Origin of the sequence: Flavonifractor sp. An10, from assembly GCF_002161215.1 — a bacterium.
Lineage (GTDB): Bacteria > Bacillota > Clostridia > Oscillospirales > Oscillospiraceae > Flavonifractor > Flavonifractor avistercoris.
The window spans coordinates 1-112,790 of sequence record NZ_NFMB01000002.1; the positions used below are offsets into that span (position 1 = coordinate 1).

Below are 112,790 nucleotides of genomic sequence, written 5' to 3' on the forward strand. Positions count from 1 at the left end.
GCACGGTAACGTGTGAAGCTGACCGATACTAATCCGCCGAGGGCTTGACCTTAACATGGATGCATGCAGGCGCTTGCAAAGGTACAGCAGAGTTTACATTGTTCGGTTTTGAGGGTGCTGGCACCCTGCGACGCGCATATGTGGCCCGTTGGTCAAGCGGTTAAGACGGCGGCCTCTCACGCCGCAAACGTGGGTTCGATTCCCGCACGGGTCACCATTTCCCATGCGCCTTTAGCTCAGTTGGTAGAGCAACTGACTCTTAATCAGTGGGTCCCGGGTTCGAGTCCCTGAAGGCGCACCATTCCTTGTGGGATGCGCTGCGCATCCCACAAGGAAACCCCTGACAAGTGAATGACGACTTATCGTTGAAAAGAACGGTAAGGAGAAGAAAGTTTCATGAAAGTTTCTTTTGCTTACTTTTCTTTTCAAAGAAAAGTAAGTTGGTGTTGATTGCGGTGAGGGTCCACCCGTTCCCATCCCGAACACGGAAGTTAAGCTCACCTGCGCCGAAGATACTTGCCTGGAGACGGGCCGGGAAAATAGGTAACGCCAACACAAAAAACGGACTTCTTCGGAAGTCCGTTTTTTGCTTATACGCAACAGAAAGGAGCGGCGGTATGCGCTATTCCAATATCCGGGCGGGCCGCTTTCTGGCCCGGCCCAACCGGTTCGTGGCCCATGTGGAACTGGACGGCGAGACGGTGGTGTGCCACGTGAAGAATACCGGCCGATGCCGGGAGCTGCTGGTGCCCGGCGCCACCGTCTATCTCCAGGAGAGCGGCAACCCCGCCCGGAAGACCCGGTTTGACCTGATCGCGGTGGACAAGGGCGGCCTGCTGATCAATATGGACGCCCAGGCCCCCAACCAGGTGTTCCGGAAGTGGGCGGAGGCGGGCCAGTTCGTGCCGGGGCTCACCCTGCTGCGGCCAGAGACCACCTGGGGCAAGTCCCGCTTCGATTTTTACTGGGAGTTGTCCACACAACGGCGGGGGTTTGTGGAAGTAAAGGGGGTTACCCTGGAGGAAAACGGCCACGCCCGCTTCCCCGACGCCCCCACGGAGCGGGGGGTGAAGCACCTGGAGGAGCTGATTGCCTGCCAGGCAGAAGGCTATGAGGCGGCGGTGTGCTTTGTGATCCAGATGTCCGGCATGAGGGACTTTTCTCCCAACGATGCCACCCACCCGGCCTTCGGGGACGCCCTGCGGCGGGCGGCGGCGTCCGGCGTCCGGGTGCTGGCCATGGAGTGTCTGGTGGAGCCGGGCGGCCTATGGATCCACAGGTCGGTGCCGGTCAATCTGAACATGCAGGATATCATATAAAATCCTGCAAAAATGGGAGAAAAACCGGGCCTGATTTGGCACAGGTCATGAAAAACGGCCCGAGCGGTTGACAACACCTGCAAAATAGGCTATTCTGTGTCCAAGAGGCAAGGGCGCTGCGGATATATCCGCGGCGCCCTTCTCTCGTTCGCAAGGGGGCGAACCCGAGGGGGGACGCCCCCTCGTTATTTGACGGCCGCCCCGCGGCGGCTGCGAGGGAGGAAAGTATAGTGGATATCACCGTGATTATCGACACCTTTTGGGTTCTGCTGGCCGCCATCCTGGTATTTTTCATGAACCTGGGATTCGCCTCGGTGGAGGCGGGCCTGGCCAGAGCGAAAACACCGTCAACATCCTGTCCAAAAACTTCATCGTCTTTGCCGTCTCGTCCCTGGGCTTCATGCTGCTGGGCTGGGGGCTCATGTTCGGCGGCGACAACCCCTTCGTGGGGACGCAGCACCTGTTCATCCTGGGCAGCTCCGACCTGTCCTTCTACGACGACACCCTGACCTCCAACGTGCCCTTCTGGGGCAAGTTCTTCTTCCAGCTGGTGTTCTGCGGCACCGCCGCCACCATCGTCTCCGGCGCGGTGGCCGAGCGCATCAAATACCTCTCCTTCATTGTCTTTTCCTTTGTGCTCACCCTGGTGATCTACCCCATCGCGGGCCACTGGATCTGGGGCGGCGGCTGGCTGGCCGACCTGGGCTTCCTGGACTTCGCCGGCGACTCGGCGGTGCACTCCGTGGGCGGCTGGGCCGCCCTGGCGGGCGCCATGATTCTGGGCCCGCGCATCGGCAAGTATGACAAGGACGGCAAGCCCCGGGCCATCCCCGGCCACAACATGTCCCTGGCGGTGATCGGCCTGTTTGTGCTGTGGCTGGGCTGGTTCGGCTTCAACCCGGGCTCCACCATGAGCTTCCAGAACCCCTCCGACGTCATGCACATCCTGGTGACCACCAACACCTCCGCCATTGCGGCGGTGCTCACCTCCACCGCCACCTCCTGGGTGTTCCTGGGCAAGCCGGATCTGGGCATGACCATCAACGGCTGCCTGGCGGGCCTGGTGGCCATCACCGGCGGCTGTGCCTACGTCAGCATTGTCAGCTCCCTGATCATCGGCGCCCTCTCCGGCGTGATCGTGGTGTTCGCCGTGGTATTCTTTGACCGCATCCATATTGACGACCCGGTGGGGGCCACCTCCGTCCACCTGTGCTGCGGCGTGTTCGGCACCCTCTGCGTGGGCCTCTTCGCCCAGGAGGGGGTCACCACCCTGTCCGGCCGCAGCGGGCTGCTGTTCGGCGGCGGCGCGGGCCTGCTGGGTGTGGAGCTGCTGGGCATTGCAGCTGTCGGCGCCTTCACCTTCGCCTCCTCTGCCTTGGTGTGGCTGATCCTGAAGAAGACCATGGGCATCCGGGTGTCCCGGGAGGAGGAGCTCCAGGGTCTGGACATCGGCGAGCACGGCAATGCGGCCTATCCCGACTTTGCGCCGGCCGCCCCCACGGCGGAGCTGGATGGGGAGCCCGGGATGCCCGCCCCGGCTCCGGCCGCGGCCCCTGCCCCGGCGGAGGCCGTCAGTGCCGACGCGGCGGTGCCCGTGGAACACCGGGTGTGCACCGGCCCCAAGCTGACGAAGGTCACCATTGTGGCAAGCCAGGCCAGATTCAGCCAGCTCCAGGAGGCGCTGGAGAGGCTGGGCATCACCGGCCTGACGGTGACCAATGTGTTCGGCTACGGCGCCCAGAAGGGCCACAGAACCTACTACCGCGGCGCGCCGGTGGAGGCCCGCCTGCTGCCCAAGCTGAAGGTGGACATCGTGGTGTCCAAGGTGCCGGTGGCCGAGGTGGTGGCGGCCGCCCGCAGAAGCCTGTATACCGGCAGCATCGGCGACGGCAAGATCTTCATCTACGACGTGGAAAACGTGGTGAAGGTGCGCACCGGCGAGGAGGGGTACGACGCCCTCCAGGATACGGACTGATCCGCAGTATTGGCGGCCCCCGGCAGGTGTCCGGGGGCCGCTTTTGCGTCCGCCGCCGGACTTGCCATAACCTGGCCCGTATGGTAGAATGGGAAAAACTGCGCAGAGGGGGAGGGGCCGTGGAGCCGGTGTATGAGCTGGTGACCCGGGAGATCGCCGCAAAAGGGAAGGGATATCTGCTGCTGCGACGCTGTCCGCCCCAGGAGCTGGGGGAGACCCTGGCCCGCGGGCGGGCGGAGCTGCTGGCGGCCGGTGCCGCGGAGCTCTACGCCGCCTCCGCCGACCCCGCCTGCCCCCTGGACGAGGGGCGCTGGGAGGGCTTCCGGCTGTCCCATGTGCGGGACATGCTGTGGATGGAACGGCCCCTGGATCAGCTCCCGCCGGCGGAGGGCCTGACTTTGGAGCCCCTGACCCGGGCCCGGGGCGGGGCCTGGCTGACCCTCCACAACGCCTGCTTTTTCGACATGCCCAACTCGGCCACCTACGGCCTGCGGGAGCTGGAGGAGGCCCTGGGCGAGGAATGGCGCTGCGGCTTTGCCGCGGCGGACGGCGTGCCGGTGGGGGTGTACGAGCTGGCGCTGGCCGGGGAGATGCCGGAGATTGCGGGCATTGCCATCCACCCGGATTTCCAGGGAAAAGGACTGGGCCGGGCGCTGCTCCGCGCCGTCCTGGCGGAGCTGGCGGGGCTGGGCTGTGGGCGCTGCCGCCTGCTGGTGGCCACGGACAATGGGCGGGCCTTCTCCCTCTACCGCAGGGAGGGGTTCAGGGCGGCGGCAGTGAAAAGCCGCTGGTTTCAGATGATAGGAACTGCTTAAGAGGGGGAGCCGGAGACGGCTCCCTTTTTTTGCTCTTGACTTATATCGAATATTGATATAGTATGGTTATGACGATAATCGATATAGTATGGGAGGTGACTGCCGTGGCCCGAAAGAAGCTGGAGACCCTGACGGAGCAGATGTTCTACGTGCTCCTCTCCCTGCGGAGGGAGCGGCACGGCTACGGGATCATGCAGGCCATCACCGAGATGACAGGCGGCCGGGTCAGCGTGGGGGCAGGCACCCTGTATGCCCTGCTGGAGCGGTTTGAAAAGGACGGGCTGATCCGCTTTACCCGGACGGAGGAAAACCGGAAGTACTACCAGATGACGGAGGCGGGGGAACAGGCCCTGGAGGCGGAATACCAGCGTATCCGGCAGCAGGCGGCGGACTGGGAGCGGATTATGAAGGAGGAAAAGTCATGAAGCGTCGATTTTCCCTGTTTACTTACCCGGTAATGGACATGAAGGCGGCGGAGGCGGAGCTGAACCGCCGGGCGGCCAAGGGGTGGCGGCTGGAGAAGATCTGGATGGGCCTCCTGGCGGTGTTTGTACCCGCCCACGTGCCGGTGCGCTACTGCCTGGACTGGTGCGACAACGTCAAGGATACGGAGCGGATGGACTACAAGGAGCTGCTCGCCCAGGCCGGGTGGGAGCACCGGATGGAGCTGCCCTACTGGAACCTGTACGAGGCCCCGGCGGGCACGGCCCCCATTCAGACCGACGGGGAGCTGGAGTACCAGCGGTTCCGGGACAAGGTGATGCGGCGGATGGTCAAGGGGATCCCGCTGACTCTGCTGGTGGTGGGCATCCAGCTGCTCAACATCATCGCCCAGTCCGGTGAGTTCGGGGCCATGTCCGCCCTGATGTGGGCCTCCACCCTCCATATGATGCTGGCGCTCCTGCTCCTCCTGCCCCTGTGGGGGCTGGGGGGCCTGGCCTGGCTGGGGCGGATGGCCCTGCGGCTGCACCAGTGGCGGCAGGCAGCCCGGGAGGACGGCCCCACCCCCGTGCCCGGCCGGTGGAGCGGCCTGGCGGCGGCCCTGCTCACCCTGGCCGGGTGGCTGTCGGTGGTTCTGGTCTGCGCCGCCGCGGTGTGGGATATGACCACCAATTGTGTGCCCACCCTGCCGTTTGCCGGGGTGTTCCTGCTGTGCGCGGGCATCCTGTTTGCGCGCTCCCTGTGGGAGCAGCACCAGACCAAGTTTGTGCGGCGCATGGCATCGCTGTGCCTGGCCACGGCCCTGTGCGGCGGGGCGGGCGGAATGGTCTTTTTCCGGCAGGCGGAGGCCACCCTGCTGGAGCCGCCCCTGTCCGATCTCCACCTCCTGCCCGGGGTGACGGAGGTGTGGACGATGTGGGAGGAGCGCAGCCACGCCGCCACCTCCCTGCTCTCCTGCACCGACTGGGACGAGCTGGAGCCCGACGGGGAAACGGGATTCGGAATTCATGAGACGGTTTTGGGGGTTCGGATGGATGCCCCGGTGCGGGGCACCGCCTGGCGGGCCCGGTGGCCCTGGATGGCGGAGTGGGCGGCATCCCTCCAGCGGGGCGGCATGGAGCCGGTGGAGGGATACCCCGGCGTGTGGCGCCGGGAGACCAGGAAGGGGGAGCTGTGGCTTCTCCGCCGGGACACCCTGGTGCTGCGGGTGAAAAACGATCTGGAGCCGCTGGACGAGGACTGGCTGGCGGATATGCTGGCCCAAATGGAGGAGGAAGGACGATGAAGCGTCGATTTTCCCTGTTTACATACCCGGTGATGGACATGAAGGCGGCGGAGGCGGAGCTGAACCGCCGGGCGGCGGCGGGCTGGCGGCTGGAGAGGCTCTGGCTGGGTACGCTGGCCTCCTTTGTGCCGGCGGAGGAGCCGGTGTGCTACTGCATGGACTGGCTGGATCCGCTGAAAACCGACCAGCCTGGCTATGCCTCCCTGCTGGCGGAGGCCGGGTGGACGCGGCGGGCCCTGGTGGGTTATCAGGTGATCTACGAGGCCCCGGCGGGCACCACCCCCATCCAGACCGACAGCGCTCTGGAGTACCAGCGGTTCCGGAAGAAGGTGCTGCGGCGGATGCTGCTCGGCGGGGGTATCCTGACGGCCCTCCTGCTGCTGATTTTTGCGCTGGTGCTGGCGGTATACGGCGGACGCATCTCCTGGGCGGATGTGGTGGGGAGCATGGCGGCCTCCAGCCTGTCCGCCGTGCTCCAGCTCATGCTGCCGCTGCTCCTGGTGATCGGCGTGCTGTGGCTGGGGCGCATGGCTCTTCGGCTGCGCCAGTGGACGCGGTGCGCCCGGGAGGGGGAGCCCTTCCCGGTGCCGGGCCGGGTGAGTGCCGGCGCGGCAAAGCTGGGCACCCTGCTGGTCTGGCTGTGCCTCGCCCTCCTGCTGGCGGCCCTGTGCCTGGACATCCTGGACGGCAAGGTGAACCTGGGCTGGGCCGTGGGCCTGGCCGTCGGCGGCTTTCTCTGCCTGCGGATTTATCCCGGCATGGACGCGGAGCTCCGGCGGCGGCAGCAGTGGGCAGCCGGGGGAGCGGTGGTGCTGGCCGCCATGGTGCTGCTCGTCCCCCGGCTGACCCCCGACGGGCTCACCGCACCCCTCTACCCGGATCGGCCCCTGGCGGAGGCCCGGCTGCTGGAGGGGGAGGACAACTGGTGCGTCCGTCACCCGGACGAGGCCTCCCTGCTGGTGTCCTGCAGCCGGTGGGAGGAGGGCGCGGAGGACGGCTCCGCCTGGCTGGAGGGCCGGTGCTGGAACATCCGCAGCGATTTCCTGGCCGACCGGGTGGCGACGGAGTATCTGGAGGAGCTGGGGCCGGAGAACCAGGCCCCTCTGCCCGGCTATGACCAGGTGTGGACGGCACCGGAGGCGCTGCGCTACGCCAACGGAAATACGGCGGATCTCTGGCTGCTCCGGCAGGGGAATGTGATTGTGCGGCTGGAGACCACCCCGGGGCTCCTGGAGGAACAGGATCTGGACAACATTCTGACTCAACTGGAGGGCGGCGCATGAAAACGCTGTGGAAAGGCTTTCCCTACGGCTCCGCCGACCGGGAGGCGGCGGAGGCATGGCTCAACGAACTGGGCAGACAGGGCTGGCGGCTGGAGAAGGTGCGCCTGGGCGTTCTGGCGGTGTTTGTGCAGTCCGGGGAGCCGTGCACCTACTGCGTGTGTACGCAGCCCGGCTCCTTCTACGGCCGGGGCCGGGCGGAGTACGAGCAGCTGTGCTGGGACGGGGGCTGGCAGTGGACGGCCAACGTACGGAGCATGGACATCTTTGTCTCCCGGCCGGGGCACACCCCCGTGCCCCTCATCACCGACCCGGAGGTGGAGCGGCGGGAGGAGGCCCGGCGGAAGCGGCGGGGGCGGGTGTTCCTGGCCGTACTGCTGGCCCCGCTGCTGGCGGCCATCGCGTGGAGCTTCCGGCCCGGCGGGCGGCCCTGGCACGCCATTCTGGAGTCCAACCGCCTGCTGGCGTGCCTGCTGGCCCTGGCCCTGTGCGGCCTGATCCCGGCCGGGGCGGCGGTGTGGAGGAAGCTGCGGCCACCCAGGCCCCGGAGCGGCCGGGCGGTGCGGCGGCGGGCCGCCCTGTGGCTGGCGGTACTGCCCCTGTGGTATGTCCTCTGCTTTGGACTCGCTTTCACCGAGGGGCTGGCGGAAATCGTGGCGTGGGTGGACGCCCCGCCGGCGGCCCGGGCGCTGGGGGTGGATGCCCCCGGGGACATGGCGTACCGGCAGGTGCGCGCCTCCGTTCTGGTGGAGGGGGAGCACTACAGCCAGCCCCTGGTGGGGGCGGATCACACGGAGTATGGCTCCGTGAAGCTGGACCGCTACCGCTGCCGGGGGGAGGGGACGGCCCGCCTGCTGGCGGAGCTGGTGCGGCTGGACGAGACCCGGGGCTCCCCCGGCCATCTGGACGGCACCCACGGCCCCCTCACCGGCGCGGAGGTGCCCGTAGAGGGCGCCTGGGCGTGGCACGGCCGGGGGGAGGGCCGCACCTGCCTGATCCTCCGCTGCGGCGAGGGGGTGGCGGTGGCGGAGACTGACCAGCGCGTGCCGCCGCCGGATCACCAGACCTGGGCGGCCCTCCGGGCCCTGCTGGAGGAATGGCCGTAGGGCGCGCCGGTTGAGATGCAGATGTAAGGAGGCTTCGGCCATGAGAGAGAAAACCAAATGCACCCGCTGGTTCCGCTACACCATCGAGGACGCCAAGGCGGCCCAGGCGGAGCTGGATCAGCGGGCGGAGCAGGGCTGGGAGCTGGAGGAGGTGGGCCTGTTCACCGCCACCTTCCGCCGCGCGGAGCACCCCCGCCCCTGCTGGGTGGAGCCCGCCCGGTGGAAGAGCGTGCGGCGGAAGGACGAGGATGCCCGGGCGGACTACCTGGCCCTGTGTGACGAGGCCGGGTGGGAGCTGATCAGCGAGGACGGCGGCCTGTTCTACTTCCGGGCCAGGGAGGGGACAGACCCGGCTCCCATCCAGACCGACGCGGGTGTGGAGTGGGAGGACGTGTGGAAGAAGGCCCTGGCTGACCAGGCGTGGAACCTATTGTATATCGCCGTTTCTTGGGCAATTTGTGCGATCGGGCGGTATCTCAGAGATCAGCCCCGGCTGTGGGAGCTGTTTCTGTCTAACCTGGCTATGGCGGCCCAACTCCTCCTGCTCCTGTGGCTGGGGATCGACCTGTTCCTGGGCCTGCGGGTGGTCTTCTACCGGAAGCGGTGCCGCCGGGCGGCGGAGGGGGAGCCCTTCCCCGTGCCCCGGCGGTGGGCCGCCCGGTTCCGGGGGGCCTATCCCCTGGTCTGCGGGGCACTGATCGCCGCCACCGCCCTGTGCGTCCTGCTGGCCGTGGGGGAGGGGGAGACCAACCACATTGACCATGCGGCCTACACCCAGGAGCAGCACTCGGTGCTGGGGGACTATTTTGAGTACCGCCGGTTCAGCCAGGCGGAGGGCGATCTGTGGGTGGAGCGGGCGGACTGCCGGGCCGGCTGGCTGGCGGACTGGATCTGCGGGGACTTCCGGGCCTCCGAGGGGAATGCGGATCGGGTTCACCGGGAGGTTCACCCACACGACGGCGCGGTCATCCCCCGGGAGGCGGAGCTGGGCTTTGACGAGGCCTGGATCTATTCCATCGGGGAATACAGCGGCCTAATTCTACGGGATGGAGACCAGGTGGCGCGCATCGAGGCCGAGGAGACCGACTTGACCAGCGCCGAGACCCTGGGGGCCATCCGCGCCTGGCTGGCGGAGTCCCCGGACTGGCAGCCGGAGGCATAGCGGGCGGAGTCCATCCGCCCGCCGGAGAGAAAGGTGGTAGCATGAAACGGACTTTATGGAAGCTGTTCCCCTTTACCGCCATCGACAGCAAGGCGGCGGAGGCGTGGCTCAACCGGCTGGGGGAACAGGGCTGGCGGCTGGGCTCCGCCGGGCTGTACACAGCCCGGTTCTGGCAGACCGGGGAGCCGGTATCCTACGCCGTCACTCCGGAGCAGGGGCGGAGAGAGGACTTTCTTGTCCTTTGCCGGGACGCGGAGTGGGAACTGGCGGCCCGCAGCCGGAAGATGGAGCTGTACGCCTCCCGGGCGGGGGCGCGCCCGATCCCCCTGGAGACCGACCAGGCGCTGGAGTGCCGCAGCTTCCTCCGCCGGGGAATCCGCTGGCTGGCCCTGGAGGCGGCTTTGACGCTGATGTTCCTGCTCAATCTGCGGCAGCTCCTGGACATGGGCGGGCCCACGGACTGGCCGGCGCTGGCTCTGTGGCTGGGGGAGCTGGCCCTGTGGGGCGGGTGCCTGGCTGGGGATGGGATTTACTGGCTCCGGGTTCGCCGGGCCGGTGAGCTGCTCCCCCGCTCCATGGCGGGGGTCTGGTTGCGGTGGTGGGCCGTATGGGCGCTGGTGCTCCTGGGTGCGGGGCTGCTGGCTGTCATGTGGCTCCGGCCCGCATACCTGTGAGGGAGGGGGATAGGATGGACGGGATCCGGATGGAGCAGTTCCCCTTCCGGGTATTGGACTACAAGGCTGGGGAGGCGTGGCTCAACGAGCTGGGGGCGGCTGGCTGGCCCTGACAGTGCTGCCACAGCTCCTGAGGGTGCTCCTCTTCCCCAGACAGGAGCTGCACCGGGTTCTGACCCTGCCGGGCTACGGCCTGCTGCTGTCGGCCTATGTGCTGGCCCTCCTCACGCCTGCCGCCGCGGAGGGACGGGATGTGGTGTGGCTGCTGCGCTGCCGCCGGGCGGGGCGGCTTCTGGCCCGCAGCCCGGCGGCGGTACGCCGGTGGAGGCGGGCGGCACTGGCCGCCCTGGGAGCGGCGCTGCTGCTGGCGGCTGTGGGGATGGTGGAGCTTGTGCCCGCTCTTGCATCCCGCATCGGCTTGTGATAGGATAGGGGCAGTGTGGAAAACTTCTGTTCAGGAGTGTGAACGATATGGAAAACCTGCTGTTTATCAACGCCTGTGTGCGGGGGGAGCGCTCCCGCACCCTCAGGCTGGCCCGCCGTTTTCTGGACGCCTATCAGGCCAGGCACCCGGACACGGTGATCACCGAGCGTAATCTCTGCGCCGAGCGATTACAGCCCCAGTACCCCGAGGTGCTGGAGGAGCGGGACGCCCTGTGGAACGCGGGCAGGCTGGATCAGCCCATGTTCGACCCGGCCCGGCAGTTCGCCGCGGCGGACAGGATTGTCATCGCCGCCCCCTTCTGGGATCTCTGCTTCCCCGCCATTCTGAAGATCTATCTGGAGCGCATCTCCGTCACCGACATCACCTTCGGCTACGACGAACAGGGGGCCATGGTGGGGCTGTGCAGGGCCTCCAAGCTGCTGCTCATCACCACCCGGGGGGGCAACTACGCCGGCACCGAGCTGGAGATGGGCACCCCCCTGCTGAAGGCCCTGTGCGTCATGTACGGCATCCCGCAGTTTGCCTGCCTGGACGCCGAGGGCCTGGACGACGTACGCAACGACAAGGCCGCCATTCTGGCCGACGCGGAGCGCCGGGCGGACGCGCTGGCGGAGGAATTTTAAGTGCGGGCCCGGATTCTGCTCCTCACCACCGGGGGCACCATCGCCTCCCTGCCCACGGCGGAGGGCCTGGCCCCCGGCCTGGACGGGGAGGAGCTGGCCCGGATGCTGCCCCAGGGCATCCTGGAGCACTACGACGTCACCGTCCGGGACATCCTCCACCTGGACTCCTCCAACATCCAGCCGGAGGAGTGGCAGACCATCGCCCGCCACGTGTTTGATAACCGGACGGAATATGACGGCATCGTGATTACCCACGGTACCGACACCATGGCCTACACCGCCTCCGTCCTCTCCTTCATGCTGCGGGGCATCGCCATCCCGGTGGTGCTCACCGGGGCCCAGCTGCCCATGGCCCACCCCTTAAGCGACGGCATGGAGAACCTGCGTACCGCCCTGGCCATGGCGGCCTCCGGCGCGGCGGGGGTGTTCCTGGCCTTCGACCGGAAGGTGATGCTGGGCTGCCGGGCGGTAAAGATCCGCACCACCGACTTCGACGCCTTTGAGAGCGTCAACTGGCCCCTGGCCGCCAGCGTGGACGGAAAGGGCCTCCAGCTCCACCCGGAGGCCATCCCCCGGCAGACCGGGGAGTGCGCCCTGCGGGACAGGCTGTGCGACAAGGTGTTCCTCATCAAGCTCACCCCCGGCCTGGATCCGGAGATCTTCGACATGCTGCTCCAGATGCACTACCGGGGCATCGTTATCGAGGCCTTCGGCGCCGGCGGGCTCCACTTCGTCCGGCGGGATCTGATCGCCAAGCTCCAGGCCGCCGCCCGGGCGGGCATCACCGTGGTGGTGTGCTCCCAGTGCCTCTACGAGCCCAGCGACTTCTCCGTCTACGAGGTGGGCCAGAAGGCCCTGGAGCAGGGGGTGATCCAGGGCCGGGACATGACCACCGAGGCGGCGGTGACCAAGCTCATGTGGGCCCTGGGCCAGACCGACGACACCGAGATCGTCCGGGACTACATGGAGCGCTCCCTGGCCGGGGAGATGGCGTAAGGAGGCGCGAAGGGTGGACAGGCTTGACATCCGCCCGGCGACGGAGGGGGACTACCCCGCCGTCCGGGACTTTTACTACGCCCTCACCGACGAGATGGCGGACGCGCCCTACCGCCCCGGCTGGGAGAAGGACGTGTACCCCACCCAGGACTTCCTCAAGGACTCCATCCGGCGGGGGGAGCTGTACCTGGGGTATCTGGACGGTGCGCCGGCGGCCTGCATGGTGGTCAACCACGCTTACAACGAGGGCTACCGCTCCGTGGCCTGGGGGGTGGAGGCGGCGGACGACGAGTTGCTGGTGATCCACGCCCTGGGGGTGCGCCGGGCCTGCTCCGGCCGGGGGCTGGCCAGGGAGATGGCCCGCCGCGTCCTCCGGATGGCCCGGGCCCGGGGACTGAAAACCGTCCGCCTGGACGTGCTGGGGGGCAACCTCCCCGCCGAGCGGGCCTATACCGCCGTGGGCTTCCGCCATGTGGACACCCTGCGCATGTTCTACGAGGATACGGGCTGGACGGACTATAAGGCCTTTGAATATCTCCTCTGAAACCGAGCTGCAGCAAAAAAACGTCCCCGGAATCGAGAGATTCCGGGGACGTTTTTCATGGCAGGCAGTTATTGCGGCCCGTCCAGCAGGGCCTCCAGGTACGCCACCCACCGCTCCAGGGCGGCGGCGTCCAGGCGGGAGAGGGCGTCTGTGTAGAGGGCGTACCCCTCCGGGCGGGCCGTTTCCAGCCAGCGCAGGCTCTTCTTGGGCCCCTGGTAGAGGTGTCCGCAGAGGTCGCAGCAGATCTCCAGGCTGTCTGTCAGCAGCCAGTGCCAGCGGAACAGCCCCTCCGCGTCCCCACGGCCGGCCCGCAGCAGCATCTTGCGGCACCAGGCCGCCTGGGCGCGGTTCTCCTCCGGCGTCCTGGGGGGCAGGCTGTCCCGATAGGCGCCAGCTTCTCCAGCAGGGCCTTTCCGGAGCCGTCCCGATCCCACACCAGCTTCCCGTCCAGCAGGCGGAGAAACTCCGCCATGGGGAAGTCCCCCTGAAAGTCGGCGGCGGGGTGGACGAACAGATCAAGCCGCACCCCGTCCACGAGGGACACGTCGCGGCGGGCCGGGCCGTCCGCCGTCAGGGCCAGGGCGTCAAAGTCGCTGTCCGGGCCGTTGGAGCCGTCGGCATAGGAGCCGTAGACAAACAGGGCGGCGGGGGCATAGGTATCTTCGATATAGCTCAGAATTTTCTCCATGCCTGGCCCTCCCGTTCCAGCTTAGCCAGGAAGCCCGCGCAGGCGCAGGGGGAGCGGAACACGCGGAGCTCCCCCGTCCAGCCGTCCAGCAGCTCCAGCACCTGGGGCCGCTGGGTGCGGTGGAACTCCCAGATCCAGCGGACAAATTCACCGTCCAGCCGCTCCGGGCAGTCCGCCGCCATATCGGGGCGGGTGCGCCCCCGCCAGGTGAGGATCCGCCGCAGGGCCCGGAGCAGGCACACCCGCCGGGGGTAGTCCAGCAGCACCACGGCGTCGCACCGCTCCAGCCGCCGGGGGAGCGTGCGCAGGTAGTTGCCGTCGATCACCCACTCCTCCCCCAGCAGGACGGCGTCCAGCAGGGCGTCAAACTCCCCCTCGGTGCGGTTGACCCACCCGGACTTCCACCACAGCTTGTCCAGATGCACCACCGGCAGGGAGAGGGCCTCCCCCAGAGACCGGGCCAGGGTGGACTTCCCCGCGCCGGGGCAGCCCAGCACCAGCACCCGGCGCATCACATCTCCCTCCGGCCCTCCAGGGCCCGCATGAGGGTGGCGTCGTCGGCGTACTCCAGGTGGCTGCCCACCGGGATGCCGTAGGCCAGCCGGGTCACCTTCACCTGGAAGGGCTTGAGGAGCCGGGACAGGTACATGGCGGTGGCCTCCCCCTCGGTGTCCGGGTTGGTGGCCATGATTACCTCGGCCACGCCCCCCTTGGCCACCCGGTCTACCAGCTCCTTCACCCGGATGTCGTCGGGGCCCACGTGGTTCATGGGGGAGATCACCCCGTGGAGCACGTGGTAGAGGCCGGGGTACTCCCGGGAGCGCTCCATGGCCACCACGTCCTTGGGGTCGGCCACCACGCAGATCACCGAGGTGTCCCGCTTGGGATCCTGGCAGATGGGGCACAGCCCCTCCCCCTCGGAGAAGTTCTGGCACACGGGGCAGCAGTGGATGGAGGCTTTGGCGCTGACGATGGCGTCGGCAAAGGCGGCAGCGTCCTCCTCCGGCAGGGAGAGGACGAAGAAGGCCAGCCGCTGGGCGGTCTTGCGGCCGATGCCGGGCAGGCGGGCGAACTGCTCCACCAGCCGCTCCAGCGCGGGCGGAAGGTACTGCATCGGTCACACCCCCCGCAGGGCGGCGATGGCCGCCGCCGGATCTTCCGCGCCGTACACGGCGGAGCCGGCCACCAGGGTGTCCGCCCCGGCGGCAATCACCGCCGCCGCCGTCTTGGGGCCGATGCCGCCGTCCACCTCCAGCCGGCAGGCGGGGTTGTACTTTTCAATCAGCTCCCGCACCTGGCGGATGGTGTCCAGCTGGTTCTCCAGGAAGGCCTGGCCGCCGAAGCCGGGCTCCACCGTCATCACCAGCACCATGTCCAGCCCCTCCAGGTAGGGCAGCACCGCCCGGGCGGAGGTGATGGGCCGCAGGGCCACCGCCTTCTTGACCTTGCAGGCCTCCATGCGCCGCAGGGCCTCGGCGATGCCGGTGGGGTGGTCGGCCTCCAGGTGGACGGACAGGAGATCCGCCCCCGCCCGGGCAAAGGCCTCCACATACCGCACCGGCTTGTCGATCATCAGGTGCACGTCCAGGAACAGGTCGGTGCATCTGCGGATAGACTTTACCACCGGCACGCCGATGGTGATGTTGGGCACAAAGCAGCCGTCCATCACGTCCACGTGGAGCCAGTCGGCGGAGGACACCCGGTGAATGTCCCGCTCCAGGTTGGCAAAATCTGCCGAGAGGATGGACGGGGCAATTTTAATCATTTTTTTACCACTCCTTGAAGGGAAGTTCAGAATTGTGTGGTAGGATAAGCCGTGGCGCCCGGGACAGGCCCGGGGCAAACTGGGGGCGGGGCACATAGGATACGGCAAGCGGACGCCGCCCGGGGCCCCGCCGGGGCTCCCCTCCGCCCACGGGCGCCGGCCCGGCGGCCCCTGCCCCGGGGGAAACGGCACCGCATCATATAACCCGGTCTAGGGGGGATTTCATCCCCCCTAGATACGGGGAGGCCGCGCCGCATATGCGGCACAGCCTCCCCGATACCCCCCTCAAAGGCGCGGAGGCTTTCTGCGGAAAGCCTGTCGCTTCGCTCCGAGCCGCGCCTCGCGGGCGGGAACCAGTTCCCCCCGCGTGCCCCCCTCCGCTCTCCGAGGGGGCAGGGGCGGCCTGCGGCCGCCCGCGTAGGGTGCGACGACCCGGCGCGCCGCGGCAACCTGCCGGCAGTGTAGGGCGCGGCATCCCTGACGCGCCGCAGCAGGGCGGGGGCTTGCCCCCGCCGCCCGTCAGTCATAGACGTTCTTGGTGCTGCACTCCCGGGCCTGATACCCGGCGGCGCGGAGGGCCTCCAGGATGGTTTTCTTATGGGCGTGGCCGAAGGCCTCCAGGGTGACCCGCAGCTCCACGCCGCTCTGGCGGTTGATGTTGACGAACTGGTTGTGCTCCAGCCGGATGACGTTGCCGTTGGCCTCGGCCACAATCTGGGCCACCCGCAGCAGCTCGCCGGGACGGTCGGGTAGCTGGACGGAGAAGGTGAACACCCGGCCCCGGTTGATCAGCCCGTGCTGCACCAGGGAGGCCACGGTGATCACGTCCATGTTGCCGCCGGAGAGGACAGGCACCACGTTCTTGCCCTTGCACTTCAGGTGGTACAGGGCGGCGATGGGCAGCAGGCCGGCGTTCTCCACGATCATCTTGTGCTTCTCCATCATGTCCAGGAAGGCGTCCACCAGCTCGTCGTCGTCGATGGTGATGATGTCGTCGATATTCTTCTGGATATAGGGGAAGATCTGGTCACCGGGGGTTTTCACCGCCACGCCGTCGGCAATGGTCTCCACCCTGTCCAGGGTGACCACGTGGCCCGCCTCCACGCTGGCCTTCATGGAGGCCGCGCCGGTGGGCTCCACGCCGATCACCGTCACGTTGGGGTTGAGCAGCTTGGCCAGGGTGGACACGCCGGAGGCCAGCCCGCCGCCGCCGATGGGCACCAGGATCACGTCCACATCGGGGAGATCCTGGAAGATCTCGTAGGAGATGGTGCCCTGTCCGGTGGCCAGGGCGGGGTCGTTGAAGGGGTGGACGTAGGTGAGCCCCTCCTCCTGGGCCAGCTTAGAGGCCAGCTCGGCGGCGTCGTCGAAGGTCTCCCCGTGGAGCACCACCTTGGCCCCGTAGTCCTTGGTGTTGTTCACCTTCACCAGGGGGGTGGTGGTGGGCATGACGATGGTGGCCTCCACCCCGGCGTGCTGGGCGGCGTAGGCCACGCCTTGGGCGTGGTTGCCGGCGGAGGCGGTGACCAGCCCGCGGGCCTTCTCCTCGTCGCTGAGGGTGCTGATCTTATAGTAGGCGCCCCGGATCTTGTACGCGCCGGTGAGCTGCATGTTCTCCGGCTTGATGTACACCTGATTGCCGGTGGCCTTGGAAAAGGCGGGGCTGTAGACCAGCGGGGTGTCCCGGATCACACCGGAGAGCACGCCGCGGGCCTCTTTGAAATCTTTGAGTGTGAGCATGGCGCAGACTTCCTCTCTGTTGGCTGAAACCTTTTTTTCTCAATAGATATAATGATAATAACTTTTCCCCCTAAAGTCAACGTGTTTTCTTGACACCCGGAGACGGGAAAGGTAGAATAAAACCATCCCCAGGTCTGGAGGAGATCCCATGGCAAAAATCGTGAAAAAATCGCCCATACCGCTGTACGGCGCGGCGGCGGTGTGGCTTTTGTGGGCCGTTTTCCTGCCCATGTATGCCCTGTGGCACTTTGCGCTGGTGGCCGCCGCGTCGCTGCTGGTGTGGTTCGGCCTGAAAAAGCTGTGCCCCGACAAGGTGCTGAACCTGCCGGATCCGGAGTCTCAGCCGGAACCTGAGCCCCAGCCGGAGCCGGCCAGACAGGCGCCGGAGGATCCCATCGCCGCCGAGCGGGCGCGGGCTCTGTCCGAGCTGCGGCGGCTGGACGACAACATCGAGGACGAGAAGATCTCCGCCCAGATCGTCCACATGGAGGAGGTCACCGGCAAGATCTTTGACATCGTGGCCGGGCAGCCCGCCAAGCTGCCCCAGATCCGCCGGTTTTTGAACTACTACCTGCCCACCACCCTGAAGCTGCTCAACGCCTATGACCGGATGGGCAGCGCCGGGGTGGAGGGGGCCAACATCGACGGCACCATGGGGCGCATCGACGCCATGATGGACAAGGTGGTTCAGGCCTTTGACAAGCAGCTGGACGCCCTCTTTGCCGACGAGGCGCTGGATATTTCAACCGACATCACCGTCCTGGAGCAGATGCTGGCCCGGGAGGGCCTGGGCGGCATGCAGATGGGACAATCATAACGAGGAGGAAGGAAAACCATGGCTGATCAAACTGATTTCACCCCGGAGCTCACCCTGACCCCCAATCTGGACACCGCCGCTGCGGCGGCGGAGGCCCCCAAGGCCCCGGAGGCGCCCACCCTCACCCTGGATCCCACCGGCGCGGCGGCCGCGGCGGCCGCCCAGCAGGACAAGGATGCCCAGGCCATCCAGCTGGACGAGAGCCAGCTCACCGAGGCCGAGCGCAAGATGGTGGACGACTTTGCCAAGCAGATCGACATCACCGACGCCAACCTGGTGCTCCAGTACGGCGCGGCGGCCCAGAAGAACATCGCCGGCTTCTCCGAGAGCACTCTCAACTCGGTGCGCACCAAGGATCTGGGGGAGATCGGCCAGGCCCTGTCCTCCCTGGTGGTGGAGCTGAAGGGCTTCGGCAAGGAGGAGGACGAGAAGGGCATCTTCGGGTTCTTCAAGAAGAAGCGCAACGAGCTGGAGGCCATGAAGGTGGCCTACACCAAGGCCGAGGCCAATGTGGACAAGATCGTGGAGGTGCTGGAGGGCCACCAGGTGACCCTGATGAAGGACATCGCCATGCTGGATCAGATGTACGAGCTCAACACCAAGTATTACAAAGAGCTGACCATGTATATCCTGGCGGGCAAGAAGCGGCTCAAGCAGGTGCGGGAGGAGGATCTGGCCCAGCTCCAGAAGAAGGCCGCCCAGTCCGGCACCCAGGAGGACGCCCAGGCGTACAACGACCTGGCCAACATGATCTCCCGGTTTGAAAAGAAGCTCCACGATCTGGAGCTGACCCGCATGATCTCCATCCAGATGGGCCCCCAGACCCGCCTGATCCAGAACAACGACACCCTGATGCTGGAGAAGATCCAGTCCTCCCTGGTGAACACCATCCCCCTGTGGAAGAGCCAGATGGTGCTCTCCCTGGGCCTGGAGCACTCCCGTCAGGCCACCGCCGCCCAGAGCGCGGTGACCAACATGACCAACGAGCTGCTGCAGAAGAACGCCGACATGCTGAAGATGGGCACCATCGAGACCGCCAAGGAGGCCGAGCGCAGCGTGGTGGACATCCAGACCCTCCAGCACACCAACGAGCAGCTCATCTCCACCCTGGACGAGGTGATGAACATCCAGCGGGAGGGCGCCCAGAAGCGCCGGGAGGCCGAGGCCGAGCTGGGCAAGATCGAGGGCCAGCTCAAGCAGAAGCTGTTGGAACTGCGTGGCTGACAGCGCGTAGGGGCGGATAGTATCCGCCCGTCCGGTGTGCAAACCACCCGCTGTTTTGAAAATGAGGTAATCCCATGAAATTTCTCAAAACCCACACCGGCGCCATGGTGGTGCTGGCGGTGGTGATTGTGCTGTCCACCCTGCTGGGCTCCCACCGCTCCCTGGTGCAGGCCAGGGCGCAGGTGGAGGCGCAGTTCGCCCCCATCGCCGGGGATCTCCAGGACTGCGTGGACATCACCGCCAACCTGCTCACCGTGGCGGGGCGCTACCTGGATCAGGGCGAGCTGACCGACCTGACAGCCAGCCGGGAGGCCCTGGCGGGGAGCACCGGCATCTCCGACGCCTACGCGGCCTACCAGCGGCTGCTGGGGGACGCGGAGACCGTGTTCCTCAAGCTGGAGGACGAGAGCCTGACGGAGCGGGACGCCGACTATGTCCAGGGCTTCCGCACCGACCTGGCCTCTGAGCAGGACACCATCTCCCGGGACGGCTACAACGCCGCGGCGGAGGACTTCAACACCCGGGTGCTGGGGGGCTTCCCCGCCGGCATCCTGGGTACGCTCACCTTCGTCCAGCCGGCGGAGATCTTCCAGTGAGAGGAGAGGAAGCCATGAAAAAGCTGCTGACCGCCGCCCTGCTGGGGGCGGCCCTGCTCACCGGCACGGCCGGCGCGGTGGTGGAGCCCACCGACGCCTTCTATGTGGCCGACTACGCCGACGTGCTCAGCGAGGAGACCGAGCAGTACATCATCGACCAGAACGAGGCCCTCTTCGAGGCCACCGGCGGCCAGATCGTGGTGGTGGCGGTGGACTTCATGGACGGCATGGACTCCGCCGACTACGCCATGGCCGTGGCGGAGAAGTGGGGCGGCATCGGCGACGCGGAGCGGAACAACGGCTTTCTGCTGGTGTACGCCGTGGGGGAGAACAAGGTGTGGGCCATGGCGGGCACCGGCATTGAGGACGCCCTGTCCGCCTCCACCATCGAGGGCTGGCTGGAGGAGGACTTCTACGACGGCTACGACGCCGGGGAGTACGACAGCGCCACCCGGGCCTTCTTCGACGACGTCTATGGCTGGTATGAGAGCTATTACGCCACCTCCGCCACGGGGGGCGCGGCCCAGCCGGGTTACGAATATCTCCCCCAGCCGGAGAACGACCATTTCTATGCCCACACGGGCTCCAGCCTGATCGGGACGCTGCTGTCCCTGTTCCTGGCGCCGCTGATCGTGGTGATCATCGTGGTGGCGATTCTGGCCGACGGCTGGCGCTACCGCCGCTATCACCGGCGGTACATGGGGCCCGGCATGCCGCCCCGCCCTATGTGTACCGGCCCTTCATCTTCGCTGGCCCCACCGGCCCAGGCCGCCCGCCCGCCCAGAGGCCCGCCCCCATGGGCGGCGGCTTCAACGGCGGGGCTTCGGGCGGCGGGCGGGCGCTCCGGCGGAGGCTTCTCCCGGGGCGGCGGCTTCGGCGGCAGATCCCGCGGGGGAGGTGGCTTCTCCCGCGGCGGCGGGTTCCGCGGCGGCGGAGCCGGACGCCGGTAAGCATTCTTTCATCAAACAAGGCCCTGGAGTGCCCCTCCAGGGCCTTTGTCATAACTCCGACACATCTGGGGGTTAGACTGTGGGCGGAAACAGAGGAGGGGAGACCATGGACGGCCATGTGCTGATCGTGGAGGATGAACAGCGCCTGCGGGACATCATCCGGGACTACTTCACCGCCCACGGGGCGGACTGCGACCTGGCCCGGGACGGGGCGGAGGCCCTGGAGCTGCTGCGGGAGAACGACTACGACGCCATCCTGCTGGATGTGCTCATGCCCAACCTGGACGGCTTTGCCGTGTGCCGGGCGGTGCGGGAGCACAGCGGGGTGCCCATTTTGTTCCTCACCGCCCTGGGGGGCGAGGAGGACGTGCTGCGGGGCTACGCCCTGGGGGCGGACGACTACGTGACCAAGCCCTTCTCCCTGGCGGTGCTGCTGGCTAAGACCGGGGCGCTGATCCGCCGCAGCCGGGGCGGCCCGGGGACGGAAACCCTCACCTGCGGGGTCATCACTCTGGAGCCGGGCCGCCGGGCCTGCACCGTGGACGGCCGGGCGGTGGAGCTGCCGCCCCGGGAGTACGAGTTGCTGCTCTGCCTCATGCGCCACCAAGGGCAGGTGCTCAGCCGGAGCCAGCTGCTGGACCGGGTGTGGGGCATCGACTTCGAGGGGGGCGACCGGGCGGTGGACGGCCGGATCAAGGCCCTCCGGGCCGCCCTGGGCCCGGCAGGAAAGCAGATTAAGACGGTGTTCAAGGCGGGCTACAAGCTGGAGGAGGGAGCGTCGTGAAAGACAGGCTTCTGTTTCTGCGGGCCTTTGCCCGGACGCTGTGCATCTGCCTGGCCGTCTGGGCGGCGGCCATGGCGGCGCTGGTGTGGCTCAACGGACGGTGGAGCGCGGAGGACATTCTCACCAACGAATATGAGGCGCGCCGGTCGGCCGGTTCCCTGAATGGGGAAGAGATGGATTTCTCGGTCGATCTGAGCATGATCGCCTGTGAAGAGCTAGAGCGCTATGGGGGCCAGATGCTCCTGCGGATCTATGACGAGGAAGGCGGTGTGCTGGGGCAGAGCCAGCTGTTGATGGCCCGGATCGCCAAGGACGGCTTCCTCCAATACGTCCTGTTTGACGCCGCCATGACCGACGCCGAGCAGCTGGCCGCCGCCCGGGTGTTCATGGAATATCCATGGCTCAGGGTCTATCAGCTCTATGACGAGGCGTCTGCCGCCTTTGAGAGCCTGGAGATGACCGGCTGGACGGAGGGGGAGGCGTTCTTCCCCATCCGAGCGGTGCTCCACCTGGACGGGGAGGAGATCACCCTGGTGGACGCCGATCCGGCCCGCTTTCCGGGGAAAACCATGGAGAACATCCAGACGCCCCATGTGCAATTTTATTCCGCCCTGGCGGGGCGGGGCGGGCCGGAAATGCGGCTGGAGCAGTACCGGACTCTGGAGGCGGAGATGGACGCCTGGATCAAGCAGCTGCTGACCCAGGATCCCCGCACCGGCCTGACCTATGATCAGATGATCATGACCGCCGGGGGAACGGCACCCCGCACATTTCCAAATATGTCCATGGACGGCTCCATGGAGCAGATTGTGGTAAGCAATTATGCGCTTCCCCCGTTCTACCTGCTCTACGGCCTGGAGCCCGCCATCCTGCTCACCCTGGCGGCGGCGGTGGCCCTGGCCTGTTGGCTGACCTGGCTGGAGACCCGGGCCATCCGCCGGGAGCGGAATTTTACCCGGGCGGCGGCCCACGAGCTGAAAACGCCCCTGGCGGTGCTCCGCTCCCACGCGGAGGCCCTGCGGGAAGACATCGACCCGGCCAAGCGGGAACAGTACCTGGACGTGGTGCTGGACGAGAGCGACCGCATGGCGGCCCTGGTGGGGCAGCTGCTGGATCTGTCCCGGCTGGAGCGGGGCGTCCCCCTCAAACGGGAGCGGGTGGACTTTGCCGCTCTGGTGCGGGCGTGCTTTGACCGCCTGTCCCTGTCCGCGGGGGAGCGGGATCTCCATGTGACCCTGAACCTGACAGAGGGGGCGGTGTCCGGCGACCGGGCCCGGCTGGAGGAGGCGGTGGGCAATCTGGCGTCCAACGCCCTGCGGTACACCCCGGCGGGGGGCAGCATATCGGTACGGCTGGAGAACAGCCGGGGGAAGCTGTGGCTTGCGGTGGACAACGACGGCCAGGGATTTACCCCCAGGGAGCTTTCCCGCCTGTGGGAGCCCTTTTACCGGGGCGACCCGGCCCGCAGCCGGGACACCGGCGGGGCCGGCCTGGGCCTGGCCATCGTCCGGGCGGCGGTGCGCGCCCACGGCGGCACCTGCGGGGCGGAGAACCGGGCCGGCGGGGTGCGCTTCTGGCTGGAATTGCCCGCCTTGCAATCAGACGGCTGATATGATAGAATGATTCCACCAATCAAGAAACAGAGATTGCGAGGAATTTTCTATGGGCTATAACCGGCCGGAGGCCAAGGCGCTGGCCAAGCAGGCCATGCGCACCACCTATCCCCACCCCATGCTGGTGACCCTGGTGTATGTACTGCTTGCCTCGGTGCTCACCAACATGGTGTCCAAACTGGTGACCAACCCATTTGGCGCCTTTTACCTGTATGTGCTGGACAGAAGCTACGACATTGAGGATCTGATCCGCGTGCTGCTCGTCCCCCGCACCGTGGCGGCCTTCCTGGTGATACAGCTGCTCATCACCGTCTATCAGTGGATCATGAGCTTCGGCTACACCTCCTACGTCCTGCGCATGGCGCGGAACGAGCAGCCCAACTACTGGAATCTGCTGGACGGCTTCCGCACCATCGGCCGGGCCTTCCTGGTGTATCTGCTGATCTATATCTTCACCACACTGTGGAGCCTGCTGTTTTTGGTGCCCGCCTTTATCGTGATGCTGGTGTCGGCAATGGGCGGCCCGATGCTGATGTTCCTGGCCCTCCTGCTGGTGATCGCCGCGGCCATCCTGTCCGTCATTGTCACCTACCGCTACCGCCTGGCGGTGTATTTCCTGCTGGACAACCCGGAGATGGGGGCCCTGGCCGCCATCACCGAGAGCAAGAGGGCCATGATGGGCTGGAAGGGCGAGCTGTTCATCCAGGATCTGTCCTTCCTGGGCTGGTGGCTTCTGCTCAGCCTTGCCTCGCTGCTGGCGTTCTCCCTGGGCTCGATTTTTGGGCTCGGCGTTGGGGGCCTGCTGTCCTTTCTTACCGTGAAGATCGCATCGCTGTGGTTCAGCCCTTACATCTGGGGTACCGAGGCCAACTTTTACGACTGGGTGGTGCATGGCCGCTACTCCTATCGGGACAACAGCGGCCCTGATGCCGGCTACCAGAGTCCCTACAGCAATTTCTGAATCAAACAAACATCCCGGCCCTCCGAGCGGAGGGCCGGGATGTTTGTATAGCGGAAAGGGGCGAAGCGGGCGGATGCTATCCGCCCCTACAGGGCAGGTGGTTCCCGCCCCCGGACACCCCGGACGTAGGGCGCGGTATCCTTGACGCGCCGGGCAGAGGCGGGCGGAAACCCGCGCTTACTCCAGGACGGCGCCGCGAGCGGCGCTGGTGACCAGCTTGGCATACCGGGCCAGATACCCGGTCTTGCATGCCCCATGGGCCGGCGCAGCCGCCTCATGGGGGCCCAAGTGAGGATAAAATCTGCCCGGCGGAAGTGAATCCCGCCGGGCATCAAGGTTTTGCCTGGGGCAAAACGCTTGGGACGCGCTGACGCGCGGGGCAAGGTCAAGACCGCCGAAGGCTTACTCCAGCACAGCACCCCGTGCGGCGCTCGTTACCAGCTTGGCATACCGGGCCAGGTAGCCGGTCTTGACCTTGGGTTCGGGACAGACCCACTTGGCGCGCCGCGCGGCCAGGGCGGCCTCGTCCACCTGGACGTCGATCCTGTTGGCGGGGATGTCGATGGAGATGATGTCCCCCTCCTCCACCAGGGCGATGGGGCCGCCCTGGGCGGCCTCGGGGCAGACGTGGCCGATGGCGGCGCCCCGGGTGGCGCCGGAGAACCGGCCGTCGGTGATCAGGGCCACGGACTCGCCCAGGCCCATGCCCACAATGGCGGAGGTGGGGTTGAGCATCTCCCGCATGCCGGGGCCGCCCTTGGGGCCCTCGTAGCGGATGACCACCACGTCGCCGGGGACGATCTTGCCGGCGTAGATGGCGGCGATGGCCTCCTCCTCGCCGTCAAACACCCGGGCGGGGCCGGTGTGGGCCATCATCTCGGGGGCGACGGCGGAGCGCTTGACCACGCAGCCCTCGGGGGCCAGGTTGCCCTTGAGCACGGCGATGCCGCCGTCCTGGGAGTAGGGGTTGTCGATGGGGCGGATGATCTCGGGGTTGCGGTTGACCACCCCCTCCAGGTTCTCGGCCATGGTCTTGCCGGTGACGGTCATGACGGAGGTGTCCAGCAGGCCCTTTTTCGTCAGCTCCTTCATGACGGCGTACACGCCGCCGGCGCCCTCCAGATCCTCCATGAAGGTGTCCCCGGCGGGGGCCAGGTGGCACAGGTTGGGGGTCTTGGCGGAGATGGCGTTGGACATGTCCAGATCCAGCTCGATGCCGCACTCGTGGGCGATGGCGGGCAGGTGGAGCATGGTGTTGGTGGAGCAGCCCAGGGCCATGTCCACCGTCTCGGCGTTGTGGAAGGCGGCGGGGGTCATGATGTCCCGGGGCTTGATGTCCTTCTCCACCAGCTCCATGATCTGCATGCCCGCGTGCTTGGCCAGCCGCAGGCGGGCCGACCACACGGCGGGAATGGTGCCGTTGCCCCGCAGGCCCATGCCGATGGCCTCGGTGAGGCAGTTCATGGAGTTGGCGGTGTACATGCCGGAGCAGGAGCCGCAGGAGGGGCAGGCGTTGTTCTCATAGTCCTCCACGCCGGCCTCGTCCAGCTTGCCGGCCTTGTAGGCGCCCACGGCCTCGAACATGTGGCTCAGGCAGGAGCGGCGGCCGTCCTCCAGCCTTCCGGCCAGCATGGGGCCGCCGGAGACGAAGATGGTGGGGATGTTCACCCGGGCGGCGGCCATGAGCAGGCCGGGCACGTTCTTGTCGCAGTTGGGGATCATCACCAGGCCGTCGAACTGGTGGGCGATGGCCATGGCCTCGGTGGAGTCGGCGATCAGATCCCGGGTGACCAGGGAGTATTTCATGCCGATGTGGCCCATGGCGATGCCGTCGCACACGGCGATGGCGGGGAACTCCACCGGGGTGCCGCCGGCGGCCCGGACGCCGGCCTTCACCGCCTCGGCGATCTTGTCCAGGTTCATGTGGCCGGGGACGATCTCGTTGTAGGAGCACACCACGCCGATGAGGGGCCGCTCCAGCTCCTCCTTGGTGTAGCCCAGGGCATAGAACAGGGAGCGGTTGGGGGCGCGCTCCACGCCCTTCGTCACGTTGTCGCTGCGCATAGGGAAAACCTCCTCCAGAAAAATGGGTACAAGTTGTATGATAATACTTGCATTGTCTGACTATATATTATAGGATAGAGGAGAGGCTGTCAAGGACTGACTGAAAGGAAAGTGAGATCCATGGAGAAAAAAAGCCTGGCCCAGCAGACCGCCGAGCGGCTCTACGGCCAGATTGTGGTGGAGAAGGCCCTGGCGCCGGGGGAGAAGCTGCCCAACGAGGTGGAGCTGTCCGCCGCCCTGGGGGTGAGCCGGGCCACCCTGCGGGAGGCCATCCGCACCCTGTCCGCCGAGGGGGTGCTGGAGGTACGCCGGGGCAAGGGCACCTTTGTGTCCGGACGGGTGGAGGAGATTGACGACTTCGGCTTCTCCGGCCTGGAGCGGGTGAAGGGTCAGCTGCGGGATCTCTTCGAGCTGCGGGCCATGTTCGAGCCCCGGGCCGCCGCCCTGGCCTGCCGCCGGGCCACGGAGGCCCAGCGGGCGGAGATCCTGGAGAAGGGCCGGGCGGTGGAGGAGTGCATCCGGGCGGGCAGAGACCGCACCGCCGCAGACCGGGCCTTCCACGCCGCCATCGTCCGGGCCGCCCACAACGAGTTCCTCATGCGCCTGCTGCCCCTCATTGACCAGGCGGTGGCCGCCGCCCTGACGGCGGGGGAGCACCAGGAGCAGCTGGCGGAGGACACCCTGCGGGATCACGCCCTGCTGATGGAGTTCTTCCAGCGGGGGGACGCCGAGGGCGCGGAGCACGCCATGGCCATCCACATGCGCCACAGCATGGACGTGATGGGGCTGAAAGAGTAAAACACGGAGCGCCGCCCGGTTCGGGCGGCGCTCCTGTGTTCTGCGGCAGAGGTCACTCGCACTCCCAGTGCCGGTCGGTTTCCAGCCCGGCCTCATGCCAGGCGCTCACAATGGCGTCGATGCGCTGAAAGCAGGTGGGATCGTCCAGTGCCTCATCGTCCAAAATCTCCTTGATCCGGCGGAGCAGCTGAACCGCGCAGAGCTCTGTCATATGGGCAATGGCTTCATCGCTCAGACAGTCCAGATATGTTATGATATAGCTGCCGATGGCGTTTGCACAGAGCTGCCTGGCCGTTTGATCGAAATTCATTGCACTCACCTCTGCCTCAATTATAGGTCAAAATCACCCTATTTTCAATAGGTCAATTTGCCATACTGTCTTTGGGTGATGATGATGTCAAGACTGAGACAGCTGAGAGATGCGCTGGGTTATTCTCAGGTGAAGATCCAGATGCTGACAGGGATTGACCAGAGCGATTACTCCAAAATTGAGAACGGGAAGCGGCACATGTCCTTTGAACAGTGCAAGCGGCTGGCGGTGGCCTTAAAGACCAGCATGGACTACCTGGCCGGTCTGACCGACAAGCCAGATCCCTATCCTCCTGCTCGACGGAGGTGACGATGCCATGTACAAGAACCGGGGGCCGGACGGGAGATGCAACCTGTGCGGCCAGCGGGTGGCCCAGCTCCGCAAGTCCATGAAGCCGAAGGTCTCCCAGCGGGCGCTGGCCGATATGCTCCAGCTGGCCGGGGTAGACGTGGATAAGAATGCGATTCAGCGAATTGAGTGTGGAAAACGGTTTGTCACAGACGTTGAGTTGAAGATTCTGGCCCAGGTGCTGGGCGTGACTGCGGACGAGCTTCTGCAATAGAGGGGGAAGCAGGTTCCCTGCCGGGCAATGGGCCGCACCCTGCGCAGAGGCCGCAAAGCCCTGGGGGAGAAGGACTCTACCGCTGGTCGGTTGACGGGGGCGCCTCTTTCGGCTAGGCTGGAGGGGCGAAGGAGGAAACCGATATGAGCGAGAACCATGAGATCGACAAGGAAAAATTCGGGGCCTTTCTGGCCCGGCTGCGGAAGGAGAAGGGCCTGACCCAGAAGGAGCTGGCGGAGCGGCTGTTTGTCTCCGACAAGGCGGTGAGCAAGTGGGAGCGGAGCCTGAGCCTGCCCGACGTGGCCCTGTTGCTCCCCCTGGCGGACTGCCTGGGGGTGAGCGTCACCGAGCTGCTGCGGGGGGAGCGCACCACCCAGCCCCAGCTTCCGGTGGAGGAGGTGGAGGCCCTGGTGGGCTCCGCCCTCCGCATGGGCGGGGAGGAGCAGGCAGAGCGCCGGACAGACCGCCGGCGGTGGCGGCTGGCCTGCGTGCTGTGCGTGCTGGCCGGGGCGGCGGAGACGCTTGCGCTCCGGGCCCTGGGCTTTTCCTGGGCGGAGCTGGGCCCCGCCGTGCTGCTGGTGGAGGGGATGAGCCTGGTTTTCGCCCTGTGGCTGTGCTTCTGGGTAAAGGAGCGCCTGCCCGCCTACTACGACGAGAACCGCATCAGCATCTACAGCGACGGGGTGTTCCGCCTGAGCCTGCCGGGGGTGCACATCAACAACAGCAACTGGCCCCATATCCTGCGGGCCATGCGGGTGTGGCTGCTGGGGGCCATGGTGCTCTTCCCCCTGCTCTGGGGGGCGCTGGCCGCCCTGTGGCCGGGGCGGCTTTCCGCCGTCAGGCTGGCCCTGGTGCTGGTATTCTGCCTGGGCCTCTTTGTCCCCGCCATGCTCGCCGCCAGGCGGCACGCATGATAAAAAAACTCCGCCTGCTGTGCAGGCGGAGTTTTTTCCCGGTGAAATGATTAGTGAGGAATGCGCTGGCAGTCCTTGGGGGTCACGCAGGTGCCCTCGGCAATGCACACCACCACGGGCTCGGCCAGGAAGTCGGCGGCGGAGGGGCTGATGTCCGGGCGGGACACGGCCACCTTGCGGGCCTCGAACTTCATCTTGCGGGAGGTGTTGCCGATGTGGGTGATCTCACCGTAGGCCTCGATGTAGTCGCCGGCGTAGACAGGCGCCTTGAACTCGATGTTGTTGTACGCGCAGAACAGGCCCTCATCGCCGTCGCACTGGATCAGCAGCTCGGTGGCCACGTCGCCGAACAGGTGAACCATGTGGGCGCCGTCCACCAGGTTGCCGCCGTAGTGGGCGTCCTTGGCGGACATGCGCAGGCGGATCATAGAGGTATACTTCTTCTCTTCCATGTCATTCCACTCCTAAACTTTTTTTGGGAAATTTGATGAAATGGTACGTGAAATTGCGCAGATCTATTGTACGGCTTTGGACGGAACTTGTCAACACCGGCTTACGCCAGAGGCAGGTGGGCCCGCTTCATGGCGGAGCGGATGGCCAGGTACAGGGGCGGAGCCGCCGCCACCGCCGCCGCCCCATTGAACAGGGAGGCGGGGATTTTCAGGGGCAGCAGGGCCGCCGCCGCGGCAAAGGGCAGGCCGCCCACCAGCATGTTGTCGTAGAGCAGGGACTTTCCGAAGTAAAGCGCGTAATAGACCAGACAGCCCGTCAGGGCCGCCGCCAGACAGCGGGGATAGCCCAGACGTTCCCGCCGCTGGGCGTTTCCGGCCACCAGTCCGGCCCCCAGGCCCATGGCCCCCTTGGTCAGGAAGGTGAGCCAGCACTCCGGGGCAAAGACCGGGTTGGTCAGGTCGTACAGGGCGGAGCCCAGGCCGGAGGCCAGGCCGCCCACGGGCCCCAGCAGCAGCCCGGACAGGACACAGGCGATGTTGGCCAGGGTGAAGGAGGTCTCGCCGGTGGGCAGGGGGATGATGATTCTGGGGTAGTTGACGGCGAACACCACCGCCGTCATCATGGCCAGCATGACCAGCCGCTGGGTGGTGAAGCCCTTTTGTCCAGACATGGGACGCACCTCGCTGTCATTGACTTGCGGGATCAGTATAACACCGGACTGACCTTAAAACAAAATCCAGATTCAGAAAATAGAGCAAGGTCAGACAGGACGCAGAGCCGCCGCGAGAACTCGCGGCGGCTCTGTATTTCAGGCAGGCGGGTCACAGCATGCGCTTGAGGTACTGCCCGGTATAGGACGCCTCACAGGCGGCCACCTCTTCGGGGGTGCCCGTGACAACGATGTTTCCGCCGCCGTCGCCAATCCCCACGCGGCAGGCCGCGCGGGGGCCCCGGATTGATTTTATCTGCTCGGGCGGAGTGAATCCGCCCGGCATCAAGGTTTTGCCAGAGGCAAAACGCTTGGTGGGCGGCGGCGACGGCCGCTTTTTACAGCATCCGCTTGAGATACTGCCCGGTGTAAGAGGCGGCGCACTGCGCCACCTCTTCGGGGGTGCCCGTGACGACGATGTTTCCGCCGCCGTCGCCGCCCTCGGGGCCCAGGTCGATGATGTGGTCGGCGGTCTTGATCACGTCCAGGTTGTGCTCGATGACCACCACGGTGTTGCCCACCTCCACCAGCTTCTGGAGCACCTCGATGAGCTTGTGCACGTCGGCGGTGTGCAGGCCGGTGGTGGGCTCGTCCAGGATATAGATGGTCTGGCCGGTGGAGCGCTTGGCCAGCTCGGTGGCCAGCTTGACCCGCTGGGCCTCGCCGCCGGACAGGGTGGTGGAGGGCTGGCCCAGCTTCACGTACCCCAGGCCCACCTCGTAGAGGGTCTGGAGCTTGTTGTACAGCTTGGGCAGGTTCTCGAAGAAGGGGAGGGCCTCCTCCACCGTCATCTCCAGCACCTCGTAAATGTTCTTGCCCTTGTAGCGCACCTCCAGGGTCTCCCGGTTGTACCGCTTGCCCTTGCACACCTCGCAGGGCACGTAGATGTCGGGGAGAAAGTGCATCTCGATTTTCAGCAGGCCGTCGCCCTGGCAGGCCTCGCACCGGCCGCCCCGCACATTGAAGGAGAACCGCCCGGCGTTGTAGCCCCGGCTCTTGGCGTCGGGGGTGGAGGCGAACAGCTCCCGGATGTCGTTGAACAGCCCGGTGTAGGTGGCCGGGTTGGAGCGGGGGGTGCGGCCGATGGGGGACTGGTCGATGTCGATCACCTTGTCCAGGAATTCCTCCCCCTCAATGGAGGCGTGCTTGCCCGGCCGGGTCTTGGCCCGGTTCAGATCGGCGGCCAGCCGCTTGAAGAGGATCTCGTTGACCAGGGAGGATTTTCCGCTGCCGGACACGCCGGTGACGCAGGTGAAGGTGCCCAGGGGGATGGACACGTCCACATTCTGCAGGTTGTTCTCCGCCGCGCCCCGGATGGTGAGGAAATTTCCATTGCCCTTCCGCCGCTCGCTGGGCACGGGGATCTTCTTCCGGCCCGACAGGTAGTCGCCGGTGATGGAGCCGGGGGTGTTCATGACCTCCTCGGCGGTGCCGCAGGCCACCACCTGGCCGCCGTGGACGCCGGCGCCGGGGCCGATGTCCACGATGTAGTCGGCGGCGCGCATGGTGTCCTCGTCGTGCTCCACCACCAGCAGGGTGTTGCCCAGATCCCGCAGGTGCTTCATGGTGTCCAGCAGCATGTCGTTGTCCCGCTGGTGCAGGCCGATGGAGGGCTCGTCCAGGATGTAGAGCACCCCCATGAGGGAGGAGCCGATCTGGGTAGCCAGGCGGATGCGCTGGCTCTCGCCGCCGGACAGGGTGGCGGCGGCCCGGCTCAGGGTCAGGTACTGGAGCCCCACGCTCTGGAGGAAGCCCAGCCGGCTCTTGATCTCCTTGAGGATCCGGCCGGCAATCATCATCTTCTGCTCGCTCAGCTCCAGGTGCTCGATGAAGTCCAGTGCCTCGGTCACCGACTTGTGGCAGAAGGCGTCGATGTTGATGTCCCCCACCGTGACGGCCAGGGCCTCCTTGCGCAGGCGCTTGCCGCCGCAGTCGGGACAGGGGTGCTCGGCCATGCACTCCTCCAGCTCCCGCCGCATGGCGTCGCTCTGGGTCTCCTTGTAGCGGCGCTCCAGGTTGTTGACCACGCCCTCGAAGGCCTGCATCAGGGTGCCCTTGCCGTTGGCCCGGTCGTAGGTCAGCTTCAGCTTCTCCCCGCGGGTGCCGTAGAGGATTACGTCCATGACCTCCGGGGGAAGCTCCTCCACCGGGGTGGTGAGCTTGAAGCCGTACTGCTTGGACAGGGCGTCGAAGTACATCCGGGAGATGGAGTCCCCCTTGATGTTGTTCCAGCCGGAGGCGGTGATGGCCCCGTCCAGGATGGACAGCTTCTTGTTGGGGATGATCAGGTCGGGATCCACCTTCAGCTGGGAGCCCAGGCCGGTGCAGGTGGGGCAGGCGCCGAAGGGGTTGTTGAAGGAGAACATGCGGGGGGACAGCTCCTCGATGGAAATGCCGCAGTCCTCACAGGCGTAGTTCTGGGAGAACAGGATGTCCCGATCCTCGTTCACGATGTTGATCACCACCAGGCCGCCGGCCAGGGCGGCGGCGGTCTCCACGCTGTCGGTGAGGCGGCGGTGGATGTCCTCCTTGATCACCAGGCGATCCACCACGATCTCGATGTTGTGCTTCTTATTCTTGTCCAGGGGGATCTCTTCGGTGAGGTCATAGAGGGAGCCGTCGGCCCGGCAGCGGACGTAGCCCGACTTGCGGGCGTCCTCAAAGATCTTCTGGTGGGTGCCCTTCTTGCCCCGCACCACCGGGGCCATGACCTGGATGCGGGTGGCCTCGGGCAGGGCCATCACCTGGTCGATGATCTGGTCGATGGTCTGCTGCTGGATCTCCTTGCCGCACTTGGGGCAGTGGGGGGTGCCCACCCGGGCCCACAGCAGGCGCAGGTAGTCGTAGATCTCCGTCACCGTGCCCACGGTGGAGCGGGGGTTCTTGGAGGTGGTCTTCTGGTCGATGGAGATGGCGGGGGACAGGCCGTCGATGTAGTCCACGTCGGGCTTCTCCATCTGGCCCAGGAACATCCGGGCGTAGGAGGACAGGGACTCCACATAGCGGCGCTGGCCCTCGGCGTAGATGGTGTCAAAGGCCAGGGAGGACTTGCCGGAGCCGGACAGGCCGGTGAGCACCACCAGCTTGTCCCGGGGAATGTCCACGTCGATGTTTTTCAGGTTGTTCTCCCGTGCGCCTTTGACAAAAATATGGTCGAGCATAGGTTTGGTTTCTCCTTTGAAATGGCAATCAGCCCGGCGGGCCGGACTCAGAACAGGGGGCGGAGGATAACATGCCACAGGGCCCACAGCAGAAGGGCGGCGCCCAGCACCCCGGCGGGCAGGCGCACCCGCTTGGGCGGCCTGGGCCAGGCGGCCAGACAGATCAGGGCGAAGGATGCCAGCCCCAGCAGCAAGGGGGCATAGATGGTCAGCAGCACGCCCCAGTCCACATCCCACCGGCCCATGTCAGCGGCCGAAGATCCTGGCCACATCCATCAGCATGTCCCGGATGGGCAGGCCGTAGGGGCAGCGCTTTTCGCAGGCGCCGCACATGACGCAGGAGCCGGCGTGGTAGGGCATGGCGTCGTAGCGGGCCCTGGCCCAGTCGGCCAGGCCGTACTTTTTGGTGTAGTTGGCCATGAGGAAGCAGCTGGGGATGTCGATGCCGTTGGGGCAGGGGGCGCAGTAGTTGCACCGGCGGCAGAACTGGGTGCCCAGCTCCTTGCGGACGGCGGCACACTGCTCCAGCTCCGCCTCGGTGAAGGAAGTTTCCAGATCCACGGCGGCGTTGCGATCCACCTCCTCGGGGGAGCCCATGCCGGGGATCATCACGTCGCACACGCCGCTGGCGGCGATGTACCGCAGGGCCAGGGCGTAGTCGTCCAGGTTGCCCCCCGCCAGGGGCTTCATGGCGATGGTGCCCATGCCCTTCTCCCGGGCCAGGGCCAGCACGTCCCTGCCCTGATCCTCCACAATATTATAGGGGAACATGACGGTCTCCAGACGGTCGGAATACTGCTCCACCAGGATTTTCAGGGCGTCGGCGCTGTGGGCGGTGACGCCGATGTGGCCGATCTTCCCGGCGGCCTTGGCCTCCGCCAGGGCCTCCCAGGCGCCGCCGGGGCCGAACACCTTCCCGATGTCCTTCTCCGGCAGGTTGTGGAGCTGGTAGAGCTCAATGTGGCCGGTGCGCAGGTTGGACAGGCTGGTCTCGATGTCCCTGGCCATGCTCTCCCTGTCCCGGCTCATGCTCTTGGTGGCCAGGATGAACTTGTCCCGCCGGCCCTCCAGCGCCGCGCCCAGGTACTCCTCGGACACGGTATAGCCCCGGGCGGTGTCGATGTAGTTGATGCCGTACTCCTCCAGCTTGTCCACCACGGCCTTTGTGTTGGCCGCGTCGGCCCGCTGGATGGGGATGCCCCCGAAGGAGAGCTGGGAGACGTTCAGGCCGGTGCGGCCAAGGGTGACGTATTTCATATCAGATAACCTCTTTCTTCGTGCCCAGCTCCCGCTGGACGTATTTGGGCAGCTTTTCCACCACCAGCCGGTGGGAGAGCGCGCACAAGTCCCGCAGCACCTGGTCGGGCAGTTCCCCGTCCAGCAGCACCGCGATCCAGGTGCGCTTGTCGCAGTAAAAGCCGGGGAGGATCTCGGGGTACTGCTCCCGCAGGCCCTCCGTCAGCCGGGGGTCGCATTTCAGGTTCACCAGGGGATGGCCGCCGTAGACCTTGTATTTTGAGTCTGGCGTGCACAGGGCAGCGAAGTGCCTGCCGCGCACGGTGTAGCGGTGCCAGTTCCACTCCTCCTTGTAGCCGTGCTCCGCCCCGGGCAGGGCCCGCAGCCAGCCGTCCAGCCAGTCATACATAGTAGCAGTCCTCCCGCCATTTCAGTGGATTGGTGTCAATGTAATCCCATACGCGCAGATAATCCGCCTCATTGCGGATCACATGGTCGTGAAAAGTAGATTGCCACAGATTTGTTCCGGCATTTTGGTTGGTAAACCGCTTCAGGGCGGCAATCATGCGGGAAACCTGCTGCGTGGGGCGCGACGACCCCGGCGCGCCCGGTTCCGGGGTGTCAATCGAGAGCAGCAGGTGAACATGATTGGGCATGATGACAAAATGATGGAGCGTCACATTTGGATAGGCCACGGAAAGTGTGTTCAGGAAAGAGTGCAGGGAACGGCCATAGGCGGTGAGGACAACAGAGGGCGCGCCGGGGTCGTCGCGCCCCACGATTTGAGAGAGAATGCACCGGCGCTCCCTCGTGCAGAAGGTCAAAAAATAGCAGCCGGCGGAGCCATAATCCCAATGGGGCAGCCGGCCAGGGCGGCCCTTTTTTGTGTCAGATTTCAACAGCCCCTCACCCCTGCCCCCGCAGCTCGATGATGCGGTCGCGGAGGACGGCGGCGTACTCGAACTCCAGCCGCTTGGAAGCCTCCCGCATCTCCTTCTCCAGCTTGGCGATGGCGGCCTCCTTCTCCTTTTTGGACAGGTTCTTGGCGGAGTGGGGCAGCTCGTCCTTCTCCTCGGACAGGTCGATCACATCCCGCACCGACTTGATGACCGTCTTGGGCACGATGCCGTGCTCCTTGTTGAAGGCATCCTGCTTGGCGCGCCTCCGCTCGGTCTCGTCGATGGCCCGGCGCATGGAGGGGGTGATGGCGTCGGCGTACATGACCACCATGCCCTGGGCGTTTCGCGCGGCCCGGCCGATGGTCTGGATAAGGGAGGTCTCGGAGCGGAGGAAGCCCTCCTTATCCGCGTCCAGGATGGCCACCAGGGACACCTCGGGCAGATCCAGGCCCTCCCGGAGCAGGTTGATGCCCACCAGCACGTCGAAGGTGCCCAGGCGGAGATCCCGGATGATCTCCATGCGCTCGATGGTGTCGATGTCGTGGTGCATGTAGCGCACCTTGATGCCCGCGTTGGTCAGGTAGGCGGTGAGATCCTCCGCCATCTTCTTGGTGAGGGTGGTGACCAGCACCCGCTCCCCACGCTGGGTGCGGGTGTTGATCTCCCCGATGAGGTCGTCGATCTGCCCCTCCACCGGCCGCACCTCGATCTTGGGATCCAGCAGGCCGGTGGGGCGGATCACCTGCTCCACGATCTGGCCCGACCGCTCCCGCTCATAGTCGCCGGGGGTGGCGGAGACGTAGATCACCTGGTTGAGCCGCTTCTGGAACTCCTCAAACTTCAGGGGCCGGTTGTCAAAGGCGCAGGGCAGGCGGAAGCCGTAGTCCACCAGGGTGGTCTTGCGGGCCCGGTCGCCGTTGTACATGGCCCGCACCTGGGGGAGGGTGACGTGGCTCTCGTCGATGAACAGCAGGAAGTCCTTGGGGAAGAAGTCCAGCAGGGTGTGGGGGGGCGAGCCGGCGGGCCGGCCCTCGATCACCCTGGAGTAGTTCTCAATGCCGGAGCAGTAGCCCAGCTCCTGCATCATCTCCACGTCGTACATGGTGCGCTGCTTGAGGCGCTGGGCCTCCACCAGCATGTTGTTGGCCTGGAAGTAGGCCACCCGCTCCTCCAGCTCCTTATAGATCTCCTGGATGGCGGCGTCCATCTTCTCCTTGGGGGTGACGTAGTGGGTGGCGGGCCAGATGGGGATGGTGTCCAGCCGGCGGATGGTGCTGCCGGTGACCACGTTGATCTCACTGATGCGGTCGATCTCGTCCCCGAAAAACTCCACCCGGATGGCGTGATCCTTCCAGTAGGCGGGGAAGATCTCCACCGTGTCCCCCCGCACCCGGAACATATTGCGCTCAAAGGCGATGTCGTTGCGCTCGTAGCGGATGGCCACCAGCTTTTTCAGCAGCTCGTCCCGCTCCATGGTGCTCCCCACCCGCAGGGAGACCATCATCTTGGCAAAGTCCTCCGGCTCGCCCAGACCGTAGATGCAGGACACTGAGGACACCACGATCACGTCCCGCCGCTCCATCAGGGAGGCGGTGGCCGCCAGCCGCAGCCGGTCGATCTCCTCGTTCACCGCCGAGTCCTTCTCGATGAAGGTGTCGGTGTGGGGGATATAGGCCTCGGGCTGGTAGTAGTCGTAGTAGGAGACGAAGTACTCCACCGCGTTGTTGGGGAAGAACTCCTTGAACTCGGCGCACAGCTGGGCGGCCAGGGTCTTGTTGTGGGCCAGCACCAGGGTGGGCCGCTGGACGGCCTCGATCACCTTGGCCATGGTGAAGGTCTTGCCCGAGCCGGTGACCCCCAGCAGGGTCTGCTCGTCCAGGCCGTTCTCCACCCCCGCCGCCAGGGCGGCGATGGCCTCCGGCTGGTCGCCGGCCGGCTGATATTCGCTGACGACTTCAAATTTGGGCATACCCTCACCTCGTAAGATGATAATACCAAAACATATGTTCGATTGCAACCCCTTGAAAAGATCTGGGACGGAATCGTCTACAAGCGCCTCGAAGAGTTCCGACGCCCGCAGGCGGCGGAAACAAATTAGAACCCGTCATTTCCGGCGACATGTGCGTCGGAAATGACACTTCTCATGGCGGAGGGGACGACTATTTCCTGAGAAATCGAGCCCCCTCCGCCATGCAAACTCCCTCGAATCAGTGGCAAAGCCACTGATTCGACGTTTTATGGCCGGTAAAACCCGCTGTCCCGGAGGGACACCATGTCGTCATCCACGAAGATCAGATGATCCACCAGCTCCACGCCCAGGCGGGCCAGGAGCGGGGCCAGGCTGTCGGTGGTGGCCACGTCGTCCTCCGAGGGGAAGGCGATGCCGGAGACGTGGTTGTGGGCCAGCACCACCGCCGCGGCATTGAGGGAGAGGGCGGCCTCCGCCACCAGCCGGGTGGTGATGGACACGGTGTTGACGTTGCCCTCCCCCAGCTTCCGGATGCCCAGCACCTTGCCCTTGCCGTCCAGGCACAAAAGGCACAGCTGCTCGTTCCGCGCCCCGAAGAAGTAGGGCCGCAGCAGGGCGTAGTAGTCCCGGCTGTTCCGGGCGATGTCGTCCACCCGGGTGCGGGCGGTGAGGTAGCGTCCGGCCAGCTCCTTGACCGTCTTGAAGAGCACCGCCCCGTGCTCCCCCATGCCCCTGACCTTGCACAGCTCCTCGGGCGTGGCGTCCAGCACCCCGGACAGGGAGCCGAAGCGATCCAGCAGCTCGTGGGCCAGGGGATTGGTGTCGCTGCGGGGGTTGGCGTAGAACAGCAGCAGCTCCAGCAGCTTGTGATCCGGGAAGGAGTCCGGCCGGGCCAGAAATTCAGTTTTCATACGCTGGCGGTGGCCGTCGTGGGTGCCCATAAACCGCTCCCTCCCATTCATCGTGTTCCAGCCTGTCCCGGTAGGGCGGGGGCTTGCCCCCGCCGCGCCGCCCATAGAGTCCACGATCCGGCGGGAGCAAGCTCCCGCCCTACTGCCTGGCTCCGTACTGCTCCAGACACCCCTCCATCCAACACGCGGACTTTTCCTGCGGGAAAAATATGCGCTTCGCGCGCCGCGTGTTCCGGGGGGAATCGATTCCCCCCGGAAGCCCCCCACGCTCTCCGAGGGGGACGGGGGGGTTTATTTTTTGGCCCCGTACTGCTCCAGATAGGCCTCCATTTTCGCCTTCATCCCATCGTCGATATACACACTGCCGTCGATCTCCCGGTTGTGGAGGAAGGAGATGATCTCCCGGACGGTGACGATGGGGTAGACGGCGATGCCGTAGTCCTCCCGCAGCTCGTCCAGGGTGGAGCACTCCCGGGTGCCACGCTCCATCCGGTCAACGGAGACGATGAGGGCCTTCATATTCACCTTGGCCACGTGCTTGAAGAGCTCGATGGTCTCCCGCACGGCGGTGCCGGCGGTGACCACGTCCTCCACGATCACCACGCTGTCCCCATCCTGGGGCTTGTAGCCCACCATGGTTCCCCCCTCACCGTGATCCTTGGCCTCCTTGCGGTTGAAGCAGTAAGGGAGATCCCGGTCGTAGTTGCGGTACAGGGAGGCGGCGGCGGACACCGCCAGGGGGATGCCCTTGTAGGCGGGCCCGAACAGGCAGTCCACCCCGTCGGGCAGGTTGTGCTGGATGCAGGCGGCGTAGTAGTCGCCCAGCTTGGCGGCCTGGGCGCCGGTCTTGTAGTTGCCGGTGTTGATGAAGTAGGGGGTCTTGCGGCCGGACTTTGTGGTGAAGTCGCCGAAGGTGAGCACGCCGGCGCGCACCATGAAGGTGATGAATTCCTCCTGATAGGTCATGATCTGAAACCTCGCTTCCTTCAAAATGTCAAATCGTATTATTATACCACGCCGGGGCACGGGGGACAAGGGCGGAGCCGGGGAGAAAAATTCCCTTTTTCATCAAAAAAGAATACCCTTCCTTTCCCCAATATGGTACAATGTCAGCAATGCCCCTCGGCGGGGAACTGCCTGCGGAGTGACGGCGGAAAGGAGCTTTCAGGTTGGAACTGTTTGATTGGCTGACCTCCACCACGTGGGGGGAGAGCCTGCTGACCATGCTGGTGTCCATGGTGCCGGTGATCGAGCTGCGGGGCGGCGTGCCCTTCGGCACCGCTCTGGGCCTGGCCCCCCTCCACGCCCTGGTGGTGTGCATCATCGGCAATATGATCCCCATCCCCTTTATCATTGTCTATATCCGCCGCATTTTTCTGTGGATGCGCCGGAAATCCCCCAGGCTCAACGGCCTTGTGGACAGACTGGAGAAGAAGGCCCACCTGAAGGGCCAGAAGGTGACCAAGTATAAGTATATCGGACTTTGGCTCTTCGTGGCCATCCCCCTGCCGGGCACGGGGGCGTGGACGGGGGCGCTGATCGCCGCCCTGCTGGACATGCCGCTGCGCAAGGCGGTGCCCTCCATCTTCCTGGGGGTGGTGACCGCCGGGCTGATCATGACCCTGGCCACCGGCACGGTGGTGGCCATTTTCGCCCCCTGAGGGGCCGTTTCCCGCCGCCGGGCATAGAATGGCCCGGAGGTGAGCGGAATTGAACGCGATCTGGCAAGTGCTCCTGGCCCTGCTGGCCGTGGTGGGTCTGCTGGCCCTGGGGTGGCTGCTCTTTGGAAAGCTGGTGACCCCGGTGGGGGGCGGCGGAGGCGGTCCGGTGTACGCCGTGGTGCCCGCCGCCGGAGACGGGGAACACCTGGAGCAGGATGTGAAGGGCCTGCTGTGGCTCCGGGGCGGGGAGCTGGCCCGCTTCACTATTGTCATCGCCGACAGCGGCCTCAACGACACCGGCCGCCGGGTGGCCGCCGCCCTGCTCACCGGGAGCCGGGGGATGGTGCTCTGTCCCATGGAACAGCTGGAGACCTACCTGAGAACCTGAAAAAAGTCCGCCTCGGGCGGACTTTTTTCAGGCTTGGATTCGACAAACGGCGCAGAAGATGGTAAGATAGAGAGAATGAGACGGGAGGGAGAGCGGCCATGCAGGAGGCGGAGCGGAGCTTGATCGAGGGCACCGTGGAGAGCGTGATCTACCAGAACCAGGAGAACGGCTACACGGTGCTGCGGCTGGACGGCGGGGAAGGGCAGACCCTGACGGTGGTGGGCTGCATGCCCGGCGTGGCCCCCGGCGAGAGCATCGCGGTGGAGGGCACATGGACTCGCCACACCTCCTACGGGGAGCAGTTCAAGGCCGAGGCGGTGGAGCGCCGCACCCCGGCGGGCACCAAGGCCATCTTCGACTATCTCTCCTCCGGCGCGGTGAAGGGCATCGGCGCCGCCACCGCCAGGCGCATGGTGGAGGAGTTCGGGGAGGAGACCCTGACGGTGCTGGAGGAGTACCCGGAGCGGCTCACCCAGATCCGGGGCATCACCCGCAAGAAGGCCCTGGCCATGGGGGAGAACTTCCGCCTCCAGATGGGCATGCGCCGCCTGCTGGAGTTTTTGGGGGAGCATGAGGTGCCCCTCCAGCTGGCCATGCCCTTGTACCGCAAGTACGGCGACCGGGCCCTGGAGATCATCCGGGGCAACCCCTACCTGCTGGTGGACGGGGAGCTGGGGGTGGAGTTCTCCACCGCCGACAAGCTGGCCCTGTCCATGGGCATGGAGGGGGACGACCCCCAGCGCATCGAGGCCGGGCTGCTCTTCGAGCTGGCCCACAACCTGGACAACGGCCACGCCTTTCTGCCCCGGCGCAAGCTGCTTCCGGCCACGGCCCAGCTCATCGAGCTGGAGGGGGAGACGGAGGCCCTGGAGGACGCCCTGGAGGCCCTGCTGGAGCGGGGCGAGGTGATCCAGGAGACGGTGGCCAATGAGGAGGCGGTATACCTCCACGACCTCTACGAGGCGGAGCAGTACGTGGCCTTCCGCCTGTCCGAGATGGCTCGGGGGGAGCAGGTGCCCCCCGCCGGGCTGGACGGGCTCATCGACCGCATCCAGGCCGAGCAGGGCATCGTCTACGCCCCCCAGCAGCGCCAGGCGGTGGAGCTGGCCGCCGCCAGCCAGGTGATGCTCCTCACCGGCGGCCCCGGCACCGGCAAGACCACCTCCCTGCGGGGGGTGCTGGCCCTCTTTGACCAGCTGGGGCTGGAGACCGCCCTGGCCGCCCCCACCGGCCGGGCCGCCAAGCGGCTGGGGGAGCTGTGCGGCATGGAGGCCGCCACCATCCACCGCCTGCTGGAGACCCAGTACGACCCCCGCTCCGGCCGACTGGTGTTCGCACGCGATGAGGACGATCCCCTCCGGGCCGACGCGGTGATCGTGGACGAGACCTCCATGGTGGACATCCTCCTCATGCGGGGGCTGCTCTCCGCCCTGCGGCCGGAGTGCCGCCTGATCCTGGTGGGGGATCCGGATCAGCTGCCCAGCGTGGGGCCGGGCAACCTGTTCTCCGACCTGATCCGCAGCGGGGTCGTGCCCATGGTGCGCCTCACGGAGATCTTCCGCCAGGCCGCCGAGAGCGCCATCGTCCGCAATGCCCACGGGGTCAACCGGGGGGAGTTGCCCGACCTGCGGGACAACAAGCACGACTTCTTCTTTCTCCGCCGGAAGGATCCCGCCCGGGCGGCGGAGACCATCGTGGAGCTGGTGCAGACCCGCCTGCCCAACAACATGGGCATCCCGCCGGAGCAGATCCAGGTGCTCTCCCCCACCCGCAAGCGGGTGACGGGCACCGCCGCCCTCAACCGGGCCATCCAGGAGGCGGTGAATCCCCCCGCCCCCGACCGGCCGGAGCGCCGCTTCGGGGAGTACGTGTTCCGCCAGGGCGACCGGGTCATGCAGGTGCGCAACAACTACGACGTGATCTGGAAGGACGGCCTCACCACCGGCATGGGGGTGTTCAACGGGGACATCGGCCGGATCGTGGAGGTGGACAACCGCTCCGAGCTCATCACCGTGGACTTTGAGGGCCGCCTGGTGGAGTATACCCCCGACATGCTGGGGGAGCTGGAGCCGGCCTACGCCATCACCGTCCACAAGGCCCAGGGCAGCGAGTATCGGGCGGTGATCCTGTCGGTCAGCGACGGGGCTCCCGTGCTCCTCACCCGGGGGGTGCTCTACACCGCCATCACCCGCGCCCGGGAGCTTTTGATCCTGGTGGGCGACGAGGACGTGGTGGCCCGCATGACCGCCAACGACCGCCAGCAGCGCCGCTACTCCGGCCTGCGCTGGCGGCTGGTGCAGATCGCCAACTCGTAGGGGCGACCTGTGGTCGCGCGTTGTCCGCCGGGATGCCCCCGGGGGCGGGCCTACCCGGCCGGGGCCCCGCTTTTGGTGTCAAAAGCGGGGGGAAAACCAGCAGGGCGGGGGATTTCGATTTCCCCCGCCCTGCACCCACCCCTTAAAACGACCAAGAAGGGGAATTGCGATTCCCCCTTCTTGGAACTTCCCCCGAGCTGTTCTACAGGCAGCTTTCCGGCCGAGGGGGCTTACGCTGTAACGCCCCCTCGGCTCGGGGCGGGCGACCACAGGTCGCCCCTACAGTAGGGCGCGGCATCCTTGACGCGCTGTTTCCAAGCCACCATAAACACCACGGTATTTCAGCGGCATGGCACCGGCGGCGGCCCGGCGGGCCAAGTTGGTACAGCGCAGCAACTTTCAGGGCTTGCAAGGTAATCCCGATGCGTGCCGCCCGAGGCGCGGCAGCGCCTGCAACAAAATCGCCAGGAAAACGGGCGGCAATGCACGCCCGGCCTCTGCCCTGTCCGTACAGCCCACCGCCGCCATGAACCCCCGTACTGGGGGGCCCAGGGTGGGCGAAGCCCCCCGGCCCTTCTTTTCCCCTATTTCTTCGGGAAGAAATAGGGGCGCCCGCCGCGCAGGCGCGCCCCGCGGGGGGGGGGTACCCCGGCGCGAGAACGAGGAACCCCTCATCCGTCATTTGCTCCGCAAATGCCACCTTCCCCCCAAAAGGGGGGAAGGCTTCGGGCGGATGATATCCGCCCCTACAGAGCATGGTAGCTGCCAGCCAGCCTCAGATTATCAAAGGGGGTGAGAATATTTCTTGCCGTAAAAATGCACTAAAAATAAACTAAGATTAGGACACACAGGATATGCTTTGTTTACCGACAAGCAGGGGGCAGAGCATATGGAAAAGACGAATCATCTCAGTATCCGTACAGACAAGGAGCTCCACGACAAGTTTAAGTATGTAGCGGCGTATGAGGGACGCTCCATGAGCGGGCAGATTCTATACTTGATCCAGAGCTGCATCCGCGAGTTTGAAAAGGAGCACGGCCCCATACAGCTTGAGGAAGAGCCATGAGCGGGCCGGTGAGCTGGCTGCTGGATCTGCTCTTCCCGCCCAAGTGCGTATTCTGCGGGAAGGTGCTCTCCGGCGGTGAGCGGGGCTTCTGCGCCCGCTGTCAGAAGGAGCTGCCCTGGCTGACGGGGGAGGCGGCGGAGCAGACGGGGGAATTTTTCTCCCTGTGCGCCTCGCCCCTGGCCTATCGGGATCAGGTGCGGGACTCCATCCGCCGCTACAAGTTCAAGGGGCGGCAGGGCTACCACAAGACCTACGGCCGCCTGGTGGCCCAGTGCGTCCACGACCACCTGGCGGGGCGCTATGACCTCATCACCTGGGTGCCCCTGTCGGACAAGCGGAAGAAGGAGCGGGGGTATGACCAGGCCTTCCTGCTCTCCAGCGCCGCGGCGCTGGAGCTGGACGACGTGGCGGTGGAGACCCTGCGCAAGGGCCGCAACACTCAGGCCCAGTCCGGCCTGGACGACGACGCGGCCCGCCGGGCCAACGTGCTGGGGGCCTATACCATTGTGGATCCCGAGCTGGTGGAGGGGAAGCGGGTGCTCCTCATTGACGACGTGATCACCACCGGCTCCACCATCTCCGAATGTGCCCGCGTGCTGCGCTCCGCCGGGGCCGCCGACGTGGTGTGCGCCACTCTGGCCCGGGCGCGGGGAGAAAAGACATAAAATTTGTGAAAAATGGCGTGGAAAATGCCGTTGAAATAGGTCTGATACTTAGGTATAATATAGGGGATTATTCATGAGATTTTGGGACAAAATAAAGCGAAAGCTATCAAGACTTCGAGGTGCGGGTATGTTCAGTAAAGACATTGGAATCGACCTGGGTACGGCTTCGATCCTGGTTTACGTAAAAGGCAAGGGCGTGGTGCTGCGGGAGCCCTCCGTGGTGGCCATCGACAAGAATACGGGCAAGCTGCTGAAGGTGGGCACCGAGGCCCAGCAGATGCTGGGGCGCACCCCCGGCAACATCGTGGCCATCCGTCCCCTGCGGGAGGGTGTCATCTCCGACTACGACATGACCGAGCGGATGCTCAAGGAGTTCATCCGCAAGGTGACCTCCTTCCGTCTCTTCAAGCCCCGCATCGTCATCTGCGTCCCCTCCGGCATCACCGAGGTGGAGGAGCGCGCCGTCATCGACGCGGGCATCCAGGCCGGCGCCCGGCGGGTGTACCTGATTGAGGAGCCCGTGGCCGCCGCCATCGGCGCGGGCATCGACATCGCCAAGCCCGACGGCCACATGATCGTGGACATCGGCGGCGGCACCACCGATATCGCTGTCATCTCCCTGTCCGGCATCGTGGAGTCCACCTCCATCAAGATCGCCGGCGACCAGTTTGACGAGGCCATCGTGAAGTACATACGGCGCAAGCACAATGTACTCATCGGTGAGCGTACCGCGGAAGAGCTGAAGATGCAGATCGGCTGCGTGTTCCCCCGGCCGGAGGAGCAGACCGTGGAGATCAAGGGCCGCTGCCTGATGACCGGCCTGCCCCGGGTGTTCTCCGTGTCCTCCAGCGAGATGATCGAGGCCTTCGAGGAGGTCTCCACCCGTATCCTGGAGGCCATCCACGGCGTGCTGGAGCGCACCCCCCCGGAGCTGGTGGCCGACATCTCCACCAACGGCATCTGCATGACCGGCGGCGGCTCCCTGGTCTGGGGCTTCGACAAGCTCATCGAGTCCCACACCGGCATCGAGACCCACGTGGCCGACGACGCCATCTCCTGCGTGGCCTACGGCACCGGCAAGAGCCTGGACGACGTGGACTCCATGCAGGACGGCACCATCAACCTGTCCCGCCGCAAGCAGATGAACTGAATGAGAGACGAAACACCCCCGTGCGCCGTACTGCGGCGCCCGGGGGTGTCTGCTTGTGATGCCGGGACTTGAAAACCAATCGGATTTATGATATGGTTGGAAAAAAGCGGAGGGCGCAGTCTGGAGGCGAAACATGGATTTCTCCAAATTCTGGATTCCGTTTCTGGCATCAGCGGTCATTATTCTCCTGCGGAACTACTTTCCCAAAACCTGGGAGAGGCTCTACGTCCCGTTTCTGGTGGTGGGCAGCGTGCTGACCCTGCTGCTGGTCTGCTTGATGCTGGGTGCCGCCTATGTGATGGTGTTTCACAGAACCTTTTCCGCCGGGAAAAAGATCCTGTACTGCCTTGTTGACGCGGCGATGGTCGGCTTTCTTGTCTGGCTCGACATTGCCGGTTGGAAAAAGTGGAGGCGGGAGCACGGAGAAAAGAAGTGAGCGTTTTCCACAGTGCGGTGATAACAAAGAGGAAGCGGTCAGTGACAAACACTGACCGCTTCCTGCTGTTCAGAAAAGATACAGAGGCTCAGCTCTCCCGCACCAGGGCCTCGCCCACGGTGAAGATGTCTCCGGCCCCCACGGTGAGAATCAGATCCCCGGGCCGGGCCAGCTCCTTGAGGCGCTCGGTCACCTCGGGCAGGGTGGCGCAGTACTCGCTGCCGGGAATCTGCTCCGCCAGATCCCTGGAGGAGATGCCGATGTCATTGACCTCCCGGGCGGCGAAGATCTCCGCCAGGATGGTGATGTCCGGCTCCTTCAGCACCCGCACGAAGTCGTCGAACAGGGCCTTGGTGCGGGTGTAGGTGTGGGGCTGGAAGGCGCAGATGATCCGCTCATACCCCAGGGTGCGGGCGGCGGACAGCAGGGCCTGGAGCTCCCCGGGGTGGTGGGCGTAGTCGTCGTACACCTCCGCCCCGTGGTAGGTGCCCTTGTGCTCGAACCGGCGGCCGGCGCCCCGGAAGGCGGCCAGGCCGTCGCGCACCGCCTGGGGCTCCACCGCCAGGGCGATGGCGGCCGCTGCGGCGGCCAGGGCGTTTTTCACGTTGTGCTCGCCGGGCACCCGCAGGGAGACGTGGGTAAAGACCTCCCCCCGGTAGATCACGTCGAAGGAGGGCAGGCCCTTCTCCCAGGTCAGGTTGGCAGCGTGGACGTCGCCCTGCTCCAGGCCGAAGGTGAGGATGGGCCGGGCCTCCCCCTCCAAAGTGTGCATGGTGTTGGCGTCGTCGGCGTTGGCCACGATCAGGCCGTTCTCCGGCACCCGGTCGGCGAAGGCCCGGAAGGAGTGCTCCACGTCCTCCAGATCCTTGAAGAAGTCCAGGTGGTCGGCCTCGATGTTGAGGATCACCGCCACGGTGGGGAAAAAGGACAGGAAGGAGTTGCAGTACTCGCAGCTCTCCAGGATGATGGTGTCCCCGTGGCCCACCCGGTAGCCGGAGCCCAGCAGGGGCAGGGTGCCGCCGATCATGACGGTGGGATCCATCTGGGCGGCCATGATGATGTGGGTGCACATGGAGGTGGTGGTGGTCTTGCCGTGGGTGCCCGAGATGCACAGGGCGTTCTTGTACCCCCGCATGATGGAGCCCCAGGCCTGGGCCCGCTCAAAGACGGGGATGCCCTGGGCGTGGGCGGCGGCGATCTCGGGGTTGGAGTCGTGGACGGCGGCGGTGCGGATCACCAGCTCCGCCCCCTGAATGTTCTCGGCCCGGTGGCCGATGGCCACGGGGATGCCCAGGGAGCGCAGGTGCTCCACCGTGGCGCTGTTGCGCATGTCGGAGCCGGTGATCACCATGCCCGCCTTGTGGAGCACCTCGGCCAGGGGGGACATGGACACCCCGCCGATGCCCACCAGGTGGGCCCGGCGGCCGGGGGCGATGTAATCGTGAATGTCGGCGCTTGCCATGGGGTTTACACACCCTTCACAGTAGATTATAATGCAGGAGGAATTGCAGGTATTATATTATATACCATTATAGGCGAATGGCAAGCACAAAATACCAAAAAGAGCCGGGAGGCGGAGAAAATGATGGGAAAGGACGGCTCCTTCGTGCGGTGGACGCCCCACCCGCGGACAGAGAGGATGTACGATCTGGACAAGGTGGAGTTCCGGGATGACGGCTTGGTGTTCACCATGCTCCAGGACGACGACTGGCGTCATGACCACCGGCTGCGCCTCACCTGGATCTGGGGGACGGTGATCAGTTACCAGGTCAGCGAGGAGACCTACCGGGAGGACTGCTGGTGCCAGCCGGGGGAGGAGCCCTGGAGCTTCTTCGTCAGCGACGCCTCCCCCTGGCTGGAGGAGTACCGGGCCAACAGCACTCTCCTGCTGGAGGGCACCCGCCACTACCTGCTGAAGGGCACCAACCTGATCGCCGATGTGCTGGCCTCTGAGCCGCCCCGGGTGGAGCGGCTGGAGGGCGGCCTGCCCACGGTGGACTGGCCCATCCCCGCCGGGGTGCGGCAATGCCTGGAGACCCTGGATCGGGAGCTTTACTACGCCTACCCGGTGGGGGGCTGCGTGCGGGATCTCCTGCTGGGCCGGACGCCGGGGGACTGGGATGTGTGTACCGACGCCAGGCCGGAGCGGGTGATGGAGCTCTTTCCCCGCACGGTGCCCACCGGCCTGAAGCACGGCACGGTCACGGTGCTGACGGAGGACGGGCCGGTGGAGGTGACCACCTTCCGCCGGGAGGGGGGCTACGCCGACGGCCGCCACCCGGACGAAGTGGACTTCGACGCCACCCTGGCGGAGGATCTGGCCCGGCGGGACTTCACCGTCAACGCCATGGCCCTGGATGAGCGCGGCATGGTGATCGACCTGTACGGCGGACAGCTGGATCTGTTCCGCAGGCTGATCCGCTGCGTGGGCGACCCGGACACCCGCTTTGCCGAGGACGCCCTGCGGATGCTGCGGGCGGTGCGCTTCGCCGCCCAGCTGGGCTTTTCCATCGAGGAGGGCACCCTGGCTGCCATCAAGCGCAATGCCCGCCGGGCGGAAAACCTGTCCGGGGAGCGGATCAAGGCGGAGCTGGAGAAGATCCTTCTCTCTCCCCGGCCGGAAAAAGCCGTGGATGCCCTGAGGCTGGGCCTGCTCTCCCACCTGGGGGGGAGCCCGGACTGCCCCGACCTGTCCCCCCTGCGGGATGTGCCCGCCGCCCCCATCCCCCGGTGGCGGGAATTCTGCCGCCTCACCGGCTTCCCCATCACAGCCCTGCCGGTGGAGCGCTCCCTCCGCCGGGGGGTGCTCCACCCGGAGGCGGAGGCGGTGCGGGAGCTGGCGATCTCCGGCGGGGAGCTGGCCGCCCTGGGGCTGGAGGGGGAGGCTATCGGGGCCATGCAGCGCCGCCTGGCGGCCCACATCCTGGCCCACCCGGAGGACAACACCCGGGAAAAGCTGCTGGCCCTTGTGAGCGGGGGACAGAGCACGGAAACCCCGTAGGGGCGGCGGGGGCAAGCTCCCGCCCTACAGAGAGGCACACCGTCCCTACGGAGCGTACCAGGGACGCGCGCAGGCAGGCCCAGCGCCAATTTACCGGGCCCTGTAGGGGCGACCTGTGGTCGCCCGCGGGCGGTCGCAGACCGCCCCTACAAAAATGCTCCGGTGTTGCCTTCATTTTCCCCGGGACAGGCAAGATCGTCCCCCCTCTCTCATAAGCATGGAGGACGAGGGGGGACTGCCATGGATCGGAGCGGAAAAAAGGAGGGCCTACTGGAAAAGACGGCGGAGGTGTTCGACCTGCCCGGAGACGTGGTGGCGGGCCTGCCCCGCATCGAGCTGACGGGCAGCCGGGAGCTGCGGATGGAGAACCACAAGGGGATTCTCTCCTACGGCGACGACGAGATCCACATATCCGGCGGAAAGCTGGTGGTGAAGGTGCGGGGGGCGGGGCTGGAGCTGAAGAGCATGAACGCCAGCCAGCTATTGATCACCGGCGCCATCCGGGCCGTGGAGCTGGAATAGGGGGGCGGGGCGATGCTGAAGCGGCTGATCAACGTCCTGCGGGGGAGCGTCCGGCTGGAGGTGACGGGGGCCTTTCCCGAGCGGCTCCTCAACCTGTGCGCCCAGAAGGGGATCCAGTTCTGGAACGTGGAGTGGCTGGAGCCCACCCGCCTCCGCCTCACTGTCACCCGGCAGGGCAGCGGCCCGGCCCGCAGGCTGGGGGAGAAGGTGCAGTGCACCGTCACCCCGGAGGGGCGGTCGGGGGTGCCCTTTTTCCTGGCCCGGTTCCGGCGGCGGTACGCCCTGCTGGTGGGGCTGGCCCTGTCCCTGACGGCGGTGTGCGTGCTGTCCCAGTTCATTCTCACCGTGGAGGTGGAGGGCAACCAGAGCGTCACCACGGCGGAGATCCTCACCGAGCTGCGGCGGCAGGGGCTGGGCGTGGGGGCCTACGGCCCCGGCCTGGACGCCGACGAGGTGGGGCGGCGGGCGCTGATGAACCTGCCGGGGCTGTCCTGGCTGTCGGTCAACCTCCACGGCACCCGGGCGGAGGTGCTGGTGCGGGAGGCGGTGGAGACCCCGGAGTCCGTGGACGGGACGGAGCTGGGGGACATCGTGGCCCGGGCCTCGGGGATCATCACCGGCATCGACGCCCTGTCCGGCGAGGCCCGCTTCGCCGTGGGGGACACGGTGGTGGAGGGGGATGTGCTCATCTCCGGCTCGGTGATCCTGGACGCCCCTATGTACAGCGAGCGGGAGAACCTGGGCACCATGGAGGTGCGGGCCCAGGGGCAGGTGTACGCCCGCACCTGGCGCACCCTCACCGCCGCCCTCCCCCTGGAGGCCCCGGTGAAGGCCTACACCGGGGAGGAGCACAGCCGCTGGGCCCTGACCCTGTTCGGCCGGCGGATCGATTTTTTCGGAAAGAGTGGAATTTCCTTCCCGGAGTATGATAAAATAAGCCGTACCTGGACATTGACGCTGCCGGGCGGCCGGGAGATGCCCCTGGCCCTCACCCGGGAGACCTGCCGGGCCTACACCCTGGAGAGCGCCCCCGTGGAGACGGAGGCGGCCCGGGCCCTGCTGGAGGAGGAGCTGCTGGCGGCCCTCCGGGAGAGCGTGGGGGAGGGGGAGATTCTGAACGCCTCCTTTGCCGCCGCGGAGCGGGACGGCCTGCTCACGGTCACCCTCCAGGCCGAGTGCACCGAGGAGATCGGGCGGTTTGTGCCCAGAGAACATGCAGACTTTACACAGGAAAACGAGGCCGATTCATGATCGAACAGAGCATCAACGTGGAACGTATTGAGGACGCCATTGACATCTTCGGCTCCTTTGACGAGAACATCAAGCTCATTGAGCGGGAGCTGGGCGTCACGGTGGTCAACCGGGACTCTGAGCTGAAAATCTCCGGCGAGGCGGAGAACGTGCTCTACGCCGTCAAGGCCGTCCAGGGCCTGCTCAACCTGGCGGGCCGCAAGGAGACCATCACCGAGCAGAACGTGCGCTACATCATCAACCTGGTGAAGGCGGGCAACGAGGAGCACATCGGCGACATCGCCCGGGATGTGCTGTGCGTCACCGCCAAGGGCAAGCCCATCAAGGCCAAGACCCTGGGCCAGAAGCGGTATGTGGACGCCATCAAGAAGAACACCATCACCCTGGGCATCGGCCCGGCGGGCACCGGCAAGACCTATCTGGCGGTGGCCGCCGCCGTGGCCGCCTTCCGGGACAAGCAGGTCAACCGCATCATCCTCACCCGCCCGGCGGTGGAGGCGGGGGAGCGGCTGGGCTTCCTGCCCGGCGACCTCCAGTCCAAGGTGGATCCCTACCTGCGGCCCCTGTACGACGCCCTCTTTGAGATGCTGGGGGCGGAGACCTACAACAAGTACCTGGAGCGGGGCAACATCGAGGTGGCCCCCCTGGCCTACATGCGGGGCCGCACCCTGGACGACTCCTTCATCATCCTGGACGAGGCCCAGAACACCTCCCGGGAGCAGATGAAGATGTTCCTCACCCGCCTGGGCTTCGGCTCCAAGATCGTCATCACCGGCGACATCACCCAGATCGACCTGCCCCGGGACACCATGTCCGGCCTGAAGGAGGCCATGCGGGTGCTGGACGGGGTGGAGGACATCGCCATCTGCAAGCTGGGCGAGGCCGACGTGGTGCGCCATGTGATTGTCCAGCGCATCATCAGGGCCTATGAGGCCGACGAGGCCCGCCGGGCCAAAAAGGAGAACCGGGAGGCGCGCAAGTGACGGAATTCGCTTGGCACGGCTACACCGTGGAGGTGGACGAGCCCGCCACCCGGGCCTGGTACGCCCAGGCCGGGGGCTGGAGCTGTACCTGCGGCCACTGCCGGAATTTTCTGGCGTTGGCGAAAGAGCGGCGGCTGCCGGAGGAGCTTCTGAACATCCTGGACGGGCTGGGTATCCCGCCGGAGAAGGCCACCTACGTCTGCGAGCTCTACCACGACGAGAGCTGGCAGGAGAAGGGGCTGCTCTATCAGCTCTGCTGGCGCGTTGCCGGAAAGATCACGGGCAGGCCCGCCGGGGCGGACGACGGCCCCACCTGGGGCCCCCGGGTGGAATTTCCCTGGGGCGGGCTGGAGCTGGGGCATGAGACCTTTCCAGTGGAAAATGAATTTCCCGCGCCCCACTTTGACCTGGGGTGTGACATGTTCCTGCCCTGGGTGCTGGACGAGCCCATTGACGGCCCGGAGGAGGAGAGAAAATGAACCACGAAATTCTCATCGAGACCGAGGTGGACGGGGCGGAGCCCTACGCCGCGCTGCTGCGGCGGGTGATCCCCGCTGCCCTGGAGGCGGAGGGGGTGCCCTTCCCCTGCGAGGTGGACGTGCTGTTCACCGACGACGAGGGCATCCAGGCCATCAACAGGGAGCAGCGGGACGTAGACCGGCCCACCGACGTGCTGAGCTTCCCCATGTTCAACCTGACCCCCGGCGCGCCGCCCACCCTGGACGACGTGGAGGCGGATCCCGGCACCGGCCTGGTGCCCCTGGGGGACATGGTGCTCTCCCTGGAGCGGGCCCAGGCCCAGGGGGCGGAGTACGGCCACGGAGCGGAGCGGGAGGCGGCCTATCTGGCCGTCCACTCGGTGCTCCACCTGCTGGGCTACGACCACCTGGACGAGGGGCCCATGAAGGCCCAGATGCGGGCCCGGGAGGAGGCCATCCTGAACGGGCTGGGCATCACCCGGGGGGAGGAGACCGGCCGTGCATAACCTGTGGCGCTATGTGATCGGCGGTGGGGCCATCTCCGTGGCTGCCTGCGTGGTGCTGGTCATGGTGCTGGAGAGCCTGCCGGGCTTAGATGGAGATGGGCTGAAGCTGCTGGTGACCGGCCTGCTGTTCGCCCTGCCCGGCATCGTGATAGGCTGTGCCATCTGGCTGTATGAGTCTCTGAAAGGCGGAGACGGGCCGGAATCGTAGGGCGCGGCATCCCTGACGCACCGCCCGTTCCCCTGTTCGTAGGGCGGGGGCTTGCCCCCGCCGTCATTTACCGGGCCCACCGGGGGACGGGTCTGCCCGGCACGGTATGTCAACTGCCCGGCCCGTAGGGGCGGATATCATCCGCCCGCATCCGCAGGGGCGACCTGTGGTCGCCCGCCATTTGCTGGGGAATCCCCCGGGGACGCGCCCAATGGGGCCCCCGCGGCGACCCAACGGAGTGGTCGTCGTGGGGAGAGGAGGCCCAGCGGAGGGAATGAGCTTTCGGGCCTGCCCGGAAGCGAACGAACCGCAGCTTGGGCCGACGACGGCGCCCCCATTTCTTCCCGAAGAAATGGGGGGAAAGAAGGGCCGGGGGGCTTTCCGCCTTTTCAAAAAGGAGGCTTCGCATGGATTTTCATCGAAGGCGCCCCCGGCGCCTTCGACCCCGGCCCCCCAGTACGGGGGCTCATGGCGGCGGGGGGCTGTACGGACAGGGCAAAGACCGGGCCCGCATTGCCGCAAGTTTTTCAGGCAGTTTCGTCACAGGCGCTGCCGCGCCTTGGGCGGCACGCATCGGGATTACCCCGCAGGCCCTGACAGCCGCCGCGCTGTACCGGCTTGGCCCGCCGGGCCGCCATCGGTGCCATGCCGCTGAATTGCTCCGGTGATTGTGGCAGATGTGCCGACGCCGTAGGGCGGGGGCTTGCCCCCGCCGCCTGCTGCCTCTGTTTGAAAATACCATCATAAAACTGCTCAAGAAAGTTGAGGATTACCTATGGACATCAAGAAATCCGGCATGATCGCCATTGTGGGCCGGCCCAACGTGGGCAAGTCCACCCTGACCAACGCCCTGGTGGGGGAGAAGATCGCCATCGTCACCAACAAGCCCCAGACCACCCGCAACCGCATCTGCGCGGTGGTGAACAAAAACGGCTGCCAGTACGTGTTTCTGGACACGCCGGGCCTGCACAAGGCCCGCACCCGGCTGGGGGACTACATGGTGAAGGTGGTGCGGGAGAGCGTGGCCGACGTGGACGCGGTGCTCCTGCTGGTGGAGCCCATCGACCACATCGGCGGCCCCGAGGCGGAGCTGATCCAGCGCATCAAGAGCCTGCATGTGCCCGCCGTGCTGGTGATCAACAAGATCGACACGGTGGAGAAGGAGAAGCTGCTCTCCGTCATGCAGGTATACGGAGCGGCCCACGACTTCGCCGCCATCCTGCCCATCTCCGCCAAAAACGGTGAAGGGGTGGACGAGCTGCTGGAGCTGCTCTCCCAGTTCCTGCCCGAGGGGCCCCAGCTTTTCCCCGAGGACATGATCACCGACCAGCCGGAGCGGCAGATCTGCGCCGAGATTTTGCGGGAGAAGCTGCTGCTCTGCCTGGACAAGGAGATCCCCCACGGCACCGCCGTGGAGTTGACCCGCTTCTCCGAGCGGGAGGACGGGGTGGTGGAGCTGGACGCCACCATCTACTGCGAGAAGGCCAGCCACAAGGGCATCATCATCGGAAAGGGGGGTGCCATGCTCAAGAAGATCTCCTCCCTGGCCCGCTCGGACATGGAGCGGTTCCTGGACGCCAAGGTGTTCCTCCAGACCTGGGTAAAGGTGAAGGAGAACTGGCGCGACAACTTGAATTTGATCCATAACTTCGGATACCGGGACGAATGAGCGCAAGGCAGGGGTTGCAGGCCAGTTCTCCGCGAGCGGGAGCGAGCTGCGCCTGCGGCGCGCCAAGCGTTTGCGAAGCAAACCTTGCCGCAGGGCGGATTTACTCCGCCCGAGGAAGAGAAGGAAAAGGGTTCCCACAGGATGGGACATCCTGTGGGAGGAACTGGAGGGACAACTTGAATTTGATCCATAACTTCGGATACCGGGACGAATGAGCGGCGCGCACATCAGCACCCAGGGGCTGGTGCTCCGGGAGGTCAACTACAAAGAGGCGGACAAGATTCTCACCGTCCTCACCGCCGAGGGGGGCAGGCGCACCGTCAAGGCCCGGGGCTGCCGCCGGAAGGGGAGCCCTCTGGCCGCCTCGGCCCAGCTGCTGGTCTACTCGGACATGACCCTGTTCGAGTACCGGGATCACTTCACCCTCAACGAGGCGGAATCCCTCCAGCAGTTCTGGCACATGAAGTCCGACGTGGTGAAGCTGAGCCTGGCCTCCTACTTCGCGGAGGTGATGGAGGCCGTGGCGGTGGAGGGGCGGCCCGACCCGGCGGCCCTGTCGCTGATCCTCAACGCCCTGTACGCCCTGGATCAGCTCAACAAGCCCCTGGCCCTGGTAAAGGCGGCCTACGAGCTGCGCCTCATGTGCCTGGCGGGGTATGAGCCCCTGGTGGACGCCTGCGCTGTCTGCGGCGTGTCTGAGCCGGAACAGCCCCGCTTCCACCTGACCGAGGGGGTGCTCCACTGCGCGTCCTGCCGGGTGGGGGAGGGGGACGACCTGCCCCTGACAACCGGGGCGGTGGCCGCCATGCGCCACATCGTCTACGGCAATCCCAAGCGGCTGTTCTCCTTCCAGGCGGACGGGGACAGCCTGGCCCGCCTGGGGCGGGCCTGCGAGCAGTTTCTCACCACACAGCTCGACCGGGGGTTTCGCACCCTGGATTTTTATCATCAATGGGGGAATTGACTATGAAGCTGTACGTCGCGGACGCTTTTACCACCCGGCGCTTTTCCGGCAACCAGGCCGGCGTGGCCCTGCTGGGAGGGGATCCCTTCCCGGAGGAGGGCCTGATGCGCGCCCTGGCCGGGGAATTGAAGCACTCGGAGACCGCCTTTGTGCGGCAGACGGGGGAGAGAGCCTTCCACATCCGCTACTTCACCCCGGCGGAGGAGGTGGATCTCTGCGGCCACGCCACCATCGCTTCCTTCACCGTCCTGCGGGACACTGGGGCCATCGGGCCCGGCGACTACGCCCTCCACACCCGCTCCGGCGATCTCACCATCCAGGTGGGGGCGGACTCGGTGTGGATGGACATGGCGCCCCCCACCGACGGCCGGGGCTTCTCGGAGAAGGAGCAGGCGGAGCTCTACGCCGCCTACGGCCTGTCCCTGGCCGACCGGCCTGACGGCCTGGAGGCCCAGGCGGTGAGCACCGGCCTGCTGGACATTCTCCTGCCCGTGAAGGATCTGGACGCCCTGGAGCGGGCCGTGCAGAACGAGGGGGAGGTCACCCGCCTGTCGGAGCACTACGGCGTGGTGGGCGTCCACATGTTCTGCGCCGGTACGGCGGACGCCACCGCCCACTGCCGCAACTTCGCCCCCCTGTACGCCATCCCGGAGGAGGCCGCCACCGGCACCTCCAACGGGGCCCTGACCTACTACCTGTTCCGCCGGGGCCTGGTGGCCGCCGGGGCGGACAACCGCTTCGTCCAGGGGGAGAAGATGGGCAAGCCCTCGGAGATCCTCAGCCGCCTCACCGAAGCAGAGGGCGGCGTGAAGGTGCAGGTGGGCGGCCGGGCGGTGCTCACCCTGCGGTGTGAGCTGCTGTAAACACCTGCTGAGGGACAGAAAAGCGCCGCGGGTACAGCCCGCGGCGTCGGTTCTCAGGCCACGCCGAACTGCCGGATGATGCCGGTGGCCATGTACTCCCCCATCTCCTGGGCCAGCCGATCCAGCAGCAGGTAGGAGGAGCTGATGGCCCGGTAGTTGCCCAGGAGATCCTGATCCGCGGCCTGGCAGAGCAGATTGGTGTTGTGGGTGAACATGGAGCCCCAAAGGCTGCTCTCCCAGTGGGGGTTGAGCTCCGCCAGCCGCTGGGCGGTGAGGCGGTTGAGCTCCAGCCACTGCTGGCGGATCTGCTCGGCCTGCCGGCGCTGGCGCTGCTTCAGATACTCCAGGTAGGTGTCGTAGTAGTGATAGAGGGGGGAGCCGTCCGCGGCCGCCCCGCTGGTCAGGCTGACGCCGTAGTACCGCTCCATGATCTGGTCGTAGTGGGCGGGCTGGGCCTGGAGCTCTTGGTAGATGCTGTCCGCGTTTTCCGCGTCGAACAGGCGGCTCTGCATATACATGAGGGCCCAGAAGGAGCTGCCCCGCCAGGCGTTGACGCTGGCGTTGAGCAGGATCAGCTGGGCCTCCGTGAAGGTGTAGGAATCAGTTTCCATGGGAATCCCTCCTGCCCCAGCCTACGCGCCGGAGGGCGCATCTGTGCGGCGGGACGGCTCTCCCGAGAAATTTCAAATAGGATGAACAAGACGATATGACCGATTTATTTGAGAAATCCATACAGACCTTAGAGCTGCCCAAGGTGCTGGAGCGCCTGGCGGAGCAGGCGGTGACGGAGGAGGGCAAGGAGCGCTGCCTGGCTCTGCGCCCCCTGACCGACGCCGACGACGTGCAGCGGGCCCTGGACGAGACCAGCGCCGCCGTCCAGATGACCGCCCTGCGGGGCAGTCCCTCCCTGTCCGGCGTCAAGCCGGTTGCCCCCTCCCTCCAGCGGGCCCACATGGGGGGCGCGCTGAACACCCGGGAGCTGCTGGACATCGCCGCCGTGCTGCGGGCGGCCCGCTCCGCCAAGGAGTACGGCGAGGGGGAGGGCGACCGGGCCAAGACCTGCATCGACCACCTGTTCCGCTCCCTGACGGCCAACCGCTTCCTGGAGGAGAAGATCACCGGCTCCATCCTGGGGGAGGACGAGATCGCCGACGCGGCCAGCCCGGAGCTGGCCTCCATCCGGCGGCACATCCGGGCCACCGCCTCCAAGGTGCGGGACATCCTGAACAAGCTGATCTCCTCCAACCAGGCCAAGTACCTCCAGGAGGCCATCATCACCCAGCGCAACGACCGCTTCGTGGTGCCGGTGAAGTCGGAGCACAAGAACGACGTGCCCGGCCTGGTTCACGACGTGTCCTCCTCCGGCTCCACCTTCTTCATCGAGCCCATGGGGGTGGTGAAGGCCAACAACGAGCTGAAGGAGCTCCAGTCCCGGGAGGAGAAGGAGATCGAGCGGATCCTGGCGGAGCTGTCCGCCGACTGCGCCCAGTTCGGGGAGGACATCGCCCAGGACTACCGCCTGCTGATCTTCCTGGACGTGATCTTCGCCAAGGCCCAGCTGTCCTACCGGATGCGCGCCTGCGCGCCCAAAATCGCGGAGAAGGGCCTCTACCTGCGCAAGGCCCGCCACCCCCTGCTGGATCCGGACAAGGCGGTGGCCAACGACCTGATGCTGGGGGAGGACTTCGACACCCTGGTGATCACCGGCCCCAACACCGGCGGCAAGACCGTCACCCTCAAGACCATCGGCCTGCTTACCCTCATGGCCCAGTGCGGCCTCCACATCCCCGTGGGAGACGACAGCCGCGTCAGGGTATTCGACCGGGTGCTGGCCGACGTGGGGGACGAGCAGTCCATCGCCCAGAGCCTGTCCACCTTCTCCTCCCACATGGTGAACATCGTGGGGATCCTGAAAGAGGCGGACGACCGCACCCTGATCCTCTTTGACGAGCTGGGGGCGGGCACCGACCCCATCGAGGGCGCGGCCCTGGCCGCCGCCGTCATCGACAGCGCCCGGGAGATGGGGGCCCTGGTGGCCGCCACCACCCACTACGCCGAGCTGAAGGTGTACGCCATGACCACCCCGGGGGTGGAGAACGCCTCCTGCGAGTTCAACGTGGACTCCCTGGCCCCCACCTACCGGCTCCTTATAGGCATACCCGGCAAGTCCAACGCCTTCGCCATCTCGGAGCGGCTGGGCCTGCCCAAATCCATCATCCAGAAGGCCGCCGCCCGCATCGACGCGGAGAACGTGCGGTTTGAGGACGTGCTCACCCAGCTGGACGAGCAGCGCCACCAGATGGAGAAAGAGAAGGAGGCCGCGGCAAAGCTCCGCCGGGAGATGGAGGAGACCGCCAAGGCCAGCCGGGAGTACAAGGCCCAGCTGGAGGCCCAGCGGGCCAAGGCGGTGGAGAAGGCCCAGGCGGAGGCCCGGGCTATCCTGGACGAGGCCCGGGACACCGCCGAGCAGACCTTCCGGGAGCTGAACGAGATGCGCCGCCGCCAGCGTAAGGAGGAGGACTGGCAGCGGGTCAACGACGAGCGCTCCGCCCTGCTCCACAGCCTCAACCAGGCGGAGGGCAAGCTGGGTCAGCGGCCCCAGGAGCCCGCGCCGCCCCCCACCCGCCCGGCCAGGGCGGGGGACACGGTGGAGCTGGTGAAGATGGGCACCCAGGCCACCGTCCTCAGCGTGAACAAGGACGGCTCCCTCCAGCTCCAGGCCGGCATCCTGAAGATCTCCGCCAAGCAGGACGAGGTTCGGGTGGTGGAGGGGGAGACCCAGAAAGCCGCCAAGAAGGTGGTTCAGCGGGCGGAGCACAAGCTGCGCGCCATGGGGGCCTCTCCGGAGGTGGATCTCCGGGGCATGACGGCGGACGAGGCCATCGGCGCCCTGGATCTCTTCCTGGACAGCGCGGTGCTGGGCAAGCTCAACGAGGTGCGCATCATCCACGGCAAGGGCACCGGCGCGGTGCGCCGCGCGGTGCGGGAGCACCTGAAGCGCAGCCGCTATATCAAGTCCTTCCGCCCCGGCCGCTACGGCGAAGGGGAGGATGGCGTAACCATTGCCGAGCTGCGATAGGACAGCCCCCGTCCCCCGCGGGAGCGCGTGGGGGGCCTCCGGGGGGAATCGATTCCCCCCGGAAGGCGCGGCTCGGAGCGAAGCGACAGGCTTTCCGCAGAAAGCCTCCGCGCCGTGAGGATGGCGTGACCATCGCCGAGCTGCGGTGACACTGTCCGTGCTGCACGGACAACAGGACGCCAAAAGGTGGACGAACGGCGCCGATTCGTCTTTTTCTACAGTCCATTCCATGTTATTTGTGCATTTTGATATTGACGGTTTGGGATAAATTTGCTATCCTATAGTACGTAGTATGCGAATGCATCTTTGGGGGGAAAACGCTATGTATATGAAAGAGGCAGTTGTGAACAACCAGGTCGGTCTGCACGCCAGACCCGCCACGTTTTTCATCCAGAAAGCCAATGAGTTCAAGAGCTCCATTTGGGTGGAGAAGGACGAGCGCCGGGTGAATGCCAAGAGCCTGCTGGGTGTGCTCTCTCTGGGGATCGTGAAGGGGACTTCCATCAACCTCATCGCGGACGGCCCCGACGAGAAGGAGGCCGTGGAGGCGCTCATCGAGCTGATCTCCTCCAACTTCGCTGAGTAAGTCAAACGAGCGAGAGAAAAAAGCGCCGCAGCTGCGGCGCTTTTTTTGATAGACAGAGAAACCGGATTTACAGATCCAGACGGTAGACAAGGCTGGGGAAGGTGCGGGCGCCGTCGAAGCTGGTATAGGAGCCCCTCCCCACGCAGTGCAGGCCCGCATGGCGCATCACCGCGCCGGAAGCGGGGTTGTCCGGGGCGTGTTCCCCGGTAAAGTGCCGCACGCCCACGGTGTGGATCAGGTGCTCCATGGCACAGATAAGGGCCTCGGTGACAAGCCCCTGCCCCCACCAGGCCCGGCCGATGGCGTAACCCACGTCCGCAGCCTCCCGGGACGGGCCGTCCCCCTGAAGGCGGAGGCTGATGGAGCCGACAGGGACACCGGCCGCCTTCGGCACAATGGCCCACTCGTAGTGGCACGGCTTCCGGTAATCCTGCTCGCACTGGGCCAGCCAGGAGCGGGTCTCCTCCACGCTGGTGTGGGGGTTCCAGCGCATAAAGCGGGCCACTTGGGCGTCGCTTGTCCAGTTGGCAAAAGCGGCCTCCGCGTCGGCGGTGGTCAGGGGGCGCAGGATCAGCCGGCCGCTCTCCAGACGCACCGAGCCCGTGTGATGCAGCATGTGACCGTCCCCTTCCTGTAAAGGCTGAGAGAATGGTAACAGAGACTGCGCGGTTTGTCAATCGCGCCGGCCGCCCGGCGGCAGGGCGTAAAAACCACCGGCAAGAGGGAGGATAACTACTCCGAACATGACTTTCGACGAGTTAAAAGAAAAGGCCCACGCCCTGCCGCTGAAGCCGGGCGTGTATATCATGCAGGATGCCAGGAACGAGGTCATCTACGTGGGCAAGGCCAAGGCCCTGAAGAACCGGGTGAGCCAGTACTTCGCCAACCTGGCCTCCCACACGGAGAAGACCCGGGCCATGGTGAGCCAGATCGACCACTTCGACGTGATCGTGGCCGACTCGGAGTTTGAGGCCCTGGTGCTGGAGAACTCGCTGATCAAGCGGCACCAGCCCCGGTACAACATCCTGCTCAAGGACGACAAGGGCTACCCCTACATCCGCCTGACGGTGAAGGACCCCTATCCCCGGTTCTCCCTGGCCAACCGGGCGGCGGAGGACGGGGCCCGGTACTTCGGCCCCTACGGCAGCCGGGGGGCCACCCAGAACATTGTGGACGCCCTGCGGGTGGCGCTGAAGCTCCCCTCCTGCAGCCGGAAATTCCCCCGGGACATCGGGAAGGAGCGACCCTGCCTCAACTACCACATGGGACAGTGCGACGGCTACTGCCGCAAGGAGATGGATCAGTCCCGCTACCGGGAGGCCATCGACCAGGCCGTCCGCCTGCTGGAGGGCAAGTTCCAGGAGGTGGGGGAGGAGCTCCAGGCGGAGATGGAGCAGGCGGCGGAGGAGCTGCGCTTTGAGAAGGCCGCCGAGCTGCGGGATCGCTACCGGGCCATCGAGCTGCTGGGCAAGCGGCAGAAGGTGGTGGCCGGCTCCCTGGCGGACACCGATGTGGTGGGCTTCTTCCAGGGGGAGGCAACAAAAAGCTGCTTTGTGGTGCTCCACTTCGCCGGGGGCGACCTGGCCGCCAAGGACTGGGAGCTCATCGACACCCCCATGGAGGAGGACAGGGCGGACATCCTGTCCGCCCTGGTGCGGCAGTACTACGCCCCCCGGGGGCAGCTGCCCAGGCAGATTTTGCTGCCCTGCGCCCTGGAGGACGAGGTGCCCCTGATGCGCCTGTTCTCCCAGCAGGCGGGCCACAGGGTGGAGCTGGTCACCCCCCAGCGGGGGGCCAAGATGGATCTCATCCGCCTGGCCAACAAAAACGCGGCGGAGGAGGTGGAGCGCTGGACGACCCGGGAGGAGCGGCAGAGCAAGCTGATGGAGCTGCTGGGCCGCATGCTGGGGCTGGAGGCGCCCCCCCGGCGCATCGAGTCCTACGACATCTCCAACCAGGGGGCCGACGACATCGTGGCCTCCATGGTGGTGTACGTCAACGCCAGGCCGTTGAAGCGGGGCTACCGCCGTTTCAAGCTCAAGGACATGGACGGCCCCGACGACTACGCCTCCATGGATCAGGTGCTCCGCCGCCGGTTCCAGCGGTACCTGGACGGGGACGAGAAGTTCGCGGACAAGCCCGACCTGCTCCTCATCGACGGCGGCGTCAACCACGCTAACGTGGCGGTGCGGGTGCTGGAGGAGCTGGGCCTGTCCGTTCCCGTGTTCGGCATGGTGAAGGACGACCGCCACCGCACCCGGGCCCTGGTCACCCCCGAGGGCCGGGAGATCGGCATCCAGGCCAATCAGGCCGTCTTCTCCCTGATCGGCCAGATCCAGGAGGAGACCCACCGCTTCGCCATCGAGTTCCACCGCCAGCAGCAGAACCAGCGGGTAAAGGGCTCGGTGCTGGACAAAATACCGGGCGTGGGGGAGAAGCGGCGGGCCGACCTGCTGAAGCACTTCAAGAGCGTGAAAAATATCAAGGCCGCCTCCCTGGCGGAGCTGGAGGAGGCCGTGCCCAAAAACACCGCCCGGGCGGTGTACGAATATTTCAATCAGAAAACGGAGGAACCGTCATGAGAGTGATTACCGGCATTGCCCGGGGGCGGAAGCTCAAGGAGCTGCCCGGCCTGGAGACCCGTCCCACCACCGACAAGGTGAAGGAGTCGGTGTTCAACATCGTCCAGTTTGACATCGAGGGCCGGAGGGTGCTGGATCTCTTCGGCGGCACCGGCCAGATGGGCATCGAGGCCCTGTCCCGTGGGGCGGCGGCCTGTACCTTTGTGGACGTGCGGAAGGAGGCCGCCGGGGTGATCCGGGCCAACCTGGAGCACACCGGCCTGGCGGGCCTGGCAAAGGTGGTGCAGGGGGACTATCTGGCCTTCCTCACCGGCTGCCGGGAGAAATTTGACCTGATTTTCCTGGATCCCCCCTACGGCACCGGCATGCTGGAAAAGGCCCTGGAGATGATTGCCAAGATTGACATCGTCACGGAACATGGTATAATAGTGTGCGAAAGTGCCGCGGAGGCGGCGCTGCCGGAGCTGGCGCCCCCCTATCAGAAGGGCCGGGACTACCGCTACGGCAAGATCAAGATCACGCTTTACCACCGTGCGGTCTGAGGGCTGTGCGAACATAAGGGAGTGAGCCCCCATGAAAACCGCCATCTACCCGGGCAGCTTTGACCCCATTACCCTGGGGCATCTGAACATCATCAAGCGGGCCGCCGTGTGCTTTGACAAGCTGATCGTGTGCGTCATGGTCAACTCGGAGAAGGTGAACCGGGGCCTGTTCACCGAGGCGGAGCGGGTGGAGCTCATCCGCCGGGTGGTGGCCAAGCTGCCCAATGTGGAGGTGGACAGCTCCTCCACCCTCATTGCCGAGTACGCCCGGCAGAAGAAGGCGTGTACCCTGGTGAAGGGGCTGCGGGCGGTGTCCGACTATGAGAACGAGCTGCAGATGGCCCTCATCAACCGGAAGCTCAACCCCCGGCTGGAGACCATGTTCCTCCCCTCCAGCACCAAGTACACCTATGTCAGCTCCAGCATGGTGAAGGAGATGGCCCGCTACGGGGCGGATCTGTCCGACTTCGTGCCGCGGGAGATCATCGCGGACATTCAGGAAAAAATGAACGGCAGGAGGGATGGCTGATGGCCACCGGCGTGGAAGAATTACTGGACATGCTCTTTGAGATGATCGACGAGGCCAAGAGCATGCCTCTGAGCAGCGACAAGTGCATTCTGGAGCGGGACAAGGCCCTGGATCTGCTGGACGAGATCCGCGCCCAGTTCCCCATGGAGCTGGCCGAGGCCAAGAAGCTCATCGCCGCCCGCACGGAGTATATCGCCTCCGCCAAGCGGGAGGGGGAGCTCATCCGCAAGCAGGCGGAGGACAAGGCCAAGCAGATCGTGTCGGAGGACGAGCTGCTGGCCCAGGCCAAGCAGAAGGCCAACGAGCTGATGCGCACCGCCGAGGAGCGCAGCCGGGATCTCCGCAAGGCCGCCAACGACTACTGCGAGGACGCCCTGCGCCGCACCGAGGAGGCGGTGGCCGAGGCCTACGACGAGATCAAGAAGTCCCGGGCCCGGTTCCGCGCCCTGGCGGGGGGCGCGGCCCAGGCCGGCCGCCAGCCCTACGACGTGGAGGCCGAGGAGTGACAAGACAGAACAGCCGGAGGGGAACCCCCTCCGGCTGTTTTCTTTTCATGGAAACCGGCTGGCAAAAGGTGTACTTATTGACAAATGTGGGTGCGGCGGAGGACGGTAATGAAAATAAAAATTATGTGCGCAAAATAAAGGCTAAAGTTATTGATATTACTGAACTAACGTGCTACAATGGAGCCAAGAAACCGGCTGGCAAAAAGTACACTTTTTGCAAAATGTGGGTCGGAAAGATGAGGAGGAAAACAAATGAAAAAGCGATTATTGGCAGGACTGATGGCGATGTGTCTTGTTTTGACGCTGCTTCCTGCCTCCGCACTGGCCGCCGAACCGGGAGGAGAAGGCACAAAGGATAATCCCTGGAATGTCTCCGCAGATAGCGACGGAAATAACGTCTATGCATATTTGACAAGCAATGGCAAAATCGAAGCAACATATGGCGAGAAAATCAATCTGTCAGTACCACTTTCGATGACCTATACGCTGCATATCGAGGGCACCGGGGCGATGAAGGACTTTGACCATCCAACTCTGACAGAGAGCACCGACTTTGCCCCCTGGTATTCGGTATTAAAACAAGAAGGTGTTGACACAATTCCGATTACCAACATTTCTATCGGTGATAATATTACCTATCTTGGAGATTATGCTTTTGCATTTACCGATGTGACAGAAGCTGTGTTTGGAAATATTACCGACTGCGGAAAGTCAGTCTATGCAGAGTGTGATAACCTAACCATGCTGGATTGGGATAGTTACCCGCTTACTGCAATTCCAATCGGTTTGCTAGACGGATGTGATAATTATAAGGGCAATGGCGAAAATAACACCCTTGTTTTACCGGACAAAATTACATCTGTCGGGCAAGCCGCATTTCGTCATACCAGTATCGGCGGAGAACTTGTTTTAGGAGAAAATATTAACAGTCTAACAGATGGCCATATGTTTTATGCCACAGATATTACATCTGTGAAATTTGAAAATCCAAATTGTACGATTACGGGAGGCGCCACATTTAGAGCTTGCTCCAATCTAACGAGCGTCGATCTTCCTGCTAGCATCAAGGAAATTCCTGCGGACACATTCAGAGAATGTACTAGCCTTGAGTCCTATACCGTACCGAGTAGTGTAGAAACGATTGGAGATCGTGCATTTTTAGACTGCTCTTCCCTCAAAAAAATTAGTTTTGAAGAAAGCAGCAATCTCCAATCTATAGGGACACAGGCGTTTGAAGATACTGTTTTGGAAGAGTTCGATATGCCGGACACGGTCACTTCTGTCGGCAGCTATGTTTTCAATCATGTCGAAGAACTGAAAAAGCTGTCTCTATCGAATAGCCTGACCTCCATTCATGATCGTGCATTTGAGGATGCTACCGGCCTGGAAGAAGTTGAGATAGATTTAGACGAGTCTAAGTTGGAATCCGTTGGTGCCTACGCATTCAAGAACACCAATTTAAAGTTCATTGCGTTTCCTGCTGGGGTGACCAGTATTGGTGTCCAAGCTCTGCATAGCTGCTTTAATCTGGCCAAGATTGATTTGACACGAGTTGACCCTGAAAAGATTACAGTTGGGGACTCTTGGGCCACGTGCTTGTCTGCAGAAGGCACTCCAAAGGCACACATCATTTATGTCGCTGATGAGGATATGCTTGAAAAATTAAAGAACGGATCGAATACATATTTTGGCCACCAGATGGCAATTGCAGTTACTAATGAGGGAACTCTTGAAAACAGCGAAAGTGGTGAAGAGGATTCTCTACTTACACCTACTCGAGCTGGATGGAAGTTTGATGGTTGGTACACAAATAAAGAATTTAATGGCACCCCAGTAACCGAAGTGAGCAAAAACGGCAATAATTATCCGACATATTATGCAAAGTGGGATCTGGCAACAGATTCTGCGGACGAAATTACGACGGATATTGTCGACGGCGATATGATCGTTTCTGAACCTGTAGAGGAAGTCGTAGAATCCACCGAAACTTCTAAAGAAGAAGTTCCTCCAGAGACAGAGCCCGCCAATAAGCTGGATCTCACGGGCACGAACCTGCCCACCGCAGGCGCGGCCCCGGCCCCGCTGGCGGGCGGCGATACCGCTACGTTCTACTATGGTGATGTCAAACTTGGCGATGGAACCTCCAACAGCGACGGCACTTACAGCCTGAGCTATGACACCACGCAGAAGGGACTTCCCATCGGGACGAGCACCGTTACTGTGAAGCAGGGTGACACCGTGCTGGGCACCATCACCGTCACCCTGAACCCCAAGGCCCTGACCGTCACCGGCCTGAGCGCCGTGGATCGCCGGTACAACGGCTCCACCGCCGTCTCCCTGACCGGCGGCACGCTGACCGGCGTGGTTGACAGCGACGACGTGTCCTTCACCGCCTCCGGTACGGTCTCTGACGCAGGCGCGGGCACCAATAAGCCCGTCCATGTCTCTGTCACCCTGACCGGCACCGATGCCGGGTGGTACACCGTCACCGCACCCACCGGCATCACGGTGGACATCACCAAGAACTCCTCCGGCAGCTCCGGCAGTTCCTCCGGCAGCTCCAGCAGTTCCGGTTCCTCCTCCTCCAGCCGGTATGACGTGGACGTGGAGCAGGAGTCCCACGGCAGTGTGGAGACGGACTCCAGCCGCGCCCGGAAGGGGGAGCGGGTTATCCTCACTCCGGAGCCTGAGGAGGGCTTTGTACTGGCCAGCATCACCGTTACCGACGAGGACGGCAACGAGGTGGAACTGACCCGCCGCAGCGACGGCAGCTACCTGTTCTATATGCCGGGGGACGATGTGACCGTTGAGGCCGTGTTTGTCCCCGCCGAGTCCGAGACCCCCGCCCTGCCCTTCACCGACGTGGCCGAGGGCGACTGGTACTACGACGCGGTGGCGTACTGCTGGGAGAACGGCATCATGGACGGCACCAGCGGCACCGCGTTTGCGCCCAACATGATCCTCACCCGGGCCATGATGGCCCAGGTGCTCTATAACCTGGCCGACGGCACGGCCTCCACCGCGGCGGGCTTCCCCGACGTGGCGGCTTCCGCCTGGTACGCCGACGCGGTGAACTGGGCCGCGGCCAACGGCTACGTCACCGGCTATGACAACGGCAGCTACGGCCCCGAGGACAACCTGACCCGGGAGCAGATGGCGGCGATCCTGTACCGCTATGCCGGCTCCCCCGCGCCCGCCGGTACCCTGGATGGCTTCGCGGACGCCGCGTCCGCGTCCGACTACGCGGTGGACGCCCTCCGCTGGGCGGTGGGCGAGGGCCTGCTGACCGGCAAGGACGGCGGACGGCTGGATCCCACCGGCACCGCCTCCCGCGCCGAGCTGGCCCAGATCCTGGCCCGCTTCACCGGGTAGGGGCGGATAGGATCCGCCCGGCGGCCCGGTTTCCATAACAACACAAAATACAGGGCAAAAAGCCGCCAGACCACAAGGTCTGGCGGTTTTTTGATACCATTTGTAACGGATCGGATCGAACAAATGTTTTTCGTTCCGAAAAGAAAGGATTTCCGTTGGAATCCCGGTATTTTTCCCGGCAAAAAAGAAGAAAAAACTATTGCAATTCTGTTACAAAGCATTTATACTAAAGAGGAAAGTGGGGCAAAGTGGAGGGAAAGACCGCTGATAGACAGTAAAGTGGAGGGAGAGTGAGCAGCGTGACCGGCACCTACGAGCACAGCATCGACGCCAAGGGCCGCCTGTTCATCCCCGCCAAGCTCCGGGAGGAGCTGGGCGTCTCCTTCTATCTGGCCATGGGCGTGGACGCCTGCCTGGCCATCTATCCCCAGTCCACCTGGGATCGGTTTACAGAAAAATTCGCCTCCCTGCCCATGAGCCAGTCCAAGGCCATGCGCCCCCTGTTCGCCAACGCCGCCAAGTGCGAGCTGGACAGTCAGGGCCGCATCGTCATCCCCCAGAAGCTGCGCAGGTACGCCGGGCTGGACAAGGACGTGGTGATCATCGGCGTCCACGACCGGGCCGAGATCTGGAGCGCCGACGCCTGGGCCGCCCAAGAGGAGGAAGAGATGACGCCGGAGAAGATGTCCGCGTGCATGGAGGCGCTGGGATTCTGATGAGTGAGCAGGTATTTTCCCACAAGCCGGTGCTGCTGCGCGAGTGCCTGGAGGCCCTGAACATCCGCCCCGACGGGGTGTATCTGGACGGCACCCTGGGCCGGGCGGGCCACAGCCGGGAGATCGCGGCGCGGCTGATCACCGGCCGGCTCATCTGCGTGGATCGGGATCAGGCGGCCCTGGACGCGGCAGAGGAGCGCCTCGCCCCCTGGCGGGAACGGGTGACGCTGGTACACAACAACTTCTGCGAGCTGGACGCCATCCTGGACGGCCTGGGGCTGGAGCGGGTGGACGGCATGCTCTTTGACCTGGGGGTGTCCTCCCCCCAGCTGGACGACCCGTCCCGGGGCTTCTCCTACATGGCGGACGCGCCCCTGGACATGCGCATGGATCAGACCGATACCCTGACCGCCCGGGCGGTGGTCAACGAGTGGCCCCAGGAGGAGCTGCGGCGCATCCTCTGGCAGTACGGGGAGGAGCGGTACGCCCCCGCAGTTGCGGGCGCCATCGTCCGGGCAAGGGACAAGCAGCCCATCGAGACCACCCTGGCGCTGGTGGACGTGATCAAGAGCGCCCTGCCCCCCGCGGCCCTGCGGGAGAAGCAGCACCCGGCCAAGCGCACCTTCCAGGCCATCCGCATCGCCGTCAACGACGAACTGGGCGCGGTGGACAAGATGGTGCAGCGGGCGGTGCCCCGGCTCAACCCCGGTGGACGGCTGGCGGTGATCTCCTTCCACTCCCTGGAAGACCGCATCGTCAAAAACGGCCTGGCCGCCTTTGCCAAGGGCTGCACCTGCCCGCCCGACTTCCCGGTCTGTGTGTGCGGGAAGAAGCCGCAGATCAGGCTGATTACCAGAAAGCCCATCGTCTCCGGCCCTGAGGAGCTGGAGGAAAACCCCCGCGCCCGCAGCGCCAAGCTGCGCGCGGCGGAGAAGCTGTAAGGCCGGAGCACATTCTACACGAGAGATTGGAGTGGACACACCCATGGCAACTGCCGTCAGACGCAGAAACATCAGGTATTCCAAGTATGACACCGTGCCCTATGAGGCCTATGACGGCTCTGCCGCCCGCCAGCTGGAGCGGGAGGAGGTGCTCCAGCCCCGCCCGGTGGTGCGTCCCCGGGAACGGGCGGTGGTGCGCCCCCGGGTGCGCGTGCGGGAGGCCGGCGCCGTGTCCCCCTTCGCCGTGGTGGGCTTCCTGGCGGTGGGCGTGTTCGCCGTGCTGCTGCTGTTCAGCTACGCCCGGCTGATGACCATCTCCCAGCAGGTGGTGGCCCTCAACAGCGAGATGACCACCCTCCAGTCCGAGGAGGCCAAGCTGCGGGCCCAGTATGAGCTGGCCTACGATCTGGATGCCATTCAGGAGTCCCTGACCACCAGCGGAACCATGGTGGAGCCCCAGAACGGACAGACGGTGTATGTGGATCTGTCCGAGCCCAACACCGTGAAGGTCTTCCAGCAGGAGGAGGGCACCTCCGGCCTGGAGGGCATGTTCCAGAGCGTCAAATCCATTGCGGAGGAAATCGTGACATATTTCCGGTGAGTGCGGCCATATCATGATTTGGAGGCCCCAGAAAGAGAGACGGGCTGCCCGGCGGCCCTGATACACAGAAAGATGAGAGGGTGTAAGAAAAGGAATTTTCTTACACCCTTTCCGGTACTTCCATCCCCGAAAGGCGCGAGGTGAATCATGGCAGAGAGAAAGCACAGACGAGTCGTCCAGCAGCCCGACCACCGGGCCAACCGCACCATCCTGGTGCGCACCCTGATCCTGCTGGCCGTCTTTGGCGTGGCGGTATTCATTCCGCTGTTTGTCCGGCTCTGGCAGATCCAGATCCGGGATTACGACCGCTTTCAGGAGCTGGCGGTGGAGCAGCAGACCGGCGACTCCGTCGTGGCCGCCCAGCGGGGCGTGATCTACGACCGCAACGGCGAGGTGCTGGCCATGAGCGCCACGGTGTACAACATCCAGCTCTCCCCCAAGGAGATCCTGGCCTGCCAGGAGGCGTACGCCGACGACGTGAAAAACGGGAAGGAGCCGGACTACCCGGAGCCCACCGACGAGTTCATCGCCTCCAACCTGGCCCAGATCCTGGGCCTGGAGGAGGAGGACATCCTGAAACGGCTGGAAAAGACCTACTCCATGTACGAGATTATCGCCCAGCGGGTGGACGAGGACACCCGCAACGAGGTGCTGGCCTTCACCACCGAGAACCACATCACCGGCATCTTCACCCCGCCCACCACCATGCGCATCTACCCCAAGGGAAGCCTGGCCGCCCAGGTGATCGGCTGGGTGAACCCCAACACGGAGAACACCGGCGCCTACGGCATCGAGGCCCAGTACGAGAGCGTCCTGGCCGGCGAGACCGGGCGCATCGTCACCGCCAAGAACGCCGACGGCACCCAGATGCTCTATCAGTACGAAAACTACTACGACGGGATGGACGGCTGCGATCTGGAGCTCACCCTGGACTCCAAGATCCAGAGCTTCTGCGAGAACATCCTGGCCAAGGGCATCGAGCAGTTCGAGGTGCAGGACGGCGGCTTCTGCATCGCCATGGATCCCAACACCGGGGAGATCCTGGCCTGGGCCAACTCCCCCACCTTTGATGCCAACGACCCCTGGGCGGTGAGCGACCCGGTGCTCCTCCAGTATCTGGCGGATATCGAGAGCGGGGAGTACACCAAGGAGGAGGCCTATCAGAAGGCCCTGGCCGAGGGCGCCACCACCGAGGAGGCCAGAGACACGGCCATCTCGGCGGCGGAGAGCGAGGTGCTGTACAAACAGTGGGCCAACCGCTCCATCAGCAGCACCTATGAGCCCGGCTCCACCTTCAAGTCCATCGTCCTGGCCGCCGCCCTGGAGGAGGGCGTGGTCAGCGAGAGCAGCACCTTCTACTGCTCCGGCGTGGCCCAGGTGGACGGCTGGAGCGGCCCCCCCATCCAGTGCTCCGACCGGGACGGCCACGGCACCCAGACTCTGGCCAAGGCGGTGGCCAACTCCTGCAACCCGGCCTTCATCGCCATCGGCCAGGCACTGGGGGCGGAGAAGTTCTACAACTATCTGGAGGACTTCGGCTTCCTGGAGAAGACCGGCATCGACGTGCTGGGCGAGTCGAACATCAATCCCGTCAGCGCCGGCCTGATCTGGGATCGGGATAAGTTCACCAACGTGGATCTGGCGGTGGCCTCCTTCGGCCAGCGCTTCCAGGTCACCCCCCTCCAGCTCATCACCGCCGCGGCGGCGGTGATCAACGGCGGCCACCTGATGCAGCCCTATGTGGTCAGCCAGGTCACCGACACCGACGGCAACGTGGTGCAGCACACCGAGCCCACCGAGGTGCGCCAGGTGATCAGCGAGCAGACCAGCGAGCGCTGCCGCACCATTCTGGAGGGCGTGGTCAACGGCGGCACCGGCCACAACGCCGCCGTGGAGGGCTACCGCATCGGCGGCAAGACCGGCTCCTCCCAGACCCTGTACGGCAGCGACTACACCATCGTCTCCTTCCTGGGCTTTGCCCCGGCGGACGACCCCCAGGTGATCATCCTGCTGGCCTACAACAGCCCCAAGCCCGCCGCCCCCGGCGCCAACACCACCGCCGGCGGCTGGTACATCAGCGGCGGCAACATGGCCGCCCCCATGGCCGGCGAGCTGCTGGAGGACATCCTGGGCTACCTGGGCGTGGAGAAGACCTACACCGCCAGCGCCGACGTGCTGGTGCCCAATCTGGTGGGCCTGGATCTGGCCTCCGCCACCGCCAGTCTGGAAAAGAACGGCCTGTCCCTGCGCACCGTGGGCGACGGGGCCGCCGTCACCGGGCAGATCCCGGCGGCGGGCGCCTCCATCCCCGGCGGCAGCCAGGTGGTGCTCTACATGGGCGAGGAGGTGCCCACCGACCAGGTGACGGTGCCCAGCGTGGTGGGCCTCACCGCCGCCCAGGCGGAGGAGAAGCTGGCCGCCCAGGGCCTGTACATGCGGGCCACCGGGGCCTCCGACTACAGCTCCGGCGTGGTGGCCTACGAGCAGAGCGTGGCCGCCGGCACCAGCGTAGACCGGGGCACCACCGTCGAGGTGCGCTTCAGCGACAGCAGCGCCAGCGGCGAGGGCCTGTAGCCGCATCCATTTTCAAGATCGGGGGGAGAGCATGAGACTGAACCAGCTGCTGGCCGGCGTGGCGCTGACGGAGCGCCGCGCCGGGGACGTGGAATGTTCCGGAATCTGCTATGACACCCGAACCATGGAGCCCGGTTGCCTCTTCGTGGCCCTGCCGGGCTACAAGACCGACGGACATAAGTATATCGCACAGGCCCTGGAGCAGGGGGCGGCGGCGGTGCTCTGCCAGCATCCGCCGGAGGGGGAGGGCCCCTGGCTGGTCACCCCGGACGCCCGGGCCGCCCTGGCGGCGGTTTCCGCCAACTGGTTCGGGCACCCCGCCCGGGATCTGACCCTGCTGGCCGTCACCGGCACCAACGGCAAGACCACCACCACCTACCTGCTCAAGGCCATGCTGGAGGGGGTGCTGGGGGCCAGGGTGGGCCTCATCGGCACCAACCAGAACATGGTGGGGGACGAGGTGCTCCCCGCCCACCGCACCACCCCCGAGTCCTACGAGGTGCAGCAGCTCCTGCGGGAGATGGCGGACGCCGGCTGCACCCATGTGGTGATGGAGGCCTCCTCCCACGCCCTGGTGCTCCACCGGCTGGACGGCCTGCGCTTCCGGGCGGGCATCTTCACCAACCTGACCCAGGATCACCTGGACTTCCACGGCACCATGGAGGCCTACCGGGACGCCAAGGGCCTGCTCTTCCGCCAGAGCGACACCGCCGTCCTCAACCTGGACGACGAGGCGGGCCGCTACTTTGCCCGCACGGTGGCCGTCCCCAGACTCACCTATTCCGAGCGGCGGGACGAGGCGGATCTTACCGCCAAGAACCTGCGGCTCTTCCCCGACCGGGTGGAGTTTGAGGCGGTGGCCGAGGGGGCCATTTCCCGGGTGAGGCTGCCCATACCCGGCGGCTTCACCGTCTACAACGCCCTGGGGGTGCTGACCTGCGGCCTGGCCCTGGGCCTGCCCCTGGCGGACTGCGCCGACGCCCTGGCCAAGGCCCCTGGGGTGAAGGGGCGCATCGAGGTGGTGCCCGTCTCGGCGGACTTTGCGGTGATCATCGACTACGCCCACACCCCCGACGCCCTGGAGAACATCCTCACCACCGTCCGGGATTTCACGGCGGGGCGGGTGATCTGCCTCTTCGGCTGCGGCGGCGACCGGGATCGCACCAAGCGGCCCCAGATGGGGGCCATCGCCGGCAGCCTGGCCGATGTGGCGGTGGTCACCTCCGACAACCCACGCACAGAGGAGCCGGAGGCCATCATCCGCGACATCCTGCCCGGCCTGGAGGGGACGGCGGCGGAGGTGGTGGTGGAGCCCGACCGCCGCGCCGCCATCCGGAGAGCCCTGTCCCTGGCGAAGCCCGGCGACACGGTGGTGCTGGCGGGCAAGGGGCACGAGACCTACCAGGAGGTGGGCACGCGGGTGCTCCACCTGGACGAGCGGGAGGAAGTGGCCGCCTATTTCGCCTCCTGAGCCGGAAATTTGTTGCTTTTTTGGAGTGGAAACCCGCAGAGGATTGTGATACAATAGATGGCCGGCCCGCCGGGCGGGCAAAAATCGAGCTTTGAGAGGCTTTGGAGGTTGCAAAAGACATGCTGAGGATCGTCATCGGTGTGATATTGGGCTTTGCGGCGGCCGCCCTGGGGGGCAAGGTGCTCATCCCCTTCCTGCGGCGGATGAAGGCCGGCCAGTCCATCAAGGAGATCGGCCCCACCTGGCATATGTCCAAACAGGGCACCCCAACCATGGGCGGCCTGATGTTCATCATCGCCGCCGCGGCTGTGACGGCCGTGCTGGGCTGGCCTGACTTTATGGCCGGGCGCTTCGGCGGGGCCTTCGTGCTCCTGTTCGCCCTGGTATTCGGCATCATCGGCTATATCGACGACTACATGAAGGTGAAGCACCACCAGAACACCGGCCTGACCGCCCCCCAGAAGTTCCTGCTCCAGCTGGCGGCGGCCATCCTGTTCACCGTGCTCATGCGGGGCCACGGGTACCTGAGCCCGGTGCTCTACCTCCCCTTCTTCGACGTGAACCTGGCCCTGCCCTGGCCGGTGTACATGGTGTTCGCCGCCTTCGTCATGGTGGGCACGGTGAACGCCGTCAACATCACCGACGGCATCGACGGCCTGGCCGCCGGGGTCACCATCCCGGTGATGGCCTTTTTCACGGTGCTGGCCTGGTACTGGCAGCACCTGGAGATCGGCCTGTTCTCCGGCGCCCTGATGGGGGGGCTGTTCGGCTTCCTGCTCTACAACTTCCACCCGGCCAAGGTGTTCATGGGGGACACCGGCTCCCTGTTCCTGGGGGGCGCGGTGTGCGGCCTGGCCTTCGCCCTGGACGTTCCCCTGGTGCTCATCCCGGTGGGGATCATCTACATTGCGGAAACTCTGTCTGACATTATACAGGTTGGATACTTCAAGCTCACCCACGGCAAGCGGATTTTCCGCATGGCGCCCCTCCACCACCATCTGGAGATGGGGGGCTGGAGCGAAGTAAAGCTCTTCTGTGTCTTTTCCGGCATCACCCTGGTGATGTGTGTGCTCACCTTCCTGGGGGTCATGAACCGGTAAGGAACCCCTGCGGGGGAGAAAGGAGGGGAGACCCCTGGCAAAACGCAAGCGCGATCTGACCATGGAGGAACAGCTGGCCCGGGGGCCCATGGATCTGCCCTTCCTGATGCTGGTGGTGCTGCTCACCGGCATCGGGGTGATCATGGTGTTCTCCGCCTCCTACGCCACGGCCTATTATGAGGGACGGGATCCCACATTTTACTTCTTCCGCCAGGGCCTGTTTGCCGTGGCCGGCCTGGCTATCATGTACGTCGTCTCCAAGATCAACTACCAGACCTTCCGCTGGCTGTCGGTGTTCGCCCTGATCCTGGCCATCCTGCTGCTCATCGCGGTGCTGATCCCCGGCATCCACACCGACCGCAGCGACAATGTGAAGCGGTGGATCGCCGTGCCCGGCCTCGGCACCTTCCAGCCGTCGGAGATTGCCAAGGTGGCGGTGATCATGTACTTCTCATCCCGGCTGTCCAAGCGGAACACGGAGAAGCCTGTCCGCCTGTCCCCCCGCAGTCCCCTCAGCGGGGTGGTGGGCGTCCTGGATCGCATCGGCCTTCTGGAGCTGGTGCCCTACGGGTTGATCCTGCTGCTGATTGTGTTCCTTATGAGCAGGGAGCCGCACATGTCGGGCACCCTGCTGATCCTGGCCGGCGCGGCTGCGGTGCTTTTTGCCGCCGGGATTAAGCTGCGCTGGTTTGCATTGGGCGCCTCGGCTCTGGCTGGGCTGCTGCTCCTGGTCATGCAGGACTATCAGTCCACCCGTATCCTGGTGTGGCAGGATCCCTGGTCTTACAAACAGGACGGCGGGTGGCAGATCATCCAGTCCCTCTACGCCATCGGCTCCGGCGGCCTGCTGGGCCTGGGCCTGGGCAAGAGCCGCCAGAAGTTCCTCTATCTGCCCGAGCCGGAGAACGACTTCATCTTCGCCATCGTCTGCGAGGAGCTGGGCCTCATTGGGGCGGCGGTGATCCTCATCCTGTTTGCCCTGCTGGTGATCCGGGGCTACTGGATCGCCATCCACGCCCGGGATCGGTTCGGCGCCCTGCTGGTGGTGGGCATCACCACCCTGACGGCGGTGCAGGTGTTCCTCAACATCGCCGTGGTCACCAACCTGATCCCCACCACCGGCATTTCCCTGCCCTTTTTCAGCTACGGCGGCACGGCCCTGATGATCCAGCTGGCCGAGATGGGCGTTGTGCTGTCGGTGTCGAGACAGATTCCGCCGACGAAACAGGAGTGAAACGGTCTAGGGGGCATCCAATGCCCCCTAGATACGAGCCTGCGTGCCGGCGAAACGCCGGCGACTTGGCTCGATACCCCCGGTTTCGCGCACCGTGGCGCGGGTCGGGGTGTCTTTCCGAGAAATGAATTCCCGGAAAGACTGATTTTCAATTCTTTTCCCCGCAAAGCGGGGAAAACTCTGCGAGGCTGTAGGGGCGGCCTGTGGCCGCCCGCGGGCCCTGTCCAGGCCGTGGCGCGCGACGACCCCGGCGCGCGTCCGTCCTGCGGGCGTGGTGCCCCCCTTGCGGGGAAAACTCTGCGAGGCCGTCCCCTGCGGGGGTATCGATTTGCCTGTAGGGGCCGCCGCCCTCGGCGGCCCGTCCCCGGTCATTTTTTACGAGGAGGAGAAAAGCGCATGAAGATCCTCTTTACCTGCGGCGGCACGGCGGGCCACGTAAACCCGGCCGTGGCCCTGGCCCAGATGTTCCAGGAGCGGAACCCGGGCTGTGAGGTGCTCTTTGTGGGGGCCGACGGCGGCATGGAGACCCGGCTGGTGCCCAAGGAGGGCTATGAGATCCAGACGGTGACCATCACCAACTTCCGCCGCTCCATGGCTCCGGCGGCCATCGGCCACAACGTCAAAACCCTGCTGAACATGAACAAGTCCAAGAAGCAGGCCAACGCCATTCTGGACGCCTTCCAGCCCGACCTGGTGGTGGGCACCGGCGGCTACGCCTCCTTCCCGGTGGTGAGCGCCGCGGCTAAGCGGGGCATCCCCACCGCCGTCCACGAGTCCAACGCCGTCCCCGGCCTGACCACCAAGGCCCTGTCCAAGGTGGTGGACGTGGTGATGGTGGGCTTTGAGGAGAGCCGCAGCCACTACGACACCCCGGAGAAAGTGGTGGTCACCGGCACGCCGGTGCGGGGGGACTTCTTCCGCTATACCCGGAAGGAGGCCAGGGAGAAGCTGGGCTTTGCCGACGACAAGCCCCTGGTGCTCTCCGTGTGGGGCAGCCTGGGGGCGGAGGTGATGAACCGCCAGATGGCCCAGTGCATCGCCCTGGAGTGCCGGGACGGCGCCCCCTTCCGCCACATCCACGGCGCGGGCCGGGATTACCACGCGGTGGTGGAGGAGCTCCGGGACAGCGGCGTGGAGAAATTCCCGGAAATCGACGTGCGGGAATACATCTACGACATGCCCCTGGTGATGGCGGCGGCCGACCTGGTGCTGTGCCGGGCAGGGGCGTCCACCATCGCGGAGCTCACCGCCATCGCCAGACCGGCGGTGCTGGTGCCCTCCCCCAATGTGGTGGCCGACCACCAGACCAAGAACGCCCGGGTGCTGGCTAACGCCGGCGGGGCGGTGCTCCTGCCCGAGGGCGAGTCCAGCGGGGAGAAGCTGTACAGCCTCATCACCAAGCTGCTGGGCGACGGCGCCCGGCGGGAGACCATGAGCCGCGCCCTGCGGGACATGGGCGTGCCCGACGCGGCGGAGCAGATCTACAAAACCCTGACCGGTTTGCTGGAAAAACCGGCCCATTGAACCCGTGCGTTCCCCTCCGCATAGGATGGCGTACCAAACCACTTGCGGAGGCTGGAGCATGAGTACTTACATCGTCGAGGGGGGCCGCCCCCTGGAGGGCTCCGTGCGGGTGCACGGGGCGAAGAACAGTGTCCTGCCGATCCTGGCGGCCTGCCTGCTTGCGCCGGGGGAGTGCGTCATCCACAACTGCCCGGAGCTGTCCGACGTGCGGGCCTCCCTGGACATCCTGCGCCGCCTGGGCTGCCGGGCGGAGCGGCAGGGGGAGGCGGTGGTGGTGGACGCCTCCGCCCCCACGGGGTGGGAGGTGCCCGACGCCCTCATGCGGGAGATGCGCTCCTCAGTGATCTTCCTGGGGGCCATCCTGGGCCGCATGGGACAGGCGCAGCTGTGCGCCCCCGGCGGGTGCGAGCTGGGCCCACGGCCCATCGACCTCCACCTGGCCGCCATCCGCGCCCTGGGGGGCGCGGTGGAGGAGGCGGAGGGCGGCCTGCGCTGCTCGGGCAGGCTCCGCGGGGCGGACATCGTCCTCTCCCTGCCCAGCGTGGGGGCCACGGAGAACGCCATGCTGGCGGCGGTGAGCGCCCACGGAGACACCACCATCACCAACGCCGCCCGGGAGCCGGAGATCGTGGATCTCCAGAACTTCCTCAACACCCTGGGAGCGGATGTGCGGGGGGCGGGCAGCTCCGTCATCACCGTCCGGGGGGGCGCGCCCCTCCACGGCGGGGAGTACACCGTCATGGGCGACCGGATCGTGGCGGCCACCTACCTGGCCGCGGCGGCCTCCGCCGGGGGAGAGGTGGAGCTGACGGGGGTGGACTGGCGGCACCTGTCCACCGTCACCGCCGTCCTGCGGGAGGCGGGCTGCGCCGTGGAGAGCCGGGCCGCCTCCATCCGGCTGGGGTGCCGCGGCCCGCTGAGGGGGGTGCCGCCGGTGCGCACCGCCCCCTATCCCGGCTTTCCCACCGACGCCCAGGCCCCCCTCATGGCCGTCATGGCCCGGAGCAGCGGCTGCACCGTCTTTGTGGAGAACATCTTCGAGAGCCGGTACCGCCACGTGGATGAGCTGACCCGCATGGGGGCGGACATCCGGGTGGAGGGCCGGGTGGCGGTGGTGTACGGCGTGCCCCGGCTCCACGGGGCAAAGGTGCAGGCCGCGGATCTCCGGGGCGGGGCCGCCCTGGTGGTGGCCGCCCTGGGGGCGGAGGGGCGCACGGCGGTGTCCGGCGTCCGCCATATCGACCGGGGATACCAGTCCCTGGAGGGGGATCTGTCCGCCCTGGGGGCCTCCATCCGGCGAATTTAAGGTTTTTCTTAGGATGCGTTCACAAATCCGCAACCTTTGGATGGGATACTGAGAGAAAACGACTAGAACAGGAGACCGGTGCATCATGGCGGCGAGAAGGAACAGACGGGGACGGCGGAACCGGGGGCGCTTCGGCGCCCTCTATAAGCTGCTGTCCGCGGTGCTGATTCTCGCCGCCATTGTGCTGGGCTGCGTGGTCTTTTTCCGGGTGAACACCGTGGAGGTGGTGGGGGACTCCCCCTACACGGCGGAGGAGATCATCGCCGTCTCCGGCGTGGAGCAGGGGGACAACCTCTTCGCCCTGAACAAGTACCAGATCAGCAGCCGCATCTATACCCAGCTGCCCTACATCGACACGGTGAACTTCGTCCGGCGGTACCCGGACACCCTGGTGATCCATGTGACGGCGGGCACCCCGGCGGCCTGGTTTGAGAGCGGCGGGAGCTGCTGGCTGGTGGACAGCCGGGGCAAGATCCTGGAGAGCGGGGACGAGAGCCTGGCATCAGGCCGGGCCCAGCTCCTGGGGCTGGAGCCGGTGAACCCCACGGTGGGAAACACCATCACCGTCCGGGAAGAGGAGCAGACCCGGCTGGAGCGGCTGACGGCCTTCCTGTCGGCCATCCAGGCGCGGCAGATGACGGGCAGCCTCACCAGCTTCATTGATCTGACCGCGGATTACGAGCTCCGCTTCGGCTATGGCGACAACCTGACTGTCCTCTTCCCCATGAACGGGGACTTTACCCAGAGCACCTATTATCTTCAGCAGACCCTGTGGACTATGGATGAGCGGGGCATCCCCCGCAACGGCACCCTGGATCTGACCTACGGGGACAGCGAGGCCCATCTGCTGCCTGAGCGGTGGCTGCCGGACGGCGCTGCGGATGTGGAGGAGACCCAGGAGCCCGGGATTGTGGAACCCACCCAGGCTCCGGATCCGGAAAACACGACGGCACAAGGAGAGAGCGATGAAACGGATACGACCCATGCAGAATAGGGGCGAGCTGGCCGTGATGGCGGTGTGCGTGGTGGTGGGCTTCCTGCTGGCGGCCCAGCTGCGGGGTGTCCAGCTGGCCGGGGCGGCGGACGCCACCAACGCCAGCCGGCTGGAGACCCTCCAGAGCCTCTACAACGACGTGGTGGAGGAGCGGGACGGCCTGACCGAGCAGGTGGGCCAGCTCCAGAGCGAGCTGGAGCTCTACCGCCAGCAGGCGGCCTCCGGCGATGAGGGCAGCGAGGCCCTCAAGACGGAGCTGGAGCAGATGGAGATCACCGCCGGCCTCACCGACGTGGAGGGCCCCGGCGTCACCGTGGTGCTGGAGGACTCCACCCAGGCCAATGTCACCGGGGACGAGGCCGACTACCTCATCCACGACAACGACATCCTCTCGGTGATCAATGAGCTGCGCTCCGCCGGGGCGGAGGCCATCTCCCTCAACGGGGAGCGGATCCTGGCCACCAGCGAGGTGCGCTGCACCGGCGCGGTGGTGACGGTGAACGGCCGGCGCTATGCCGCGCCCTACGTGATCTTCGCCATCGGCGATCCGGACACCCTCTATTCCGCCCTGACCATGCGCAACGGTGTGGTGGACATACTCAGCCAGTGGGGCATCACCGTCCGGGTCACCGCCAGCGACCAGCTGCTCATTCCCGCCTACAGCGGCACCGTGGACTACCAGTACGCCAAGCCCGCCGCCCCGGACGAGGACGGCGGAGAGGGGGTGGGCTGATGCTGGAGCTGATCGGACTGATTATCGGCCTGGTGATCGGGCTCATCTCCCCCTGGACGATCCCCGTCCAGTGGTCTCTCTACGCCGCCTGCGGCCTGCTGGCCGCCCTGGACTCGGCCCTGGGAGGCTTCCGGGCCCGCATCAAGGGGGAATTCAAGCTGGGGGTGTTCCTCTCGGGCACCATCGGCAATGCGTTTATCGCCGTGTTCCTGGCCTGGCTGGGCCAGAAGCTGGGCCTGCCCCTCTACCTGGCCGCCGTGGTGGTGTTCGGCACAAGGATGTTCCAAAACTTTGCGGAAATCCGGCGGGAACTCTTGACCTCCAGGCAAAAGAGCGATAAAATAAGGCAAGATGTAGTTACGCCCGGGGAGGACACCACAAAATAAGTCCTTTTCCGGCAGAACCTGCGCATATTTTACGAATTGGTTTCACATAGGAGGAGCAGTTATGGCGTTTGGACTGGATACCGGCCCGGATACGGTCGTTACCATCAAGGTCATTGGCGTCGGCGGCGGCGGCAACAATGTGGTCAACCGGATGGTGAAGTCCGGCACCAAGGGTGTGGATTTCATCGCGGTCAATACGGACAAGCAGGCGTTGGCCGTCTCCAGCGCCACCCAGAAGATCCAGATCGGTGAAAAGCTCACCGGCGGCCAGGGTGCGGGCAGCGATCCGGAGGTGGGGCGCAAGTCCGCCGAGGAGAGCCGCAGCGCCGTGTCCAAGGCCCTGGAGGACGCGGACATGGTGTTCATCACCGCCGGCATGGGCGGCGGCACCGGCACCGGCGCGGCCCCCATTGTGGCCGACATCGCCAAGGAGATGGGCATACTCACCGTGGGCGTGGTCACCAAGCCCTTCAACTTTGAGGGCCGCCGCCGCATGCTCCAGGCCGAGAAGGGCATCGAGGAGCTGCGCACCCGGGTGGACTCCCTGGTGATCATCCCCAACGAGCGGCTGAAGTTCGCCACCGATCAGAAGATCACCTTTGCCAACGCCTTCGAGATCGCCGACGACGTGCTCCGCCAGGCGGTGCAGTCCATCTCGGATCTGATCAAGAACACCGGCTTCATCAACCTGGACTTTGCCGACGTCACCGCCGTCATGCAGAACGCGGGCATGGCCCACATGGGCGTGGGCCGGGCCGCCGGCAAGAACAAGGCCGAGGAGGCCGCCAAGATGGCTATCTCCAGCCCCCTGCTGGAGACCTCCATCAACGGCGCCAAGGGCGTGCTGGTCAACGTCACCGGCTCCATGGACATCGGCCTGGAGGAGGTGGAGACCGCCGCCAACCTGGTGCAGCAGGCCGCCCACCCCGACGCCCTCATCATCTTCGGCGCCGCCTTCGACGACACGCTGGAGGACGAGATCCGCGTCACCGTCATCGCCACCGGCTTTGAGGAGCGGGAGGGCGCCATGCCCAGCAAGCCCTTCACCGCCGCCGGGGAGAAGAAGGCCGAGGCCCAGCCCCAGGACAAGGCCGAGCCCGCCGCCTCCGCGGAGGACGACCCCTTTGAGGACATCTTCAAGATCTTCAACCGGGGGAAATAAGAGAGAAAACCGATCCCGGCCCCGAAGCAGAGCTTCGGGGCCGGGATTTTTGCGCCGGACTGAGGCTGTCCGCCGTCCCTCCGGCAAAAAAGCGCCCCCGCCGGCCGGCGGGGGCGGATGTATGCTCAATAATTCTTGGCCTGGAGCTCAAAATAGGCCTGGGGATGGGCGCACACGGGGCAGACCTGGGGCGCGGTGCGGCCGAAGTGGATGTGGCCGCAGTTGCGGCACTTCCAGACGTACTCGCCGTCCTTCTCGAACACCTTGCCCTCCTCCAGGTTCTTCAGGAGGGTCAGGTAGCGCTCCTCGTGCTCCTTCTCGATCTTGCCCACGCCCTCGAACAGGAAGGCCAGCTTCTCAAAGCCCTCGGCCTTGGCGGTCTCAGCCATCTCCTTGTACATCTGAGTCCATTCCTCGTTCTCGCCGGCGGCGGCGGCCTTCAGGTTGGCGGCGGTGTCGCCGATGCCGCCCAGCTCCTTAAACCACAGCTTGGCGTGCTCCTTCTCGTTGCCGGCGGTCTCCTCAAAGATGGCCGCGATCTGCTCAAAGCCCTCTTTCTTGGCCTTGCTGGCGAAATAGGTGTACTTGTTGCGGGCCATGCTCTCCCCGGCAAACGCCTTCCAGAGATTGGCCTCGGTCTTGCTGCCCTTCAGTTCCATGTGACTCAGCCTTCCTTTCTCAATCAGATTTTATCAGGTGAGAGCCCTCAGCCCTCGCCCTTCCAGTAGCCGTGGAGGTTGCAGATCTCGTAGGCCTCCACCTTGTCGCCCCGCACGAAGGTCTTCAGCTCGGGCTTGTCGCCGGGCTTGGGGAACTTCATGGTGACGGTGTCGCCGTCCACCGCGGCGATGAAGGAGATGTAGTGCTCGGGGAGCATGGGGTGCTCCACGCTGCCCACCTTCACGGTGACGGAGCTGCCGCTGCCGTGGGGGGTCTTCTCCATCACGGGCACGTGCTTCTCCTGGGCCGCGTCGGTGGTGTTGGGAACCAGCTCCTCCATCTTCTGGCCGCAGCACATGACGGGCACGCCCTTGTCCACAACCTTGAAGATGATGTTGCCGCAGTGGGTGCAGTAATACAGCTTGAACTCCATGAAAATCAACGTCCTTTCCTGAAGCATTCGTGCTTCTGTTATTATAACACTCTTTGGTTTGGTTTTCAAGCGGCGGTATGCCGGGGGCAGGGCTCAGTGCAGCGGCTTGCATTTTCTGCAAAGGCCGTGGAAGGTGAGCTCGTGCCCCGTCACATCATGCCCGCTGGAGAGCAGCGCCTGGCGATCCAGCTCCGGGTCGTAGGGCAGCTCCAGATCGTACACCCCGCCGCACTGGTCGCAGCAGAAGTGGGGATGGGGCGCGGTTTTGGCATCGTACCGCTCCACGGGAAAGGCCATCCGTCGGATCACACCCTCGTCCGCCAGCAGGTTCAGATTTCGGTAAACCGTGCCGAGGCTCAGGGCGGGATTCTCCGGCTTCAGCCAGCGGTACACCATCTCAGCCGTGGGGTGCTCGTCCGTCTGGCACAGGGCCTGGTAGATCAGCTCCCGCTGACGGGAGTATCGCTTGCCGTTCATAGGCCACCTCTTTTCAACGGAGATAAACAGTAACTATTACTGTTATTGATATGATAGCACAGCTGTTAGGAAAATGCAACCCCTTTTTTCCAAAACATTTCTTGCCGGGGCTAAATCCGCCGCCGCGGCACATACTAGCTGCGGGTGAAGCCATTTGTGACAGACCCCTTTGTAAATCATGGAGGAGGAACACACATGAAACGCATTGGAATTGCTCTGGCGCTGGGGGCGGCCCTGCTGCTGCCCCTGGCGGCCTGCGCCCGGGAGGACGCCCCCGCCGTCACGCCTACCCACACCCCGGCGGCCCCCGCCAGCCCTCACGTCAGCCCCGAGGCCACGCCGCCGGTGACCGCCACCGATACGCCGGTTCCCGACGGCACGGCGGAGCCGGGAAGCGTGGGCGACGATCTGAAGGACGCGGCCAAAAACGCCGGCGACGCCGTCAAGGATGCGGCGGAGGGCGTGGGCGACGCGGTCAGGGGCGCGGCGGACAAGGCCAAAAACGCCGCCGACGACATGCTCCGGGACGGCCGGACAGCCGTCCACTGACGGCAAAAAGCGGTATGGGGGAACCCATACCGCTTTTCTGCGTCCAAAATTCGGAGAAAAATTTCCGCCCCGGTGAGATATTTCCGCCCTGACGGGGGTATTCACAGTGAAAGGCCTTTCCAAGACGACCGAAAGAAGGGGGATGCCCATGACAGAGGAGACGTTCGAGCAGGTGGTGCGGCGCTACGGGGACATGCTCTACCGGGTGGCATTCCACGCCCTCCGGAACCGGGCGGACGCGGAGGATGTGACACAGACCGTGCTGCTCAGACTCTATCAGCAGGGCGGGCGGTTTGACAGCGAGGAGCACCGGAAGCACTGGCTGCTGCGGGTGGCGGTGAATGAGAGCCGGCGGCTGCTCCGCTCGGCCTGGCGGCGCCGCTCCGTGCCCCTGGAGGAGTGGACGGAGCGGCCGGCTGAGGAGGATCCGGCCAAAGCCGAGCTGTTCCAGGCCGTCATGGCCCTGGAGCCCAAGTACCGCCTGACCATCTATCTCTACTACTACGAGGGCTGCTCCGTCAAGGAGGTCGCCGCGGCCCTCCGCGCCAAGGAGTCCACGGTGCAGACCTGGCTGCAGCGGGCCCGGGATCGGCTGCGCCGCACCCTGTCCGGGGACGGGGAAGAAGAGGAGGGATCCAGTTATGTTTGATCCAAAGCTCTATCACGAGGCCTGCTCGGAGATGCATGTCTCCGAGGAGAAATTACAGGAGGTCATTCATATGACAGAACAGAACAAGAAGCGCGCCATCCGCCGCCCCCTGCGGGTGGGGCTGGCGGCGGCCGCCCTGTGCGCGCTGACCGTAGTAGGTGCCAGCGCCGCAAACCCGGAGTTCCTGGAGGAGATCGTGCTGTCCATACGCTCGACCGTGGTGGTGAGCGACTATCAGGAGGAGCTGATCATGGAGGACGGCTCCCAGATCACCGCCCTGCGCTACCCCGACGTGTCCGTGGAGGAGCGGGACGGCCGCACCATCCTCACCGTGGACGGGGCGGAGACCGACATCACCGACGCGCTGTCTGAGGACGGCCGGTATGTCTGGGAGGCCACCGACAACGGCAGCCAGGCCCAGGTAATCGTCACCCTGGACGAGGACGGGAAACCCGTGTGGGTAGCCAACGTGGCCGCCGCCGGGGAAGAGCTTGAGGACTCGGAGGTGTCCCTGGTGTCTGAGCCGTCCGGCAAAAGAACCCATATTGTGGATTAGAAACCCAAGAGCAAGAGATAAGCGTGGGCCCGATGGTATCGGGCCCACGCTCATCGTGTCGAAAAGGCGGCTTTGCCGCTTTTTCGATACAGGGCCGGCCACTATGTGTAAAAATTTATCTTGACAGCGGGCTTTGCTTCTGCTATACTATCAGAGCAAAATAAAGCAGGAACGGTACCCCCGTCCTCACCTCCCGCCCACGGCAAAGAGGTCAATCGGACTGTGCGCACACGGAATTTCTCCGGGTGTGCTTGGCTGTGATGCGGGTGCCGTTCTGGCAGCCGTTTTTTTGTGTTCATTTGAGAATTGGAGGTGCTTTCGTATCAGCAAACAGGGTCATCAAATCAACGAGGAGATCCGTGACAAAGAGGTCCGGCTGGTCTCTGAGACCGGCGAGCAGCTGGGCATCATGTCCGCCCGGGACGCGCTGGAGCGCGCTGCGGAGGCCAACCTGGATCTGGTGAAGATCTCCCCCACCGCCAATCCCCCCGTGTGCAAGCTCATGGACTACGGCAAGTACAAGTTCGAGCAGACCAAGCGGGAGAAGGAGGCGCGGAAGAACCAGCACATTGTGGAGATCAAGGAAGTGCGCATGTCCCCCAGCATCGACGTGAACGACTTCAACGTGAAGCTGCGCAATGCCCAGAAGTTCCTGGCCGAAGGCAACCGGGTGAAGGTCACCGTCCGATTCCGGGGCCGCGAGATGGCGCACACGGACATCGGAAAGGGCCTGCTGCTCAAGTTCGCGGAGCAGTGCGCCGAGGTCGCCGCGTTGGACAAGGAGCCCAAGCTGGACGGACGGCACATGTCCATCTTCCTCTCCCCCAAGGTTGCCAAGGAAGCCAAGAAGAACTGAGCGCGAGCCCGCACTTTGAATTGAACAGAAAAGGAGTTTACCACCATGCCTAAGCTGAAAACCCACAGCGGCGCGAAGAAGAGATTCAACCTGACCAAGTCCGGCAAGGTTAAGCGCGCCCATGCCAACAAGCGCCACCTGCTCAACGGCCACGGAAAGGACACCAAGCGCAAGAGAGGCCTCCGCGCCGGCGCGTATGCGGACAAGACCAACGCGCCCGCCATCAAGCGCATGATCCCCTACAAATAATCTTTACCTGAATATAGGAGGCTTTTTACAATGGCTAGAGTTAAAGGCGCGATGATGACGCGCAAGAGAAGAAATAAGATCCTCAAGCTGGCCAAGGGCTACTGGGGCGCCAAGAGCAAGCACTTCAAGATGGCCAACGAGCAGGTCATGAAGTCCCTGAGCTACGCCTACACCGGCCGCCGGCTGAAGAAGCGCGACTTCCGCTCCCTGTGGATCACCCGCATCTCCGCCGCCTGCAAGATGAACGGCATGAACTACTCCACCTTTATGAACGGCCTGAAGAAGGCCGGCGTGGAGATCAACCGCAAGATGCTGGCGGAGCTGGCTGTCAACGACAAGGCCGCGTTCACCGCCCTCACCGAGATGGCCAAGGCCAAGCTGGCCTGAGCCTGTATCCAGCAAACTCTTAAACCGCCGCGGCAGAGCCGCGGCGGTTTTTTTCGTCCCCGCCTCCGGGCAGCGCGGCACGGGGCAATACCCTCTGTATAATCCTTTGCCCCATGGCGGAAGAACTGCAAATTCCCCGCTCGCAGGCCGGGTGTGTCCCTCCATCGTCCCAGGGAGCCCGGCGGTCTGGGGCAGAGGAAAGTGCCGGAATTTCTCTTCCACGGCCGGTTTTCCGCACTTTCCGGATGCCGCCATTTTTGCTCTCTGCTTGACATAATTTTTACAATGTAACCTCTCTACAGAGCGTTATGCACATTGTCCACCTTGTTTTCCACACCCCTTCCCCCTTAGGCCCCCGCGGTTTTATCCACTTATCCACCGGATTTTCCACCCGCTCCAATCGAAGTCCGGGGTCTTTCCGCGCCGGTCAGTTTAGTAGACATAACGCATTTTTTCTGCTTCGCTGCACCTCCGGGACGCCGCGCCTTCATATCCGCCCGGCCCATTTTTCCACAAAAAAAGCATCCGCCAGAGCGGATGCTTTTCCTTATTCAGCATTCAGCCCAGCTCGATGGAGCGGGTGGCGTAGGCGTTGAGTTCCAGGCCGCCGCGCCTGCCCGCCAGGTACTCATAGTAGGCCTGGCAGCCGATCATGGCCCCGTTGTCCCCGCACAGGGACAGCTGGGGCAGGTAGAGCTTGTCGCCGCTCCGGCGGCAGGCCCGCTCCAAGTCCGCCCGGATGCGGGTGTTGGCCGCCACGCCGCCGGCCACGGCCACCTTGCCGTAGCCCAGCTGTTTGGCGGCCTCCATGGTGCGGGGCACCAGGGTGTCGCTGACGGCGGCGGCGAAGGAGGCCGCCAGGCCGGGCAGATCCAGCGTCTCCCCCTTCTGCCCGGCGTTGTGCACCAGATTGAGCACCGCGGTCTTGAGCCCGGAGAAGGACATGTCCAGGGGTGCTCCGGCCACGTGGGCCCGGGGCAGCTCATAGCGGGTGTCGTCCCCGCCCTGGGCCAGCCGATCCATGGGAGCCCCGCCGGGGTAGCCGATGCCCAGCACCCGGGCCACCTTGTCGAAGCACTCACCGGCGGCGTCGTCCCGGGTGGCCCCCAGGATCCTCATGCGGGTGTAGTCCTGCACGTCCACGATCATGGTGTTGCCGCCGGAGACGCACAGGCAGACAAAGGGGGGCTCCAGCTCGGGGTGGGTGATGTAGTTGGCGGCGATGTGCCCCCGGGTGTGGTGGACGGGGATCAGCGGCACCCCCAGGGCGTAGGCCGCCGACTTGGCGAAGTTCACCCCCACCAGCAGGGCGCCGATGAGGCCGGGGGCGTAGGTGACGGCCACCGCGTCGATGTCCGCCCGGGTGAGGCCCGCCTGCTCCAGGGCCAGCTCCGTCAGGCCGGCGATGGCCTCCACGTGCTTGCGGGAGGCGATCTCGGGCACCACGCCGCCGTAGGTGGCGTGCATGTCCGCCTGGGAGGCGATGGCGTCGGACAGGACGGTGCGGCCGTCCCGCACCACCGCGGCGGCGGTCTCGTCGCACGAAGATTCAAAGGCCAGAATGTTTATGGAAATCAGTCCTTTCTTGCTGGGGCGGGCTCCTCCGCCGGAATATGGATCACCCGGCGGAAGAGCAGGGGCGACACCTCGCTCTGGTAGAGGGCCCGGTGGGAGGCCTGGAGCCGTTCCCCCTCCTGAGAGTCCACGGCGGGCCAGGAGAGCATGGCGTAGCGCACGCCGAACAGGACGGCCTGATAGCCCAGCGGGACAAACCCGGCCCGCTCGTAAAAATGCAGCCGCCGTTGGCGCAGGGCGTTCTCCCCCGGCGGCGCGCTCTCCTCCGGGGCCTCCACCTCCGCCAGCAGGGGCATGGGGCCGTACTGCCCCTTAACCAGCTCCAGGGCGCGGGTGCCGTACCCCTGCCCTCGCGCGTCCCGGCACACGGCCAGGTAGTCCAGCAGGGCGCAGCCCGCCCCCCGCCACAGGAAGGCATAGGCCTCCAGGGCGTCCCCGTCAAACACGCCCCAGGTGTCGTAGTCCCCCCGCCGCCGCAGGCGGAGGATGGCGGAGAGGGGCCGCCGCTCCGCAGGCGGGAAGTCCTCCGCCACATGCTCCCGGTAGAGCCGCCGCAGCCGGGGCTCGGTCAGCGGGCGCAGCTCAGGCGTCATGCCGGAGCACCACCGTCATCAGCAGGGCGTCCTCGCCCTCCTCCCGGTAGTAGTTCCTACGGCGGCCCACCACCTCAAACCCCAGCTTCTCGTACAGGCCGATGGCCGGGGCATTGCCCGCCCGCACCTCCAGGGTGAGGAAGGCCAGCTTCTCCCTGCCATCGTCCAGAAAACGGCGCAGGAGGGCCTCCGCCGCCCCATGGCGGCGGAACTGCGGCGCGACGGCAATGCGCTCCAGGGTGCCCTCGTCCAGCACGGTGCGCATCTCCCCGTAGCCCAGCAGGGTTCCGTCCTCCCCCACCGCGGCCAGCAGGGTGAGCAGCTCATTGTCCAGATCCTCCGCCAGGGCCTTCTCCGTCCAGGGGTGAGAGAAGCAGGCCCGCTCCAGCGCCGCCGCCTGGGGGAGCTGGGCGGGCGTCATGGGGATGATTTGATACTCCATGGGCGCCCCCTCAGCCGAACAGGGCGTTCACCAGCAGGCCCACCAGCTGCACCACAAAGAGGACGGTGCCCACCAGCAGGGCGGCCATGCCGGCCAGCCGAGTCCAGGCCAGACGCCGGCGCACCATGGCGTTGAGCCTCCACTGGAGGCGCTTGAACCGGGCGGGGAAGAGAAGCATGTACGCGCCCAGGGCCGCCAGGGCCAGCCCCAGCAGGCAGAGCAGAACTTGTGCAATCATAGGTCTAACCTCATTTCATCCAGTAGGGGGCCTCCGGCACCTGGCCGGGGGCGGGGTCGATGACGGTGTCGGGTCGGCCCGGGCCGTAGATGGCCCGGTGGGCGGCCTTCACCGGCTCCAGATCCTCCGGGGCGGGGCCCAGCACAAAGACCTGGCACACCAGCCCGCAGTTGAAGCTCCTGTACACCGGGGTGCAGCCGTTCCTGCGGTAGAAGTCCAGCCGGCGCAGGCGGATGGGCCGCTCCTCCTCCGGGCCGCCGGAGTCCTCCGCCTCCGCCTCGATAATCAGCACTGCCTGTCCCGCCAGCCGCGCCGAGAGCAGCGCCAGCAGCCGGCCGCCCAGTCCGCTGTTCCGGCGGGCGGCGGTGACACCCAGATAGTCCAGCAGCACACAGCCCGGCCAGTCCGGGGCGCTCCACAGGGCCGCATAGCCCAGCAGATCAGGGCCGTCATACAGGCCCAGCACCTCATACCGCCCGGCCTCCGCCAGGGACAGGATATCCGCCAGGGGCTTGCACTCGCAGTCGGGGAAGGTGGTGCACAGCTCGTTTTCATACCAGTCCGCCCAATCGGCGGCGGGAATGGGGCGCAGTTCCATGCAGCTCCTCCTTTGCCTCTATCCCAGGCCCGCGGCCTCCAGAACCAGGGAGATGACAGAGACCAGGATCACCACCGCCGGGATGATGATCATGGCCGTCCCCAGCACCGTTACGGCCGCCAGATAGTGCCTGGACGGCTCGCCCCCCTCCGTATCCAGAGCGTGCTTCAGCTTCCAGCACAGCTCCGGCTTGCGCACCATGAAAATGCCCACGGCAATGACGGCAACCGAAACCAGGCAGATTTCGAGATAATCCATGTGTGCCCCCTTCTCTGTCAGCCCTTGGCCTCCGCCCAGCTCCGGCCCGCATGGGCCTCGGCGGTAAGGGGGAGAGCCAGCTCCACCACGTGCTCCATCTCCCCCTCCAGCAGTTCCTTCACCCGCTCGGTTTCCCCCTCCGGGCACTCCACGATCAGCTCGTCGTGAACCTGGAGCACCAGCCGGGCCTCCAGCCCCTCGGACAGCAGCCTGTCCCGCACCTTGATCATGGCCAGCTTGATGATGTCGGCGGCGGTGCCCTGGATGGGCATGTTCAGGGCCACCCGCTCCCCGAAGGAGCGCAGGTTGAAGTTGGAGGATTTCAGCTCCGGCAGCCACCGGCGGCGGCCCATGAGGGTGGATACCCAGCCGTTCTCCTTGGCCTGCTCCACCACACGGGTCATATAGGCGTGGACGCCGGAGTACTTCTCAAAATACTTCTCCATATACTCCCTGGCCTCGGCCCGGGTGACCCCGATGTCCTGGGACAGGGAGAAGTCGGAGATGCCGTAGACGATGCCGAAGTTCACCGCTTTGGCCCGGCGGCGCATCTCGTGGGTGACGGACTCCGGGGGCACGCCGAACACCTGAGAGGCGGTGACGGTGTGGATGTCCTCCCCGGAGCGGAAGGCGGCGATCATGTGCTCGTCCCCGGCGATGTGGGCCAGCAGGCGCAGCTCGATCTGGGAGTAGTCCGCGTCCACCAGCACCTTCCCCTCCGGGGCCACGAACATCTTGCGCAGCTCCGCCCCCAGCTCGGTGCGCACCGGGATATTCTGGAGGTTGGGCTCGGTGGAGGAGAGCCGCCCGGTGGCGGTGACGGTGTTCTGGAAGGAGGTGTGGATCCGCCCGTCGGGGGCGATCACCTTCATCAGCCCGTCCACATAGGTGGATTTCAGCTTGGCCAGCTGCCGGTAGTCCAGCACCGCCTCCACGATGGGGTGCTTACCCCGCAGCTTCTCCAGCACCTCGGCGCTGGTGGAGTAGCCCGTCTTGGTCTTTTTCACCGGGGGCAGGCCCAGCTTGTCAAAGAGGATGTGGCCGAACTGCTGGGTGGAGTTGATGTTGAAGGTCTCCCCGGCCAGCTCGTAGATGAGGGCCTCGTCGGCCCGGATGCGCTCGTCCAGCAGGGCGCCGAAGGCGGCCAGGGCCTGCCGATCCACCAGCATGCCCAGGTGCTCCATCTCGGCCAGCACCGGGCAGAGGGGGAGCTCCACGCCGTAGTAGAGGTCGTGCATGCCCAGCTCCTCCAGACGGGGGGCCAGAACCTGTTTCAGCGCCCCGATCAGGGCGGTGTGGCTCATGAGGGCCCCCAGCACCGCCCCCTGGTCGGCCAGGGGGGTGAAGGCGTCGGCGGCCAGATAGGTGTCTTTGGCCTTGGGGAACTCCTGGTTGAAGTAGGTCATGCCCAGCTTCTCCAGCTCGTAGCTGCCGTCGGTGGGGGCCAGGAGATAGGCGGCCAGGGCGGTGTCGAACACAAAGCCCTCCCCGGCGATGCCCTCGTCCAGCAGCCGGGACAGGAGGGTCTTCACGTCGTGGGCGTTCTTTTTGATGTCGACGGCAAAGAGGGCCTTCAATCCCTCGTTATACCCCTCCAGGGCGTCGGCGCGGAGAACGGCGGCATGGGAGACCGCTTCGCTCTCCCACCATTCCACGCACACCACATTCAGATCCGGGGTGGCCAGCACATCCACGCTGTCCAGCCCCCGCCACAGGGCCAGCAGCTCCTCCAGCCGGGCGGAATCCGCCACCACCTCGCTCTCACAGGCGCCGGAGAAGGCTGCCTCCCCCGCCGGGGCGTCCCCCTGGACGGCCTTGAGGCCCAGCTTGTCGATGAGCTTGGCAAACTCCAGCTTCAAAAGCAGCTCGTACAGGGCGGGGCCGTCGGGCTCCTTCCGCCTGGCATCCTCGGGGGTGAAGTCGATGGGCGCGTCGGTGTGGATGGTGGCCAGCTCGTAGGACAATTTCGCCTGCTCCGCTCCCTCGGCCAGCTTTTTGAGCACCGCCGGCTTGGCCTCCAAAGTGTCCAGACCGGCATAGATGGCCGACACGCTCTGGTAGCGCTGGATTAAGTCCATGGCGGTCTTTTCTCCGATGCCCTTCACGCCGGGGATGTTGTCGCTGGCGTCCCCCATGAGGGCCTTGAGATCGATGATGTGGATGGGGTCGAAGCCGTACTGCTCCCGGAAGCTGTCGGGGGTCATCTCCTTGGTGGTGGTCTGCCCCATGCGGGTGGACACCAGCTTCACCCGGGTGGACTCGGTGACCAGCTGCAGGGAGTCCTTGTCGCCGGTGACGATGACGGTGTCCCACCCGGCGGCGGTGTCCCGGGCGGCGATGGTGCCGATGAGATCGTCGGCCTCCCACCCGTCCAGCTCGTACCGGGGGATGTTCATGGCGTCCAGCACGTCCTTGATCACCGGCAGCTGGGCGGCCAGCTCGTCGGGCATGCCCTTGCGCTGGGCCTTGTACCCCTCGTAGGCCAGGTGGCGGAAGGTGGGGGCCTTCCGGTCAAAGGTGACGCACAGGGCGTCGGGCTTCTCCTCGTCCGTCAGCTTGAGCAGGATGTTGAGGAACCCGTACACCGCGTTGGTGGGCAGCCCGTCCTTGGTGGTGAGCAGCTTGATGCCGTAGAACGCCCGGTTGAGGATGGAGTTGCCGTCGATGACCATCAGCTTCATGGAAGTGCCTCCCGTTTGTGAATCGGACATAAGTAATAATATTATACCATATAACATTATTTTAGGCAATAAAGCGTGGGCCGGCAGATACCTGCAATTTTCATGCCCGCCGACCGGCCCGAACCGGGCAGAAATCCCTTGACAGGGGAGCGGGTATGGGATACCTTATACATAAACCGGGCGGCCCCGCCGGGCCGCCGTGTACAGAGGAGGAAGCGCCATGATCTTTTCCAAGCTGAACGGGGGAGACGACCTGTCCGCCTACCCTGCCGCCATCCAGCGCGCCCTGGCCTACCTGCGGGACACGGACATCATGTCCCTGGAGCTGGGCCGCCATGAGCTGGAGGGGGACGACATGTTCGTCAACGTGATGGATATGACCACCCACCCCATGGAGGGCTCCCATCCGGAGGTTCACAAGAAGTATATCGACCTGATGTACTGGCCCGAGGGGGGCGAGCGCATCGGGGTGGCCCCCTATCTGGGCACCGAGCCGGTGTTTGAGGCCCGGCCGGAGAACGACATCTCCCTGCTGGAGGATGTGGCCAACGAGTGCATGCTGGTGGCCACCCCCGGCTGCTTCGGCATCTTCTTCCCCTGGGATGCCCACCGGCCCGCCCTCATGCTGGGGGACGCGCCGGCCACCAGCCGCAAGGTGGTGGTGAAAATCAGCATGGCCCTGCTGGCCCGCTGAGGACAGCTCTTTTTGAAGGATTTCTTATCGGACTTGCATAAAAATGCCCGGGGAGATCCGCCGCAACTCTTCCGCTTCCCACGAAAAGAAGGAAAAGGAAGAAAAAGGGTTGACAAAATACCCTGAAAACACTATACTGTTCCCATAGCTAAGGACGAAGGTGTTCTAACCCGCAGGGGGGAGAGCGCCTTCGCCCTTTTTGTTTTAATTTGAAGGGACAAAAGGAGATGCTTGCAATGTCGACCAGAAAGGAAGATATTATCCGCATGGTGCGGGACGAGGACATTGAGTTTATCCGCCTCCAGTTTACCGACATCTTCGGACAGCTCAAGAACGTGGCCATCACGGCCTCCCAGATCGAGAAGGCGGTGAACAACCAGATCATGTTCGACGGTTCCTCCATCGAGGGCTTCGTCCGCATTGACGAGTCCGACCAGTACCTCTATCCCGATCTGGACTCCTTCGCCATCTTCCCCTGGCGGCCCAGCCACGGCAAGGTAGCCCGGCTCATCTGCGACGTGTACAACCCCGACGGCACCCCCTTTGTGGGCGATCCCCGCTACGTGCTGAAAAAGGTGCTCCAGAAGGCCAGGGACATGGGCTACGACGCCTTTAACGTGGGCCCTGAGGCGGAGTTCTTCCTGTTCCAGACCGACGACGAGGGCAAGCCCACCACCAAGACCAACGACGAGGCGGGCTACTTCGATCTGGGCCCCCTGGATCACGGCGAGGGCACCCGGCGGGAGATCTGCCTGGCCCTGGAGCAGATGGGCTTCGAGATCGAGGCCAGCCACCACGAGGTGGCCGAGGGCCAGCACGAGATCGACTTCAAATACGCCGGCGCCCTCCACACCGCCGACAACATCATGACCTTCAAGCTGGCGGTGAAGACCCTGGCCCAGAAGAACGGCCTCCACGCCACCTTCATGCCCAAGCCCATCTTCGGCATCAACGGCTCCGGCATGCACACCAACATGTCCCTGTTCAAGAACGGGAAGAACGCCTTCTATGACCCCGACGATCCCAAGGGCCTGTCCAGGGAGGCGTACAGCTTCATCGCCGGCCTGCTGGCCCATGTGAAGGGCATGGCGGCGGTGACCAACCCGCTGGTCAACTCCTACAAGCGGCTGGTGCCGGGCTATGAGGCCCCCTGCTACCTGGCCTGGTCGGCCTCCAACCGCTCCGCCCTCATCCGCATCCCGGCGGCCCGGGGCCAGTCCACCCGGGTGGAGCTGCGCTCCCCCGACCCGTCCTGCAACCCTTATCTGGAGCTGGCGGTCTGCCTGGCCGCCGGCCTGGACGGCATCGAGAAGGGCATGACCCCTCCCGACGAGGTCACCGAGAACATCTTCGTCATGGACGAGGCCGCCCGGAAGGCCCACGGCATCGACAGCCTGCCCGGCTCCCTGGAGGAGGCCATCCACGCCATGGAGGCCGACCAGCTGATCCTGGACACCCTGGGGGAGCACGTGGTGACCAACTACCTGGACGGCAAGCGCCGGGAGTGGGACGAGTACAGAACCCGTGTCAGCTCCTGGGAGCGGGAGAAGTATATCATCAATTACTAAGCTCTCGTCCCCCGCGGGAGCGCGTGGGGGGCCTCCGGGGGGAATCGATTCCCCCCGGAAGGGGCGGCCTTGGGCGCGAAGCGCCGCGCTTTCCGCAGAAAGCGCCCGCCCCGTGGGAGAAGTATATCATCAATTACTGAGCAGAAAAACGAGCCGCCCGGCGGGAGGTGGATACGATGGAAACCGTGATTGTCGCCTTTGAAAACAGCAAGACCGCCTGGCGGGTGAAGGAGATCCTGGAGGGGGGCGGCGTGGCCTCCTGCGTGGTGTGCCGCTCCGCCGACCAGGTGCGGCGCACCCTTCACAAGCTCCACGTGCCGGCGGTGGTGTGCGGCTACAAGCTGGGGGATCAGACGGCGGAGCTGATCTTCGACGATCTCCCCCTGTCCTGCGCCATGCTGGTGCTGGCCTCCCAGAGCATGCTGGAGCTGATGCAGAACGACGACATTTTCCGCCTGCCCACCCCGGTGTCCAGGGGGGATCTGGCGGCGTCGGTGCGGATGCTGCTGCAGATCGGCCGGCGGCTGGAGCGGTATGTGCGCCCCCGCCGCAGCCGGGAGGAGCAGAGCCTTATCGACCAGGCCAAGCGCCTGCTGATGGATCGGAACGACATGACAGAGGAGCAGGCCCACCGATATTTACAGAAAAAAAGCATGGACAGCGGGGCAAAATTAGTGCAGACGGCCCAGCTGGTGCTGGACAGCACAGAACCGGAATAGCAGGAGGGACAAGGCGGTCTCACGGCGGCAGTCGGGAGCGCGGCTGCCGCCGTTTTTATCGGAAAGGGGAACGGACTATGACAACACAGGAGCGCCCGCGGGGGCTTTACCGCCCGGAATTTGAGCACGACGCCTGCGGCATCGGCGCCGTGGTGGACATACACGGCCGACCCAGCCACCGGACGGTGGACGACGCGCTGAAAATCGTGGAGAAGCTGGAGCACCGGGCGGGCAAGGACGCCGAGGGGGAGACCGGCGACGGCGTGGGCATCCTGGTGCAGCTCTCCCACCGCTTTTTCGCCAAGGCGGCGGAGGAGGCGGGCTTTGCCCTGCCCGGTGCCCGGGACTACGGCGTGGGCATGTTCTTCTTCCCCCAGGACACCCTGAAGCGGAGTCAGGCCAAGAAGATGTTCGAGGTGATTGTGGAAAAGGAGGGCATGGTCTTCCTGGGCTGGCGGGCGGTGCCCGTCTGCCCGGAGATTCTGGGCCGGAAGGCCCGGGACAGGATGCCCTTCATCGAGCAGGCCTTCGTGGCCCGGCCCGGGGGGGTGGAGCCCGGCCTGCCCTTCGACCGGAAGCTCTATGTGGCCCGGCGGGTGTTCGAGCAGTCCAACGACAACACCTACGTGGTCTCCCTGTCCAGCCGCACCATCGTCTACAAGGGCATGTTCCTGGTGGATCAGCTGCGCCGGTTTTACCCGGATCTCCAGAGCCCGGACTACCAGTCCGCCATCGCCATGGTTCACTCCCGGTTCTCCACCAACACCAACCCCTCCTGGGAGCGGGCCCACCCCAACCGCCTCATGGCACACAACGGCGAGATCAACACCATCCGGGGCAATGTGGATCGCATGCTGGCCCGGGAGGAGACCATGTCCTCGCCGCTGCTGGACGCGGACATGGACAAGGTGCTGCCGGTGGTGAACGAGGCCGGCTCCGACTCCGCCATGCTGGACAACACCCTGGAGTTCCTCATGATGGGCGGCATGGATCTGCCCCTGGCGGTCATGGCCTGCATCCCGGAGCCCTGGCGGGGGGACAAGACCATCTCCCGCACCCGGCGGGATCTCTACCACTACTACGCCACGCTGATGGAGCCCTGGGACGGCCCGGCCTCCATCCTGTTCTCCGACGGGGACGTGGTGGGGGCGGTGCTGGACCGCAACGGCCTGCGCCCCTCCCGGTACTATGTCACATCCGACGGCCGCCTGATCCTCTCCTCCGAGGTGGGGGTGCTGGATGTGCCCGCCGGGGAGATTGTGGAGAAGTCCCGGCTCCAGCCGGGGCGGATGCTGCTGGTAGACACCGTCCAGGGCCGCATCATCGGCGACGACGAGCTGAAGGAGCACTACGCCGCCCGGCAGCCCTACGGCGAGTGGCTGGATGCCAACCTGCTCCACCTGCGGGATCTGCCCATCCCCAACAAGCGGGTGGAGCGGCACAGCCGGGAGGAGCTCCACCGGCTCCAGAAGGCATTTGGCTACACCTATGAGGACGTGCGCAGCACCATCCTCCCCATGGCCCGCACCGGGGCGGAGCCCACCGCCGCCATGGGCACCGACATCCCCCTGGCGGTGCTGGACAGCAGGGAGCAGCCCCTGTTCCACTACTTCAAGCAGCTCTTCGCACAGGTGACCAACCCGCCCATCGACGCCATCCGGGAGGAGATTGTCACCGACACCACCGTCTACGTGGGGGACGACGGCAACCTGCTCCAGGAGAAGGCGGAGAACTGCCGGGTGCTCCAGATCCACAACCCCATCCTCACCTCCACCGACCTGATGAAGATCCGGGCCATGAACCAGCCCGGCTTCCGGGTGGCCACCGTGTCCATGCTCTACTATAAGAACACCCCCCTGGATCGGGCCCTGAACCACCTGGCCCTGGCGGTGGACAGGGCCTGGCGGGAGGGGGCCAACATCATCATCCTGTCCGACCGGGGGGTGGACGAGAACCACGTGGCCATCCCGTCCCTGCTGGCGGTGTCCCATATCGAGCAGCACCTGATCCGCACCAAGAAGCGCACGGCGGTGTCCATCCTGCTGGAGTCCGCCGAACCCCGGGACGTACACCACTTCGCCACCCTGCTGGGCTACGGCGCCCGGGCCATCAACCCCTACCTGGCGGAGGAGACCATCGTCTCCCTCATCGAGGAGGGGGTGCTGGACAAGGACTTCCACACCGCCGTGGCCGACTACGACGCCGCCATCCTCCACGGCATCGTGAAGATCGCCTCCAAGATGGGCATTTCCACCCTCCAGTCCTACCAGTCCGCCCAGATCTTTGAGGCCATCGGCATCAGCCGGGACGTGATCGACCAGTACTTCACCAATACCGTCTCCCGGGTGGGGGGCATCGGCCTGAAGGAGATCGCGGCCATGGTAGACCGCAATCACTCCAAAGCCTTTGACCCCCTGGGCCTGGACACCAATCTGGAGCTGGACAGCCTGGGTGAGCACAAGGCCCGCGCCGGCGGGGAGGATCACATGTACAACCCCCGCACCATCCACCTGCTCCAGGAGGCCACCCGCCGGGGGGACTACAGCCTGTTTCAGGAGTACACCGCCCTGGTGGACGACGAGACCAGCCCCCACACCCTCCGGGGCCTGCTGGACATGAAGTACGCCGACACGCCTATCCCCCTGGACGAGGTGGAGAGCGTGGACTCCATCGTCAGGCGCTTCAAGACCGGGGCCATGAGCTACGGCTCCATCTCGAGGGAGGCCCACGAGTGCCTGGCCCAGGCCATGAATCTGCTGGGGGGCAAGTCCAACTCCGGCGAGGGTGGCGAGGAGCCCGACCGGCTCCAGGATCCCGCCCGGTGCTCCGCCATCAAGCAGGTGGCCTCCGGCCGCTTCGGCGTCACCAGCGAGTACCTGGTCTCCGCCAAGGAGATCCAGATCAAGATGGCCCAGGGGGCCAAGCCCGGCGAGGGCGGCCACCTGCCCGCCGGCAAGGTGTACCCCTGGATCGCCAGGTGCCGCCACTCCACCCCCGGCGTCACTCTGATCTCCCCGCCGCCCCACCATGACATCTACTCCATTGAGGATCTGGCCCAGCTCATCTACGACCTGAAAAACGCCAACCGGCAGGCCCGCATCTCCGTCAAGCTGGTCAGCGAGGCGGGTGTGGGCACCATCGCCGCCGGCGTGGCCAAGGCCGGGGCCCAGGTGGTGCTCATCTCCGGCTATGACGGCGGCACCGGCGCCGCCCCCCGCACCTCCATCCACAACGCCGGCCTGCCCTGGGAGCTGGGCCTGGCGGAGACCCACCAGACCCTGATCCAGAACGGCCTGCGCTCCCGGGTGGTGGTGGAGACCGACGGCAAGCTGATGAGCGGCCGGGACGTGGCCATCGCCTGCATGCTGGGGGCGGAGGAGTTCGGCTTTGCCACCGCCCCCCTGGTGACCATGGGCTGCGTCATGATGCGGGTGTGCAACCTGGACACCTGCCCCGTGGGGGTGGCCACCCAGAACCCGGAGCTGCGCAAGCGCTTCCAGGGCAAGCCGGAGTACGTGGTCAACTTCATGCGCTTCATCGCCCAGGAGCTGCGGGAGCACATGGCACGCCTGGGCGTGCGCACGGTGGAGGAGCTGGTGGGCCGCACCGACCTGCTCCGGGTGCGCCGGCCCGCCGTCAACGAGCGGGCGGCCACGGTGGATCTGTCCGCCATCCTGAACAACCCCTACGTGGGCACCGGCGCCAAGACCCACTTCGACCCCGCCGACGTGTACGACTTCCGCCTGGAGGACACGGTGGATCTGAAGGTGCTGGAGAAGAAGCTGGGCAAGTCCCTCCAGAAGGGGGAGCCCAAACAGCTGGAGCTGGCGGTGTCCTCCACCGACCGGGCGGTGGGCACCATCCTGGGCTCCGACATCACCCGCCTCCACGGCAGTGAGCTCACCGACGACACCTTCACCGTCAAGTGCACCGGCGGCGGCGGCCAGTCCTTCGGCGCGTTCCTCCCCAAGGGCCTGACCCTGGAGCTGGAGGGGGACGCCAACGACTACCTGGGCAAGGGCCTGTCCGGCGGCAAGATTGTGGTCTATCCGCCTAAAAACAGCGCCTTTGTGCCCGAGGACAACATCCTGGTGGGCAACGTGGCCCTCTACGGGGCCACCAGCGGCACGGCCTTCCTCAACGGCGTGGCCGGGGAGCGGTTCTGTGTCCGCAACTCCGGCGCCACCGCGGTGGTGGAGGGCGTGGGCGACCACGGCTGCGAGTATATGACCGGCGGCCGGGTGGTGGTGCTGGGCCCCACGGGCCGCAACTTCGCCGCGGGCATGAGCGGCGGCGTGGCCTATGTGCTGGACGAGGGCCGGGACTTCTACCTGCGGCTCAACAAGGCCCTGGTGTCCATGGAGCTGGTCACCGAGCAGCACGACATTGCCGAGCTCAGGGGCCTGATCCAGGCCCACGCGGACGCCACCGGCTCGCCCAAGGCCAAACGGATCCTGGACGACTTCGACGCCTGGCTGCCCAAGTTCAAGAAGATCCTGCCCCACGACTATGACCGGATGCTGCGCACCATCGCCCGGTATGAGGAGCGGGGCATGAGCCGGGAGCAGGCCCAGGTGGAGGCGTTCTACGCCAACACCCGGGGAAAGGGGGAATAACCATGGGTAAACCCACTGGATTTTTGGAATACACCCGCCAGGGCAATCCCAGCGAAGCCCCGCTGGCCCGCATCAGGCACTACAACGAGTTCCACCCACGGCTGGGCCGGGAGGAGCGGATGCGGCAGGGGGCCCGGTGCATGGAGTGCGGCGTGCCCTTCTGCCAGTCCGGCGCGGTGCTGAACGGCATGGTGTCCGGCTGCCCCCTTCACAACCTGGTGCCCGAGTGGAACGACCTGGTGTACCACGGCAGCTTCGGACACGCCCTGGAGCGGCTGCTCAAGACCAACAACTTCCCGGAGTTCACAGGAAGGGTGTGCCCCGCCCTGTGTGAGGCGGCCTGCACCTGCGGCCTCCACGGGGAGCCGGTCACCGTCAGGGACAACGAGCTGGGCATCATCGAGGACGCCTGGGAGCGGGGACTTATGAAGCCCCGGCCCCCAAAAAATCGCACCGGAAAGCGGATTGCGGTGGTGGGCTCCGGCCCCTCCGGCCTGGCCTGCGCCGACCAGCTCAACAGTCGGGGCCACTCCGTCACCGTGTTCGAGCGGGAAGACCGCCCCGGCGGCCTGCTGATGTACGGCATCCCCAACATGAAGCTGGAGAAGTCCATCGTCCAGCGGCGGCTGGAGCTCATGGCCGCCCAGGGGGTGGAGTTCCGCACCGGCGTGGACGTGGGCAGGGACATCAGCGCCCAGGAGCTGCGCCGGGACTATGACGCGGTGGTGCTGTGCTGCGGCGCGGCCAATCCCCGGGATCTCTCCGTCCCCGGCCGGGAGGGGGAGGGGGTCTGGTTCGCGGTGGACTTTTTGAAGGAGACCACCCGGGCCCTGCTGGACAACGGCCTGCAGGAGGGCACCTCCCCCTCCGCCAGGGGGAAGCACGTGGTGATCGTAGGCGGCGGCGACACGGGCAACGACTGCGTGGGCACCTGCATCCGCCACGGCTGCGAGAGCGTCACCCAGCTGGAGATGATGCCCAAGGCCCCGGACAGCCGCGGGGAGAACAACCCCTGGCCCGAGTGGCCCAGGGTGTGCAAAACCGACTACGGCCAGGAGGAGGCCATCGCCGTCTTTGGCCATGACCCGAGGATCTACGAGACCACCGTATCCAGGCTGATCCGGGACGAGGAAGGGGCCCTCACCGGTGTGGAGACCGTCCGCCTGGGGCCGGATCACAAGCCCCTGCCCGGCACGGAGCAGGCCCTGCCCTGCGAGCTGCTGCTCATCGCCGCCGGGTTCCTGGGCCCCCAGGACTATGTGCCCGAGGCGTTTGGTTTGGAACGAACCGCCCGCTCCAATGTCCAGACAGCCGAGGGGGGCTATGACACCGGCGTGGCGGGCGTGTTCGCCGCCGGAGACATGCGCCGGGGCCAGTCCCTGGTGGTGTGGGCCATCCAGGAGGGCCGCGCCGCCGCCCGCCAGGTGGACGAGTACCTGATGGGCTACACCAACCTGGAATAGCGACAAAAGGTGCGCGCCGCAAACTGCGGCGCGCCCTTTTCTGCCTGAATTTCGGAAGACACCAGGAGATGTCGGCGGCGGCCTGATGTGGAACCCGCCGTGCGGCTGAAAGAGAGGGGACAGGGCAGCCCGGTGTGCTATAATGAAGTCAATCTTGGACGAAAGAGGAAGTGTGCATATGCAGTATGAGGAGATCCGCCGGCAGGTGCTGGGCGCCATCCGGGAGGCCCAGGCGCGGGGCCTGATCCACGGCACCTCGGGGAACATCGCCGTGCGGCAGCCCGGCGGGGATGTGGTGGCCATCACCCCCAGCGGCCGCCCCTACGACACCATGCAGCCGGAGGACATCGCCATCGTCACCCTGTCCGGGGAGTGGATCGACGGGCCCTACAGGCCCTCCTCCGAGACCCCCATGCACACGGCGGTGTACCGGGCCCGGCCCGACGTGGGGGCCACGGTGCACACCCACGCCCTCTACTCCACCGTCATGGCCATGGGTCTGGACGAGCTGCCCCCCTCCACCCCGCCCCAGGCGGAGTTTGCCCCCATGCGGGTGATTCCCTTCGCGGTGCCCGGCTCCCAGAAGCTGGCCGACTATGTGACCGGGGCCCTGGGGGCGGACGGGCTGGCGGTGCTGCTGCGCAACCACGGCAACTTCTGCTGCGGCAGAGATATCGGCGCCGCCATGACCGCCGCCGTCTACGTGGAGGAGGCCGCTCAGGTGGCCTACCACGCCGCGCTCCTGGGGCAGTTCCACCCCCTGGCGGCGGAGGACGTGCAGGCCTGCAAGGACATGCTGGCGGCGGGCAGGGCCGTGTGACAGGACACAAAAACAGACCGGGCGGTGCGTACGCACCGCCCGGCCTGTTTTTTTATGATGCGGTTATGGGGCTGTGTCAGTTATCGTCCACCACTTCGCCGGTGAGGACGGTCTTGGCCTCCACCGTCAGCTCTCCATTGACGCAGTCCACGGTGAGGGTGTCGCCGCTCTCCACCTGGTCGGCGATGATCTTCCGGCTGATGAGGGTCTCCACCGAGTGCTGCACAAAGCGGCGGAGGGGCCGGGCGCCGAAGGCGGGGTCGTAGGCGCTGTCGATAATGAACTGCTTGGCCGCGGGGGTGAGCACCACCGTCAGCTGTTTGTCCTCCAGGCGGCGGTTGAGCTCGGCCACCAGCAGGTCGATGATATGGGTGATGTTATCCTTGGTCAGTGGCTTGTAGAACACAATCTCGTCCAGCCGGTTGAGGAACTCGGGCCGGAAGGAATGGCGGAGCAGGTCGTTGACAGCATTCTTGGCCTCCTGGGTGATGTTGCCGTCGGCGTCGATGCCGTCCAGCAGGTACTGGGAGCCCAGGTTGGAGGTCAAAATGATGATGGTGTTCTTGAAATCCACCGTCCGGCCCTGGCTGTCCGTAATCCGGCCGTCGTCCAATACCTGGAGTAATATATTGAACACGTCGGGGTGGGCCTTCTCCACCTCGTCGAAGAGCACCACGGAATAGGGGTGGCGGCGGACGGCCTCGGTGAGCTGGCCGCCCTCCTCATAGCCCACGTATCCCGGAGGGGCGCCGATGAGGCGGGAGACGGAGAACTTCTCCATATACTCGCTCATGTCGATGCGCACCATGTTCTTCTCGGAGTCGAACAGGGCCTCGGCCAGGGTCTTGGCCAGCTCGGTTTTGCCCACGCCGGTGGGGCCCAGGAACAGGAAGGAGCCGATGGGCCGGTCGGGGTCGGCGATGCCGGCCCGGCTGCGGAGGATGGCCTCGGACACCAAGCGCACGGCCTCGTCCTGGCCCACCACCCGCTGGTGGAGGATGTCCTCCAGGTGGAGCAGCTTCTCCCGCTCCCCCTCCATCAGCTTGGCCACGGGTATGCCCGTCCAGCGCTCAATGATGCGGGCGATCTCCTCCTCGGTGACCTTGTCCCGCAGCAGGCTTCTGGCCCTGCCCTCGTTGGCGATGGCCTCCTCGGCCTCCAGCTGCCGCTTCAGCTCGGGGATGCGGCCGTACTGCAGCTCGGCGGCCTTATTCAGGTCGTACTGCCGCTGGGCCTTCTCCAGCTCGGCGTTGGCCGCCTCCAGATCCTCCCGCAGCTTCTGCACCTTGCCGATGGCGTTCTTCTCGTTCTCCCACTGGGCCTTCTTGGCGTTGAACTCGTCCCGCATCTCGGCCAGCTCCTTCTGGATCTCGGCCAGATGCTCCTGGGACAGGGCGTCGTCCTCCTTCTTGAGGGCGGCCTCCTCGATCTCATGCTGGATAATCTTGCGCTGGATCACGTCCAGCTCGGTGGGCATGGAGTCGATCTCCGTGCGGATCATGGCGCAGGCCTCGTCCACCAGGTCGATGGCCTTGTCGGGCAGGAAACGGTCGGTGATATAGCGGTCGGACAGGGTGGCGGCGGCGATGATGGCGCTGTCCTGGATCTTGACCCCGTGGTAGACCTCGTACCGCTCCTTCAGGCCCCGGAGGATGGCGATGGTGTCCTCCACCGAGGGCTCGTTGACCATGACGGGCTGGAACCGCCGCTCCAGGGCGGCGTCCTTCTCGATATACTGGCGGTACTCGTTGAGGGTGGTGGCGCCGATGCAGTGGAGCTCGCCCCGGGCCAGCATGGGCTTGAGCAGGTTGCCCGCGTCCATGGCGCCCTCGGTCTTGCCCGCGCCCACGATGGTGTGCAGCTCGTCGATGAACAGGATGATGCGGCCCTCGGACTTCTTCACCTCATTGAGGACGGCCTTCAGCCGCTCCTCAAACTCGCCCCGGTACTTGGCGCCGGCGATCAGGGAGCCCATGTCCAGGGCGAAGATGGTCTTGTCCTTCAGGGAGGCGGGCACGTCGCCCTTCACGATCCGCTGGGCCAGGCCCTCGGCGATGGCGGTCTTGCCCACGCCGGGCTCGCCGATGAGCACCGGGTTGTTCTTGCTCTTGCGGCTCAGGATGCGGATGACGTTGCGGATCTCGTCGTCCCGGCCGATCACCGGATCCAGCTTGTTGGCACGGGCCCGCTCCACCAGGTCAGTGCCGTACTTCTTCAGGGCGTTGTAGGTCTCCTCCGGGTTGTCGGAGGTGACCCGCTGGTTGCCCCGCACATTGGTCAGGGCCTGGAGCACCCGCTCCCGGCTCACGTTGTAGGTGCGGAAGACCTCTTTCAGGGCGCGGTTTGCCGTGTCGATCAGGGCCAGCAGCAGGTGCTCCACCGACACATACTCGTCCTTCATGGAAGAGGCCACGCTCTCGGCGGTGTTCAGGCACTTGTCCACGTCCTGAGCCACGTAGATCTTGCCCTGCTCCCGGCCGGAGCCGGACACACGGGGCAGCTTTTCCACCTCCGCCTTGACGGCGGCGGTGAAGGAGGGGACGGTGAGGCCCATGTTCCCCAGCAGCTGGGGGATCAGGCCGCCCTCGTCCAGCAACAGGGCCAGCAGCAGGTGGGGCTGCTCAATCTGCTGGTTGCCGTACTCGGTGGCGATGGACTGGGCGTTCTGCACCGCCTCCAGGGATTTCTGGGTATATTTCTGCGCGTTCATAAATCGCGTCACATCCTTTCTCGTCGGCAGACCCGCCAAAGGCTGGGCTCTGCCGGGGGTGGGCGGCCTATTAGGCCGCCCGCAGGTTGGCAAAAACTTTATGGTATTTCAGGGGCATGGCACCGACGGCGGCCCGGCGGGCCAAGCCGGTACAACGCAACGACTTTCAGAGCTTGCAGGGTAATCCCGATGCGTGCCGCCCAAGGCGCGGCAGCGCCTGTAACAAAATCGCCAGGAAAACGGGCGGCAATGCACGCCCGGTTTTTGCCCTGTTTGTACAGCCCACCGCCGCCATGAGCCCCCGTTTTGGGGGGCGCCGGGGGAACTCCCCCGGCCCCTTCTTTCCCCCATTTCTTTGGGAAGAAATGGGGCCCTGGCCGGGCAGGCCCGCCCCCGGGGGCCCCGCCGGAGGCCGGGCCTCCACTGGGCGGAACACGAACAGGAGCCGGTCAGCCGCAGCTGACCGGCTCCCGCGTTCCCGATCAATCGATGGCGATCCGGCGGCTCTCGGGCACCACCGGCACGGCCTTGGGCAGGTTCAGCTCCAGGATGCCGTTGTTGTAGGCGGCGGTGATCCCGGCCTCGTTGATGCCGGTGATGTCAAAGGAGCGGCTGAAGGAGCCGTAGCGGCGCTCGCGGCGGATGTAGGTGCCCTTGTCGTCCTTCTGATCCTGGTTCTCACTGTGCTCGGCGGTGATGGTCAGGATGCCGTCCTTCACATCCAGCTTGATGTCGCCCTTGTCAAAGCCGGGGAGCTCGGCTTCTAAAATGAACTTGTCGCCGGCGTCCCGAATGTCGGTGCGGAAGGCGGGCAGATTGGTGTTGCTGCTGCGGAAGAAGTTCCGGGCAAAGTTATCAAAGGTATCGAACACGTTGTCTTCGCTGCGCTCAAAGGGAAGCATGCCAAACATAATCAATCTCTCCTTTTTCCTGAAAGCGGATGGTTAGCAATGATGGGTTCTGCGTGCTAAAATCTTGGGTTTTTCACGGCTGTCATCCTCTTTCTGGGGCCCTCGCGGGCCCTCCTATCTCGTTTTCTGAACCTAAGTATAGAGGGATTCTGTGAACAAATATACATGAAATTATGTCCAAATTGTAAATATTAGCACTCTTATATATGGAGTGCTAAAACAACTGACCCTTTACGGAGTGGGAAAAAAGAGGTATAATACCCTCCGCTTGTGCGGAAGGGAGAGAACTATGAAACGTACCAACGACCTGGGCCGCGACCCGGTTTTCAAGCTGGTGTGCCGGCTGGCTATCCCCACCATGCTGGCCCAGCTGGTCAGCGTGCTCTACAGCATCGTGGATCGCATTTACATCGGCAACATCCAGGGCATCGGCGACCTGGCTCTGGCGGGGGTGGGGGTGTGCGGCCCCATCGTCACCCTGCTGTCCTCCTTTGCCTCCCTGGTGGGCCTGGGAGGCTCCCCCATCATGGCCATGCGCATGGGGGAGGGGAGGAAGAAGGAGGCGGGCCGGGTTCTGTCCAACTGTTTCCTCATGCTGCTGGTGCTGTCGGTGGCGCTGACGGCGGTGTTCCTGCTGTCCAAGGGGCAGCTGCTCCGCTGGTTCGGCGCCAGTGAGGCCACTTTCGGCTATGCCGACACCTATCTGACCATCTACACCGCCGGCACCTTTTTCGCCCTCATGGCCACCGGCATGAACAGCTTCCTCATCGCCCAGGGCTACTCCGGCCTGGGCATGGCCACGGTGATGCTGGGGGCGGTGCTCAACATCGTGTTGGATCCCGTCTTTATCTTCGCCCTCCACATGGACGTGGCCGGGGCGGCCATCGCCACGGTGATCTCCCAGATGGCCTCCTGCGCCTTCGTGCTGACCATGCTGCTGCGCAAATCCATGCCGGTGCCCCTGCGGTGGGGCAGGCCGGACTGGGCCGTCATGCGGCGGGTGCTGGCTTTCGGCCTGTCCCCCTTTCTGATCATCGCCACCGACAGCATCCTGCTCATCGTGCTCAACACAGTGCTCCAGCGGTACGGCGGCCCCGAGCAGGGGGACGCCCTGGTCACCTGCGCCACCATCGTGCAGAGCTACCTGCTCCTCATCACCATGCCCATGGGCGGCCTCACCCTGGGCACCCAGCCGGTGGTCAGCTTCAACTACGGCGCCGGCAACCTGGAGCGCATCAAAAAGGCCATCCAATGTATTGTGGGCCTGTGCCTCACCTTCTGCGCGGGGATGATGGTGTTCACCCACACCCTGTCCCCGGTGTTTGTGGGCCTGTTCACCCGCAATCCGGAGCTGGCGGAGCAGTCGGTGGGCTATATTAAGGTGTTCACCGCCATGATCCTCCCCCTGGCCGTCCAGTACCCCCTGGTGGACGAGACCACCGCCCTGGGCCACGTGCGGCTGGCCCTGTTCTGCTCCCTGTTCCGCAAGAGCGTGTTCCTGGCCTGCCTGCTCCTGCTGCCCGCCCTGGTGTCCGCCCCGGCCACCTTCCTGTCCGAGCCCATCGCCGACGCGGTGGCCGCCACGGTGACCACCTGCCTGTTCCTCCACTTCTTCCCCAAAATCCTGGCCAAACGGGCCAGGCAGGAGGAGGGTCAACCCAAAGTTGCGGAATAGCTGGTGGACGCAACCGGGGAGATCCGGTATTCTGGAGCCATCCAGAAAGGAGTGTTTTCTATGTATCCGACAACTGAAACAACGGCAGGCTCCGGCGCGGCTGCAATGTTGATCCCCATGTTGATCGGCCTGGTGATCTGGCTGGCCATCCTGGGCGTGGTCATCTACCTGGTGGTGCTGCTCATTAAGGCCCTGCGCAAGTATCTGCGCTCCGGCCCCGTCCGGCAGGAGAAGGCAGAGATGGCCAGGAGTCTGGGGGAGACCCTCAGGTACCACCGCACCCGCTGCAAGATGACCCAGGAGTTTGTGGCGGAGGCCATCGGCGTCAGCCGTCAGGCGGTGAGCAAGTGGGAGAGCGGCGCCGCCGACCCCAGCACCTCCAATCTCCTGGCTCTGGCCAAGCTGTACGGCGTGTCGCCGGAGGAGCTTCTGAAAAGCGCGGAAGAGTAAAACAGGCAGGGCCCGTCCAAACGGACGGGCCCTGCCTGTTCAAATACCTGTAAAATTTCCGGTTCAGCGCGCCCGGGTTTTGCTCAGTTGGACGCGGTGTCCAGATCCTTGTCGCCGCCCCGCGTCGCCACAAGCTCCGCATTGTTCGCTTCCGCCCCTCGTCGGCGCAAAGTCCGCTCTGCTCGGGACGCCCTGGCGGACATCCCTCGCTGCGCTCCCTTGCGCCTCCTCTCCGGACGCGACCCGCTCCGCTGGGCTCGCGTCCGGGTTTTGCTCAGTTGGAGGCGGTGTCCAGATCCTTGTCGCCGCCCCAGATCATGTTCTTGCGCAGCTCCTCGCCCACGATCTCCATCTGGTGCTTCTTGAGCTGCTGGCGCTTGGAGTTGAAGAAGGTGCGGCCGTTCTTGTTCTCGGCGATCCACTTGCCGGCGAAGGTGCCGTCCTGGATGTCGGAGAGGACGGCGCGCATGCGGGCCTTGGTCTCCTCGTGGGGGATGACCCGGGGGCCGGAGACGTACTCGCCGAACTCGGCGGTGTCGGAGATGGAGTAGTTCATGGCCGCCACGCCGCCCTTGTTGATCAGGTCGATGATCAGCTTCATCTCGTGGATGCACTCGAAGTAGGCGTTCTCCGGCTCGTAACCGGCCTCCACCAGCACCTCGAAGCCGCAGCGCATCAGATCCACCACGCCGCCGCACAGCACGGTCTGCTCGCCGAACAGGTCGGTCTCGGTCTCGTCGTGGAAGGTGGTCTCCATCACGCCGGCCCGGGCGCCGCCGATGCCGGCGATGTAGGCCAGGGCGATCTTATAGGCGTTGCCGGTGGCGTTCTGCTCCACGGCCACCAGGCAGGGCACGCCCTTGCCGTTGACGTAGGTGGAGCGGACGGTGTGGCCGGGGCCCTTGGGGGCCGCCATGAACACGTCCACGCCGGCGGGGGGGACGATCTGCTGGTAGCGGATGTTGAAGCCGTGGGCGAAGGCCAGGGCCTTGCCCTCGGTCATGTAGGGGGCGATGTCCTTCTTGTAGACCTCGGCCTGCACCTCGTCGTTGATGAGCATCATGACGATGTCGCCCCACTGGGCGGCCTCGGGAATGGTCTTGACGGTCAGGCCGGCCTTCTCCGCCTCAGCCCAGTTCTTGGAGCCCTGGCGCAGGCCCACGCACACGTCGCAGCCGGAGTCCTTCAGGTTGAGAGCATGGGCGTGGCCCTGGGAGCCGTAGCCGATGATGGCGATCTTCTTGCCGTTGAGGTAGGAGAGCTCGCAGTCCTTCTCGTAGTACATCTTAGCCATGGTAATACACTCCTTTTTATCCAGTGGTGGCTGTTGATAGCTTATCATAGCACAGGCGGGAACGAAAGAATGATAACTGTGTTACAATCTCAAAAAAGATTTGGGTAGCATCCCCGGCGGGGAGCTCAATCGAGCACCCGTTCCAGCTCGATCTCATCCTCGTCCGCCCGGCCGGTGGCAGAGAAGTGCAGGGTCTGGTACAAGTGACAGGCAACGGAATTTTCCGGGCTGACGGTCAGCCGGACGATGCTGGAATCCCCAAAGGGCCTGGAGCGGATATAGGCGAGCGCCGCCTCCATGGCGGCCCGCCCGTAGCCCCTGCCCTGGTGCCGGGCGTCGATCATCAGATGCCAGATGAAATAGGCTTCTTCGTCATAGTCATAGATGACCATCAGATATCCGACCACTTCACCGGCGCGGCAGACCGCGAAGGGGGTGCACTGCCCGCGGTACACATACGCCTGGGCCAGGCTTCGGATGGGGTGGGATACAAACTTTTCCTGCTGGGCGTCCAATTCCAGGGAAAAGCAGGCGAGAAAATTGGATTCATCCACGTTCTGCAAGGTAATACAGTCCATACTTCCTCCTTTAATGCGGAGGGCTAACGGATGAAAACCCTCCTTCTGGCTGACAGGAACCTGTTTTCATACAGCTTCATATCTGCTCTCCCCCTTTCTCTGGGAAAAATATTTATATAATAAAAGGTTTCGCTGCGCGAAACACTTGTACGCCGCAGAGCGGCGGGCCGCCGTTGGCGGCCTGGTGGCCCTTACAGGAAATTCTTGCCCAAATTAAATTCCGTCTGCATATCCCAAACGCGCGGGGCGCGTTTGGGAGCCCTCCGGGCGGATTTCACATCCTCGGCGGAAATGAATTCCGCCTGCGGCAAGGTTTCGCTGTGCGAAACGCTTGGACGCCGCAAAACGGCGGCTCGCTGCGCTCGCAAGAGCAGACCGGCGAAAGTCACAGGAAATTCTTGCCCAGGTTGAACTCGGTCTGCTCTTTGGTCTCGTCACCGATGTTGTAGGCGCCGCGCTCCAGGGCCGTTTCCCAAACGCGCGGGGCGCGTTTGGGAGCCCTCCGGGCGGATTGGACATCCTCGGGGCAAGTGAATTGCCCCTGTGGCAAGGTTTCGCTGCGCGAAACGCTTGGACGCCGCAGAGCGGCGGGCCGCCGTTGGCGGCCTGGTGGCCCTTACAGGAAATTCTTGCCCAGGTTGAATTCCGTCTGCTCTTTGGTCTCATCGCCGATGGTGTAGGCGCCTCTTTCGAGGGCCACCATGCCGGTGCGCACCAGCTCCAGGATGCCGAAGGCCTCCAGCAGCTTCTGCATGGCGTCGGCCTTGGACTCGTCGCCGATGAGGGCCAGGGTGAGGGACTTGAGGGACACGTCGATGATGGAGGCCCGGAAGATGTTGGCGATCTGGATGACCTCGTTGCGGATGTCGGGGGTTTCGGCCCTGACCTTGAACATGACCAGCTCCCGGCGGATGGAGCGCTCCGGCTTGAGCTCCTGGACGGAGTAGACGGGGAACTGCTTGCGCAGCTGGTTCATGATCTGCTCGGTCATGGCCTCGTCGGCCATGACTTCGATGGTGATACGGGAGACGGCGGGGTCGTCGGTGGTGCCCACCGCCAGGGATTCGATGTTGTAGCCCTTCCGGGAGAACAGCCGGGAGACCTGGGACAGGACGCCGGCGGCGTTTTCCACCAGCACCGAGAGGGTGCGGCGGGTCACGGTTGCTTCACTCATTTCCACGCCCTCCTTATCAATCCAGAATGAAATCGGTGACCGGCGCGCCGGCGGAGACCATGGGGTGAACCATGGCGTCCTTGTCGATGGCGCACTCGATGACGTAGGGCCTGCCGGCGGCCACGGCCCGGCGGAAGGCCGCCTCAAACTCCGGCTGGGTGGCGGCCCGCTCCCCCTGGATGCCGTAGGCCTCCGCCAGCTTGACGAAGTCGGGGCCGCGATCCAGGTCGGTCTGGGAGAACCGCTTGTTGTAGATCAGGTTCTGCCACTGGCGCACCATGCCCAGGGTGCGGTTGTTGAAGATCACGGTGATCACCGGGATGTTGTAGTGCTCGGCGGTGCACAGCTCGTGGCAGTTCATGCGGAAGCAGCCGTCGCCGGTGCACTGCACCACCACCTTGCCCGGGTTGCCCACGGCGGCGCCCATGGCGGCCCCCAGGCCGAAGCCCATGGTGCCGAAGCCGCCGGAGGTGATGAACTGCCCCGGCCGGGAGAAGTGGTAGTACTGGGCGCACCACATCTGGTGCTGGCCCACGTCGGTGGCGATGATGGCGTCCCCGCCGGTGACGGCCTGGATGGTCTCCAGGATCTCGTGGGGGTGGAGGATGCCGTCCTTCTTCAGGGGCACCTCCGGGTGGGAGAACACCCACCCCTTCCACTCGGGGTAGTCGTGGACGGGCAGCTTTTCGTTGAGCAGTTCCAGCACCCGCCTGGCGTCGCCGATGATGTGATGGTCGGTCTTGACGTTCTTGTCGATCTCCGCCCGGTCGATGTCGATGTGGACAATTCTGGCGTTGGGGGCGAAGGTGGCCGGATCGGTGGCCACCCGGTCGGAGAAGCGGCAGCCCACGGCGATGAGCAGATCGCACTGGTCGCTGGCCAGGTTGGAGGCGTGGGAGCCGTGCATGCCGATCATGCCGGTAAACAGCGGGTGGTTGCCCGGGCAGGCGCCGCCGCCCATGATGGTGGAGGCCACCGGGGCGTTGAGCCGCTCGATGAACTTCCGGAACTCGGGCACCGCCCCCTTGGAGCGGATCACGCCGCCGCCCACCAGCACCAGGGG

At 65.4% G+C, this 112,790-nt stretch carries 112 protein-coding genes, 2 tRNA genes, 1 rRNA gene and 1 pseudogene (1 of these 116 running past the window's edge); 79 read left to right on the forward strand and 37 right to left on the reverse strand.

The window, feature by feature from the left end; genetic code table 11:
- Nucleotides 1-142: 142 nt before the first annotated feature.
- The 16 genes and pseudogenes from B5E42_RS02715 (at nt 143) to B5E42_RS02790 (ending at nt 12,665) form a co-directional block, all read left to right on the forward strand.
- A tRNA-Glu gene (locus B5E42_RS02715) sits at nt 143-217 on the forward strand.
- Nucleotides 218-225: 8 nt separating this feature from the next.
- Nucleotides 226-301 (forward strand) — tRNA-Lys (locus tag B5E42_RS02720).
- A 138-nt stretch (nt 302-439) separates the two neighbouring features.
- A 5S ribosomal RNA gene (gene rrf, locus B5E42_RS02725) occupies nt 440-555 on the forward strand.
- Nucleotides 556-617: 62 nt separating this feature from the next.
- Complete coding sequence (gene sfsA / locus B5E42_RS02730; RefSeq protein ID WP_087236648.1) at nt 618-1,319, forward strand: DNA/RNA nuclease SfsA; 702 nt, start codon at nt 618-620, stop codon at nt 1,317-1,319.
- 230 nt (nt 1,320-1,549) lie between these two features.
- A pseudogene (locus B5E42_RS02735) lies at nt 1,550-3,294 on the forward strand (ammonium transporter).
- Nucleotides 3,295-3,413: 119 nt separating this feature from the next.
- Nucleotides 3,414-4,109, forward strand: a complete 696-nt coding sequence (locus B5E42_RS02740; protein ID WP_162613896.1) for a GNAT family N-acetyltransferase — start codon at nt 3,414-3,416, stop codon at nt 4,107-4,109.
- A gap of 104 nt (nt 4,110-4,213) precedes the next feature.
- Nucleotides 4,214-4,534: a helix-turn-helix transcriptional regulator gene (locus B5E42_RS02745; RefSeq protein ID WP_087236650.1), complete on the forward strand. Its 321-nt coding sequence runs from the start codon at nt 4,214-4,216 to the stop codon at nt 4,532-4,534.
- The gene (locus B5E42_RS19455) at nt 4,531-5,835 is read left to right on the forward strand and encodes a DUF2812 domain-containing protein (RefSeq protein ID WP_242966998.1); all 1,305 of its coding nucleotides are present in this window, start codon (nt 4,531-4,533) and stop codon (nt 5,833-5,835) included. The genes B5E42_RS02745 and B5E42_RS19455 overlap by 4 nt, the downstream gene beginning before the upstream one ends.
- Nucleotides 5,832-7,118, forward strand: a complete 1,287-nt coding sequence (locus tag B5E42_RS19460; protein WP_087236651.1) for a DUF2812 domain-containing protein — start codon at nt 5,832-5,834, stop codon at nt 7,116-7,118. The genes B5E42_RS19455 and B5E42_RS19460 overlap by 4 nt, the downstream gene beginning before the upstream one ends.
- Entirely contained in the window at nt 7,115-8,221 is a 1,107-nt protein-coding gene (locus tag B5E42_RS02760; protein ID WP_087236652.1) for a DUF2812 domain-containing protein, read from the forward strand. Before B5E42_RS19460 ends, B5E42_RS02760 begins: the two co-directional genes overlap by 4 nt.
- A gap of 40 nt (nt 8,222-8,261) precedes the next feature.
- Nucleotides 8,262-9,383, forward strand: coding sequence for a DUF2812 domain-containing protein (locus B5E42_RS02765; protein ID WP_087236653.1), 1,122 nt, complete (start codon nt 8,262-8,264; stop codon nt 9,381-9,383).
- Between the two features lie 41 nt (nt 9,384-9,424).
- Nucleotides 9,425-10,057, forward strand: coding sequence for a DUF2812 domain-containing protein (locus tag B5E42_RS02770; protein ID WP_087236654.1), 633 nt, complete (start codon nt 9,425-9,427; stop codon nt 10,055-10,057).
- Nucleotides 10,058-10,133: 76 nt separating this feature from the next.
- Nucleotides 10,134-10,481, forward strand: a complete 348-nt coding sequence (locus tag B5E42_RS02775; RefSeq protein WP_141242429.1) for a hypothetical protein — start codon at nt 10,134-10,136, stop codon at nt 10,479-10,481.
- Between the two features lie 47 nt (nt 10,482-10,528).
- Nucleotides 10,529-11,125 carry an NAD(P)H-dependent oxidoreductase gene (locus B5E42_RS02780; protein WP_087236656.1) on the forward strand — a complete coding sequence of 199 codons (597 nt, stop codon included), beginning with the start codon at nt 10,529-10,531 and terminating at the stop codon, nt 11,123-11,125.
- Nucleotides 11,126-12,121 (forward strand): asparaginase, encoded by a 996-nt coding sequence (locus tag B5E42_RS02785; protein WP_087236657.1) that lies wholly within the window; start codon nt 11,126-11,128, stop codon nt 12,119-12,121.
- 13 nt (nt 12,122-12,134) lie between these two features.
- Nucleotides 12,135-12,665, forward strand: a complete 531-nt coding sequence (locus B5E42_RS02790; protein ID WP_087236658.1) for a GNAT family N-acetyltransferase — start codon at nt 12,135-12,137, stop codon at nt 12,663-12,665.
- A gap of 68 nt (nt 12,666-12,733) precedes the next feature.
- On the opposite strand, the gene B5E42_RS02795 is transcribed toward B5E42_RS02790, so the two are convergent.
- The 6 genes from B5E42_RS02795 to ilvA form a co-directional block, all read right to left on the reverse strand.
- Nucleotides 12,734-12,985, reverse strand: a complete 252-nt coding sequence (locus B5E42_RS02795; protein ID WP_087236659.1) for a hypothetical protein — start codon at nt 12,983-12,985, stop codon at nt 12,734-12,736.
- Nucleotides 12,925-13,353, reverse strand: a complete 429-nt coding sequence (locus B5E42_RS02800) for a nucleotidyltransferase domain-containing protein (protein ID WP_087236660.1) — start codon at nt 13,351-13,353, stop codon at nt 12,925-12,927. The genes B5E42_RS02795 and B5E42_RS02800 overlap by 61 nt, the downstream gene beginning before the upstream one ends.
- Nucleotides 13,338-13,865 (reverse strand): AAA family ATPase, encoded by a 528-nt coding sequence (locus B5E42_RS02805; RefSeq protein WP_087236661.1) that lies wholly within the window; start codon nt 13,863-13,865, stop codon nt 13,338-13,340. The genes B5E42_RS02800 and B5E42_RS02805 overlap by 16 nt, the downstream gene beginning before the upstream one ends.
- Nucleotides 13,865-14,467, reverse strand: a complete 603-nt coding sequence (recR, locus tag B5E42_RS02810; RefSeq protein ID WP_087236662.1) for a recombination mediator RecR — start codon at nt 14,465-14,467, stop codon at nt 13,865-13,867. The genes B5E42_RS02805 and recR overlap by 1 nt, the downstream gene beginning before the upstream one ends.
- Before the next feature lie 3 nt (nt 14,468-14,470).
- Nucleotides 14,471-15,118, reverse strand: a complete 648-nt coding sequence (gene rpe, locus B5E42_RS02815) for a ribulose-phosphate 3-epimerase (RefSeq protein WP_087236663.1) — start codon at nt 15,116-15,118, stop codon at nt 14,471-14,473.
- Nucleotides 15,119-15,637: 519 nt separating this feature from the next.
- Nucleotides 15,638-16,858 carry a threonine ammonia-lyase gene (gene ilvA / locus B5E42_RS02820; protein ID WP_087236664.1) on the reverse strand — a complete coding sequence of 407 codons (1,221 nt, stop codon included), beginning with the start codon at nt 16,856-16,858 and terminating at the stop codon, nt 15,638-15,640.
- A 148-nt stretch (nt 16,859-17,006) separates the two neighbouring features.
- Here ilvA and B5E42_RS02825 point away from each other — a divergent pair, with 148 nt between their 5' ends.
- The 7 genes from B5E42_RS02825 (at nt 17,007) to B5E42_RS02855 (ending at nt 23,803) form a co-directional block, all read left to right on the forward strand.
- Nucleotides 17,007-17,675 (forward strand): 5-bromo-4-chloroindolyl phosphate hydrolysis family protein, encoded by a 669-nt coding sequence (locus tag B5E42_RS02825; protein ID WP_087236665.1) that lies wholly within the window; start codon nt 17,007-17,009, stop codon nt 17,673-17,675.
- Between the two features lie 18 nt (nt 17,676-17,693).
- Nucleotides 17,694-18,899: a toxic anion resistance protein gene (locus B5E42_RS02830; RefSeq protein WP_087236666.1), complete on the forward strand. Its 1,206-nt coding sequence runs from the start codon at nt 17,694-17,696 to the stop codon at nt 18,897-18,899.
- Between the two features lie 74 nt (nt 18,900-18,973).
- Complete coding sequence (locus B5E42_RS02835; RefSeq protein WP_087236667.1) at nt 18,974-19,495, forward strand: hypothetical protein; 522 nt, start codon at nt 18,974-18,976, stop codon at nt 19,493-19,495.
- Between the two features lie 14 nt (nt 19,496-19,509).
- On the forward strand, nt 19,510-20,445 hold the full coding sequence (locus tag B5E42_RS02840; protein ID WP_141242430.1) for a TPM domain-containing protein: 936 nt from the start codon (nt 19,510-19,512) through the stop codon (nt 20,443-20,445).
- A gap of 106 nt (nt 20,446-20,551) precedes the next feature.
- Entirely contained in the window at nt 20,552-21,229 is a 678-nt protein-coding gene (locus B5E42_RS02845) for a response regulator transcription factor (RefSeq protein WP_087236668.1), read from the forward strand.
- The gene (locus B5E42_RS02850) at nt 21,226-22,839 is read left to right on the forward strand and encodes a HAMP domain-containing sensor histidine kinase (protein ID WP_087236669.1); all 1,614 of its coding nucleotides are present in this window, start codon (nt 21,226-21,228) and stop codon (nt 22,837-22,839) included. The genes B5E42_RS02845 and B5E42_RS02850 overlap by 4 nt, the downstream gene beginning before the upstream one ends.
- A 52-nt stretch (nt 22,840-22,891) precedes the next feature.
- Nucleotides 22,892-23,803 (forward strand): DUF975 family protein, encoded by a 912-nt coding sequence (locus tag B5E42_RS02855; RefSeq protein WP_087236670.1) that lies wholly within the window; start codon nt 22,892-22,894, stop codon nt 23,801-23,803.
- A gap of 402 nt (nt 23,804-24,205) precedes the next feature.
- On the opposite strand, the gene ilvD is transcribed toward B5E42_RS02855, so the two are convergent.
- A complete protein-coding gene (ilvD, locus tag B5E42_RS02860) occupies nt 24,206-25,867 on the reverse strand; it encodes a dihydroxy-acid dehydratase (protein WP_087236671.1) in 1,662 nt (553 codons plus the stop codon).
- A 120-nt stretch (nt 25,868-25,987) separates the two neighbouring features.
- Between ilvD and B5E42_RS02865 the strand changes: the two genes are divergently transcribed.
- Complete coding sequence (locus B5E42_RS02865) at nt 25,988-26,665, forward strand: FCD domain-containing protein (RefSeq protein WP_087236672.1); 678 nt, start codon at nt 25,988-25,990, stop codon at nt 26,663-26,665.
- 52 nt (nt 26,666-26,717) lie between these two features.
- Here the strand turns inward: B5E42_RS02865 and B5E42_RS02870 are convergent, their stop codons facing one another.
- Nucleotides 26,718-26,975 (reverse strand): hypothetical protein, encoded by a 258-nt coding sequence (locus B5E42_RS02870; RefSeq protein ID WP_087236673.1) that lies wholly within the window; start codon nt 26,973-26,975, stop codon nt 26,718-26,720.
- Between the two features lie 84 nt (nt 26,976-27,059).
- Between B5E42_RS02870 and B5E42_RS02875 the strand changes: the two genes are divergently transcribed.
- From B5E42_RS02875 to B5E42_RS02885, 3 genes are all read left to right on the forward strand, one after another.
- On the forward strand, nt 27,060-27,284 hold the full coding sequence (locus B5E42_RS02875; protein WP_255396982.1) for a helix-turn-helix transcriptional regulator: 225 nt from the start codon (nt 27,060-27,062) through the stop codon (nt 27,282-27,284).
- A 7-nt stretch (nt 27,285-27,291) separates the two neighbouring features.
- Complete coding sequence (locus tag B5E42_RS02880) at nt 27,292-27,537, forward strand: helix-turn-helix transcriptional regulator (protein ID WP_087236674.1); 246 nt, start codon at nt 27,292-27,294, stop codon at nt 27,535-27,537.
- Between the two features lie 143 nt (nt 27,538-27,680).
- The gene (locus B5E42_RS02885) at nt 27,681-28,451 is read left to right on the forward strand and encodes a helix-turn-helix transcriptional regulator (protein WP_087236675.1); all 771 of its coding nucleotides are present in this window, start codon (nt 27,681-27,683) and stop codon (nt 28,449-28,451) included.
- 50 nt (nt 28,452-28,501) lie between these two features.
- Here B5E42_RS02885 and B5E42_RS02890 read toward each other — a convergent pair whose 3' ends face one another.
- The 10 genes from B5E42_RS02890 to pyrE all read right to left on the reverse strand — a co-directional run bounded on the left by B5E42_RS02890 (nt 28,502) and on the right by pyrE (nt 38,755).
- Nucleotides 28,502-28,903, reverse strand: coding sequence for a hotdog fold domain-containing protein (locus B5E42_RS02890; RefSeq protein WP_087236676.1), 402 nt, complete (start codon nt 28,901-28,903; stop codon nt 28,502-28,504).
- 101 nt (nt 28,904-29,004) lie between these two features.
- The gene (locus B5E42_RS02895) at nt 29,005-29,574 is read right to left on the reverse strand and encodes an ECF transporter S component (protein WP_087236677.1); all 570 of its coding nucleotides are present in this window, start codon (nt 29,572-29,574) and stop codon (nt 29,005-29,007) included.
- A 377-nt stretch (nt 29,575-29,951) separates the two neighbouring features.
- Nucleotides 29,952-32,774 (reverse strand): excinuclease ABC subunit UvrA, encoded by a 2,823-nt coding sequence (gene uvrA / locus B5E42_RS02905; protein ID WP_087236679.1) that lies wholly within the window; start codon nt 32,772-32,774, stop codon nt 29,952-29,954.
- 47 nt (nt 32,775-32,821) lie between these two features.
- Nucleotides 32,822-33,019 (reverse strand): hypothetical protein, encoded by a 198-nt coding sequence (locus tag B5E42_RS02910; RefSeq protein WP_087236680.1) that lies wholly within the window; start codon nt 33,017-33,019, stop codon nt 32,822-32,824.
- Nucleotide 33,020: 1 nt separating this feature from the next.
- A complete protein-coding gene (locus tag B5E42_RS02915; protein WP_087236681.1) occupies nt 33,021-34,031 on the reverse strand; it encodes an aldo/keto reductase in 1,011 nt (336 codons plus the stop codon).
- A 1-nt stretch (nt 34,032) separates the two neighbouring features.
- Nucleotides 34,033-34,419, reverse strand: a complete 387-nt coding sequence (locus B5E42_RS02920; RefSeq protein ID WP_087236682.1) for an MmcQ/YjbR family DNA-binding protein — start codon at nt 34,417-34,419, stop codon at nt 34,033-34,035.
- Nucleotides 34,412-34,909: a transposase gene (locus B5E42_RS02925; protein WP_087236683.1), complete on the reverse strand. Its 498-nt coding sequence runs from the start codon at nt 34,907-34,909 to the stop codon at nt 34,412-34,414. The genes B5E42_RS02920 and B5E42_RS02925 overlap by 8 nt, the downstream gene beginning before the upstream one ends.
- Before the next feature lie 7 nt (nt 34,910-34,916).
- The gene (gene uvrB, locus B5E42_RS02930; protein WP_087236684.1) at nt 34,917-36,878 is read right to left on the reverse strand and encodes an excinuclease ABC subunit UvrB; all 1,962 of its coding nucleotides are present in this window, start codon (nt 36,876-36,878) and stop codon (nt 34,917-34,919) included.
- 266 nt (nt 36,879-37,144) lie between these two features.
- Nucleotides 37,145-37,819 carry a DNA repair protein RadC gene (gene radC, locus B5E42_RS02935; protein ID WP_087236685.1) on the reverse strand — a complete coding sequence of 225 codons (675 nt, stop codon included), beginning with the start codon at nt 37,817-37,819 and terminating at the stop codon, nt 37,145-37,147.
- Between the two features lie 261 nt (nt 37,820-38,080).
- Nucleotides 38,081-38,755 carry an orotate phosphoribosyltransferase gene (gene pyrE, locus B5E42_RS02940; protein WP_087236686.1) on the reverse strand — a complete coding sequence of 225 codons (675 nt, stop codon included), beginning with the start codon at nt 38,753-38,755 and terminating at the stop codon, nt 38,081-38,083.
- Between the two features lie 203 nt (nt 38,756-38,958).
- Between pyrE and B5E42_RS02945 the strand changes: the two genes are divergently transcribed.
- The 7 genes from B5E42_RS02945 to B5E42_RS02970 all read left to right on the forward strand — a co-directional run bounded on the left by B5E42_RS02945 (nt 38,959) and on the right by B5E42_RS02970 (nt 45,470).
- Nucleotides 38,959-39,450 (forward strand): small multi-drug export protein, encoded by a 492-nt coding sequence (locus B5E42_RS02945; RefSeq protein WP_242967000.1) that lies wholly within the window; start codon nt 38,959-38,961, stop codon nt 39,448-39,450.
- A gap of 49 nt (nt 39,451-39,499) precedes the next feature.
- On the forward strand, nt 39,500-39,838 hold the full coding sequence (locus tag B5E42_RS02950) for a hypothetical protein (RefSeq protein ID WP_087236687.1): 339 nt from the start codon (nt 39,500-39,502) through the stop codon (nt 39,836-39,838).
- Nucleotides 39,839-39,936: 98 nt separating this feature from the next.
- The gene (locus B5E42_RS02955; RefSeq protein ID WP_087236688.1) at nt 39,937-42,153 is read left to right on the forward strand and encodes an ATP-dependent RecD-like DNA helicase; all 2,217 of its coding nucleotides are present in this window, start codon (nt 39,937-39,939) and stop codon (nt 42,151-42,153) included.
- A gap of 889 nt (nt 42,154-43,042) precedes the next feature.
- Nucleotides 43,043-43,219 carry a hypothetical protein gene (locus B5E42_RS19280; RefSeq protein WP_191379670.1) on the forward strand — a complete coding sequence of 59 codons (177 nt, stop codon included), beginning with the start codon at nt 43,043-43,045 and terminating at the stop codon, nt 43,217-43,219.
- Entirely contained in the window at nt 43,216-43,884 is a 669-nt protein-coding gene (locus tag B5E42_RS02960) for a ComF family protein (protein WP_087236689.1), read from the forward strand. Before B5E42_RS19280 ends, B5E42_RS02960 begins: the two co-directional genes overlap by 4 nt.
- A gap of 127 nt (nt 43,885-44,011) precedes the next feature.
- Entirely contained in the window at nt 44,012-45,034 is a 1,023-nt protein-coding gene (gene mreB / locus B5E42_RS02965; RefSeq protein WP_007494905.1) for a rod shape-determining protein MreB, read from the forward strand.
- A 133-nt stretch (nt 45,035-45,167) separates the two neighbouring features.
- Nucleotides 45,168-45,470: a hypothetical protein gene (locus tag B5E42_RS02970; RefSeq protein ID WP_087236690.1), complete on the forward strand. Its 303-nt coding sequence runs from the start codon at nt 45,168-45,170 to the stop codon at nt 45,468-45,470.
- An 88-nt stretch (nt 45,471-45,558) separates the two neighbouring features.
- Here the strand turns inward: B5E42_RS02970 and murC are convergent, their stop codons facing one another.
- On the reverse strand, nt 45,559-46,932 hold the full coding sequence (gene murC / locus B5E42_RS02975; RefSeq protein ID WP_087236691.1) for a UDP-N-acetylmuramate--L-alanine ligase: 1,374 nt from the start codon (nt 46,930-46,932) through the stop codon (nt 45,559-45,561).
- 120 nt (nt 46,933-47,052) lie between these two features.
- Between murC and B5E42_RS02980 the strand changes: the two genes are divergently transcribed.
- The 10 genes from B5E42_RS02980 to B5E42_RS03025 all read left to right on the forward strand — a co-directional run bounded on the left by B5E42_RS02980 (nt 47,053) and on the right by B5E42_RS03025 (nt 55,916).
- Nucleotides 47,053-48,471, forward strand: coding sequence for a hypothetical protein (locus B5E42_RS02980; RefSeq protein WP_242967001.1), 1,419 nt, complete (start codon nt 47,053-47,055; stop codon nt 48,469-48,471).
- A 240-nt stretch (nt 48,472-48,711) separates the two neighbouring features.
- Nucleotides 48,712-48,993, forward strand: a complete 282-nt coding sequence (locus B5E42_RS02985) for a YabP/YqfC family sporulation protein (RefSeq protein ID WP_087236692.1) — start codon at nt 48,712-48,714, stop codon at nt 48,991-48,993.
- A 12-nt stretch (nt 48,994-49,005) separates the two neighbouring features.
- Complete coding sequence (locus tag B5E42_RS02990; protein WP_087236693.1) at nt 49,006-50,244, forward strand: sporulation protein YqfD; 1,239 nt, start codon at nt 49,006-49,008, stop codon at nt 50,242-50,244.
- Entirely contained in the window at nt 50,241-51,227 is a 987-nt protein-coding gene (locus B5E42_RS02995; RefSeq protein ID WP_087236694.1) for a PhoH family protein, read from the forward strand. The genes B5E42_RS02990 and B5E42_RS02995 overlap by 4 nt, the downstream gene beginning before the upstream one ends.
- Nucleotides 51,224-51,706: a hypothetical protein gene (locus B5E42_RS03000; protein ID WP_087236695.1), complete on the forward strand. Its 483-nt coding sequence runs from the start codon at nt 51,224-51,226 to the stop codon at nt 51,704-51,706. The genes B5E42_RS02995 and B5E42_RS03000 overlap by 4 nt, the downstream gene beginning before the upstream one ends.
- Nucleotides 51,703-52,212, forward strand: a complete 510-nt coding sequence (gene ybeY, locus B5E42_RS03005; RefSeq protein WP_087236696.1) for an rRNA maturation RNase YbeY — start codon at nt 51,703-51,705, stop codon at nt 52,210-52,212. Before B5E42_RS03000 ends, ybeY begins: the two co-directional genes overlap by 4 nt.
- A complete protein-coding gene (locus B5E42_RS03010) occupies nt 52,205-52,420 on the forward strand; it encodes a hypothetical protein (RefSeq protein ID WP_087236697.1) in 216 nt (71 codons plus the stop codon). Before ybeY ends, B5E42_RS03010 begins: the two co-directional genes overlap by 8 nt.
- 775 nt (nt 52,421-53,195) lie before the next feature.
- On the forward strand, nt 53,196-54,089 hold the full coding sequence (era, locus tag B5E42_RS03015) for a GTPase Era (protein WP_087236698.1): 894 nt from the start codon (nt 53,196-53,198) through the stop codon (nt 54,087-54,089).
- A gap of 211 nt (nt 54,090-54,300) precedes the next feature.
- Complete coding sequence (recO, locus tag B5E42_RS03020; protein ID WP_087236699.1) at nt 54,301-55,053, forward strand: DNA repair protein RecO; 753 nt, start codon at nt 54,301-54,303, stop codon at nt 55,051-55,053.
- A 2-nt stretch (nt 55,054-55,055) separates the two neighbouring features.
- On the forward strand, nt 55,056-55,916 hold the full coding sequence (locus B5E42_RS03025) for a PhzF family phenazine biosynthesis protein (protein WP_242967002.1): 861 nt from the start codon (nt 55,056-55,058) through the stop codon (nt 55,914-55,916).
- A 53-nt stretch (nt 55,917-55,969) separates the two neighbouring features.
- Here B5E42_RS03025 and B5E42_RS03030 read toward each other — a convergent pair whose 3' ends face one another.
- Complete coding sequence (locus B5E42_RS03030) at nt 55,970-56,527, reverse strand: hypothetical protein (protein WP_087236701.1); 558 nt, start codon at nt 56,525-56,527, stop codon at nt 55,970-55,972.
- A gap of 95 nt (nt 56,528-56,622) precedes the next feature.
- Here B5E42_RS03030 and B5E42_RS03035 point away from each other — a divergent pair, with 95 nt between their 5' ends.
- The gene (locus B5E42_RS03035) at nt 56,623-58,995 is read left to right on the forward strand and encodes an endonuclease MutS2 (protein ID WP_087236702.1); all 2,373 of its coding nucleotides are present in this window, start codon (nt 56,623-56,625) and stop codon (nt 58,993-58,995) included.
- Nucleotides 58,996-59,317: 322 nt separating this feature from the next.
- Nucleotides 59,318-59,581: an HPr family phosphocarrier protein gene (locus B5E42_RS03040; RefSeq protein WP_087236703.1), complete on the forward strand. Its 264-nt coding sequence runs from the start codon at nt 59,318-59,320 to the stop codon at nt 59,579-59,581.
- Between the two features lie 67 nt (nt 59,582-59,648).
- Here B5E42_RS03040 and B5E42_RS03045 read toward each other — a convergent pair whose 3' ends face one another.
- Complete coding sequence (locus B5E42_RS03045; protein ID WP_087236704.1) at nt 59,649-60,197, reverse strand: GNAT family N-acetyltransferase; 549 nt, start codon at nt 60,195-60,197, stop codon at nt 59,649-59,651.
- A gap of 127 nt (nt 60,198-60,324) precedes the next feature.
- On the opposite strand from B5E42_RS03045, the gene uvrC reads away from it, so the two are divergent.
- The 19 genes from uvrC (at nt 60,325) to ftsZ (ending at nt 81,854) form a co-directional block, all read left to right on the forward strand.
- Entirely contained in the window at nt 60,325-62,163 is a 1,839-nt protein-coding gene (gene uvrC / locus B5E42_RS03050) for an excinuclease ABC subunit UvrC (protein ID WP_087236705.1), read from the forward strand.
- Nucleotides 62,160-62,705: a 16S rRNA (guanine(966)-N(2))-methyltransferase RsmD gene (gene rsmD / locus B5E42_RS03055; protein ID WP_087236706.1), complete on the forward strand. Its 546-nt coding sequence runs from the start codon at nt 62,160-62,162 to the stop codon at nt 62,703-62,705. Before uvrC ends, rsmD begins: the two co-directional genes overlap by 4 nt.
- 31 nt (nt 62,706-62,736) lie before the next feature.
- On the forward strand, nt 62,737-63,234 hold the full coding sequence (gene coaD, locus B5E42_RS03060) for a pantetheine-phosphate adenylyltransferase (protein ID WP_087236707.1): 498 nt from the start codon (nt 62,737-62,739) through the stop codon (nt 63,232-63,234).
- Nucleotides 63,234-63,740 (forward strand): hypothetical protein, encoded by a 507-nt coding sequence (locus tag B5E42_RS03065; protein ID WP_087236708.1) that lies wholly within the window; start codon nt 63,234-63,236, stop codon nt 63,738-63,740. Before coaD ends, B5E42_RS03065 begins: the two co-directional genes overlap by 1 nt.
- Complete coding sequence (locus B5E42_RS19090; RefSeq protein ID WP_162613895.1) at nt 63,737-64,099, forward strand: hypothetical protein; 363 nt, start codon at nt 63,737-63,739, stop codon at nt 64,097-64,099. Before B5E42_RS03065 ends, B5E42_RS19090 begins: the two co-directional genes overlap by 4 nt.
- A gap of 1,582 nt (nt 64,100-65,681) precedes the next feature.
- Nucleotides 65,682-67,112 carry an S-layer homology domain-containing protein gene (locus B5E42_RS19465; RefSeq protein WP_242967003.1) on the forward strand — a complete coding sequence of 477 codons (1,431 nt, stop codon included), beginning with the start codon at nt 65,682-65,684 and terminating at the stop codon, nt 67,110-67,112.
- Nucleotides 67,113-67,411: 299 nt separating this feature from the next.
- Nucleotides 67,412-67,828, forward strand: a complete 417-nt coding sequence (mraZ, locus tag B5E42_RS03075; protein ID WP_087237407.1) for a division/cell wall cluster transcriptional repressor MraZ — start codon at nt 67,412-67,414, stop codon at nt 67,826-67,828.
- Nucleotides 67,828-68,769 carry a 16S rRNA (cytosine(1402)-N(4))-methyltransferase RsmH gene (gene rsmH / locus B5E42_RS03080; protein ID WP_087236710.1) on the forward strand — a complete coding sequence of 314 codons (942 nt, stop codon included), beginning with the start codon at nt 67,828-67,830 and terminating at the stop codon, nt 68,767-68,769. Before mraZ ends, rsmH begins: the two co-directional genes overlap by 1 nt.
- Before the next feature lie 43 nt (nt 68,770-68,812).
- Complete coding sequence (locus tag B5E42_RS03085; RefSeq protein WP_087236711.1) at nt 68,813-69,370, forward strand: hypothetical protein; 558 nt, start codon at nt 68,813-68,815, stop codon at nt 69,368-69,370.
- 147 nt (nt 69,371-69,517) lie between these two features.
- Nucleotides 69,518-71,944: a penicillin-binding transpeptidase domain-containing protein gene (locus B5E42_RS03090; protein WP_087236712.1), complete on the forward strand. Its 2,427-nt coding sequence runs from the start codon at nt 69,518-69,520 to the stop codon at nt 71,942-71,944.
- 31 nt (nt 71,945-71,975) lie between these two features.
- Entirely contained in the window at nt 71,976-73,415 is a 1,440-nt protein-coding gene (locus B5E42_RS03095) for a UDP-N-acetylmuramoyl-L-alanyl-D-glutamate--2,6-diaminopimelate ligase (protein WP_087236713.1), read from the forward strand.
- Between the two features lie 119 nt (nt 73,416-73,534).
- The gene (gene mraY, locus B5E42_RS03100; RefSeq protein WP_087236714.1) at nt 73,535-74,515 is read left to right on the forward strand and encodes a phospho-N-acetylmuramoyl-pentapeptide-transferase; all 981 of its coding nucleotides are present in this window, start codon (nt 73,535-73,537) and stop codon (nt 74,513-74,515) included.
- Nucleotides 74,516-74,603: 88 nt separating this feature from the next.
- Nucleotides 74,604-75,749 (forward strand): putative lipid II flippase FtsW, encoded by a 1,146-nt coding sequence (gene ftsW, locus B5E42_RS03105; RefSeq protein ID WP_087237409.1) that lies wholly within the window; start codon nt 74,604-74,606, stop codon nt 75,747-75,749.
- A 396-nt stretch (nt 75,750-76,145) separates the two neighbouring features.
- Nucleotides 76,146-77,273, forward strand: a complete 1,128-nt coding sequence (gene murG, locus B5E42_RS03110; RefSeq protein ID WP_087236715.1) for an undecaprenyldiphospho-muramoylpentapeptide beta-N-acetylglucosaminyltransferase — start codon at nt 76,146-76,148, stop codon at nt 77,271-77,273.
- A gap of 58 nt (nt 77,274-77,331) precedes the next feature.
- Complete coding sequence (gene murA, locus B5E42_RS03115) at nt 77,332-78,579, forward strand: UDP-N-acetylglucosamine 1-carboxyvinyltransferase (RefSeq protein ID WP_087236716.1); 1,248 nt, start codon at nt 77,332-77,334, stop codon at nt 78,577-78,579.
- A gap of 85 nt (nt 78,580-78,664) precedes the next feature.
- Nucleotides 78,665-79,573: an FtsQ-type POTRA domain-containing protein gene (locus B5E42_RS19940; RefSeq protein WP_087236717.1), complete on the forward strand. Its 909-nt coding sequence runs from the start codon at nt 78,665-78,667 to the stop codon at nt 79,571-79,573.
- Nucleotides 79,545-80,306, forward strand: a complete 762-nt coding sequence (locus B5E42_RS03125) for a DUF881 domain-containing protein (protein WP_242967005.1) — start codon at nt 79,545-79,547, stop codon at nt 80,304-80,306. Before B5E42_RS19940 ends, B5E42_RS03125 begins: the two co-directional genes overlap by 29 nt.
- Nucleotides 80,306-80,692: a small basic family protein gene (locus B5E42_RS03130; protein ID WP_087236719.1), complete on the forward strand. Its 387-nt coding sequence runs from the start codon at nt 80,306-80,308 to the stop codon at nt 80,690-80,692. Before B5E42_RS03125 ends, B5E42_RS03130 begins: the two co-directional genes overlap by 1 nt.
- Nucleotides 80,693-80,753: 61 nt before the next feature.
- The gene (gene ftsZ / locus B5E42_RS03135; RefSeq protein WP_087236720.1) at nt 80,754-81,854 is read left to right on the forward strand and encodes a cell division protein FtsZ; all 1,101 of its coding nucleotides are present in this window, start codon (nt 80,754-80,756) and stop codon (nt 81,852-81,854) included.
- 125 nt (nt 81,855-81,979) lie between these two features.
- On the opposite strand, the gene rbr is transcribed toward ftsZ, so the two are convergent.
- From rbr to B5E42_RS03150, 3 genes are all read right to left on the reverse strand, one after another.
- Nucleotides 81,980-82,513: a rubrerythrin gene (rbr, locus tag B5E42_RS03140; protein ID WP_087236721.1), complete on the reverse strand. Its 534-nt coding sequence runs from the start codon at nt 82,511-82,513 to the stop codon at nt 81,980-81,982.
- A gap of 47 nt (nt 82,514-82,560) precedes the next feature.
- Nucleotides 82,561-82,947 (reverse strand): desulfoferrodoxin family protein, encoded by a 387-nt coding sequence (locus B5E42_RS03145; RefSeq protein WP_087237411.1) that lies wholly within the window; start codon nt 82,945-82,947, stop codon nt 82,561-82,563.
- Nucleotides 82,948-83,040: 93 nt separating this feature from the next.
- Nucleotides 83,041-83,424 carry a transcriptional repressor gene (locus B5E42_RS03150; protein WP_087236722.1) on the reverse strand — a complete coding sequence of 128 codons (384 nt, stop codon included), beginning with the start codon at nt 83,422-83,424 and terminating at the stop codon, nt 83,041-83,043.
- Between the two features lie 195 nt (nt 83,425-83,619).
- Between B5E42_RS03150 and B5E42_RS03155 the strand changes: the two genes are divergently transcribed.
- From B5E42_RS03155 to rplT, 6 genes are all read left to right on the forward strand, one after another.
- Entirely contained in the window at nt 83,620-83,973 is a 354-nt protein-coding gene (locus tag B5E42_RS03155) for a hypothetical protein (protein ID WP_087236723.1), read from the forward strand.
- Nucleotides 83,974-84,121: 148 nt separating this feature from the next.
- Entirely contained in the window at nt 84,122-84,622 is a 501-nt protein-coding gene (locus B5E42_RS03160; RefSeq protein ID WP_087236724.1) for a sigma-70 family RNA polymerase sigma factor, read from the forward strand.
- Nucleotides 84,615-85,178, forward strand: coding sequence for a hypothetical protein (locus B5E42_RS03165; protein ID WP_087236725.1), 564 nt, complete (start codon nt 84,615-84,617; stop codon nt 85,176-85,178). Before B5E42_RS03160 ends, B5E42_RS03165 begins: the two co-directional genes overlap by 8 nt.
- Before the next feature lie 289 nt (nt 85,179-85,467).
- Nucleotides 85,468-86,034 (forward strand): translation initiation factor IF-3, encoded by a 567-nt coding sequence (infC, locus tag B5E42_RS03170; protein WP_141242431.1) that lies wholly within the window; start codon nt 85,468-85,470, stop codon nt 86,032-86,034.
- A gap of 45 nt (nt 86,035-86,079) precedes the next feature.
- Nucleotides 86,080-86,283, forward strand: coding sequence for a 50S ribosomal protein L35 (gene rpmI / locus B5E42_RS03175; protein ID WP_087236726.1), 204 nt, complete (start codon nt 86,080-86,082; stop codon nt 86,281-86,283).
- Between the two features lie 30 nt (nt 86,284-86,313).
- Nucleotides 86,314-86,670, forward strand: a complete 357-nt coding sequence (gene rplT, locus B5E42_RS03180; RefSeq protein WP_087236727.1) for a 50S ribosomal protein L20 — start codon at nt 86,314-86,316, stop codon at nt 86,668-86,670.
- Between the two features lie 558 nt (nt 86,671-87,228).
- Here rplT and tsaD read toward each other — a convergent pair.
- Genes tsaD through polA form a run of 7 tightly spaced genes read right to left on the reverse strand, consistent with a single transcriptional unit; the run spans nt 87,229 to nt 93,055 of the window.
- Complete coding sequence (gene tsaD, locus B5E42_RS03185) at nt 87,229-88,239, reverse strand: tRNA (adenosine(37)-N6)-threonylcarbamoyltransferase complex transferase subunit TsaD (protein WP_087236728.1); 1,011 nt, start codon at nt 88,237-88,239, stop codon at nt 87,229-87,231.
- 5 nt (nt 88,240-88,244) lie between these two features.
- Nucleotides 88,245-88,838, reverse strand: a complete 594-nt coding sequence (locus B5E42_RS03190) for a GNAT family N-acetyltransferase (protein WP_087236729.1) — start codon at nt 88,836-88,838, stop codon at nt 88,245-88,247.
- Complete coding sequence (gene rimI / locus B5E42_RS03195; RefSeq protein ID WP_087236730.1) at nt 88,828-89,280, reverse strand: ribosomal protein S18-alanine N-acetyltransferase; 453 nt, start codon at nt 89,278-89,280, stop codon at nt 88,828-88,830. The genes B5E42_RS03190 and rimI overlap by 11 nt, the downstream gene beginning before the upstream one ends.
- 10 nt (nt 89,281-89,290) lie before the next feature.
- A complete protein-coding gene (locus B5E42_RS03200; protein ID WP_087236731.1) occupies nt 89,291-89,518 on the reverse strand; it encodes a hypothetical protein in 228 nt (75 codons plus the stop codon).
- Nucleotides 89,519-89,528: 10 nt separating this feature from the next.
- The gene (locus B5E42_RS03205) at nt 89,529-90,116 is read right to left on the reverse strand and encodes a GNAT family N-acetyltransferase (RefSeq protein ID WP_087236732.1); all 588 of its coding nucleotides are present in this window, start codon (nt 90,114-90,116) and stop codon (nt 89,529-89,531) included.
- A gap of 18 nt (nt 90,117-90,134) precedes the next feature.
- Nucleotides 90,135-90,374, reverse strand: coding sequence for a DUF6199 family natural product biosynthesis protein (locus tag B5E42_RS03210; protein WP_087236733.1), 240 nt, complete (start codon nt 90,372-90,374; stop codon nt 90,135-90,137).
- Between the two features lie 17 nt (nt 90,375-90,391).
- Nucleotides 90,392-93,055 (reverse strand): DNA polymerase I, encoded by a 2,664-nt coding sequence (gene polA / locus B5E42_RS03215; protein ID WP_087236734.1) that lies wholly within the window; start codon nt 93,053-93,055, stop codon nt 90,392-90,394.
- A 220-nt stretch (nt 93,056-93,275) separates the two neighbouring features.
- Here polA and B5E42_RS03220 point away from each other — a divergent pair, with 220 nt between their 5' ends.
- From B5E42_RS03220 to B5E42_RS03245, 6 genes are all read left to right on the forward strand, one after another.
- A complete protein-coding gene (locus B5E42_RS03220; protein WP_087236735.1) occupies nt 93,276-93,749 on the forward strand; it encodes a YhcH/YjgK/YiaL family protein in 474 nt (157 codons plus the stop codon).
- Between the two features lie 236 nt (nt 93,750-93,985).
- A complete protein-coding gene (gene glnA / locus B5E42_RS03225; RefSeq protein ID WP_087236736.1) occupies nt 93,986-95,317 on the forward strand; it encodes a type I glutamate--ammonia ligase in 1,332 nt (443 codons plus the stop codon).
- A 176-nt stretch (nt 95,318-95,493) separates the two neighbouring features.
- Entirely contained in the window at nt 95,494-96,036 is a 543-nt protein-coding gene (locus B5E42_RS03230; protein ID WP_087236737.1) for an ANTAR domain-containing protein, read from the forward strand.
- A gap of 77 nt (nt 96,037-96,113) precedes the next feature.
- Nucleotides 96,114-100,652, forward strand: a complete 4,539-nt coding sequence (gene gltB, locus B5E42_RS03235) for a glutamate synthase large subunit (protein ID WP_087236738.1) — start codon at nt 96,114-96,116, stop codon at nt 100,650-100,652.
- Between the two features lie 2 nt (nt 100,653-100,654).
- Nucleotides 100,655-102,115: a glutamate synthase subunit beta gene (locus B5E42_RS03240; RefSeq protein WP_087236739.1), complete on the forward strand. Its 1,461-nt coding sequence runs from the start codon at nt 100,655-100,657 to the stop codon at nt 102,113-102,115.
- 178 nt (nt 102,116-102,293) lie between these two features.
- Complete coding sequence (locus tag B5E42_RS03245; RefSeq protein ID WP_087236740.1) at nt 102,294-102,935, forward strand: class II aldolase/adducin family protein; 642 nt, start codon at nt 102,294-102,296, stop codon at nt 102,933-102,935.
- A gap of 76 nt (nt 102,936-103,011) precedes the next feature.
- Here the strand turns inward: B5E42_RS03245 and clpB are convergent, their stop codons facing one another.
- Nucleotides 103,012-105,645, reverse strand: coding sequence for an ATP-dependent chaperone ClpB (gene clpB / locus B5E42_RS03250; protein ID WP_087236741.1), 2,634 nt, complete (start codon nt 105,643-105,645; stop codon nt 103,012-103,014).
- Between the two features lie 482 nt (nt 105,646-106,127).
- Nucleotides 106,128-106,556 (reverse strand): Hsp20/alpha crystallin family protein, encoded by a 429-nt coding sequence (locus B5E42_RS03255; RefSeq protein ID WP_087236742.1) that lies wholly within the window; start codon nt 106,554-106,556, stop codon nt 106,128-106,130.
- 289 nt (nt 106,557-106,845) lie between these two features.
- On the opposite strand from B5E42_RS03255, the gene B5E42_RS03260 reads away from it, so the two are divergent.
- Nucleotides 106,846-108,231 (forward strand): MATE family efflux transporter, encoded by a 1,386-nt coding sequence (locus tag B5E42_RS03260; RefSeq protein ID WP_087236743.1) that lies wholly within the window; start codon nt 106,846-106,848, stop codon nt 108,229-108,231.
- A 105-nt stretch (nt 108,232-108,336) separates the two neighbouring features.
- Entirely contained in the window at nt 108,337-108,681 is a 345-nt protein-coding gene (locus B5E42_RS03265; protein WP_242967026.1) for a helix-turn-helix transcriptional regulator, read from the forward strand.
- Nucleotides 108,682-108,955: 274 nt separating this feature from the next.
- Here the strand turns inward: B5E42_RS03265 and ilvC are convergent, their stop codons facing one another.
- The 4 genes from ilvC to ilvB all read right to left on the reverse strand — a co-directional run.
- A complete protein-coding gene (gene ilvC, locus B5E42_RS03270) occupies nt 108,956-109,975 on the reverse strand; it encodes a ketol-acid reductoisomerase (RefSeq protein WP_087236745.1) in 1,020 nt (339 codons plus the stop codon).
- Between the two features lie 125 nt (nt 109,976-110,100).
- A complete protein-coding gene (locus tag B5E42_RS03275) occupies nt 110,101-110,553 on the reverse strand; it encodes a GNAT family N-acetyltransferase (protein WP_087236746.1) in 453 nt (150 codons plus the stop codon).
- A gap of 616 nt (nt 110,554-111,169) precedes the next feature.
- Nucleotides 111,170-111,727: an acetolactate synthase small subunit gene (gene ilvN / locus B5E42_RS03280; RefSeq protein WP_087236747.1), complete on the reverse strand. Its 558-nt coding sequence runs from the start codon at nt 111,725-111,727 to the stop codon at nt 111,170-111,172.
- Between the two features lie 16 nt (nt 111,728-111,743).
- A protein-coding gene (gene ilvB / locus B5E42_RS03285) for a biosynthetic-type acetolactate synthase large subunit (RefSeq protein WP_087236748.1) crosses the window boundary here: on the reverse strand, nt 111,744-112,790 show its 3' portion. The gene runs 663 nt beyond the window's last position; the window shows 1,047 of its 1,710 coding nt (coding positions 664-1,710); the start codon falls outside the window, past its right edge; it ends in the stop codon at nt 111,744-111,746.

Coding starts and splice junctions, on each gene's coding strand:
- sfsA (WP_087236648.1), top strand. CDS start 618: ATGCGCTATTCCAATATCCGGGCGGGCCGCTTTCTGGCCCGGCCCAAC.
- B5E42_RS19455 (WP_242966998.1), top strand. CDS start 4,531: ATGAAGCGTCGATTTTCCCTGTTTACTTACCCGGTAATGGACATGAAG.
- B5E42_RS19460 (WP_087236651.1), top strand. CDS start 5,832: ATGAAGCGTCGATTTTCCCTGTTTACATACCCGGTGATGGACATGAAG.
- B5E42_RS02760 (WP_087236652.1), top strand. CDS start 7,115: ATGAAAACGCTGTGGAAAGGCTTTCCCTACGGCTCCGCCGACCGGGAG.
- B5E42_RS02765 (WP_087236653.1), top strand. CDS start 8,262: ATGAGAGAGAAAACCAAATGCACCCGCTGGTTCCGCTACACCATCGAG.
- B5E42_RS02770 (WP_087236654.1), top strand. CDS start 9,425: ATGAAACGGACTTTATGGAAGCTGTTCCCCTTTACCGCCATCGACAGC.
- B5E42_RS02780 (WP_087236656.1), top strand. CDS start 10,529: ATGGAAAACCTGCTGTTTATCAACGCCTGTGTGCGGGGGGAGCGCTCC.
- B5E42_RS02795 (WP_087236659.1), bottom strand. CDS start 12,985: ATGCTGCTGCGGGCCGGCCGTGGGGACGCGGAGGGGCTGTTCCGCTGG.
- B5E42_RS02800 (WP_087236660.1), bottom strand. CDS start 13,353: ATGGAGAAAATTCTGAGCTATATCGAAGATACCTATGCCCCCGCCGCC.
- B5E42_RS02805 (WP_087236661.1), bottom strand. CDS start 13,865: ATGCGCCGGGTGCTGGTGCTGGGCTGCCCCGGCGCGGGGAAGTCCACC.
- recR (WP_087236662.1), bottom strand. CDS start 14,467: ATGCAGTACCTTCCGCCCGCGCTGGAGCGGCTGGTGGAGCAGTTCGCC.
- rpe (WP_087236663.1), bottom strand. CDS start 15,118: ATGATTAAAATTGCCCCGTCCATCCTCTCGGCAGATTTTGCCAACCTG.
- ilvA (WP_087236664.1), bottom strand. CDS start 16,858: ATGCTCACACTCAAAGATTTCAAAGAGGCCCGCGGCGTGCTCTCCGGT.
- B5E42_RS02825 (WP_087236665.1), top strand. CDS start 17,007: ATGGCAAAAATCGTGAAAAAATCGCCCATACCGCTGTACGGCGCGGCG.
- B5E42_RS02830 (WP_087236666.1), top strand. CDS start 17,694: ATGGCTGATCAAACTGATTTCACCCCGGAGCTCACCCTGACCCCCAAT.
- B5E42_RS02835 (WP_087236667.1), top strand. CDS start 18,974: ATGAAATTTCTCAAAACCCACACCGGCGCCATGGTGGTGCTGGCGGTG.
- B5E42_RS02840 (WP_141242430.1), top strand. CDS start 19,510: ATGAAAAAGCTGCTGACCGCCGCCCTGCTGGGGGCGGCCCTGCTCACC.
- B5E42_RS02845 (WP_087236668.1), top strand. CDS start 20,552: ATGGACGGCCATGTGCTGATCGTGGAGGATGAACAGCGCCTGCGGGAC.
- B5E42_RS02855 (WP_087236670.1), top strand. CDS start 22,892: ATGGGCTATAACCGGCCGGAGGCCAAGGCGCTGGCCAAGCAGGCCATG.
- ilvD (WP_087236671.1), bottom strand. CDS start 25,867: ATGCGCAGCGACAACGTGACGAAGGGCGTGGAGCGCGCCCCCAACCGC.
- B5E42_RS02865 (WP_087236672.1), top strand. CDS start 25,988: ATGGAGAAAAAAAGCCTGGCCCAGCAGACCGCCGAGCGGCTCTACGGC.
- B5E42_RS02870 (WP_087236673.1), bottom strand. CDS start 26,975: ATGAATTTCGATCAAACGGCCAGGCAGCTCTGTGCAAACGCCATCGGC.
- B5E42_RS02875 (WP_255396982.1), top strand. CDS start 27,060: ATGTCAAGACTGAGACAGCTGAGAGATGCGCTGGGTTATTCTCAGGTG.
- B5E42_RS02880 (WP_087236674.1), top strand. CDS start 27,292: ATGTACAAGAACCGGGGGCCGGACGGGAGATGCAACCTGTGCGGCCAG.
- B5E42_RS02885 (WP_087236675.1), top strand. CDS start 27,681: ATGAGCGAGAACCATGAGATCGACAAGGAAAAATTCGGGGCCTTTCTG.
- B5E42_RS02890 (WP_087236676.1), bottom strand. CDS start 28,903: ATGGAAGAGAAGAAGTATACCTCTATGATCCGCCTGCGCATGTCCGCC.
- B5E42_RS02895 (WP_087236677.1), bottom strand. CDS start 29,574: ATGTCTGGACAAAAGGGCTTCACCACCCAGCGGCTGGTCATGCTGGCC.
- uvrA (WP_087236679.1), bottom strand. CDS start 32,774: ATGCTCGACCATATTTTTGTCAAAGGCGCACGGGAGAACAACCTGAAA.
- B5E42_RS02910 (WP_087236680.1), bottom strand. CDS start 33,019: ATGGGCCGGTGGGATGTGGACTGGGGCGTGCTGCTGACCATCTATGCC.
- B5E42_RS02915 (WP_087236681.1), bottom strand. CDS start 34,031: ATGAAATACGTCACCCTTGGCCGCACCGGCCTGAACGTCTCCCAGCTC.
- B5E42_RS02920 (WP_087236682.1), bottom strand. CDS start 34,419: ATGTATGACTGGCTGGACGGCTGGCTGCGGGCCCTGCCCGGGGCGGAG.
- uvrB (WP_087236684.1), bottom strand. CDS start 36,878: ATGCCCAAATTTGAAGTCGTCAGCGAATATCAGCCGGCCGGCGACCAG.
- radC (WP_087236685.1), bottom strand. CDS start 37,819: ATGGGCACCCACGACGGCCACCGCCAGCGTATGAAAACTGAATTTCTG.
- pyrE (WP_087236686.1), bottom strand. CDS start 38,755: ATGACCTATCAGGAGGAATTCATCACCTTCATGGTGCGCGCCGGCGTG.
- B5E42_RS02955 (WP_087236688.1), top strand. CDS start 39,937: ATGCAGGAGGCGGAGCGGAGCTTGATCGAGGGCACCGTGGAGAGCGTG.
- B5E42_RS19280 (WP_191379670.1), top strand. CDS start 43,043: ATGGAAAAGACGAATCATCTCAGTATCCGTACAGACAAGGAGCTCCAC.
- B5E42_RS02960 (WP_087236689.1), top strand. CDS start 43,216: ATGAGCGGGCCGGTGAGCTGGCTGCTGGATCTGCTCTTCCCGCCCAAG.
- mreB (WP_007494905.1), top strand. CDS start 44,012: ATGTTCAGTAAAGACATTGGAATCGACCTGGGTACGGCTTCGATCCTG.
- B5E42_RS02970 (WP_087236690.1), top strand. CDS start 45,168: ATGGATTTCTCCAAATTCTGGATTCCGTTTCTGGCATCAGCGGTCATT.
- murC (WP_087236691.1), bottom strand. CDS start 46,932: ATGGCAAGCGCCGACATTCACGATTACATCGCCCCCGGCCGCCGGGCC.
- B5E42_RS02980 (WP_242967001.1), top strand. CDS start 47,053: ATGATGGGAAAGGACGGCTCCTTCGTGCGGTGGACGCCCCACCCGCGG.
- B5E42_RS02985 (WP_087236692.1), top strand. CDS start 48,712: ATGGATCGGAGCGGAAAAAAGGAGGGCCTACTGGAAAAGACGGCGGAG.
- B5E42_RS02990 (WP_087236693.1), top strand. CDS start 49,006: ATGCTGAAGCGGCTGATCAACGTCCTGCGGGGGAGCGTCCGGCTGGAG.
- B5E42_RS02995 (WP_087236694.1), top strand. CDS start 50,241: ATGATCGAACAGAGCATCAACGTGGAACGTATTGAGGACGCCATTGAC.
- ybeY (WP_087236696.1), top strand. CDS start 51,703: ATGAACCACGAAATTCTCATCGAGACCGAGGTGGACGGGGCGGAGCCC.
- era (WP_087236698.1), top strand. CDS start 53,196: ATGGACATCAAGAAATCCGGCATGATCGCCATTGTGGGCCGGCCCAAC.
- recO (WP_087236699.1), top strand. CDS start 54,301: ATGAGCGGCGCGCACATCAGCACCCAGGGGCTGGTGCTCCGGGAGGTC.
- B5E42_RS03025 (WP_242967002.1), top strand. CDS start 55,056: ATGAAGCTGTACGTCGCGGACGCTTTTACCACCCGGCGCTTTTCCGGC.
- B5E42_RS03030 (WP_087236701.1), bottom strand. CDS start 56,527: ATGGAAACTGATTCCTACACCTTCACGGAGGCCCAGCTGATCCTGCTC.
- B5E42_RS03035 (WP_087236702.1), top strand. CDS start 56,623: ATGACCGATTTATTTGAGAAATCCATACAGACCTTAGAGCTGCCCAAG.
- B5E42_RS03040 (WP_087236703.1), top strand. CDS start 59,318: ATGTATATGAAAGAGGCAGTTGTGAACAACCAGGTCGGTCTGCACGCC.
- B5E42_RS03045 (WP_087236704.1), bottom strand. CDS start 60,197: ATGCTGCATCACACGGGCTCGGTGCGTCTGGAGAGCGGCCGGCTGATC.
- uvrC (WP_087236705.1), top strand. CDS start 60,325: ATGACTTTCGACGAGTTAAAAGAAAAGGCCCACGCCCTGCCGCTGAAG.
- rsmD (WP_087236706.1), top strand. CDS start 62,160: ATGAGAGTGATTACCGGCATTGCCCGGGGGCGGAAGCTCAAGGAGCTG.
- coaD (WP_087236707.1), top strand. CDS start 62,737: ATGAAAACCGCCATCTACCCGGGCAGCTTTGACCCCATTACCCTGGGG.
- B5E42_RS03065 (WP_087236708.1), top strand. CDS start 63,234: ATGGCCACCGGCGTGGAAGAATTACTGGACATGCTCTTTGAGATGATC.
- B5E42_RS19465 (WP_242967003.1), top strand. CDS start 65,682: ATGATCGTTTCTGAACCTGTAGAGGAAGTCGTAGAATCCACCGAAACT.
- rsmH (WP_087236710.1), top strand. CDS start 67,828: ATGAGTGAGCAGGTATTTTCCCACAAGCCGGTGCTGCTGCGCGAGTGC.
- B5E42_RS03085 (WP_087236711.1), top strand. CDS start 68,813: ATGGCAACTGCCGTCAGACGCAGAAACATCAGGTATTCCAAGTATGAC.
- B5E42_RS03090 (WP_087236712.1), top strand. CDS start 69,518: ATGGCAGAGAGAAAGCACAGACGAGTCGTCCAGCAGCCCGACCACCGG.
- B5E42_RS03095 (WP_087236713.1), top strand. CDS start 71,976: ATGAGACTGAACCAGCTGCTGGCCGGCGTGGCGCTGACGGAGCGCCGC.
- mraY (WP_087236714.1), top strand. CDS start 73,535: ATGCTGAGGATCGTCATCGGTGTGATATTGGGCTTTGCGGCGGCCGCC.
- ftsW (WP_087237409.1), top strand. CDS start 74,604: ATGGATCTGCCCTTCCTGATGCTGGTGGTGCTGCTCACCGGCATCGGG.
- murG (WP_087236715.1), top strand. CDS start 76,146: ATGAAGATCCTCTTTACCTGCGGCGGCACGGCGGGCCACGTAAACCCG.
- murA (WP_087236716.1), top strand. CDS start 77,332: ATGAGTACTTACATCGTCGAGGGGGGCCGCCCCCTGGAGGGCTCCGTG.
- B5E42_RS19940 (WP_087236717.1), top strand. CDS start 78,665: ATGGCGGCGAGAAGGAACAGACGGGGACGGCGGAACCGGGGGCGCTTC.
- B5E42_RS03125 (WP_242967005.1), top strand. CDS start 79,545: ATGAAACGGATACGACCCATGCAGAATAGGGGCGAGCTGGCCGTGATG.
- B5E42_RS03130 (WP_087236719.1), top strand. CDS start 80,306: ATGCTGGAGCTGATCGGACTGATTATCGGCCTGGTGATCGGGCTCATC.
- ftsZ (WP_087236720.1), top strand. CDS start 80,754: ATGGCGTTTGGACTGGATACCGGCCCGGATACGGTCGTTACCATCAAG.
- rbr (WP_087236721.1), bottom strand. CDS start 82,513: ATGGAACTGAAGGGCAGCAAGACCGAGGCCAATCTCTGGAAGGCGTTT.
- B5E42_RS03145 (WP_087237411.1), bottom strand. CDS start 82,947: ATGGAGTTCAAGCTGTATTACTGCACCCACTGCGGCAACATCATCTTC.
- B5E42_RS03150 (WP_087236722.1), bottom strand. CDS start 83,424: ATGAACGGCAAGCGATACTCCCGTCAGCGGGAGCTGATCTACCAGGCC.
- B5E42_RS03155 (WP_087236723.1), top strand. CDS start 83,620: ATGAAACGCATTGGAATTGCTCTGGCGCTGGGGGCGGCCCTGCTGCTG.
- B5E42_RS03160 (WP_087236724.1), top strand. CDS start 84,122: ATGACAGAGGAGACGTTCGAGCAGGTGGTGCGGCGCTACGGGGACATG.
- B5E42_RS03165 (WP_087236725.1), top strand. CDS start 84,615: ATGTTTGATCCAAAGCTCTATCACGAGGCCTGCTCGGAGATGCATGTC.
- rpmI (WP_087236726.1), top strand. CDS start 86,080: ATGCCTAAGCTGAAAACCCACAGCGGCGCGAAGAAGAGATTCAACCTG.
- rplT (WP_087236727.1), top strand. CDS start 86,314: ATGGCTAGAGTTAAAGGCGCGATGATGACGCGCAAGAGAAGAAATAAG.
- B5E42_RS03190 (WP_087236729.1), bottom strand. CDS start 88,838: ATGACGCCTGAGCTGCGCCCGCTGACCGAGCCCCGGCTGCGGCGGCTC.
- rimI (WP_087236730.1), bottom strand. CDS start 89,280: ATGGAGTATCAAATCATCCCCATGACGCCCGCCCAGCTCCCCCAGGCG.
- B5E42_RS03200 (WP_087236731.1), bottom strand. CDS start 89,518: ATGATTGCACAAGTTCTGCTCTGCCTGCTGGGGCTGGCCCTGGCGGCC.
- B5E42_RS03205 (WP_087236732.1), bottom strand. CDS start 90,116: ATGGAACTGCGCCCCATTCCCGCCGCCGATTGGGCGGACTGGTATGAA.
- B5E42_RS03210 (WP_087236733.1), bottom strand. CDS start 90,374: ATGGATTATCTCGAAATCTGCCTGGTTTCGGTTGCCGTCATTGCCGTG.
- polA (WP_087236734.1), bottom strand. CDS start 93,055: ATGAAGCTGATGGTCATCGACGGCAACTCCATCCTCAACCGGGCGTTC.
- B5E42_RS03220 (WP_087236735.1), top strand. CDS start 93,276: ATGATCTTTTCCAAGCTGAACGGGGGAGACGACCTGTCCGCCTACCCT.
- glnA (WP_087236736.1), top strand. CDS start 93,986: ATGTCGACCAGAAAGGAAGATATTATCCGCATGGTGCGGGACGAGGAC.
- B5E42_RS03230 (WP_087236737.1), top strand. CDS start 95,494: ATGGAAACCGTGATTGTCGCCTTTGAAAACAGCAAGACCGCCTGGCGG.
- gltB (WP_087236738.1), top strand. CDS start 96,114: ATGACAACACAGGAGCGCCCGCGGGGGCTTTACCGCCCGGAATTTGAG.
- B5E42_RS03240 (WP_087236739.1), top strand. CDS start 100,655: ATGGGTAAACCCACTGGATTTTTGGAATACACCCGCCAGGGCAATCCC.
- B5E42_RS03245 (WP_087236740.1), top strand. CDS start 102,294: ATGCAGTATGAGGAGATCCGCCGGCAGGTGCTGGGCGCCATCCGGGAG.
- clpB (WP_087236741.1), bottom strand. CDS start 105,645: ATGAACGCGCAGAAATATACCCAGAAATCCCTGGAGGCGGTGCAGAAC.
- B5E42_RS03255 (WP_087236742.1), bottom strand. CDS start 106,556: ATGTTTGGCATGCTTCCCTTTGAGCGCAGCGAAGACAACGTGTTCGAT.
- B5E42_RS03260 (WP_087236743.1), top strand. CDS start 106,846: ATGAAACGTACCAACGACCTGGGCCGCGACCCGGTTTTCAAGCTGGTG.
- B5E42_RS03265 (WP_242967026.1), top strand. CDS start 108,337: ATGTTGATCCCCATGTTGATCGGCCTGGTGATCTGGCTGGCCATCCTG.
- ilvC (WP_087236745.1), bottom strand. CDS start 109,975: ATGGCTAAGATGTACTACGAGAAGGACTGCGAGCTCTCCTACCTCAAC.
- B5E42_RS03275 (WP_087236746.1), bottom strand. CDS start 110,553: ATGGACTGTATTACCTTGCAGAACGTGGATGAATCCAATTTTCTCGCC.
- ilvN (WP_087236747.1), bottom strand. CDS start 111,727: ATGAGTGAAGCAACCGTGACCCGCCGCACCCTCTCGGTGCTGGTGGAA.